Origin of the sequence: Inhella sp., assembly GCF_041912635.1 — a bacterium.
In the GTDB taxonomy this organism is placed as follows: domain Bacteria; phylum Pseudomonadota; class Gammaproteobacteria; order Burkholderiales; family Burkholderiaceae_C; genus Inhella.
Window position 1 is genome coordinate 1 of the sequence record NZ_JAYRMO010000013.1, and the last position, 115184, is coordinate 115184.

The following is a 115184-nucleotide window of genomic DNA, read 5'->3' on the forward strand; positions in this document are numbered from 1 at the left end:
GCCGCTTGACGTCAGCGGCTTCCATGGTGCCGAAGTGCTTGCGCCAGGCATAGATCGTGGGCTCGCTGACTTTGTGCTTTTTGGCGGCCTCGGCCACGCCGGTGCGCTCGGCTTCGCGCAGGATCGTGACCATCTGCTCTTCGGTGAATCGACTCTTCCTCATGGGCTCCTCGGACAGTGGGAGCCATCTTTCCAGGAACTATTGGTACGAAGAAGTCGAGCAGGTCACCGCGGCGAGCCGGATCGGAGCTCCCCTTCGTAAGTTCAGGATTGCGAGCGCGGCGAGCAGGCGGTCCCTGGCTGTGGTGTTCCTCTCGACGGACACCATGTCTCTCTCTTATTGGCCTGCGTCGCTTGATGACGGATGCAAAAACATCAATCTGGTGAAGGGAGATGCGCCTGCTTCGTTGTCCTTTGACACTAGCGGCTGGCAGCGCGTTGATCTCCTGAGCAGCCCAGGCGCGCTGTGAAGCGCCCCGGGTTCACTCGACGGATCCGGTCAGACGGAATGCGTGCGCAGTTCATGCGACATGAATCGGCTCACGAGAGTCTGCAAAAGCCTGCAATCTCTCGCATCAGTTCAGCTTTCAGGCGCCCACATGATCAACGACATGGAGGATTTCATGTCGACGAGCATTCCCAACCAGCAGCCAACTCAATACCGACTCGATGGTGATGCGCCCTGGCCACCGAGCACTGGCAACGCTGTGGTGCTGTTTCAGGCGCTCATTTCCCCTTCGGTCGGCGCGAGGGAGGTCATCGAAGCCGATGGGGTTGCTTGGGCCGACAGGGAACTCAGCGCCCGAACGCTTCAAGTGCTGCGGCGCGTCCGCCCTCAGATGAGGCGATTCATCAGGCGGGCTTCTGGCGTGAAGAAGAACTCCCTGCAGGCGGTCATAGCAACGCGCCCAAGGGGTTGCTCCCTGGCGTTCATCCTCCGAGACGCGAGTTTGGTCTCTGAGGAGAAACTGAAGTTAGCGCAATCGTGCGGCGCACAACTGGGTGAAAACCTTCTGCGCCAACTTGAACTGCGCGCTGGTGCGGCTGAGCTGCCAGCGGCAGAACCGGAAGGAGCGCTAAGTGAAGCCAAAAAAAGGGAGCAGGAAGAACGCGCCGTCGTCATCACATCCTTGATCGACGCGGTTGCAGCCGCCGGTGCGCGGGCTGTCGGCGGCCACCTCAGCGTTGGCGTCGTTCGGCAAGATTGCGAATCGCCCGCGCTATGGCCTGTCCAGCCCCAACAGTCTGTCGAAAACCCGGTGGCGAGCGAGGCGAGATGGCATCTCACTGCGGTGTTGTTGGATAGGGAGCGCAAGTCGGTGATGCGAGTGCGGGACTTCAAGAGCGGACGTGTACTGTTCGTTTCGTTTGCCGGTACACCTGCGATGCAGCTTGACCTGCGCCTACTGGCCGAGGGCGGCCCGGTGGTGCTGGAGGTCGCCGGAGACGAGTCCGGTGGCATTCATGCGCCCCTGCAACTGATCACTTTTCATGGGCTGGACGCCGGCAGCTGGACCGCCGAAGCTAATTTCCTTCAGCACCTTCTTCATCGCCTAGAAAAGCACTGGAACCAGCTCGCCGAAGTCAACCTGCTGCCGCCTTTGGAGTCCGCGATCAAGGGGACTAAAGAAGATCGCTGAACCTTCTCAAAAACCCAGCCGCTCTCGCGCCAGGGCGGCACAGACGGTCACCATGCCAAGCACGGCCATGTCTGTTGCCGATCCGACGGCAGCTTTTCCGTCGCGGCGCACTCGAATCGCCAATCGCCTGGTAGCACGTCCGCGCATGTGCCAGTCGCTCTGCTCCAGCGGCAGCCTTGCGTGCAGGCAGACCGGCAAGCCCAAATTCCTCGCCTCACAGAGCAGGTGCGCCAGGCTTGAGTTGGGGTGCTTGTAAATGCGACGCGCCCGCGCTTTGGCTTGCTCTCTGTCGGCAGCGAGTGGACCCTTGGGTACGACCCGCTCAGCCGAGACAGTGTCAGCCGGCAGCAGCACCTCAACTTGACCTGCACCGGCCCAGTCTCTGAGCAATTGGGTGATCTTCACTGCGTCCTGCAAGTCTCTGACGACCAGCATCCGAGCCCCCAGATGAAGGTGCTCTGCCATTGCCTGTTGCAGGGCGGCCAACCGATCTGCAGGCCAAGACTCGAGCGCCTTGAGCGCACTCCAGTTTGCTTCCCCGCCGACCAATGCCTGCTCCAGCGGCGGGTCCACCCAGAGCCCCCCGGCGCGCGCTCGACGCTCTCCAACAAGCGTGTCGGTCCACTGGCGTGTCGACTCAATGATGGCCTCGACCCAGGCCTCCTCTTCCATCAAAACGTCGGCAGCGCCGCGCGCCAGCGGGTCATGCATTCGAACGGCAAACTGGAGCACACGCAGCACGGAGGCCAGCCGGTCTGCATCTGGGATCAGCCTCAGAGGCGCCAGTTCGTTCGGACGCTCGACGCGTTGCCCGCCGATGTTCCATTCGGGAGCAATGGACCGGATCAGCACGTCATTCGAAACCTCTCCCCGGGCCGCCAGGCGCTGCCGCTGCTTCTGCAACGACTTGACGATCCTGTTGCCGCACCAAGCAAGCAAGAGGTCATCAGTCGCGCTCCAGTACTCCCAACGGTGCCGTCTGCACCACTCCTGCAGCCAGTGGTGTCCTGCATGCGCGTACACGTTGAGGGTGGTGGCGGGCGAAGCGTGCCCCAGCAAGGCGGCAATACCCCAGACAAGCCGGCGGGACGGGTCCCGCTCGTTTACCAACTCCAGCGAGAGCCGTTGAAGTGAACCACCCCAAGCCCGCAGCGACTGCCCGCAGGTCTGGCTGTTCGCCCGCTCCAGCACCTGGTCAAGCTGAACGCTCCCCGCTGAGTCGAATGACACAACTTGGGCCAGCATCCGAGTCGCCCAACTGTGCCGAAGGTGGTGGACCCGGACCTGGGGATCAGCTGTCGCGCAGCGCAGTGCCTCGGCCACGCGGCGGGTGATCGACTGGCGAGGCACGAAGGTGCGCGCGTTGGGGCCCGATGCGGCCTGGGCAAACAGTGGCGGCCGTACGGCTTGACTGGCACCGCCCACAACGTGGCGATCCCAGTGGCGCAGGATCTCCTGCTCTTGCTCATCGATCCGTTCAAGGCATGGCACCACCCGACGCGCGGCACTGGTCTTGAGCCGGCGGTAGCCATTGCCGCGTACCCGAACGCACCAAGTGCCAAGGAACTCGCTGAAGTGGAGGTCGCCGTTCTGCAAGCCCAGCGCCTCTCCGACGCGCAACCCGAATCGGTACAGGATCACCAGCACGGCGGCTTGCATGATGCGCCGCCGCTTGTCCACCCAGCGGTCGTTCAAGAGCAGCCCGAGCGCAGTCCTGTACTCGTCGGGTTCAATCAGGTTGGCGTTGATGTACTTGTGATCGACGCCGGCCAGCGCTCGGAACTCCGACCAGTCAATTTCTGCCACACCTTCGCTATGCATCAGCCAGCGATGGAAACTTCGCGCCGGCGCATACAGGTGTGTTTTGTCATCGAGGACTGCCTCCTCCACGGTGGTGCTGTACAGCTCTTCCAACTCGGTCGACAACATCAGGCGCGGGTCGAGGTCTGAGGCTTCCTCAATCATGCGCAGCCCCCAAGAGAACCAGTAGTTCCGGATCGTTTTGGGTGAGTAGCGCTGATTGACCTTGAACTCGACACTCGCCAGGTATCGAATCCATTCGAAAGTCAGGCGACAGATGGCGGGCAGCTCGGGCTTGGCAATAAGGCCCTCGGCTATCGCATCGAGCTGCGCCAAGCAGCGCTCAAGTGGACTCTTTGCGCGAGACCCCGTGGCAGCAGGCTGACCGGCCTGGGCGTCGTCCGTATCGCGGGACTCGCCACTCGCGTTGTCCGTCGCGTGCGGCGCATTTCCCTGTCCGGGGCCTGGCTTGGACTTTGACGGAGTGATGCGTGCCAAGGTGGCCATCGCCTTGCGCATGGCAGCTCGGTAGTCCTTCACCAGGTTCAGATCGACTTCAGTGCTGTCGAATGCGCATCGCACGCTGCTTTCGCGCAGTGCCGCCGCTCTTTCCTCCTTCTGCTGGGTGTGCTCCGCGAGGCTGGTCAGCGTTGGGGTTCCCCCGCCCAGGCGTTCGACGTACATCCAAGTGGGCGAAACGCTCTTGTGCGAACCATCTGCTTGGCCCAAAACGAGCCCGGGGCAGTCCACCGCCAGCGCGCTCTGCAGACGACTCAGGAATTTCCAGAATCCGCCGGGGTCCGGAAGCCGCACGGAGCGGCAGATGGCCGCGAGTGAAGCGTCGAGCGTGGCAATCGATACCCCGCCCCAGGCCGAATCGGGGACGCGATCCATCAAGGCGGCCAGGGTTGGCGGGACCGCGTATTGCCGCAAGTTGCCAGAGGGCAGGGTCAGGTGCAACCAGTGCACGCCCTCTGGATCCTGGCTCTTTCTGAAAGCTGCGGGCGCCTTGAGCCATGTCAGCCAGAGCTCTGGATCGATGACCAGGGCGGTCGTGCACAGGCTCAGGAGAAGTGCGTTTGCATCCACTCCTTGTGCGGCCTCGACGCCCCGCTTCCAATCGGCCCGCTGCCCATCCCAGAACCCGTTCAACGCCGCATCAAAACCATCCAGCCAGCGTGCCGCACTGAGGCCATCCATAGGGCAAACATGCGCGTGATCACGCAAGCTCAGCCCCACTGCCGGCAGCTCCAGATCGACCAACTCGTATTGAGCGATCCAGTCGACCAGAAGGGAGCGCATGAGCTCAAACCGGAGCGACGCGGCACCGGATGTGGCATTCGCTGTCGCGCGCCTAACGCGTTCGAAGAGTGCGTTGATGTCGGACTGCGTGAGCTTGCTCGGTGGGCGCCCCTTCAGCTCTTCCTTGGTCCACTCCTCGACTTCCTCGCGAAGTCGCAATTGCTTGGCAGCGCGCTGATCGGCCCGACGCTCATGACCGAAGCGCATGGGGCTCGGCCGCGGAATCAGCGCCGGCATCCGTACCTGTGACAACGGCGGAGCAAGGAAGCTGGGCATGACCATCAGGTCAAGGTCCTGCGCCCAGTCGTCCAGGGCCGCTCGCAACGTTGCATACAGCTGCTCGTCACTCAGTGGCGACCAGGTACTGCGGTTCTGGTGACCGAGCATCGTGTGGCCGAAAAAGCTCTGCAGTGCCCGGTCCTCGACGCCGCGGCCCAGCATCTCGATCGACCCCGCATGACGCCCAACATTGAACGGCCATGGCCAGCGCTCGCCAAGATGCTGCGCCATGGCGCGACGCGTGATGGGGACGATGCCGAAGTTCTCATCTAGAAGAAACCGAAAGGGAGCTGCGCGCCACTCTGGCTTTTCCAGCATGCATCGCAGCCTTTGGGCGGTTTGCGGAGCCTTCGGCATGAGCTCTGCGATCAAACGGCGGACATGCTCGATGTGTGCTTCGACACAAGCGCAGCCGAAGCTGCTCTGCGGAATCAGCCGATGCGCACGGGCTTCCGACTGAAACTTGTCATCGACCAGCAGCAGGCGTCGCTTCGTGTCAAGGAGCTCCAGCGATTCGAAGGGGTCCGAAACGGGACGCAAGCCATGCAAAAGCAACAGAGACAGAACCTCGGCCACCTCTCGCGCGTTGTGCCGCTCATGCAGCGGCAAAGCGGCGTTTGAAGCGACGCCTTGCGCCCACGAACGAAGCGCCCGCAGGTCATTGCGGAGTTCGCCTGCTTTCGGATTGAGCGCCGTGCCGATCCAGGCATCCTGGTTCATTGGTGCCGGGGTCTCGACAGGCCAGCCATGGAGCTGCATGACCTCGTGGTGATGTTTAGCCAGCTGGTCAAGCGGATAAGCCCGGTAATAGGCAGCTGGGCAATGCTGCGCGTCCATTACTGCGCACAGCAAGTAGGCAGGTACATGGTCTGGCGCCCGCCCTTCATGCCCCTGGCTCAACGCGACCGGCAGCCAAGTTTCGACCCTTGAGAGGGTCTGCTGCCCTCCTGAACTTGCCCTCAACTGGGCCAGCAACTCCCTGACAGTGCGCAGAATGTCCTGCACGTCGAGATTCAGTGCGCCGCATAGTTGGCGCTCATCACCGACTGGCAGCACTTCATTGAGCCAACCGACCACGCTGGCCGGCAGGGCCAGGGGTACATGACGCGCTGAGGTTCGGAGCCGACCGCGCAGCGCTTCTGTGGGTTGCCAAGATGATCGTTGGGGCGCCACGTACCGCCAAACGCACCGTTCGCCCAACCAGGTTTGATCCGATTGAGGAAGACGTGACAGCGCAGCGACGTCTTCCGTGAGCGACCCTGTGGACATGGCGAGGGCCAGAAGCCCTGCTTGATTGCGCTGCCCAGCGCTCGGGTCGCGAAGGAGACCTTCCAGGTGGGTGATCAGGGCCCTTGCGTCTTCAGGTGATAAGCGCGAGTTGTCCCAAACGAGCTGTTGGTTCTCCCGGGCAGAGAAAAACCCGGTCCTGGCGCGCCGGGCTTCCCCGCCTTGGCTTGTCTCGAGGTCGCCGGGCTTCTTGGGACGTGCAAGAGGACGGCTTCTTGGAGCCTCAGGGTCCGGCGGGCCGCCGCCCGACAGTTCGGCACCGTCTGTCTCGTCGCCAGTGTCATCTTCATGCTTACCTTCATCGGCATCCTCATCTTCAAAAAAGAAGACCAAGGACGGCTCGGACTCATCGTCCGGCTGAATGTCCGGAGGCATTGGCCGGGCCGGTTGAGGGCGCGGGGACGAAGGACGAGTCGCTTGAACCGCCTGTTCAATCAAAGCGCACAGGCGCTTGAGGTCCGAAAGCCAGGCTCGCTGCGGATTGTTCAGATCTCCGCGGGTTTCATCCAACCGGCCGACATGCTCAGTGATGTGGGCCAGCAGCGGAACCAACTCCGCCTTACCGACCTGCCGATGGATCAGCTTGGCCCAGCCTGCGGCGGTGGCAATCTTTCGTGCGCCGTCTGATACCCGGGCTATCAGGGCAGACTGGTCCAAGTTGAGGGCCATGCCGGCGATGCAAACCGCGCGCAACTCTTGATGCGCGGTCATGGTGACATCCGGCGCTTGGGTTCCGAGCAGGTCTGCCAGCGGGTAGTCCGCCAGCCGGCTCGGTGCCACTGCGATCGCAGGAGGTCCGCGATCAAGAAGAAGAGCCAACTCAAGCCCGAGCCACCGATCCACAAGGCGGAGCGCCTCACGGCTCTCTCGAGCGGCGCGCCACGCGTCGGCCCTGGACGGCATGAGTGCTGCCAGCACTTTGTGTGACTGCGCACCCCCTGCCGGTGGGGCACTGATCTCAGGTGCGACGGTCATCGGGTCGGCGACATCATTTTCTGCGTCCTGAACGAACCAGGCTAACGGTAGGCTTGGCGCCAGCATTGTGTCGCCACCATCAAGGTGGATTCTCGTCAGATAGAGTCATTGATGCCACTTTTCTATTTTTTAATATGCATTAATGCTAGGGATCGGCTATGTTTTCGCAATGCCGATCCTCCTCCTCTCCACCACAAGATCCTGCAAAGGGCCTGGTCATCGACCAGGCCCTTTGTCTTTTCAAGCCGGCTGCCGAACGCAGTAGCGGGCCTCAGCGCCGTAAGCGGCCAGCAGGCTCAGGTGCTCGGGTTCACGCAGCTCCAAAACTTCGTAACCCAGCCGCTGCCAGAACGGCAGCGAGCCCTGCACCGCCACCAGGGCCGACCGGCGCAGACCCCAGAGCTGCGTCGCCTGGCCCCAGGCGTGCTGCACCAGCCGCAGGCCCAGGGCCTGGCCTTGGCAAGTCGGTGACACCGCCAGATCGTGCAGGTAGAGGCAGTCGGGCTGAGCCACCGGCTCGAAGCTTCCGTGCAGAGCTGTGATCTGACCGATGCGGCTCGGGTAGCCCAGCAGGTAGGCCGCCAGTTCGCCGGGTCGCGCCGCATCGTCCACGCACCAGGCGCTCTGCGGGCTTTGCTGCAGGCGCTGGGCGAACACGGCCTCGGGCTCGTTGAAGCCCGCTCCGTAGCAGGCGGCCTGGGTGCGCAGCAGGGCCGGCAGATCGGCCGCCGTGAGCTGCCGGATGGTGCTCAAGCGGCGGCGCGGCGCGCCTTCACGGCTGCAGCGAGTTCGCGCAGCAGGGGTTCGGTCTGGGCCCAACCCAGGCAGGCGTCGGTGATGGAGACGCCGGGCTTGAGGCTGGTCTTGGGCTGGCCTTCCACATGATCCTGGCGGCCGGGCTGCAGATGGCTCTCGATCATCACGCCGCAGATGCGCCGCTCGCCCGCACCGATCTGGCGGGCCACGTCGCGGCCCACCTCGATCTGGCGTTCGTACTGCTTGCTGCTGTTGCCGTGGCTGCAGTCCACCATCACGCTCTGGCGCACCCCGGAAGCGGCCAGCACCTGGCAGGCGGCCTCGATGCTGGCAGCGTCGTAGTTCGGCGTCTTGCCGCCGCGCAGGATCAGGTGGCAGTCGTCGTTGCCACGGGTTTCGAAGATGGCCGCGGCCCCCATCTTGGTCATGCCCATGAAGGCGTGACCGCTCTTGGCGGCCAGCACGGCGTCGGCGGCGATCTTGACGCTGCCATCGGTGCCGTTCTTGAAGCCGACCGGGCAGCTCAGGCCGCTGGCCAGCTGGCGGTGGCTCTGGCTCTCCGTGGTGCGCGCCCCAATCGCCCCCCAGGCGATCAGGTCGGCGATGTACTGCGGCGAGAGCAGGTCCAGGAACTCGGTGCCGGCAGGCAGGCCCAGCGCCGTCACATCCAGCAGCAGACGGCGCGCCAGGCGCAGGCCTTCGTTCATGCGGAAGCTGCCATCCAGCAGCGGGTCATTGATGTAGCCCTTCCAGCCCACGGTGGTGCGGGGCTTTTCGAAGTAGACCCGCATCACCACCACCAGTTCGCCCGCCATCTCGTCGGCGCAGCGCTTGAGCAGGCGGGCGTAATCCAGCGCCTGGTCGTGGTCATGGATGCTGCAGGGGCCGACGATGGCGATCAGGCGATCGTCCTCGCCGCGCAGCACGCGGCCGATGTCGGCGCGGGTGCGCTCCACCAGATTCAGCTCGCCTTCGCGCACCGGCAGTTCGTCCAGCAACAGGGCCGGGCTGATGAGGGGGCGCACGGCGCGGATGCGCGTGTCGTCGGTGCGGGTGGCGTCGACGGTGGCATCAATCGAGCCGGCTTCGAGGTCGCGCACGGGGTTGTCGAGGTTCTTCATGGAGGCTGCAAGAGAGAATCCGGCCGATTGTTGCCCAGGCCTTCCCTCTGATGTCGCTGATCCCCTACGCCCTCGCCCGTCCCGCCCTGTTTGCCCTGGACCCGGAACACGCCCACGAGCTGACGCTGGCCAATCTGGAGCGCTTCCAGCACACGCCGCTGGAATGTGCCTGGGCGCAGACCCGGGTGGATGACCCGGTGACCCTGGCCGGCCTGCGCTTCCCCAACCGCGTGGGCCTGGCCGCCGGCCTGGACAAGAATGGCCGCGCCATAGACGGCCTGGGCGCGATGGGCTTCGGCTTTATCGAGGTAGGCACCGTCACCCCCAAGGGGCAGAGCGGCAACCCCAAGCCGCGCATGTTCCGCCTGCCCGAGCACAACGCCCTGATCAATCGCCTGGGCTTCAACAACGAAGGCCTGGAGTCCTTCCTGGCCAATGTGCAGCGCAGCACGCGCTTTCGGGCGCAGGGCGGCATCCTGGGTCTGAACATCGGCAAGAACGCCGCCACGGCCATCGAAGACGCCGCCAGCGACTACCTCAAGGGCCTGGAGGGCGTGTACCCCCATGCCGATTACGTCACGGTCAACATCTCCAGCCCCAACACCGCCAATCTGCGCAGCCTGCAGAGCGACGAAGCCCTGAAGGCCCTGCTGGACCAGCTGATGGCCCGGCGCGAGGGACTGGCGCGCCGCCTGGGCCGCAAGGTGCCGCTGTTCGTCAAGATCGCCCCCGATCTGGAAGACAGCCAGGTGCAGGTGATCGCCCAGACCCTGAAGGACTGCGGCGTGGATGGCGTCATCGCCACCAACACCACCCTGGCGCGCGATGCGGTGCAGGGCCACCTCCATGCGGCCGAGGCCGGCGGGCTTTCCGGCGCGCCGGTGCTGGCAGCCAGCAACCGCGTCATCGCCCAGCTGCGCGCCGCGCTGGGGGCCGGCTACCCCATCATCGGCGTGGGCGGGGTGCTGAGCGGGGCGGATGCCCAGTCCAAGCGCGCCGCGGGCGCCGACTTGGTGCAGATCTACACCGGGCTGATCTACAAGGGCTCCGCCCTGGTGCGCGAGGCGGCGCTGGCCCTGCGCAACTGAGGGTGCGCCCCGGGGCGCGGCAGGACCAATCTGTGTCACCGTAGCGGCAATCCGCTGCCACGATGAGCCCCACCGCCCCGCTTTCCGATCAAGTGCACTCGGTGCTGCTGGCCAGCAAGCTGTTCGGCGCGCTGGCGCCTGCACATCTGGAGCTGCTGGTGGGCCAGTTGCGGGTCGAGGCCGTGGAGGCCGGCAGCCATGTGTTCCGCGAGGGCGAGGCCTCGGACAGCCTGGTGATCGTGCTGACCGGCCGGCTGCGCGTCACCCGTGTCGATGCGCGCGGCAATCTGCTGCTCTACAACGAGCTCTGCCCCGGGGAAAGCCAGGGTGAGGCCGGGCTGATGCTGGGCCAGCCGCGCCCGGCCAACCTGATCGCGCTGCGCGATTCGCACATCGCCCGGCTGGACCGCGCCGGCTTCGAGGCCCTGCTGCGCGCCGAGCCGATCGCCTTCAACCACCTGTTCTCGCAGGCCCTGTTCCATTACCTGCGCCACATCCAGCAGCTGCAGGAACGCCGCCGCGCGCAATGCGTGGCCGTGGTGCCCTTGCACTTGGGTGACGAGGCCCAGGCGCTGGCGCAGGAGCTGTTGGCGGTGCTGGGCGGCAGCGGCCGCCTGCTTGAACCTGGCGACACCAGCTTCGACCTGCTGCATGCCCAGCAGCGCATCGAGCAGCTGGAAACCGAGGCCGAGGTGCTGCTGATCCGCGCCGAGCCCCAGCCCAGCGCCTGGACACGCTTTGCGCTGCGCCAGGCCGACCAGGTGGTGTTCGTCTCCAGCCCCACCCAAAGCCCGCTGCCCAGCGCCTTCGAGCGCCGGCTGCGCGAAGAACCGGGCTTCGAGTTCAAGCGCCAGCACCTGGTGCTGCTGCATGGGCCCGATACGGTGCGCCCCAGCCCGCCCGCCCCTTGGCGCAAGGAGCGCAGCGCCATCGAGCGCGTGCTGCTGATGCGCCGCGGCCAGCGCGGCGACGCCGAGCGCCTGGCGCGCTTCCTGACCGGCCGCGCCGTCGGGGTGGTGCTGGGCGGCGGCGGCGCGCGCGGCTTTGCGCATCTGGGCGTCATCCAGGCGCTCGGCGAGGCCGGCATCCCGATCGACCTGGTGGGCGGCAACAGCATGGGCGCGCTGATCGGCTCGCAATACGTGCTCGGCCATTCGCTGAGCGAGATCCGCGAGCGCATCGTCGAGTTCGCCGCCGGTGGCGAGCGGCCCACGCTGCCGGTGGTCTCGCTGCTCAGCGGCCGGCGCATGGAGCGCGACCTGAAGCACATGTGCCAGCTGGGCAATGCCGAGGCGCAGGTGGACGCCCTCTGGCTGCCCTTCTTCACCGCCGCCTGCAACCTCAGCCGCGCCTGCACCACGGTGCTGGAGCAGGGCCCGCTGTGGCGCGCCGTGCTGGCCAGCAACAGCCCGGCCGGCCTGCTGCCGCCGGTGCTCTACAACGGCGATCTGCTGGTGGATGGCGCCATCCTCGACAACGTGCCGGTGGAGGCGATGCGCCAGCGCCTGGGCACGCCGCTGGAGCGCCGGCGCGGCAATGGCACGGTGATCGCCATTGACGTGGACGTGCGCGAACCCCTGAGCGTGGCCGAGGATGTCGACCGGCTCTCGCCCTGGGCCAAGCTGCGCGGGCTCAAGTGCAATGGCCAGCCCCTGCCCGGCATCGGCGAGATCCTCTACCGCGCCGGCCATATGGGCGGGTTGACGCAGCGCGGCAAGACCATCGGTCTGTCCGATTTCTACCTGGAGCCGCCGGTCTCGGACTTTTCGCTGATGGCCTACAAGCGCGCCGAAGAAGTGGTGCAGCGCGGCTACGAGTACGCCCGCGCCGAGATCGCCCGCTGGGACCTGAGCCGCATCTTCGAGTGAGCCGCAGCGAACCCCAGACCCTGCCCCTCAGCCAGGCCCAGCAGGAAGTCTGGTTGGACCAGCGCGCCTGGCCGGCCAGCCCGCATCTGTGGGTGGGTGGCACGACCATGCTGCGCGGCCGCATCGAACTGCCGCGCCTGCAGCAGGCGCTGCAGCAGCTGGCGGCCGAACAACTGGCGCTGCGCCTGGTACCGCACCCCAGCCGCGAGGAGCAACTGCTGCTGCCGGTCTTCGAGCCGGTGCTGCGCGAGCTGCCAGCCCCACCCGGTCTGCCGCCCGAAGAGGCCTTGCACCAGGCCTGGATCGCCGCCACCGCGCAGCCCTGCCCGCTGGGCAGCGCCCCGCCCTGGCGGGTGGACCTGATGCGCTTCCCGGCGCACCCGGAGCTGCTCGGCATCCTGCTGCTTTCGCACCACCTGATCATGGATGGCGCGGCCACCGCGCAATTCCTGCGCCGCTGGGGCGAGCTGTACACCGCGCTGGTGCATGAGGAAGCCGCGCCGCCGGCCGATGGCGAGGTCTACCGCGAGCAGATCGAGGGCAGCGCCAGCTACCGCCAGGGGCCGGACTGGGCGGCCGATGCCGCCTTCTGGCGCAGCGAATTGCCCGAAGCCCCGCCGGTGCTGCTGCCGCGCCGCCAGCACGACGCCAGCAGCCCCCTGCCCCCGGCCGCCCTGCTGCACCATGCGCTGCTGCCGCGCAGCCAGTACACGGCTTGGGGGGCGGCGGCGGCACCGGTGGCGCAGACCGAGTTCGCCCTGGTGGCCGCCGCCCTGGCGCTGTACTTCGCGCGGGTACAGGGCCTCAGCGAGGTGGTGATCGGTGTGCCCGCCCTGAACCGCAGCGGCCGCGCGCACCGCGCCGCCATCGGCATGTACGTGGGCGTGCTGCCGCTGCGCATCCCGGTGGACCCGACGCAGAACGGCTTGGAGTTGATGGCCACCGTGGGCCGGCAACTGCGCCGGGCCATGCGCCACACCCGCTACCCCTTGAGCGCGCTGGCGCGCGATCTGCAGCTGATGCGCGCCGGCCGCGACGCCCCCTTCGACCTGCTGCTCAGCTTCGAGCGCCAGGACTACGACCTGCGCTACGGCGCAGCCCTGCTGGTGGCGGCGCGCCAGCGCTTTGCCGGCTTCGCGCGCTACCCGCTCTCGCTCACGGTGTGCGATTTCGGCGCCTCGCGCGACATCGAACTGGTGTTCGAAGGCAGCCGCGCCCACCTGGAACCGCGCGAGCTGGACCTGCTGGCGCGGCGCCTGCGCGGCCTGTTCGAGCGCCTGGCCGCGGAGCCGCAGCGCCCAGTGGGTGAACTGCCGCTGCTGGACGCCGCCGAGCGGCGTGCCCTGATCGAAGGCCCGCACCGCGACCTCGCCAGCCTGGACCCCGCCCCCAGCTTCATCCAGCGCTTTTGTGAGCAGGCCGCCCTGCACCCCCTCAGCCTGGCCCTGGTGTGGGACGGCGGTGCGCGCAGCTATGGCGAACTGGCCGCCCAAGTGCGCAAGCTCGCCGGCAGGCTGGTGCAGCAGGGCGTGCAGCCGGGCGACCGGGTGGCGCTGGCGCTGCCCCGCTCGCCCGAGCTGGTGCTGGCCCTGCTGGCCGTGGCGCGTGCCGGCGCGGCCTTCCTGCCGCTGGACCCGGACTGCCCGGACGCACGCCTGCAGCAGATCCTGGACGACGCGGAGGTGCGCCTGCTGATGGCGCCGCCCGAGCCGCGCTGGAGCGGCTTCGGCCTGCCCATGCTGCAGCTGCCCGCGCAGGGCGACGAAGGCACGCTGCCGCCCTTGCCGCAGGAAGCGCAACTGGCCTACGTGCTCTTCACCAGCGGCAGCAGCGGCTGGCCCAAGGGCGTGGCGGTGAGCCATGGCGCGCTGGCAAGGCGCCTGGCCTGGCTTTCGCGCGTGTGGGACATCACCCCGGCCGACCGCAGCCTGCAGGGCACGCAGCCCGGCTTTGACCCGGCGCTGATCGAGCTGCTGCTGCCGCTGATCCACGGCGGCTCGGTGGCGCTGCCGCCGCCGGGCCGGCAGGCGCCCGAGACCTGGGCCGCCTTCGCCGCCCGCCACGGCTGCACCCTCTCGGCCCTGGTGCCCACCACGCTGCAGCGCCTGCTCGATGGCCTGGAGGCCCTGCCCGAGGCCGAGCGCGCGCGCATCCGGCTGCGCGTGGCCTGTTGCGGTGGTGAGGTGCTGGCGCCCACGCTGGCCGAGCGCTGGCTGCGACTCACGCGCGCCCAGCTCTGGAACGTCTACGGGCCCACCGAGGCCTGCATCTTTGCCAGCGCCTGGGCCTGCCGGCCCGACGACCCCGCCACCGTGCTGCCCATCGGCGCGCCGGTGGACGACACCCGGCTCTACGTGCTGGACGCGCAGCGCCAGCCCCTGCCCTTCGGCGCCGTGGGTGATCTATGGATTGGCGGCCGCACCCTGGCCGATGGCTATCTGCACCGCCCCGAACTGGACGCCGCCGCCTTCGCGTCCGACCCCTTCGTGCCCGGCGGGCGCATGTACCGCAGCGGCGACCGCGCCTGGTGGGACGGCGAGGGCCGGCTGCAGTTCGCCGGTCGCGCGGATCGCCAGGTCAAGCTGCGCGGCTACCGCATCGAGCTGGCCGAGGTTGAGACCGCGCTGCTGAGCCTGCCCGGCGTGCGCGAGGCCTGCGTGCAGCCCGTCGAAGTGGGCGGCCGGCGCGCCCTGCAGGCCTGGCTGAGCCCGGCCGAGCTGGACCTGCACGCCCTGCAGCTGGGCCTGCGCACCGCGCTGCCCGACTACATGCAGCCCACCCACTGGAGCCTGCTGCCCGCCCTGCCCCTGCTGCCCGGCAGCGCCAAGGTGGACCTGAAGGCCCTGCCCCAGGCCGAGGCGCCACGCGCCCACCACCACCGCGCGCCCGCCAGCCCGCTGGAGCAGGCCCTGCTGGAGCTGATGCGCCAGGCCCTGCAGGACCCCGAGCTCGGCCTGGACGACGACTTCTTCGAGTACGGCGGCGATTCGCTCGCCGCGCTGGACCTGCTGTTGGCCATCGAGAAGCGCACCGGCCTGCACCCCACGCTGCAGATGCTGGCCCAGGCCCCCAGCGTCGCCGCCCTGGCGCAGGCGCTGATGCTGGCCGGCGACCCCGCGCTGCGCGCCGCCGCCGCACCCAGCGAGACCCAGCTGGCGCTGGCGCTTTCGCACGCCGATGAGCCCGAGGCCGACACGCTCTACCTGGCCGCCAGCGGTCATGGTGACCTGCTGCGCTTCCAAACCCTGGCCCGGGCCCTGGCGCCCCAGCTGAACGTGCAGATGCTGCAGCCGCCGCGCCAGCTGCCGCTGCACAGCATGGCCGATCTGGCCGAGGCCTATGCCCAGCACATCGCCGCCCAGGCCGGCGGCCGGCCGGTGCGCCTGGCCGGCTTCTCGGTGGGCGGCGTGGCGGCGCTGGAGACCGCGCGGCGGCTGCGCGAGCTGGGCGTGGCCGTGCAGTCGGTGGTGCTGATCGACTCCGTCTTCCCGCGCTGGCTGTTCCGCCAGGGCTGGTTGTGGAAGGCCATGGGCTGGGCCACGCGCCGACTGTGGCTGCAGGAACTGACGATGAACGGCCGCCGCCTGGGCGCCATGTTCAACGACGCTGGTCTGGTGGGCCAGGTGCTGGCCCTGAAGGACTACCGGCTCGCGCCCTACCCCGGCGAGGTGCTGCTGATCCGCACCAGCGGCCTGGCGCGCTGGCAGCGCTGGCTGTTCGGGCCCTGGCAGCGCAGCCTCAGCGGCAGCCTGCGCGTGCAGGAGGTGGAAGGCCTGCACGGCTCGATCTTCGAGCCGGGCCGGGTGGGGGGGCTTGCACAATGCCTGCTCCGCGCCCTGCCCCCGCCCGCTGCTTGAGCCCGTCCCCTTCCCACCACCGCCGTCTTGTTGCCCTCGCCACCCTGCTGATCGCCCTGCTGGCGCTGGCGCTGGCCTGGCAGTTCAGCCCGGCGCGCGCATGGCTCGATCCGCTGCGTCTGGTGGCCCAGGCCCAGGCCCTGGCGGCCGACATGGGACACGGCGTGCTGCTGGCCCTGTTCGTGCTGGCCGGCTGCCTGGCAGTGCCGCTCTCGCTGCTGGTGCTGCTGGCCGTGCTGGCGCTGGGGCCGCTGCCCGGCCTGCTGTTCAGCCTGGCGGGCGGCAGCCTGATCGCCGCACCCAGCTTCGCGCTCGGCCGCTGGCTGGGCCAGCGCGCGGTGGAACAACTGGCCGGCCCGCGCGTGCAGGCGCTCAACGCCCTGGTGGCGCGGCGCGGCCTGCTGGCCGTGGTGGCTGTGCGCCTGGTGCCGGCGGCGCCGTTTGCGGTGGTCAATCTGGTGCTGGGCGCCACGCGGGTGGCCTGGGCGCCCTTCCTGCTCGGCAATGTGCTGGGCATGCTGCCCATGGCAGGCATGACGGCCTGGCTGGCGCCGCAGATCCTGGCGCAGCTCCAGCACCCCAGCGGTGCCGGCTGGGCCTTTGTGGTGGGTGTGCTGGTGTTGGTGGCGGCGGCCACCTGGGGATTGAAGCGATGGGCGAGAAGCCTTTGAGACTGTGCCTGGTGCGCCATGGCGAGACCGACTGGAACCGCGCGCAGCGCTTGCAGGGCTGGACCGATGTGCCCCTGAACGCCGAGGGCCGGGTGCAGGCCCTGGCAGCCGCGCAGGAGCTCGCTGGTGAGCGCTTTGATGCGATCTACAGCTCGCCCCTGCAACGCGCCCGCGCCACTGCCGAAGCGCTGGCGCAGCCCCACGGACACGCCCTGCAGTTGGACGAACGCCTGCGCGAGCGCCATCTGGGTGAGTTGCAGGGCCTGCTGAAGCCGGAGATTGAACAGCGGCATCCCGAGCTCGCGCGGCTGATGCAGCAGCGCCGCCCCAGCTACGCGCCGCCCGGCGGCGAAACCCTGGCGCAGTTCCGCGCTCGCGTCGAGGCCTGGCTGGCCGATCTGGTGCAGGCCCATGGCGGGCAGACCGTGCTGGCCGTCAGCCATGGCGGCGTGCTGGACCTAGTGCACCGCCTGGCCAGCGACGGCGACTTCGACGCCCCGCGCCGCGTCACACTCGGCAATGCGGCGCTGAACTGGTTTGTCTGGCGCCAGCAGCGTTGGTGGGTCGAGGCCATGGGCCTGACGGAGCACCTGGATCAGAGCCTGGACGAAAGGACGGTCTGAATGTCATACGCCTACCAGATCACCGCTCCCGGCGGCCCCGAGGCCCTGCAGCGCGTGGAACGCGGCCTGGGCGCGCCGGGGCCGGGTGAAGTGCGCATCCGCCACCGCGCCATCGGACTGAACTTCATCGACGTCTACCACCGCACCGGCCTCTACCCCTTGCCCCTGCCGCATGCGCTGGGCATGGAGGCGGCCGGCCTCGTCGAGGCGGTGGGCGAAGGGGTCACCCATCTGCAGCCGGGCGACCGCGCGGCCTATGCCAGCAACCCGCCCGGCGCTTATGCCGATGTACGCCTGATGCCGGCCCAGAACGTCTGCCGCCTGCCCGAGGCGATCACCTTCGAGGAGGCCGCCGCCAGCATGCTCAAGGGCCTGACGGTGCAGTACCTGCTGCGCAAGACCCTGCCCGTGCAGGGCCTGCAGGCGGGCGACTTCCTGCTCTGGCATGCCGCCGCCGGGGGCGTAGGCCTGATCGCCTGCCAATGGGCGAAGCACCTGGGCCTGAAGCTGATCGCCACCGCGGGCTCGGACGAGAAATGCCAGCTCGCGCTGGACCACGGCGCCGCGCACGCCATCAACTACCGGCGCGAGGACTTCGTCGCCCGCGTCAAGGTCATCACCGAGGGCCGCGGCGTCAAGGTGGTGTACGACTCGGTCGGCCAGGACACCTTCGAGCGCTCGCTCGACTGCCTGCGCCCCTTCGGTCTGATGGCCTGCTTCGGCAACGCCAGCGGGCCGGTGGCGCCCATTGCGCCCGGCATGCTGGCCGCCAAGGGCTCGCTCTACCTGACGCGCGCCACCCTGTTCACGCACCTGAGCTCGCGCGAATCCACCCAGGCGATGGCGGACGAACTCTTCGAGGTGCTGGCCAACGGCGCGGTGCGCGCGCCGGTGGGCCGGGTGCGGCCGCTGAATGAGGTGGCGGATGCGCATCGAGAGCTGGAGGCACGCGCCACCACCGGTTCGACGGTGTTGATTCCCTGAGCCAAACCGCCGCAGCAAACAGCGGGCCGAAAGCCCAGCCAGGCGCTTGATCAGACCGTGGAGCCCGGTGTTCCAAGGCTGCGACGCAGACGCTGCAGCTGTTCGCCCACCTCGGCGAAATCGCCGCTCAGTGCCTTGAGCTCGGGGCTGTCCGTGCGTTCACCTGCGGCCAGCGTGGCCACGGCATCGGCCACCACGCGCAGGGGCTGCAGCACGCGCTGGCGCAGCTGCTGCAGCGCGTAGGCGCACAGCAGCAGGCCCAGCAGGCTCAGCCCCAGGCCCAGGGCCTTGGCCGTGGCGCCCAGTTGCCGGCCCTGCTGCAGCTCCTGCTCGGCCACCTGCACCTGCAGATGCATCAGTGCCGCCAGGGTCTGGTTCAGAGGCTGCAGGGCGCGCGCATAGCGCTCGGCGGCGGCGGGCGCGGCGTCCAGCAGGCGCTGCAGCTCGGTCAGGCGGCGCTGGGCGTCGCGCATCAGCTCGGTTTCCTCGGGCGTCAGCCAGGTGGCCTGGTAGGCCGCCCAGGGACGCTGCAGGCGCTCGAAGGCCTGCGCCACCGCCGCGGCGCGCCCTTCCGAGGGGCGCTCCGGGTCGATCACGCGCGGCAGCTCCACATTCAGCACCTGGCTGACGGCATGCAGGTCACTGAGCGGCCGCACGCGGTCCGCCACCAGGGTCTGCAGGCTGTTGCCGAGCCGGTGCGTACTGAACACCAGCGTCGCGCAACTCAGCACCAGTGCGCCGGCCAGCAGCAGCAGGACCCTGCACAGCGTGCGCTGCACGGAGCGATCCAGATCGCGTTGCATCACCACCATCTTTTGGCCTCCCTGCCCGCGCGGAAGGCGCCGGCGCGTGCAAAGGTAGCAGAGCCGGCGCCGCCAGCGGCTACGCTCTGCCCATGCCCACGCGTTGCGCCCCCCTCGTGCTGCTGGCCCTGGCCGCTCCGGCCGCGGCGCTCGATCTGCAGGAAGTGCTGGCCTGCGACGACGGCGCCGAATGGCCGCCCTTCACGCATTACCTGCGCGATGCCCAAGGCAAACCCAGCAGCGAGCTGGGCGGCTTCTCGGTGGAGGTGCTGCAGCAGATCCTCGGCCAGGCCGGCATCCGGCTGCGCCTGGAGCTGTTGCCCTGGGCACGCTGCCAGCGCGAGGTGGAGAGCGGCCGCTATCTGATGGCGCTGAACGCCAGCTACAGCCAGGAACGCGACGCCCGCTTCTGGCTCACGCAGCCCTACTACCGCACCACGCACAGCTACTTCTTTTCCCGCCGGCACTTCCCGCAGGGCCTGCCGATCGCGCATCTGGCCGATCTGGCGAACCAGCGGGTGTGCGGCGTGCGCGGCTACAACTACGAGGCCTACAAGGTGCCGGCCGAGAAGATCGACTTCGGCGCGCGCGACTTCGCCGCCGTGGTGGCCAAGCTGCACCTGGGCCGCTGCACCATCGGGCTGGAAAAGCTGGAGATCGTGGCCGGCTACCGCATCACCGGCAAGGACCTGCTGGCCGACCCCGAGCTGGGCCATGCGCAGGTGCCCGAGCTGCCGCCGGGCGAGTTCCACATGATGGTTTCGCGCCAGCACCCGCAGGGCGAGGCGCTGCGCGACCTGCTCAACCGCGGCCTGAGCACCCTGCGTTCAAGCGGGCAGTTGCAGGCGCTGCAACGCCGCCACCTGCCAGGCGGGTGATGATCCGCGGCCCGGGGCGGCGCGGAACATGCGTTCCGGCAGGCCCGCCCCCAGCACCCAGAATGCGCGGTTTCGCGCGTCGCACCCCCTCCAACCCCGCCCACTGGAAACCCGCATGAACCTCATCCAACGCGTCCAGGATCTGCTGCTCAAGCCCAAGGACACTTGGCCCGCCATTGCCGCCGAGCCCGCCAGCGTGGCTTCGATCTACAAGAACTGGGTGCTGATCCTGGCGGCCATTCCGGCGCTGGCCAGCTTCATCGGCCTTTCGGTGCTGGGCGTAGGGGCGCTGGGCTTCAGCTACCGCGTGCCGCTGCTCACCGGCCTGCTGCAGGGCGTCATCGGCTATGGCCTGAGCCTGGCCATGGTGTACCTGGTGGCCCTGCTGGTGGATGCGCTGGCGCCCACCTTCGGCGGCACGCGCAATTTCCTGGCCGCGCTGAAGCTCGTGGCCTATGGCTGCACCGCCGCCTTCCTGGGCGGCATCTTCAGCTTGCTGCCTTCGCTGTCCGTCCTGGGCCTGCTGGCGGCGCTGTACTCGATCTACCTCTTCTACACCGGCCTGCCGGTGCTGATGCGCAACCCGGCCGAGAAGTCGATCGCCTACACCGCCGTGGTGGCCATTGCCAGCCTGGTGGCCGGCATCGTGCTGGGCGCCATCAGCGCCGCCGTGCTGCCCTCGCCGCACTGGGGTGGCCGCGGCGTCACGTTGAAGACGCCCGAAGGTTCGGTCAGCGTGGACACGGCCAAGCTGGAGGAAATGGCCGAGAAGATGGAAAAGGCCGGCAAGCAGATGGAAGCGGCCGAGAAGGTCGGTGACGCCGACGCCGCGGCCAAGGCCCTGGGCGCCATGATGGGCGCGGCCGGCGGCGGCAAGCCGGTGGATCCGGCCAGCCTCAAGGCCCTGCTGCCCGAAAGCCTGAACAGCCTGCCGCGCGTGGCCGTGGAAGCGCAGAGCGGTGCGGCGGTGGGCATCGGCATGGCCAGCGCCGAAGCCACCTATCGGGCCGAGGATCGCGAGATCGAGCTGCGCATCGTCGACTCCGGCGGGATGGCCGGCCTGGCCGCAGTGGCCGGTTGGGCCCAGATGACGGTGGACCGCGAGACCGAGACCGAGATCGAGAAGGTCTTCAAGCGCGGCAAGCACACCGTGCGCGAGCAGTTCCACAAGGACGGTTCGAGCGGCGAAATCAGCATGGTGCTGGCCAACGGCATCGTCGTCGAGGCCCAGGGTCGCCACGTGGATGCCGCCGCCCTGCGCAAGGCCTTCGATGCGGTGAACCTCGGCCAGCTCGAAAGCCTGCAGCGCCCTCAGTAATTCGGCAAATCAGCCGGCCCAGGGGTTGGCGCCCAGCTCCAGGCGGCCGAACAGCCAGCCGGTCTTCAGCCCCGCCAGCGTGGCCACGTTCTGGCCATGCACCCAGCCCAGGCGCCCGAGCGGGCCGAACAGGCGGTCGCGCAGCCAGGGCAGCACCGGCTCGGCCGACTGGAACAGCGGCGTGAGCGCGCGGCTGGCCTGGCTGTAGTAGGTCCAGTGCGCGCGGCGCCGCCGCGCATAGTGCGCGAAGCGTTGCGCCCAGTCCTGGCGTGGCTGCTCGCGCCACTGCTGGCACAGCACCAGCGCATCCACCAGCGCCAGGTTGGCGCCCTGCCCCAGCTGCGGGCTCATGCCGTGGGCGCAGTCCCCCAAGGCCAGCACGCAGCCATGGTGCGGCCGCTCCAGGCGGACATGGGCATAGCGCGCCGGGCGCAGCTGACGCGGGTCCTTCAGGCCCTTGAGCAGGGGTTCGCATTCGGGCAGCAGCTCCACCAGCGGCCGCTTCCAGGCGGCCAGGTCCAGCGTGGCCATGTCCTGCGGCAGCTCGCTCAGCGGCAGGCTCCAGAAGAGATTGACGGCCGGCCAGACGTCGGCCAAGCCCTGGGTTGACTGCCAGGCCCGGCCCACCGGCATCAGGCCGAGCATCTGGCGCGCGGCACGAAAGCGCTGGCGCAGCTCGATGTCGGGGAACTCGGCCGGCAGGGGCAGCAGCGTCCACAGCGCGCCCCAGGAGAAGGGTTCGACGCGCTGGCGCACCGGCAGCAGGCGGCGCAGCGGCGAGAAGCTGCCGTCGGCCAGGATCAGCGCGTCAAAGCGGCCCAGGCTGGCGCCGCCCTCGCCCTTGAGCTCGACGCCGCGGGCGTCCTGCTTGAAGGCGCGCACCGTCACGCCGGTCTGCCAGTCCACCCCGCGTTCACGCAGGCGCTGCCACAGCAGGCCCATCAGCACGCCGCGCTGCAGGCCCAGGCCGAAGGCCTCGGGGTGGAAGCGGTGGTAGCTCATGTCCAGCACCACCTCGCCATCGGCGGTGTCGCCCAGCAGGCCATCCAGGCGCGCGCCATGCTCCAGCGCGGGCGCCAGCAGGCCCAGGTACTCCAGCACGCGCTGGCCGCTGGGCTGCAGCAGCAGGCCAGCCCCCACGCGCGGATCCTGCGGGCTCGGGTCCGGCAGGGTCTCGAACAGCGTGACCTGCACGCCCAGCTGGGCTAGGCCGATGGCGGTGGCGCTGCCAGCCACGCCGGCGCCCACGATGGCGACGCGGCTCATGGCAATCAGCCCAGGGCGGCAATCACCTCGGGCGGCGCCTGCACCAGCTCGATCAGCACGCCTTCACCGCTGACAGGGAACTGCTCATTGCCCTTGGGGTGCACGAAGCAGATGTCATGCCCCGCCGCGCCCTTGCGGATGCCGCCCGGCGCAAAGCGCAGGCCCTGCGCCTCCAGCCACTGCACGGCCACGGGCAGGTCGTCCACCCACAGGCCGATGTGATTCAGCGGCGTGGCGTGCACGGCGGGCTTCTTCTCGGGGTCCAGCGGCTGCATCAGGTCCACCTCCACGGCATGGGCACCCTGGCCCAGGGTGCAGATGTCCTCGTCGACGTTCTCGCGTTCGCTGCGGAAGGTGCCGGTGACCGGCACGCCGAGCAGGTCGACCCAGAGTTGCTTGAGCCGACCCTTGTCCAGACCGCCGATGGCGATCTGCTGCAGGCCGAGGATCTTGAAGGGGCGCGTGCTCATGCGGTTTTCTCGAAGCGCAGGATGGGTTGATCGACGCTCAGGCTCTCCCCGGGCTTGGCCAGCACCTCGGCGATGGTGACGTCCTGGGCGGCGAAGAGGATGTTCTCCATCTTCATGGCCTCGATAACCGCGAGGCGCTCCCCCGCCTGCACCTTCTGGCCCACGCCCGCACCCAGCTGCACCAGCAGGCCGGGCATGGGCGAGAGCAGGAAAGCCGAGGTGTCCGGCGGCGCCTTGTAGGGCATCAGAGCCTGCAGCTCGGCGTGGCGCTCGCGCAGTACGGTGATCTCGACCTGGCGGCCGTCGTGCTGGATGCGGTAGGCCAGCGGGTTCTTGGCGGTGCCGCGCTCCACCTGGGCGGTGAAGGGCTGGCCGTTGCAGCTGCCGGTCAGGCGCACGTCGATCAGGCGCGAGTGGCACTCGATGTCGTAGACCCGGCCGTCCACCTCGCAGCGCGCGCAGCCCGGGCGGCCGGCGATCTCGGTGACGCGCACCTTCTGGCGCAGTTGGTTGCCCTCGCCCAGGTGGGTGATGGCGACGACCTTGTTGTCCAGCCCCACCTCATGGCCGAGCATCTGGCCGCTGATGCCCACTGCACGCTCGCGCGTCTTGCGGCGCACGAAGGCGGCCAGCGCGACGAGGAAGTCGGCATCGTCGTGCTGCACCGAATCGGCCGTGAAGCCCTTGGGCCAGTGGCGGGCGATGAAGCCGGTATCGAAGTTGCCGCTGCGGAAGTCCGGGTGCGCCAGCAGCGCGGCCTGGAAGGGGATGTTGCTGGCGATGCCGCGGATGACGAAGCCATTCAGCGCCTCGCGCATGCGCTCGATGGCGTCGTTGCGGTCGGTGCCGTGCACGATGAGCTTGGCGATCATCGAGTCGTAGTGCATCGGGATCTCGCCACCCTCGAACACGCCGGTGTCCACGCGCACGCCGAAGTCCAGCGTCGGTTCGCCCTGCGTCAGGTCGGCGGCCGGCGGCTGGTAGCGCACCAGGCGGCCGGTGCTGGGCAGGAAGTTGCGGAACGGATCCTCGGCATTGATGCGGCACTCCATCGCCCAGCCGTCGCGCTTCAGTTCCTCCTGCTTGAGCGTCAGCGACTCGCCGGCGGCGATGCGCAGCATCCACTCCACCAGGTCCAGACCGGTGATGCACTCAGTGACCGGGTGCTCCACCTGCAGGCGGGTGTTCATCTCCAGGAAATAGAAGCCCTGGTCCTTGCCGACCACGAACTCCACCGTGCCGGCGCTCTGGTAGCCCACCGCCTTGGCCAGGGCCACAGCCTGCTCGCCCATGGCCTTGCGGGTGGCCTCGCTGATGAAGGGCGACGGCGCTTCTTCAATGACCTTCTGGTGGCGGCGCTGGATCGAGCACTCGCGCTCCCACAGGTAGAGCGTGTGGCCCTGCGCATCGGCCAGCACCTGGATCTCGATGTGGCGCGGCTGTTCGATGAATTTCTCCATGAACACGCGGTCGTCGCCAAAGCTGTTCTTGGCCTCGTTGCGGCAGCTGACGAAGCCCTCGGCGCATTCCTTGTCGTTCTGGGCTACCCGCAGGCCCTTGCCGCCACCACCGGCGCTGGCCTTGATCATCACGGGGTAGCCAATGCGCTGCGCGATGGCCACCGCCTCCTCGGCCGTGAGGATCGGCTCGTTATGGCCCGGGATGGTGCTGACACCCGCCTGCATGGCCAGGCGCTTGGAGGCGATCTTGTCGCCCATGGCGGCGATGGCGCCGTGCTTGGGGCCAATGAAGACCAGGCCCTCTTCCTCGACGCGGCGGGCGAAGTCTTCGTTCTCGCTGAGGAAGCCATAGCCTGGGTGGATGGCATGGGCGCCCGTCTGCTTGGCGGCAGCAATGATGGCGTCGGCCTGCAGGTAGGAGGCGCGGCTGCGTGCGGGGCCGATGCAGACGGCCTCGTCGGCCAGTTCGACATGGCGAGCGCGGGCGTCGGCTTCGGAATAGACGGCCACCGTCTTGACGCCGAGGCGCTGGGCGGTCTTGATCACCCGGCAAGCGATCTCGCCCCGATTCGCAATCAGGATCTTCTGAAACATGGGCACCTCGCTTACAGGGGAATGTTCCCGTGCTTTCGCCACGGGTTCTCGAGCTTCTTGTCTTTCAGCATCTTGAGCGAACGGCAGATGCGCTGGCGCGTCTCGTGCGGCTGGATCACGTCGTCGATGTAGCCGCGCTCGGCCGCCACGAAGGGGTTGGCGAAGCGGCGCTTGTATTCGGCCTCGCGCGCCGCCAGCTTTTCGGGGTCACCCTTGTCCTCGCGGAAGATGATCTCCACCGCGCCCTTCGCGCCCATCACCGCGATCTCCGCATTCGGCCACGCGAAGTTGACGTCGCCGCGCAAATGCTTGGAGGCCATCACGTCGTAGGCGCCGCCATAGGCCTTGCGGGTGATGACGGTGATCTTCGGCACCGTGGCCTCGGCATAGGCGTACAGCAGCTTGGCGCCGTGCTTGATGATGCCGCCGTACTCCTGACTGGTGCCGGGCATGAAGCCGGGCACGTCCACGAAGGTGACGACCGGGATGTGAAAGGCGTCGCAGAAGCGCACGAAGCGCGCGGCCTTGATGCTGCTCTTGATGTCCAGGCAACCGGCCAGAACCAGGGGCTGGTTGGCCACGATGCCGACGGTGGCGCCGTCCATGCGCGCAAAGCCGGTGACGATGTTCTTGGCGTACTCGGGCTGCAGCTCGAAGAAGTCGCCGTCGTCCACCACCTTGGTGATCAGCTCCTTGATGTCATAGGGCTGGTTCGGATTGGCCGGCACCAGGGTGTCGAGCGAGTCGTCACGGCGTGTGGCCGGGTCACCGCTGGGCCGTACCGGCGGCTTCTCGCGGTTCGAGAGTGGCAGGTAGTTGAAGAAGCGGCGCAGCATCAAGAGCGCCTCGACGTCGTTTTCGAAGGCCAGATCGGCCACGCCGCTGCGGCCGGTGTGGGTGGAGGCACCGCCCAGTTCCTCGGCCGTCACTTCCTCATGCGTCACCGTCTTCACCACCTCGGGGCCGGTGACGAACATGTAGCTGCTGTCCTTCACCATGAAGATGAAGTCGGTCATCGCCGGGCTGTAGACGGCGCCGCCGGCGCAGGGCCCCATGATCAGGCTGATCTGCGGAATGACGCCGCTGGCCAGCACGTTCTTCTGGAATACGTCGGCATAGCCGCCCAGCGAGGCCACGCCCTCCTGGATGCGCGCGCCGCCGCTGTCGTTCAGGCCGATGACCGGGGCACCCACCTTCATCGCCTGGTCCATGACCTTGCAGATCTTCTCGGCATGGGCCTCGGAGAGCGCCCCGCCGAAGACCGTGAAGTCCTGGCTGAAGGCAAAGGCCAGGCGGCCATTGATGGTGCCGTAGCCAGTCACCACGCCGTCGCCGGGGATGTGGTTCGCGTCCATGCCGAAGTCCACGCAGCGGTGCTGCACGAACATGTCCCACTCCTCGAACGAGCCCTCGTCGAACAGCAGCTCCAGACGTTCGCGGGCCGTCAGCTTGCCCTTCTTGTGCTGGGCCTCGATGCGCTTGACGCCGCCGCCCAGACGCGCCGCGGCACGCTTGGACTCCAGCAGTTTCTGGATGTCATCCATGGGGGTTCACTCCTGACAAGAATTCGTTCAGCAATTGGCGCGCAGCGGTGGAGGCGGCCACCTTTCCCGCGCGTACATCCTCTTTGAGCCCGGGCCAGTGCGCGGCCACGCCGGGGTGGGCGGCAAAGGCCAGCCGCAAGCCTTCGTCAATGCGCTCCTGCAGCCACGCCAGATCCTGCGCATGGCGGCGCGCCTCGAACTGCCCGGCCTCGCGCTGGTGCACGCGGTGGCGCTGCACGGCGGCCCAGAACTCGGCCACGCCCTCGTGGCTCAGGGCGCTGCCCTGCAGCACCTCGGGCAGCCATTGCGCCCCATGGGCCTGGTTGTGCAAGCGCAAACTGGAGACGATCTGCGCCCGGGCGCGCATCGCGGCATTCGGGTCCAGATCGGCCTTGTTGATGAAGATCAGGTCGGCCAGTTCCATCACGCCCTTCTTGAGGGCCTGCAGGTCGTCGCCGGCGTTGGGCAGTTGCAGCAGCGCGAAGCAGTCGGTCATGCCCGCCACGGCGACCTCGCTCTGGCCCACGCCCACGGTTTCGACAAGCACCACGTCGAAGCCCGCGGCCTCGCACAGGCGCATCACCTCGCGGGTGTGCGAGGCCACGCCCCCAAGCGTGCCGCGGCTGGGGCTGGGGCGGATGAAGGCGTTCGGCTCGATGGCGAGCTTTTCCATGCGCGTCTTGTCGCCCAGGATGGAACCGCCCGAAACCGAGGAACTCGGGTCCACCGCCAGAACCGCCACCGTCAAACCCTGACCGACCAGGTGCAGGCCGAGGGATTCGATGAAGCTGCTCTTGCCCACCCCGGGCACGCCCGAGAGGCCCACGCGGATGGCGCCGCCGCTGTGCGGCAGGGCCTCGGTCAGCAACGCGTCGGCCTGGACGCGGTGCGCCGGCAGCGTCGATTCGAGCAAGGTGATGGCCTTGGCCAGGGCTCGACGCCGCGCTGGCGCCGGCCCTTCGCGCAGGGCTTGGACGTGCAAGGTCACGCGGTGACGGCAGCGCGAATGTGCTTCAGCACATCCCGGGCGGCATCGGGGATGGCAGTACCGGGCCCGTAGATGCCCTTGACGCCCTGGGCGTACAGGAACTCGTAGTCCTGCGCCGGGATCACGCCGCCGACGAACACGATGATGTCCTCGCCACCCTGCTCCTTGAGCGCTTGCACGATCGCCGGCACCAGGGTCTTGTGGCCGGCGGCCAGCGTCGAGACGCCGACCGCGTGCACGTCGTTCTCAATCGCCTGGCGGGCGCATTCCTCGGGGGTCTGGAACAGCGCGCCGATGTCGACGTCAAAGCCCAGGTCGGCAAAGGCCGAGGCCACCACCTTGGCGCCGCGGTCGTGGCCATCCTGGCCGAGCTTGGCGATCATCACGCGCGGGCGGCGGCCATGCTCGGTCTCGAAGCCAGCCACCTCGGCCGTCAGCTTCGTCCACTCGTCGGGTTCGGTATAGGCGCCGGCATAGACGCCGCTGACCTTGTGGGTGTCGGCGCGGTGGCGGCCCCAGACGGATTCGAGCGCGTCGCTGACCTCGCCCACTGTGCAGCGCACCCGCATGGCCTGGATGCTCAGGGCCAGCAGATTGCCGTCGCCAGTCTTGGCGCATTCGGTCAGCGCACTCAGCGCAGCTTGCACGGCCGCGCCGTCGCGGTGGGCCTTGATGGCCGCCAGACGCGCCACCTGGGCCTCGCGCACGCGCACGTTGTCGATCTCGAGGATCTCGACCGGATCCTCCTTGGCCAGCTTGTACTTGTTGACGCCGACGATGACATCGGCGCCGGAATCAATGCGTGCCTGCTTCTGCGCGGCACTGGCCTCGATCTGCAGCTTGGCCCAGCCGCTGTTGACTGCCTGCGTCATGCCACCTTGGCGCTCCACTTCCTCGATCAGCTCCCAGGCTTTGTCGGCCAGGTCCTGGGTCAGCTTCTCCATCATGTAGCTGCCGGCCCAGGGGTCGACGACCTTGGTGATCTGCGTCTCTTCCTGCAGGATCAGCTGGGTGTTGCGAGCGATGCGCGCCGAAAACTCGGTGGGCAGCGCGATGGCTTCGTCAAAACTGTTGGTGTGCAGGGATTGCGTGCCGCCAAACACTGCGGCCATGGCCTCGATGGCAGTGCGCACGACGTTGTTGTAGGGGTCTTGCGCGGTCAGGCTCCAGCCGCTGGTCTGGCAGTGGGTGCGCAGCATCAGGCTCTTGGGGTCCTGGGCGCCGAAGCTTTTCATGATCCGGCACCACAGCAGGCGCGCCGCACGCAGCTTGGCCACTTCCAGATAGAAGTTCATGCCGATGGCGAAGAAGAAGCTCAGGCGCGGCGCAAAGGCGTCCACCGGCAGGCCACGCTTCACCGCCGTGCGCACGTATTCCATGCCATCGGCCAGGGTGAAGGCCAGCTCGATCGCCTGGTTGGCGCCGGCTTCCTGCATGTGATAGCCGCTGATGGAGATGCTGTTGAACTTCGGCATCTCGGCGGCCGTGTGGGCCATGATGTCCGCAATGATCCGCATCGAAGGCTCGGGCGGATAGATGTAGGTATTGCGGACCATGAACTCCTTGAGGATGTCGTTCTGGATCGTGCCGCTGAGCTGGTTGGGCGAGACGCCCTGCTCTTCCGCCGCCACCACGTAGGAGGCCAGCACCGGCAAGACCGCGCCGTTCATGGTCATGCTGACCGAGACCTTGTCGAGCGGGATGCCGTCGAACAGGATCTTCATGTCCTCGACCGAGTCGATCGCCACGCCGGCCTTGCCGACGTCGCCCACCACGCGGGGGTGGTCGCTGTCATAGCCGCGGTGGGTGGCGAGGTCGAACGCCACCGACACGCCTTGCCCTCCGGCAGCGAGCGCCTTCCTATAGAAGGCATTGCTTTCCTCGGCGGTGGAAAAGCCGGCGTACTGGCGGATCGTCCAGGGCCGCACCGCGTACATCGTGGCCTGCGGGCCGCGCAGGAACGGCTCAAAGCCCGGGAGGGTGTCGGTATGCGGCAGGCCCTGCAGGTCCGCCGCCGTGTACAGGGGCTTGACCGTGATGCCCTCGGGCGTAACCCAGTTGAGCTTGTCCACCTCGCCGCCGGGCGCCGATTTGGCCGCCGCCTTCTGCCATTGCGTCAGCGTGGCGGGGTTGAACGAGGGCGAGGTCTTGTTTTCGGACATGGCGGGCCTATCGAACTCCAAATCGGCCGGCATCATAGCCGGGACGTCATTCATAATTATGAATTCAAACCTGAATCCGGCCTGACGTCCCGCCATGTCCACCCCCGCCGCGCAACTCGCTCCCCGCGCCTTGTATGAGGAGGTGGCAGAGCACCTGCGCCAGCGCATCTTCAACCGCCAGCTCGAGCCTGGCGCCTGGGTGGACGAGCTCAAACTCTGCCAGGAACTGGGCATCAGCCGCACCCCGCTGCGCGAGGCGCTGAAGGTGCTGGCCACCGAAGGCCTCGTCACCATGAAGGTGCGGCGCGGCGCGTACGTGACCGAGATGAGCGAACGCGATGTGCGCGAGGCCTATCAGCTGCTCGCCCTGCTGGAGAGCGACGGCGCGGCCAGCCTGGCCGCCAAGGCCAGCGCGGAGCAAATCGCCGAACTGGACGCCCTGCACGCCGACCTGGAACGCGAGTACCCGCAGCGCGACGGCTTCTTCGCGGCCAACGAGCGCTTCCACCTGCGCCTGCTGGAGATGGAAGACAACCGCTGGCGCCAGCAGATCGTGACCGATCTGCGCCGGCTGATGAAGCTGAACCGCCACCACTCCCTCTTCCAGCAGGGTCGCTTGGCGGAATCCCTGGCGGAGCATCGCCAGCTGATGGAAGCGCTGCGGCAGCGCAATGCGGACGCCGTGCGCAGCACCATGCTCACCCATTTCCGGAACGGACTCCGCGCCGCCGAGGGCCCGGTGGCGGGCACTGCGGCACTGCCTCCTTCTTAAGAACGAGACCGCCCCACCCCAACCCGAAATAGGGCGGCGAATGCGCCGCACTGCGTGGAAGACTGGGCAAACCAGCATCCTTTTCCTGGTGCTGGCGGCCGAAAGCCCTACTAGGATCCCCCTCAAATGAGGGTCCGATGGGCTTGATGCCGGCCTGGAATGAGGGGTTCGCTGTACCGATCTACTGGTTTGTACGGAGGCGAGCCAGAAACCTTTAGAAACCGCTAAAGGTCCGACCAGGGCGTCCGATAAGCCGAGAACGACCACTGCCATTCGGTAGCCGCAGGCCTGTATTTGCAATCAGGCTGTCGCGGCCTCATGAGAAAAGAACGATGCCAACTGCGAGATCCAAAGCGAATGCCGGCTGGCCATCCAGGGGATGGACATGACCGACCGCCCGTCGCATCTTTCTTTCTGCACACCCCTGCCCTGGGCAGCGGTGTGCGTTGGCATTTCTGAACCGCTGGTTTTCTGCCGCCAGCCCATGCGGGACGCCGCTTGGGCCTCTGAACTTTTGAGCAAGTGAGCGCACCATGGCATCTCTGATCACCGGCCTGACCACCGAGCAAATTGCCGGCCTGACGACCACCATCCTGTCGCGCCTCACCACCGAGGACTGGGCGGCCTTCAACACCGAGCAGGTCCAGGCGCTCACCACGGAGCAAGTGGGTTCGCTCACCAGCTTCGCGTTTCGCTACCTCAATACCGAGCAGTTCGCAGCCTTCCAGACGGAAGACTTGCAGAAGATCAGCACCACTTCGGTCGCTTCGCTGCGCACGGACATGCTGAACGCGCTGGGCACCGAGCAATTCGGCGCCTTCACGTCCACGCAACTGCGCTCCCTGACGACCACGCAGATCCGCAACCTCGAAACCGAGGACGTGGCGGCGCTGAGTTCGGACCAGCTGACAGCACTGCTGACCGGCCAGACCCGTGCGCTGACCACCGAACAGCTGGTCTCGCTGAGCACCGAGTCGCTGAACGCCTTCAGCAGCACGCAGTTCGGCGCCTTCACGTCGACTCAGATCAAGTCCTTCACCACCGAGCAGGTCTCGGCCCTGGAGTCTGGCGACCTGCGCGCGTTGGGTTCGGGCGGCTTCCGGGCCTTGAGCAGCGAACAGGTCGGCGCACTGAGCACCGACAGCATCGTGGCCCTGACGACCCAGCAGATGGGGGCGCTGACCACCTCGCAGGCCGTCGGACTGACCACCGACCAGATTGCGGCCATCGCGACCGATGACCTGCGGGCCATCACCACCAGCACGCTGCGCGGGCTCGATACAGCTCAGATCGGCGCGCTGGATACCGCCCAGATGGGCGCCCTGCTGACCACCCAGGTACGGGCCCTGACGACCGAACAAGTCAACAGCCTGACCACCGAGGACTTCACCGGCCTGACCTCGGTGCAGTTCGCCGCCCTGTCCACCACCCAGGTCTCCGCCTTCAGCACCGAGCAGGTCGCGGCCATCGAGACCGATGACCTGCGGGCGCTGGGCACCTCGGGCTTCCGGGTGTTGAGCAGCGAGCAGATCTCCGCGCTGTCCACCGAGAGCATCGTCGCCATCAGCACCTCCCAAGCTGGCGTGCTGACCTCGCAGCAGGCCACCGGCCTGCGTACGGACCAGGTGGCCGCACTGGCCACGGACGACCTGCGTGCCCTCAGCACCTCGACGATCCGCAACCTCAGCACCGACCAAGTCAGCGGCCTGGACAGCGCTCAGGTGGGTTCACTGACCACCACCCAGGTGCGCACGCTCACCACCGAGCAGCTGACCACGCTGGCCACGGATGAGCTGAACGCCCTCAATACCTCGCAGTTCTCCGTGCTGAGCACGGTGCAGGTCAAGGCGCTGAGCACCGAACAGATCAATAACCTGGAGTCGGCCGATATTGCCGCTCTGGGCACCACGGGCATCCGCGCGCTGGCCAGCGACCAGATCGCCGCACTGAGCACCGAGGGCATTCAGTCCATCAGCACCCAGCAGGCTGCTTCGCTGACTTCCACCCAGGCCGCAGGCCTGAGCACCGAACAGATTTCGGTGATCGCAACCGATGACCTTCGTGCCCTGTCCAGCGCCGCCCTGCGATCCCTGACGAGCGAACAGTTCACCGGCTTTGACAGCGCCCAGCTCAGTGTGCTGACCAGTGCCCAGGTGCGTAGCCTCACCACCGATCAGTTGTCGACCCTCACCAGCGACAGCCTGAATGCATTCGGTACGGCGCAATTCGCCGCCCTCAGCTCCGCTCAGCTGCGCGCCCTGTCCACCGACCAGCTCAGTACGCTGGAGTCGGCCGACCTGGTCGCAATCGGCACCGCCGGCATCCGCGTCTTCACCAGCGACCAAATCGGCGCCCTGTCGACCGAGAGCATCGTCGCCCTCACTTCGATGCAGGCCGCATCGCTCACCTCGGCGCAGGTGGCCGGCCTGAGCACCGATCAGATGGCCGCCATGGCCACCGATGACCTGCGCGCCCTCAACAGCAGCGCGCTGCGCCAGCTCAGCACCGAGCAGGTGGCCGCGCTGGACAGCGCCCAGGTGGGTGCCCTCACCACGGCCCAGGTGCGATCCCTGACGACCGAGCAGGTTGCCAGCCTGAGCACCGAGGACCTGAACGCCTTCAGCTCGCAGCAGTTCGCGGCACTGAGCACCGGCCAGGTGCGCGGCTTCAGCACCGAGCAGGTTGCCAATCTGGAGAGCGAGGACCTGCGTGCCCTGGGCACCGCCGGCCTGCGCGTCTTCACCAGTGAACAAATCGGCGCCCTCAGCACCGACAGCATCGTCGCCCTGACCTCGATGCAGGCGGGCTCGCTGACCTCCGCCCAGGTCGTGGGCCTGAGCACCGACCAGATCGCCGCCATCGCGACCGATGACCTCCGCGCCCTCAGCAGCTCGGCACTGCGCAACTTCAGCACCGAGCAGATCGGTGCCCTGGACACCGCGCAGATCGGCGCCCTGGCCACGGCACAGGTCCGCAACCTGACGACCGAACAGCTCGTCAGCCTGAGCACCGAGGACCTGAATGCCCTGAGCTCGGCCCAGTTCGCCTCGCTGAGCACCACCCAAATCGCCAAGCTGAGCACCGAACAGGTGGCCGGCCTGGAGACCGAAGACCTGCGCGCCTTGGGCACCGCCGGCTTCCGCGTGCTGAGCAGTGAGCAGATTGCCGCGCTCTCGACCGAGAACATCGTCGCCATCAGCACCAGCCAGGCGGCCGCGCTGAGCTCGAGCCAGGCCACCGGCCTGAGCACCGAGCAGGTCTCGGTGATCGCGACCGATGACCTGCGCGCCATCACCACGACGCCGCTGCGCAACCTGAGCACCGAGCAGATCGGCGGCTTGGACACCGCCCAGATCGGCTCCCTCACGACCCTGCAGGTCCGCTCGCTGACCACGGCGCAGTTGGCCAGCCTGGGCACCGAGGAGCTCAACGCGCTGACCTCGGCCCAGTTCGCCGCGCTCAGCACCACGCAGATCAAGGCGCTCAGCACTGAGCAGGTGGCCGGCCTGGAGTCCGATGACCTGCGGGCCATCGGCACCGCGGGCATCCGCGTGTTTGCCAGCGATCAGATTGCCGCCCTGTCCACCGACAGCATCGTCGCCCTGAGCTCGCAGCAGGCTGCGGCCTTGACGACCGCGCAAGTCACCGGCCTGAGCACCGACCAGATGGCGGCCTTCGCCACCGACGATCTGCGTGCCCTGGGCAGTGCCGCCCTGCGCCAGCTCAGCACCGATCAGATCTCGGCCCTGGACAGCGCCCAGATCGGCTCGCTGACCACGGCCCAGGTGCGCAGTCTGGGTACCGAACAGATCGCGGCGCTGAGCACCGAGGATCTGAACGCCTTCAGCACCTCGCAGTTCGCCGCCATGACGACGACGCAGGTGCGTGGCTTCAGCACCGAGCAGGTGGCCAACCTGGAAAGCGAAGACCTGCGTGCCCTCGGCACGGCCGGTTTGCGCGTCTTCAGCAGCGAGCAGATCGGTGCGCTGAGCACCGACAGCATCGTCGCCCTGACCTCGATGCAGGCGGCTTCGCTGACCTCCAGCCAGGTGGCTGGCCTGAGCACGGAACAGATTGCGGCCATCGCCACGGATGACCTGCGTGCGCTGAACAGCTCGGCCCTGCGCAACTTCGACACTGAGCAGATCGGCGCCCTGGACACCGCACAGATCGGCGCCCTGAGCACGGTTCAAGTGCGCAACCTGACGACCGAGCAGGTCACCAGCCTGAGCACCGAAGACCTCAATGCCCTCGACTCGGCCCAGTTCGGCGCACTCAATACCGCGCAGATCAAGAGCCTGACAACCGAGCAGGTGGCCGGTCTGCAGACCGAAGACCTGCGCGCCCTGGGCACCGCCGGCTTCCGCGTACTGAGCAGCGAACAAATCGCCGCGCTCTCGACCGAGAACATCGTCGCCATCAGCACCAGCCAAGCGGCCGCGCTGAGCTCGACCCAGGCCACCGGCCTGAGCACCGAGCAGGTGTCGGTGATCGCGACCGATGACTTGCGCGCCATCACCACCACGCCGCTTCGTAACTTCAGCACCGACCAGGTGGGCGGGCTGGATACCGCGCAGATCGGTTCTCTGACCACCCTGCAGGTCCGCGCGCTCAGCACCGAGCAGCTGGCCAGCCTCAGCACCGACCGTCTGAATGCGCTGACCTCGGCCCAGTTCGCTGCGCTCAGCACCACGCAGATCAAAGCGCTGAGCACCGAGCAGGTCTCCGCCCTCGAGTCCGATGACCTGCGGGCCATCGGCACCGCCGGCATCCGGGTGTTCGGCAGCGAGCAGATCGCGGCCCTGTCGACCGACAGCATCGTGGCCATCACGACGATGCAGGCGGCGACGCTGACCTCTGCGCAAATCACCGGCTTGGGCACTGACAAGATTGCGGCACTGGCCACCGATGACCTGCGCGCCCTCAGCAGCACGGCTCTGCGTGCCCTCAGTACCGAGCAGGTGGCGGCGCTGGACAGCGCCCAGATCGGCGCACTGACCACGGTTCAGGTGCGGGCACTGTCGACCGAGCAGGTCGCCAGCTTGAGCACTGAAGACCTGAATGCCTTCAGCACCACCCAGTTCGCGGCCCTGACCAGTGCCCAGGTGCGCGGCTTCAGCACCGAGCAGGTGGCCAACCTGGAAAGCGAAGACCTGCGTGCCCTGGGCACGGCTGGACTGCGAGTGTTCAGCAGCGAGCAGATCGGCGCCCTGAGCACCGAGGGCATCGTGGCACTGACCTCGATGCAAGCGTCCACGCTCACCTCCAGCCAGATCGAAGGCCTGACGACCGAGCAAGTCGCCGCGCTGGCCACCGATGACCTGCGCGCGCTCACCAGCTCGGCCCTGCGCAACTTCGACACCGAGCAGATTGGTGCGCTGGACACCGCGCAGATCGGCGCTCTGACCACGGCGCAAGTGCGCAGCCTGACGACGGAACAGGTCGCCAGCCTCAGCACCGAAGATTTGAACGCCCTGAGCACGCTGCAGTTCGCGGCCCTGAGCACCAGTCAGATCAGCGGACTCAGCACCGAGCAGGTGGCCGGTCTGGAGACCGCGGACTTGCGTGCCCTGGGCTCGGCCGGCGTGCGTGTGTTCAGCAGCGAGCAAATCGCGGCCCTGAGCACCGAAAACATCGTGGCCTTGAGCAGTCAGCAGGCCGCGGCGCTCACCTCGGCCCAGGTGGCTGGCTTGAGCACGGAGCAAGTCGCGGCCATCGCGACCGATGACCTGCGCGCCCTCTCGACCCTGGCCTTCAAGTCGCTCAGCACCGAACAGGTGGCAGCGCTCGACTCGGCCCAGGTGGCCAGCCTGAGCACGACGCAGCTCACCACCATGAGCTCCGAGCAGCTGGGCGCGTTCAGCACCGAAGACATCGTGGCGCTGAGCACCACGCAGTTCGCGTCGCTGACCAGCAAGCAGATGCTGGGCCTGAGTACCGAGCAGGTGGCGGCGATTGCCACCGATGACCTGCGGGCCATCGGCTCGACCGCCCTGCGCGGCCTGAGCAGCGAGCAGATCGCGGCCCTGGGCACCGATCAGGTCACCGGCTTCACGACCAGCCAGCTCGGGGCGCTCACCAGCACCCAGGTGGTGGGCTTCAGCACCGATGCCTTGCAGGCCTTGAGCACCGACCAGTGGCGCTCGATCAGCAGCAGTTTCATTGGCGCCCTGAGCTCGGATCAGATCGGCGGCCTGGCCACCGATGACCTGCGAGCACTGAGCACCAGCGGCCTGCGTGCGCTGAGCTCCGAAGACTGGGGCGCCTTCAACAGCGACCAGATGGCGGCCTTCACCAGCAGCCAGCTGAACACGCTGACCAGCGCCCAGATCATCGGCATCAGCAGCGAGGACATCGGCGGCATCAGCACCGATGCGCTGATCGGGATCAGCACCGCGGCCTTCCGCGCCCTGACGACCGAGCAGATGGAAGGCCTGACCAGCGACCAGTTCGCCGCCTTCAGCACCACGCAGATCAGCGTGATGACGACGGCGCAGATCGTGGGGCTGGATTCCGGTGACGTCTCCGCCCTGACGACCGACCAGGTGCGTGCCTTCACGACGAGCCAGCTGAGCAGCATGACGACCGAGGACTTTGCCGGCTTCGGCAGCGAAGACATCGCGGCCTTCGTGACGGCACAGATCCGCGGCATCACCAGCGACCAGATCGCCAGCATGTCCACCGACCAGGTGGTCGGCTTCGAGACGGCGGACCTGGCGGCGATGAACATGTCGCAGGTGCTCGCCTTCACGACGGATCAGACCGCCGCGATGACCACGGAACAGACCAACGCCCTGTTCCTGGCCACGCCGATCATGCTCGACCTGGACGGCGACGGCATCAAGACCACGGCTGCCGCGGGCGGGGTGAACTTTGACCTGTTCGGTGATGGCAAGTCGGCCCAGTGGGGTTGGGCGGCCGGCGGTGATGGCTTCCTGGTGATGGACCGCAATGCGGACGGCCTGATCAACAACGGCCGCGAACTGTTCGGCTCCGGCACGCGTCTGGAAGACGGCAGCCGCGCGTCGGATGGCTATGCCGCCCTGCGCGAGCTCGACACGGATCGTGACGGTGACGTCGACGGCAAGGATGCCGCCTTCGGCCAGCTCAAGGTCTGGGTGGACGCCAACCACGACGGCCAGACCGATGCGGGCGAGCTGAAGTCACTGGCGGAGCTGGGGATTGCCAGCCTCGATCTGCACGCTGCCAAGGGCACGGAGGTCGACAACGGCAACCTGATCGGGCTGGTGTCCAGTTACACCAAGACCGACGGCAGCCAGTCCACCATGGCCGACGTCTGGTTCGCGAAGGACCGCGAGGCACCGCCGGCAGTTGAGCTGCTGGCACCGGCGGCCGATGCGGTTCCGCTGCCGGGGGCTGGTGCGGGCGGAGGCGCTGCGCCGGATCCGACCGGATCCGCGGCCACGCCAAGGCCGCCAGAGGATCTGCCCCCGATCGTCCCGCCGCTGCACAAGCAGTTGGACGACGACGAGCTGAACCGACCGCCCACGCCGCTGTTCTAAGCGCACCCCAGCGCACCCTTTGCGCGACGCCGGGCCCATTGCCTGGGCCCGGCCCCGAACCCCCGCCTCGGCGGGGTTTCTTTTTTTCAGCGCCCGCGCAGGAATGCCGGGTCAACCCGGGGCGCTTCGGGGCCTTGAGGCCATCGGGGCGTCTGCACAATGCGCCCGATGAACGGCAGCGCGGCAAGCAAGACCTTGTGCATCGAGGGGTGGCGGGGCATCAACCACTCGATCGGCATGGTGAACCAGAACCAGATCCTGGAGTGGCTGAAGCTGCCGGGCTGGCAGCTCTACCACCGCGACGCGCCCTACTTCCTGCCGCACTGGAGCCGCAGCAGCCTGAGCGCCGGCTTCAGCGCCGAGGAGCAGGCCCTGATCGACGCCGTGCCGCCGCCGCCCGAAGGGCAGCTGCTCGATGGCTGCTACCGCATCGCCTCACCAATCCGCCTGGGCCAGCCCGGCAGCGCGCGGCGCACGGGCACCTTCGTCGTCACCGAGGTGGGCGACCTCGCCTTCGAACCCGAGCCGCTGGACACCGACCTGCTGACCCAGGGCGACGATTTCGTCGTCACCCCCAGCCACTGGGCGCGCGAACGCCTGGTGGAGCGCGGCTTCAAGGCCGAGGCCATCCGGGTGGTGCCGCATGGCTACAAAACCGATGTGTTCCAGCCGCTCAGCCCGGCCGAGCGGCTGGAGGCGCGCCAGCGTGTGGGCATCGCTGAGCATGAGATCGTGCTCTGCAACGTCGGGGTCAGCACCTGGAACAAGGGCGTCGAGCTGGCGGTGCTGGGCTATGTGCAGCTGCGCAGCGAGGGCTTCCCTGTGCGCCTGATCCTGAAGGACCACAAGGGCCTGTATGGCCTGGGCGTGGAGCGGGTGATGGGCGAGCTGATGCAGCGCGAGCCCCTGCTGCAGCGCGCCGACATCCAGGCCGGCATCCTGGTCATCTCCAGCAGCCTGAACCTGCACCAACTGCGCAGCCTCTACGGCCTGGCCGATGCCTATGTCTCGCCCTACCGCGCCGAGGGCTTCAACCTGCCGGTGCTCGAAGCCATGGGCTGCGGCACCTGGGTGATCGTGACCGGCGGCGGCGCCACCGACGACTTCGTACCGCCCGCCCTGGGCCACCGCCTGGCCAGCCGCCCCGGCCGCCTGGCCAATGCCCCGGCGGGCCAGGGCCGCTTCATGGCACCGGAGGTGGAAGACCTGGTGCAGGCCCTGCGCACCGTGGCCGAAGGGCGCGTGCCGCGCGGCCCCGAACAGGAGGCCGCGCGCCAGGCCCTGGCCGAGCGCTACAACTGGGGCCGTGTCACGGCCGAACTGGCGGCGCTGTTCTGATGCCTTCGCTCAGCTTCACCCTTCAAAACGATTCCCTCGGCTTTGTCGAGGCCCTGCACCTGCGCTTTCCCCCGGCGCAACAGGACGCCGTGCTGGACCTTTCCGTCTGGGCCAGCCGGGCCCTGCACCCGCAGGCCTGGGAGCCGCTGCGCTGTCGGGTGGAGCGCAGCCCGGAAGGCTGGGTGGCGCGCCTGAGCCGGCCGGAAAACTTCCACCAGTTCCGCGTGGAGCTGCACCACCAGGGCCCGGTGCAGCCCGAAGCCCTGCTGCAGACCCTGCAGCCCACGCCGCTGGAGCGGCTGAAGCCGCAGCTGCAGGGCAAGCACATCGTCTTCCTGGGCTGCGCGCGCCAATGCGCGGCACAGGTCGACCCCAGCATCGACCGCGTGGCCGAACTGGGCGCGCTGTTCGGGCGCTGGCAGCTGCTGGTGTTCGAGAACGACTCCACCGACGGCACGCCCGAGCGCGTGGCCGCGCGCGCCGCCAGCCTGCCGATCGAGCTGCTTCAGCAGCCCGGCCTGGCCGCCGCCCTGCCCCAGCGCACCCTGCGCTTGGCGCTGGCACGCAACCGCCTGCTGGACCGCGCCCTCGCGCTGCAGCCCGACTACATCTGCTGGCTGGACATGGACGGCCTGGCCGGCCCGGGCCAGCCCAGTACCGAGTCCTTCCTCAGCAATTTCCAGCTCGAGCCCTGCTGGGACGCGGTGTTCCCCGTCAATGCCGGCCCGTACTACGACATCTGGGCGCTGCGCCACCCGGTGCTCTGTGATTACGACTTCATGCAGCAGGGTGCGGTGATGGATGCCGCGCTGGGCCTTCCACTGGCGCGCCACTTCGCGGCCAGCCATCTGCAGGTGGATTGGCGCCAGCTGCAGGGCTGGCTGCCGGTGGATTCCGCCTTCGGCGGCATGGGGCTCTACAAGGCCGCCGCACTGGAGGGCGCGCGCTACAACGGCTGGGCCGAGGGCCGCGAGATCTGCGAGCACGTGCCCTTCCACGCCGCGCTGCGTGCCGCCGGGCACCGGCTCTACCTGAACCCGCAATTCGTCGTGGCTTCGCACGGATGAGCGCGCAACTGATCGACCCCCGTGACGGGCGCCGCATCGAAGTGGGTGACGACGAGAGCCTGCTCGCCGCCGCCCTGCGCCAGGGCTGGAACGTGGCCTACAGCTGCCGCACGGGACGCTGCAGCAGCTGCCGCGCCCGCGTGGTGGCGGGGGAGACCCGTGCCCTGCAGCCCGAGCTGGGCCTGAGCGCCGCCGAGGCCGCCGAGGGCCAGGTGCTGAGCTGCGTGCGCACCGCGCGCGGCGAGGTGCAGGTGGAGCTACCGCTGTTGCGCGGCCCCGCCCAGCCCCCGGCGCGGCTGTGGCCCTGCCGCATCGCCAGCCTGGAGCGCCTGGCCGAGGACGTGCTGCGCGTGCAGCTGCGCCTGCCACCGAGCGCCGCCTGGCGCCATGAGGCCGGCCAGTTCGTCGACCTGATCGGCCCGCAGGGCCTGCAGCGCAGCTACTCGCTGGCCAACGCCAGCGGTTCGCTGCTGGAACTGCACATCCGCCGCGTGCCCAAGGGGCAGTTCAGCAGCTGGTGGTTCGAACAGGCCAAACCCAACGACCTGCTGCGCCTGAACGGGCCGCTGGGCACCTTCGTGCTGCGCGAGCTGGAGGGGCGAGACCTGATCTTGCTGGCCACCGGCACCGGCTTTGCCCCGGTGCAGGCCATGCTGCAGGCACTGGACACCCTGCCGTCCGCACAGCAGCCGCGCTCCCTCACGCTCTACTGGGGCGGTCGCCAGCCGGCCGATCTGTATGTGGCGCCCAGCTGCACCCACCCGCGCTGGCGTTACGTGCCGGTGCTGTCGCGCGCGGGCTCGGATTGGGGCGGCCAACGCGGCCATGTGCAGCAAGTGCTGCTGGCCGATGCCCCGGACTGGGCGCACTGCACCGTCTACGCCTGCGGCAACCCAGCCATGGTGGACGGTGCGCGCGCGCAACTCACGGCGGCCGGCCTGCCGCCGGACCAATTCCATGCCGATGCCTTCGTGCCATCGGCGCCAAGGAGTGCCACCCCATGAAAGCCGTCATCCTGGCCGGAGGCCTGGGCTCGCGCCTGAGCGAGGAAACCACCCTGCGCCCCAAACCGATGGTGGAGATCGGCGGCCGGCCGATGCTCTGGCACATCATGAAGCTCTACTCCCACCACGGGGTGAACGACTTCGTCATCTGCTGTGGCTACAAGGGCTATGTGATCAAGGAGTACTTCGCCAACTACTTCCTGCACATGAGCGACGTCACCTTCGACATGCGCAGCAACCGCATGGACGTGCACCAGCACCGCGCCGAACCCTGGACGGTGACCCTGGTGGACACCGGCGAGGACTCGATGACCGGCGGCCGCCTGCGCCGCGTGGCGCGCTACCTGCAGAACGAAGAAGCCTTCTGCTTCACCTATGGCGACGGCGTGGGTGATGTGGACATCAGCGCCACCATCGCCTACCACCGCCAGCACGGCAAGCTCGCCACCCTCACCGCCACCACGCCGCCGGGGCGCTTTGGCGCGCTGGAGCTGCGCGAGGGCCGCGTCGCCAGCTTCCGCGAAAAGCCGCAGGGCGATGGCGCCGTCATCAATGGCGGCTTCTTCGTGCTTTCGCCCAAGGTGATCGACCTGATCGAGGCAGACCACACGATCTGGGAGCAGGAGCCCCTGCAGCGCCTGGCCGCCCAGGGCGAGCTGATGGCACACGAGCACAAGGGCTTCTGGCTGCCCATGGACACCCTGCGCGACAAGCAGCAACTCGAAGAGCTCTGGGCCAGCGGCCGCGCTCCCTGGAAGGTCTGGGCATGAATGCCAGCTTCTGGGCCGGCCGGCGCGTGCTGCTGACGGGCCACACCGGCTTCAAGGGTGGCTGGCTGGCGCTGTGGCTGCAGCAGCTCGGCGCCGAGGTGCATGGCCTGGCGCTGGACCCGCCCACAAGCCCCAGCTTGTTCGAGGCCGCCCAGGTGGCCCAGGGCCTGGCGAGCGATGCCCGCGTGGACCTGCGCGACTCCGCCGCCGTGCAGCGCACGGTTCAGGCCTGCAAGCCCGAGCTGGTGCTGCACATGGCCGCCCAGCCGCTGGTGCGCGCCTCCTATGCCGACCCGGTGGGCACCTATGCCACCAATGTGATGGGCACGCTGCACCTGCTGGAGGCCGTGCGCCACACGCCCAGCGTGCGCGCGGTGCTGAACGTCACCACGGACAAGTGCTACGAGAACCGCGAATGGCCCTGGGGCTACCGCGAGAACGAGGCCATGGGCGGGCACGACCCCTACAGCAGCTCCAAGGCTTGCAGCGAGCTGCTGACCGCGGCGTATCGGAAGAGCTTCCTGGCTGAGCGCGGCGTGGCCCTGGCCACCGCGCGTGCCGGCAATGTGATCGGCGGCGGCGACTGGGCCGCCGACCGCCTGGTACCGGACCTGCTGCGCGCCTTCGAGCGCGGCGAGCCCGCCACCATCCGCCGCCCACAGGCCGTGCGCCCCTGGCAGCATGTCATCGAACCCCTGAGCGGCTACCTGCGGCTGGCCGAACGCCTGCTGGTGGACGGCCAGGCCGTGGCCGAGGGCTGGAACTTCGGCCCCGAGGACCGCGACGCCCGCACCGTGGGCTGGATCGTCGAACGCCTGGCCGCGCTCTGGGGGCCTGACGCTCGCTGGGCCCTGGAAACCGAAGGCCACCCGCACGAGGCGCATACCCTCAAGCTCGACATCTCCAAGGCCCGCGAAGGCCTGAACTGGCGGCCCCACTGGGGCTTGCAGCAGGCCTTGCAGCGCACCGTGGAATGGCATAAAGCCTGGCGGGGCGGCGCCGATGTGCGCGCCCTGTGTCTGCAGCAGATTGATGAACACCAACGCACCCATGACGAGCTCTCCTGAAGCCCTGCGCGCGCAGATCGCCACCCTGGTGCGCCAGTACGCCGAGATTGCCCACGCCCCCAAGCCCTTTGTGCCGGGGGAATCGCCCGTGCCGGTATCCGGGAAGGTCATCGGCGCGCGCGAGCTGGAGCTGATGGTCGAGGCCTCGCTCGACGGCTGGCTCACCACCGGCCGCTTCAACGCCCTGTTCGAGCGCAAGCTGGCCGAGTTCTTGGGCGTGCAGCACCTGATCACGGTGAATTCGGGCTCGTCCGCCAATCTGGTGGCCTTCTCCACGCTGACCTCGCCCAAGCTCGGCGCGCGCGCCATCCAGCCGGGTGATGAGGTCATCGGCGTGGCGGCGGGCTTTCCCACCACCGTCAACCCGATCCTGCAGTTCGGCGCCGTGCCGGTGTTCGTGGACGTGGACCTGGCCACCCACAACATCGATGCCAGCCTGATCGAGGCGGCCATCACGCCCAAGACCAAGGCCATCATGCTGGCCCACAGCCTGGGCAACCCCTTCAACCTGGACGTGGTGACCGCGCTGTGCAAGAAGCATGGCCTGTGGCTGGTGGAGGACTGTTGCGACGCGCTCGGTGCCACCTACCGCGGTCAGCTCGTCGGCACCTTCGGCGACATCGGCACCCTGAGCTTTTACCCCGCCCACCACATCACCATGGGCGAGGGCGGCGCGGTATTCACCAACAACCCCGAGCTGCGCCTGATCGCCGAATCCTTCCGGGACTGGGGCCGCGACTGCTACTGCGCGCCGGGCAAGGACAACACCTGCAACAAGCGCTTCTGCTGGAAGCTGGGCCAGCTGCCCGAGGGCTACGACCACAAGTACACCTACTCGCACCTGGGCTACAACCTCAAGATCACCGACATGCAGGCCGCCTGCGCGCTGGCCCAGTTGGAGCGGCTGCCCGAGTTCATCACCATCCGCCGCCGCAACTTCGCCTGGCTGAAAGAGCGCCTGCAAAGCTGCGCCGAGTTCCTGCACCTGCCAGAGGCCACGCCGCACAGCGAGCCCTCCTGGTTCGGCTTCCCGCTGGTGCTTAAGCCCGAGAGCGGCATCAAGCGCCTGGACCTCTTGAACTACCTGGAGCAGCACAAGATCGGCACCCGCCTGCTGTTCGCCGGCAATCTGACGCGCCAGCCCTACATGATCGGCCGCAACTTCCGCGTCAGCGGCAGCCTCACGAACACCGATGTGGTGATGAACCAGACCTTCTGGCTCGGCGTCTACCCGGGCCTGGGTGAAGAGCAGCTGGAGTTCATGGCCGCGCGGCTGGAAGAGTTCCTCGGGGTGGGCTTCTGAGCATGCGCACCGAGGCGCTAGGCCTGCCGGGCTGTTCGCTGGTGCATCTGGACCGCTTCGAGGACGAGCGCGGTTGCTTCGTCAAGACCTATCAGCGCCTTGCGTTCGAGGCTGCAGGCATGGAGCCATTGGAAGGAGAAACCTTTTATACCGTGTCGCATCAAGGCGTGCTGCGCGGCATGCACTTCCAGACCCCGCCTTCTGATCTTGCCAAGTTGGTGCATTGCCTAGCGGGCAGGGTGCTGGATGTCATCTTGGACCTTCGCCGCTCATCCCCGACCTACATGCAACATCGCACCGTGTTGTTGGACGGCACCCAGAGCACCGCGGTCTATCTGCCGCATGGCATCGCGCATGGCTTCCTAGCCCTGTCGGACGGCGCCACCATGGCGTATCAGGTCTCCAAGCCCTACAACCCCTCGCATGACGCCGGCATCCGCTGGGACAGCTTTGGCTTCGACTGGCCGATTGCGCAGCCGCTGCTCTCCGAGCGCGACCAGCGTCACCCCGCGCTGGCGGATTTCGACTCGCCCTTCGCATGAAGGCCCTGATCACCGGCGCCTCCGGCTTCGTGGCCACCGAACTGGCTGCGCAACTGAGCCGTGCCGGGCACCAATGCATCGGCCTGAGCCGCAGCAGCCGCCCGCCAGCCCGGCCCGAGCACTTCGCGCAGGTGCTGGCCTTCGAGCCCGACCGCTTGGCCGAGCAGCTGGCCGAGCAGTTGGCCACATTGCAGCCCGATCTGGTCTTTCACACCGCCACCCGCTTCGTGGCCGAGCACCAGGCGCAGGATGTGCAGCCGGTGCTGGAGGCCAATGTGCTGTTCGGCTGCCAGCTGCTTGAAGCCATGCGCCAGGCCGGGCTGCGCCGGCTCGTCAACTGCTCCAGCCACTGGGTGCACTTTGAAGGCGCCGCGCCGCGTCCCTCGAACTTCTACGCGCTCAGCAAGCAGATGTTCGAGAACGCGCTGGACTACTACGGCGACGCCTTCGGCATCGGCAGCACCACGCTGATCCTGGGCGACAGCTACGGCCCTGCCGACCCGCGCGGCAAGCTCGTCAGCGCCCTCATCGACGCCGCCTACAGCGGCCGCGAGCTGGCGCTCTCGCCCGGCCAGCAGCGGCTCAGCCTGACCCATGTGCGCGACGTGGCCGCCGCCTTGCAAGTCGCCGGCGAGCGCCAACTGCAAGCCAGCGAGCCGCTGCGCGAGCAGTTCACCGTCAGCGGCGAACTGATCCGCCTGGTGGACCTGATCGAGGCCGTGCAAGCGGTCACCGGCCGCGCTCTCCACGCCAAGCTCGGCGCACGCCCCTACCGCTTCCGCGAGGTGATGCAGCCGAGCCTTCACGCCGCCCCGCCCCTGCCCGGCTGGCAGGCCCGCATCCCCCTGCGGGACGGCCTGCGCGAGCTGGCCGCCCCCACCCAAGCCCCGGCGCCATGACCCTGCCCATCACCCTGATCGGCATCGACACCGATCCCGTCTCCCGCACCCTGACCCGCTACGCGCTGGAGCGCACCCGCGAGTGCCTGGACGTGCAGGAGATCCTGTTCTTCGGTGCCGAGCCCCTGCACATCGGCGAGCGCTTCGTGCGCATCGAGCGCTTTCCCTCGATCGACGCCTACAGCGAGTTCGTGCTCAAGTGCCTGTGGCCCTTCATCCGCACCGACTACATCATGATCGTCCACTGGGACGGCTTCGCCACCCGGCCCGAGCTCTGGCAGGACCGCTTCCTGGACTACGACTACATCGGCGCGCCGTGGATCTGGGGCGATGAGAACCGCCGCGTGGGCAACGGGGGCTTCTGCATCCGCAGCAAGAAGCTGCTACTGGAATGCGCCGACGTGCGCGTGCGCCGCCACCCCGAGATCGAGGGCGGCGGCGGGGCCGAGGACGTGGTGATCTGCAAGCTCTATGGCGCCCACTTCGAAAGCCGTGGCCTGCGCTTCGCACCCATCGAAGTGGCGCGCGAGTTTGCGCTGGAATACGGCGACGAGCGCGAGACCTTCGGCTTCCACGGCCCCTGGGTGATGCCGCTGCGCCTGGACGAATCCGTGCTCCTCAAGTACCAGAGCACCCTGCTGGCCAAGTTGAAGAACGCCGAGGTCAAGCCCCAGGTGCTGGCCAATTGCCGCGCGCGCGGCTACACGCGCTTTGCCGCCGCCCTCGAAGCCGCCTGAGGACCGCCCCGCCATGACCCAGCTCAGCCTGATCACCCATGTCTACAACGCCCAAGCCGCCGTGGACCGCCAGGTGGCCGGCTGGCGCCAGCTGCCGGCCGAGTTGCGCGCCGAGCTGGAGTTCATCGTCGTCGACGACTTTTCGGATCAGCCGCTGACGGTGGACCGCGGCGACCTGAACCTGCGCCTCTTCCGCGTCGACGACGACATCCCCTGGAACATGCCCGGCTGCCGCAACCTGGCCGCCTTGCAGTCCGACTCGCCCTGGCTGCTGTACTTCGATGTCGACAACGTGCTGGCCCCGGCCGACCTGGCCCGCCTGCTGGGCGTGCTGGGCCGCCTGAACCCGCGCACGCTGTATGTGTTTCGCCGCATCTTCCAGGGCCAGGAGCTGGAACCGCACATCAACAGCTTCCTGATCCGCCGCCAGGGCTTCTTCCGCACCGGCGGCTACGACGAAGACTTCTCCGGCCACTACGGCTTCGAGGACGTGCTGTTCCGCCAGCTCTGGCGCCAACAGGTCGGCCCCGAGGTGCTGCTCACCGACATGGCCTTCGAGCAGATGGAGCTGCAGACGCAAGGCATGAGCCGCGACACCAAGCGCAACCAGGCGCTGATTCAGTACAAGGCGGCGCTGGGCTGGCCGAAGGCGAGGAACCTGGTGCGCTTTGGCTGGACCGAGGTGGGCGCCGCGCCCGTCGCCACCTAAGTCCGCACCAGGCCCAGCGCCTGCAGCTGCGCGCGCAGCTCCGCGGCGCTGGACCAGGGCAGGATGGGCGAATTGCCGCGCTCGTCCGGCGGGTTGTCGGGCAGGCGCTCGGACCAGCCGCCGCAGCCCACCAGGGGCAGCAGCGGGCGGCGATGCAGCCAGGCCAGGCAGACCTCGGAAATCGTGCCCGCCCGACCACCGATGACGATGCAGGCATCGCCCGAAAGCGCCATCAGCAGGTTGCGCGCATCGCCCATGCCGCTGGGCACCACCACCGTGGCCGGCCAGTCGGGCGCGGGCATGGTGTCCGGCGGCACGATGCTGAGCACGGTGCCCCCCGCCTCCACCGCCCGCTGGGCGGCCACGCGGGTGGCGGGGCTGCCGCAGCCGCTGACGACGGTGATGCCCAGCGCGGCCAGCAGCGCGCCGGCTTCAGCGGCGCGCTCGTAAGCCGGAGAACCGGGTTCAGCGCTGCCGAGCACGCTGACCTGCGGGGCGCGGAAGGGAAGTTTCATCGGTCTGGTTCCTGAAGCGGGCGGACCAGCTTGCCAGAGGGGGCACCGCCCGACTGTGGTCATGCACGGCGAACCCTCATGGCGGGGGTTGGCGCCCCACGACAATCCGCCCATGCAGTTCGACGACATCGTTCAGGCGCTCGACGCCCTGGGCGCCCGCCCCCTCCACCGCGCCCGCGTGCTGCGCCACTGGCTGCAGGCCATTCCGCTGACGCAAGGCCGGCGGCCGCTGGACCAGTTCCTGCCCAAACCCCTGTTCGAAGCCCTGCCCGCCTTGCTGGCCGAGTGGCAGGGCCAGGTGCAGCTGCACACGCGCGAACCGGCGGCGGATGGCTCCGAGCGCCTGCTGCTGACCCTGCGCGACGGCCAGTCGGTGGAGGCCGTGCTGCTGCCCGAGCGCAGCAAGGCCTGGGGCCTGTGTGTCTCCAGCCAGGTGGGCTGCGCGGTAGGCTGCGGCTTTTGCATGACGGGCACCGGCGGCCTGATCCGCCAGCTCGGCAGCGCCGAGATCCTGGCCCAGGTGGCCCTGGCGCGCACGCTGCGCCCGGTGAACAAGGTGGTCTTCATGGGCATGGGCGAGCCCTCGCACAACCTCGAGGCGGTGCTGCAGGCCATCCAGGTGCTGGGGCAGGAAGGCGGCATCGGCCACAAGAACCTGGTGTTCAGCACGGTGGGCGACGAGCGCGCCTTCGAGCGCCTGGCGCAAGGCGTGGTGAAGCCGGCGCTGGCGCTCTCGCTGCACACCACCAGGGCGGAGCTGCGCGAGCAGCTGCTGCCGCGCGCGCCGCGCCTGAGCCCGCAGTGGCTGGTGGAGCAGGCCGAGGCCTATGCGCGCGCCAGCGGCTACCCGGTGCAGTACCAGTGGACGCTGCTGGACGGCGTGAACGACGAGGAAGAGGACGCCATCGTCGAGCTGCTGCAGGGCCGCTTCGGGGTGCTGAACCTGATTCCCTACAACCAGGTCGAGGGCCTGCCCTTCCGCCGCCCGGCCGCCGAGAAGAGCCGCGCCCTGCTGCGCCGCCTGCACCAGCGCGGCATCCTGACCAAGCTGCGCGACTCGGCCGGCCAGGACGTGGAAGGCGGCTGCGGCCAGCTGCGCGCGCGCATCCAGGCCGAACGGCCGGTGAAGTTTCAGAGAACGAAGTCGAGCGCGGTGTCGCCTTCGACCTGAGCGTGGGCGCCGAAGCGGCGCTCGTGCACCCACAGGCGCAGGCCCGCGGCCGTGCGCTCGGCCAGCACCACGGTGCTGCAGCGCGTGCCGTAGACCCCCTGGCCATCTGGCCCGGCGATGTGCACGAAGGCGCTGGAGAGCTGGCGCTCGCGCAGCAGGCCCACGCCGGTGTCGGGCAGTTCGGCATCCGGCGCGGGCTGGCGGTCGGCCAGCGCGGCCAGCAGGGCCTCCAGCAGGCGCGCCGGTTCGGGCTCGGTCTGCAAGGCCTGCGCCAGCTGGCCGCGCAGGCGCTGCAGCTTGGGCCAGGGCGTGTTCAGCGCGGCATTGGAGAGCCCATGCAGCCCCGGCGCCAGCGCCCCGCCCGCGGCGCGGTTGCTGAGCCACTGCGCCTGGCCGCTCGGCAGGTCGGCCCAGATCAGGTTGAAGCCGGCCCGGGGCGCCTGGCGCAGTTCGTCCAGCGCCTGGGCCGGCCGTTGCAGGGCTTGCAGCACCAGCTCGCCGCGCGAGCGCGCAGCGGGCGGCGGCGCCACCTGGGGTTCGCGCACATTGGTCACCAGCGCCAGGCGGCCGCTGCGGTGCAGGGCCAGCCAGCTGCCACCGGCCTGCAGGTCGCGCCCACCCAGCAGTGGGGCGTCAACCCACCAGCCCAGCGGCGCGCTGGGGCGGGCGTGGAACTCGTCGCGGTTGGCGGCCAGCACCCAGGGGTAGCGCGGGTGGCAGGTCAGGGCGAAGGCGGCCAGGCACATGGTTCGGCGCGCCGGTGTCAGGCCTCGGGCCGCAGCGGCAGGTAGACGCGGAACTCCGCGCCCTCGCCGGGCCGGCTCTCCACCTCGATGCGGCCGCCATGCTTGTCGACGATGCGGCGCACGATGTCCAGCCCGAGCCCGCTGCCCTCGCCGCTGGCCTTGGTGGTGAAGAAGGGTTCGAAGATGCGCTGGTGCAGCTCGGGCGGGATGCCCGGGCCGCTGTCGCGGATGCGCACCAGCAGGTGCTCGCCCTGCAGGCCCAGCCCGAGCTCCAGCCGCCCGCGGTCCTGCATGGCCTGCAGCGCGTTGTGGATCAGATTGGTCCAGACCTGGTTGAGCTCATCGGGCCAGCAGTGCAGCGGCGGCACCGGCTCGAAGTGGCGCACCAGCTCCACGCCGCGCTTGATGCGGTTGTGATACAGGGTCAGCACGGTCTCCAGGCCTTCGCGCACATCGGCCAGCACGCGCGGCGCGTCGCCGCTGACGCGGGAATAGCTCTTCAGCGCGAACACGATCTTGGCCACCTGCTCCACCGCCGTGTTGATGTTCTGCGCGCCGCTGAGCAGGGTGGCCAGGGCGGCCGCGCTGTCCAGCACATGGGCGGCCAGCGGGTGGCGACAAAGCGGCAGCACCGGGCCGAGCTCCAGCGCGGGGTTGATCTGCACCAGGCGCCCGGCCATCCAGTGGCTGCTGGCCACGCCCTCGGCCTCCAGCGACGCGGCCAGCTCGCGCACGCGCTGGCGCTCGGCGCGCGTGCTTTCCATGGGCCGGGCCTGGCGCACCTGGCCCACCAGGTCCAGATAGGCCTGCAAGGTGGCCGCATCCAACTGGTGCAGCAGCTCGGGCAGGCCGCTCAGCCATTGGTCCAGCGCCATGGCCATGGCATTGCCACTGCTCTTGACGGCCGCGATCGGGGTGTTGATCTCGTGCGCCACGCTGGCCACCAGCTGGCCCAGCAGGGCCATCTTTTCGGACTGCAGCAGCTGGCTCTGGGTGCGACGCAGGCTCTCCAGCGCCTGCTCGGCGGTTTCCTTGGCGGCCAGGGTGGCGGCCTCGCGGCCGGCCAGCAGGTCCAGGTTGTCCTGCAGGGCGCGCGCCAGGTCGCCGATCTCGTTGCGGCCCAGCGCGGGCAGGCGCGTGTGCGGCGCCGCCTTGCTGGCTTCGATGGCATCGAGCAGCTGACGCAGGCGCCGCACGATGAAGAGGTTGGCGTAGATCAGCACCCCCACCACGCCCAGCGCCATGGCCGCGAACGCGAACACCGAAACGGCGCGCTGGCGGCGGATCAGGCTGCCGAGGTCCGACCCCAGCGCACGCACCGAGGCCTGGGTGCTCTGGTTGAAGCTGGCGGCGGTGGCCAGGAAGCGGTCGGACAGCGAGCCGTTGACGGACAGCCGGGTCTCTTGCAGATAGGACAGGCGCACCTGTTCCAGGCGCAGGCGCAGCGGGTTCTCGGCCGCGCCCAGCAGGCCCAGCAGCTCGCGGGCGCGCGGCAGGAAGCCGGCCGGCAGCCCCTGGTTCGGCAGGCTGCGTTCCAGGGCCTGCACTTCGGCGTTCACCCGCACCAGCAGCGCCTGCAGCTCGACGGGATCGCTGAGCTGCGCGCCCGTCACCGTGGCCACGCTCAGCTCGAACAGGCGCTGGCGCGCGCGCAGCACGGCCAGCGGCGCTGCGGGCCCGTCGTCCTTGCTGAGCTGCTGGCGCAGGCTCTCCAGGCGCCGCATGGCGTTGGCCTGGCTTTGCTCCAGCACCAGGCGGCGGCGCGCAATCTGCTGCAGCTGCGCAATGTTGCTGCGCAGATTGCCCAGAAAGCCCTGCAGGGTGCGCAGCTCGGGGTCGGCATTGCCGGCCGCGCTCAGCGCCCGCAGGGTCTTGGTCAGGTCGTTCAGGTCCTGTTCCAGCCGCACGCCGGCGCTGTCGATGGCGGCTTCCGAGCCGGCCCGGGTCAGCGTGGGCACCTGGGCCACGACGTTCTGCGCCTGCGTGGCCATGCGCTGTGAGAGCTCGAAGCGGTCCAGGTCCACGCCGGTGATGCGCGTCAGCGCCGTCTCCACCTGGCCCAGCGCGTGCAGCAGCACCAGGGCGATCACGGCCGCCAGGCTGGCGATCAGCAACAGGATGGTGAGCAGCTGGGCGCGCAGGCCCAGGGGGTGCAGATCGAAGCGGGGCGGGCGCACGGCGGGGCCGGTCAGCGACAGCTCGGCTGCTCGCCCACGCTCCGGTTGAGCTCGCGCATGAAGCCCCAGTCGCGCCGGTAGTCCGCCGCGCGAAAACGCGAACCCGACTGCAGCACATGGTCCGGGCCGTCATAGGCCACCAGGGCCTTGCGCAATTGCTCCACCAGTTGCGGGCGCAGGCGGTGGCTCACGCCCCAGGGCGAATGCGGCAGCAGGGGTGAGGTGTAGATCACGCGCAGGCTGTCGGGGTCCAGCAGTTTCTGGCGCAGCAGATCGGTGCGCACGGCGCTGCCCACGGCCGCGGCCTCGTACAGGCCATTGGCCACGCCCATGATGGAGTTGTCATGCCGGCCGCTGAAGTTGACCTGGTACTCGCGCCCGGCGCGCATCTGGAACTCGCGCTCCAGCAAGGCGCGCGGCAGCTTGTAGCCGCTGGCCGAGCGCTCGTCCACCAGGGTCAGGGTGCGCGCCTTCAGGTCTTCCACGCGGCGCAACGGCGAGTCCGCCGGCACGACGATTTCCATGCGGTAGCCGGCCAGCTCGCCATCGGGCTCGATCGGCTGCGCGATCGGCACATAGCCGCCGCACACCACCTCCTGCTCCACCGAGCCGGTGTGCACGTTCAGCAGGTGCACGCGCTGGGCGTGGAAGGCGGTGATGAGGTCGGCGTAATCCCGCGCGATGAAGTAGGTCACGCGACGCTGCAGCAGGCGCTCCAGGTGCTGGCGAAAGGGCTCGGCACGGGCGGCGCGGGCGTTCATGTCCGAGGTCGGCACATCGGCCATCACCAACGGGTTGGGGTCGATCCACTGGCGCGGGTCCGCCGGGGCGTCGGCCAGCAGGTCGCCGTTGGCATCGCACAGGCCGGGCCCGAGCCGGGCGGCGGGCGGGCAGGCGGCACCCTGCGCGACCAGCGGGGCCAGGCCCAGCATCAGCAGCGTGCGGCGCGCCAGCGCGTCAGGTCTCATGGCTGACCCGGTTGCGGCCCTCGTGCTTGCTGCGGTACAGCGCCGCGTCCGCACGCGCCAGCAGGGCCGGCACTTCGTCGCTGGGCCGCAGGGTGGCCACGCCGAAGCTGCTGGTCTTGTGGCCCACGACCGGAAAGGCATGCGCCGCAATGCTCTCGCGCAGCTTCTCCGCCAGGGCCAGTGCGCCGGCCGGGCCGGTGTCGGGGCAGAGGATCAGGAACTCCTCGCCGCCCCAGCGCCCCACCAGATCGGTGCCCCGCACCCCCTGGCGCAGCAGGTGCGCGAGTTCCGTCAGCACCTGATCCCCCACCGGGTGGCCGTGCTCGTCGTTCACGCGCTTGAAGTGGTCGATGTCCAGCAGGATCAGCGCCAGCGCATGGTCGGCGCGGCCGGAGCGCCGCCATTCCTGTTCCAGCGCTTCGTCCAGCTGGCGGCGGTTGGCCAGGCCGGTCAGCGCATCGGTGCTGGAGAGCCGCTGCAGCTCCCGGTTCGCCGTCTCCAGCTGCGCCGTGCGCTCGGCCACCTTGGCTTCCAGCTCGCGGTTCAGGCGCAAGAGCTCGGCATTGCGCAGGGCCAGCTCGCGGCCCTGGCGGTAGGCGTGGCGTGCGGTCTGCAGCGTCAGCACCAGGTCTTCGTTGTCGAAGGGCTTCTCGATGAAGCGGTACAGCGCCGCCTCGTTGATCGAGCGCTTCACGCCTTCCAGATCGCTCTGCCCGGTCAGCATCACGTTCAGCGTGTGCGGCCAGCGCCGGTGCACCTGCACCAGCAGCTCGTCGCCGCGCATGCCGGGCATGATGAAGTCCGACAGCAGCACGCTGCAGGCCAGGCCCTCGGCGTCCAGCTCCTCCAGGATTTCGAGCGCCTCGGCCCCGCTCTCGGCAATCTCGACCCGCGTGCCCGGCTCCAGCCGCGCCACCAGCAGGCTGCGCAGGCTGCGCAGCACGGTGTGGTCATCATCCACACAGAGCACCACATCGCTGGTCATTGCATCCCCCTCCGGCGCCACTGTGCCCCAGGCCCCGCGGCACCATGCCGATGGAAACCCTAGCCATTTCGGTGCGCCGGCCGCGGGCCGTCACGTTCAAATGGGTGCCTGAGAACGCCGCCATGAACCTGCTCGCCCTGCTTGCCCCCCTGATGTTTGGCGCCAGCCTGGGCGCGCAGGCCGGCTGTTCGCGCCCGCTGGAGGTGCCGGTCGCTCCGATCGGCCTGATGGTCACGGTGGATCAGGGCCAGATCGGCGGCGCCTTCGTCGAGCTGCTGCAGGAGGTGGGCCGTGCCCGGGGCTGCCAGTTCCTCTTCGAAGCCGTGCCGCGCGCCCGCCAGGAAATGCTGTTCCTGGCGCGCCGCGCCGATGTAATGCTGCCGGCCCAGCGTACCGAGCGCCGCGACCCCTTCGGCCAGCATGTGGCCCTGCTGCAGGTGCGCCCCACGCTGGTGGCGCTGCGGCCGCTGCCCGCAGCCGTGCAAAGCCGCGCCAGCCTGCTGAAGGACAGCAATCTGCGCGTGGTGGTGCTGCGCGGTGTGGACAACGGCACCGCCTACCTTGAGCTGCTGGAGCAACTGCGCGCCCAGGGCCGGCTCGTGGTGGAGGCCGACACCGGCGGCGTGGTGCGCGCGCTGCGCGAAGGCCTGGCGGATGCGGCGCTGATGAACCCCGTCATCGTGCAGGGCCAGCTGATGCAGATGCCCGAACTGCGCGGCCTGCAGAACCAGCTGCAGGCCCAGGCCCTGCAGGACCTGGATTGGCACCCCAGCGGCTTCTACCTTTCGCTGGAGCGCCTGCCCGAAGCGGACCGGCAGCTGCTGTCACAGGCCCTGGGGGCCCTGCCTGCCCGCCAGCGCCTGTGGCAGTTGCTGCGCGAGCGCTACCGCGGCAGCCTGCTGGAAGCCGGCTATCGTCCGCTGCCCGAACCGCCCACGCCATGAAGCTCTGGCCCGCCCTGCTCCTGCTGACCGCACTGCCGCAGGCCGTGCAGGCCGGCTGCTCGCGGCCCATCCAGGTGCCGGTGGGGCCGGTGGGGCTGAGCGTGGTCGTCGACGGCGACCAGATCAGCGGCGCCTACCCGCTGCTGCTGCAGCAGCTCGGCGCCACCCAGGGCTGCCGCTTCGTGTTCCAGCCCGTGCCGCGCGCCCGCCTGGAGCGGCTGTTCGAGACCGGCGCGGCCGACCTGATCGTGCCCGCCACCCACTCCGAGCGGCGCGACGCCTACGGCGAATTCGTGCCCCTGATCCTCAGCCGGCCGGCGGCCGTTTCGCTGCAATCACGCCGCGCGCCGCAACTGCACTCCACGGCCGAACTGCTGGGCCGCAAGGAGCTGCGCGTGGTGGTGGTGCGCGGCTTCGATTTCGGCGCGCCCTACCAGCGCCTGGTGGAGCAGCTGCGTGAACAGGGCCGGCTGCAGCAGGAATCGGAAGTCGGCACCCTGCTGCGCGCGCTGCAGGAAGGCCATGCCGACCTGGCCGTGCTCAGCCCCACCAACGTCTACGGCGTGGCGCCGCCCGGCGGCAAGCCGCTCGACCCGCAACTGCGCGTGGAGCCGCTGGACGACCTGCCCTGGCGCGAGGCCGGCTTCTACCTCTCGAACAAGTCGCTCAGCCCGGCCGACCGCGACCTGCTGCGCCAGATGCTGCAGGAGGCCGAACGCAGCGGCGCCGTCTGGCGGGCCCTGAGCCTGGCCTACCCGCCCCAGGCGCTCGAAGGCGCCATGAAGTCGCGTTAAGAGTCAGGGCTGCAGACCTCTGGCGGGCCGTAGCCGATGCGGCCCGCGCCGCTGCGCAGACCCAGCCAGCCCTGGGCCAGGGCGGCCTGCTGGCCCGCCGTGTCGTCAGCCGCCAGCCAGATGGCCACCCGCCCGGCCACCGGCGCGGCGCTGCGGCGCCAGTACACATGGCGTTGCAGGCCACCGGCCTGCTCGCCCAGCCAGACGATGGCCAGGCCCTGGCTCATCAGCCCCTGGCGCGAGAGCGCATTGGCCGGCGCCGCCCGCGCCAGCAGCTCGGGCAGGCCCAGGGCCTGCGCCCGCAGCAGCCGCTGCCGGATCAAGGCTCGGTGCAAGCCCTGCTGGCGCTGTCTCGGCCGAACCATGGCAGCCGAGAGCAGGCCCACGCGGCGCGCCCGCTCGGCCGGCCAGCCCAGGTTCAGCGCGTAGTTGTCGGCGTCCTCGGCCATTGGCAGCGTCAGCGCGGCATAGCCCAGCAACTGGCCGCCCTGCGCCACCACCCAGCTTTCGCCCCGTTGCCCGCAATGGGTCTGAAAGAAGGATTCGGCGCCGCCGAACAGGCGGAACAGGCTGGGGTCGGGCAGCGCGGCCAGCACCGCCTCGTGCAGCGCGTGCAGCGCTGGCACATCACCGGCCTGGGCCGGGCGCAGCTGGCAACCGGGCGGCAGCTCCGGGGCGGCTTCAGGCATCAAGGTCTTCCTCCAGCAGCTCCGCGTGGTGCACCAGGCTCAGCGGCGGCAGCAGCTTCAGGCGCCGCGCCAGGGGCATGCGCAGCTGCAGCGCAAAGCGGCTCAGGGTTTCGATGGGCAGGCTGGCCGGCGCGCGGCCCTCGCGCAGGATCTGCTCGGCCTTGTAGGCGGCGAACTGGCCCACGCTGCGGTAGCGGCTCACCAGGCCCAGCAGCGCGCCGGCCGCCACCTGCTGCTCGGTGCTGGCCAGGCTGGGCAGGCGCAGGGCCTCGGCCGCCGGCAGCACCACGGCCTTGAGCTGGGTGGTGAGGAAGGAATCGGGCGGCAGGTAGAGCCATTCGGCGCCGGCGCGCTGCAGCTCGGCCAGCAGGCCGGGGGCGCTGGCGGCCAGGGGCTTGCCGGCGCCGTCGCTGGAAAGCGGGCGTCTGATGAGCTCGATGCCGCGCGCGGCTGCCCGCAGGGCCAGCTCGTCCAGCACGGCGCGCGAATTGGGTTCGTTGGCGCTGTAGAGCGCGCCGAGGCGCCGCACCGGCCGGTAGGAGGCCAGCAGGCCCAGCTGCGCCGCCACCGGCGGCAGGTGGCTCACGCCCGTCAGATTGCGGCCCGAACTGGCCAGGCTGGGCACGATGCCCGCCCCCACGGGCGAAGCCACCAAGCTGAAGACGATCGGCACACCCACCAGATGGCGCGCCGGGTCCGCCCCCTTCCAGGGCCCGGCCACGCCCAGGGTCACGGGCGAGCCCCAGCAGTGCACCAGGTCCGGCCGCGCGGCGCGGATCTCGGCCACCACCGCCGGCAGGCGCGCGGGGTCGAGGGCGATGTCGCGGTGCGTGAACTCGGCCGCCAGGCCGCGGGATTTGAAGTGCTCGACGAAGCCCTGCTCCACATCCGTCCAGCCGCGGTAGGTGACGAGCCAGATGCGCCAGGGCTTGGCCGCCTGGGCCAGCGCCGGCAGCAGGGGCAAGAACAGACGGCCGCGCGCCTTCATGCCCGCTCCCACCGCCCGGCGCGCGCCAGCACCCAGGCCCCGGCCAGCAGCACCAGCGCCGCCAGGCCCAGGTAGGCGCCGCCCAGGCCCCAAGGCCCCACCAGGGCCGCGGCCACCAGCGGGCCCAGCGCGTTGCCCAGGCGCTCCAGCAGGCGGTAGAAGCCGTACACGGCGCCCGGCCCATGGGCCTGCAACTCGGCCGCGCAGAGCTGGGCCAGCCAGCTGCTCTGCGCGGCGATGGAGACCCCCTGCCCCGCGCCCAGCACGGCCATCGCCGCCATCACCGGCCACAGGCCACCGCCCGCCAGCAGGGCCAGCGCGCCCGCGGTGGAAAGCAGCAGGCCCAGCCCCACCAACCGGCCCAGCGGCCAGCCGCGCTCGGCCGCGCGCGTGCCCAGCGGCAGCGTGGCCAGCAGGCAGAGCGCGTACAGCATCTGCGCACGCCCGGCAGCGGCGGCCGTTTCGCCCTGCGCCGCCAGCAGCAGCGGCACCAGGTAGAAGCAGCCGCCCGCCAGCAGCAGCTTGGCCGGCAAGGCCGCGGCCAGGCTGATGCCGCGGAAGCCCGCCTGGCGCAGCAGCCGGCCCAGATCACCGAGCGAGAGCGGCGCACCGGCCGGCGCCTGCCCCGGTTCGCGCGGCAGGCCGAAGCAGGCCAGCCAGGCCAGCAGCGCCCACAGCGCCGCCAGCGCGAAGGCGCCGCGCGGCCCCAGGTAATCGGCCGCCAGGCCGCCCAGCGGCGGCCCGCACACGCCCGCCACCATGATGGCGCTGACAAACCCGGCAAAGGCGCGCGTGCGTTCTGGCGCACTGCTGTGCGCCACCACCAGGCCCTGCCCGGCCACGAACACCAGCGCAAAGGCCAGGCCCCCCAGCGCGCGCCACAGCAGCAGCGCCGCGGTGCTGGGCGCCAGCGCCGCGCCCAGCAGGGCCAGCGCACCCAGCGCCGCGCCGCTGGCCAGCGCGCGCCGCCGGCCCAGGCGCTCGCTCCAGCGGCCCAGGCCGGGCTGGCCCAGCGCCACCATCAACATGAAGACGACGATGGGCAGGCCCGCCACCCAGTGCGAGGCACCCTCGCCCAGGCTGCGCGCAAAGCCGGGCAGGAAGGCGCGCGTGAACTCCTCGCCCAGCATGAAGAGCAGCAGCGGCAGGCGCAGGCGCGCCAGCACCTGGCCATCGCCCACCGCCTGGCGCGCCAGCGCCGCGCGCTGCAGCTCGCGCACAACGAAGGCCGCCACCACGCCCACCACGGCCAGGTCCAGCAGCAGCTCGCGCAGCGTGCGCTGCAGCGGCTCGGGGCTCACACGCACCTCCACCTGGCCCAGGCGCTGCCCGCTGGCCGAAAGGGCCACCGCCTGCGCCGGCTGCGCCAGGGCGCTGCCGCTTTCGAAACGCAGCACGCCCTGGGCATCGCGCAGGCCCAGCCAGGCCAGCTCGGGATGCTGCTCGCGCTGCGCCGCCAGGTAGTCCGCCACCCCCACCAGCTCGGGCAGCGCCATGCCGTGCTGCAAGGCCTTGCCCACCAGCTGCGCCACCGAAGCCCCCACCACCTCGGCCTTGCGCTCCAGCGCCGGCATCAGCGTGGCCTGCACGGCGCGCTGGTTCAGGCCATAGGCCAGCAGCAGCGCGGCCAGCAGGCCGGCCGGCACGGCCCAGGTTTGCAGGCGCGGCAGCCGGCTGAAGACGAGGCTGAGCAAGGTGCCCACCAGCGTGGCCAGCAGGCCCACCTGCAGCAGCTGGGCGCGCAGGCCCGCCAGGGCCTGGTGTTCCGCCGCCAGGCCGTACACCACCAGCACCTGGCCCACCGGCAGGTCAAAGGCGGTGCGCAGGGTTTCGGTGCGCACCGGCGCGGCGCCGGCCCGCCAGGCCTGGCCCAGGCGCTGGGCCTCGGTGCTGAACAGCACGCGCCCGCCGGCATCCAGCACATGCAAGGCGGTGATGGCCGCATCGGCCCGGCGCTCGCGCGCCAGCAGGTCCGGCACCGCGGCGGCCGATTCCAGCGGCAGCCCCAGCGCCAGCGTGGCCTGCAGGCCCTCGCGCAGCGCCGCCGCCGGCACGCCCATGCGGGCCTGCGCAGCGGCTTCCAGCGCGCGTTCCAGCTTCAGCAGGCTGAGCCAGCCGCACAACGCCAGGCCCAGCGCGCACACCAGCGCCGCCACCGCGGCGCGGCGGAGCCATCTGAGCCAGGGCGAGGGTTCTTGCGGGGCGTGGGACAAGGCGCTGCGCAGGGAGTGCGAGCTATCGTAGCGACGCAACTTCCAGCCCCCCATGCCTGAAAGCCCCCGCGCCGCGCCGCCCCCGTTGGACCCCGACGCCACCGTGCTGCGCCCGGCCGCGCCCCCGCCGCTGACCGACACCCAGGCTACCCAACGCCTCTCCCGGCCGGTGTTCGACGACGACGCCACGATCATTCGCCCGGCCAAGCCCATCCAACCACGACCGCCCCTGCCCGCGCAGCCGCAGCTGCCCCTGGCCCTGACCCCCGGCTACCGCCTGCACGAATACCGCATCGACGCCCTGCTCGGCCAGGGTGGCTTCGGCATCACCTACCTGGCCACCGACGTCAACCTGAATGCCAAGGTGGCGATCAAGGAATACCTGCCGGCCCAGTTTGCTCAGCGCGCGCAGGACAGCACCGTGCGCCCGCGCGCCACCGCCTGGCTGCCCACCTTGCTGGAAGGCCTGGAACAGTTCCTGGTGGAGGCACGCACCCTGGCCACCTTCCGCCACCCGCACATCGTGCGCGTGGCGCGCTTCTTCGAAGCCAACCGCACCGCCTACATGGTGCTGGACTACGAGCGCGGCCAGACCCTGCAGCGCTGGTGGCGCGAACCGCATCAGCAACCCACGCGCAGCCGCCTGCTGGGCGGCCGCGCCGCCCGCAGCGGCGCCGCGCTGGACGAACCCGAACTGCTGCTGCTGCTGGCCCCGCTGCTTGACGGCCTGGACCTGGTGCACCGCAGCGGCGTGCTGCACCGTGACATCAAGCCCGACAACCTGTGCGTGCGCGAAGAAGACGGCAGCCTGGTGCTGCTGGACTTCGGCGCCGCCCGCCCGGCGCGTGGCGCAGAGGTCGCCGACGCCCCCCAGGTGCTGACCCCCGGCTACGCCCCCATCGAGCAGTACAGCGGCCTCAGCCAAGGCCCCTGGACCGACCTCTACGCCCTGGCCGCCACCCTGTACTGGATGGTGACGGCTAAGCGCCCGATCGAAGCCCCGCTGCGCCAGGCCAAGCCAGAGGCCCACCAGAGCGCCGAGCAACTCGGCGCCGAACGCTGGAGCCGCGAGTTCCTGCGCGCCATCGACTGGGGCCTGCAGCTCCAGCCGCAAGACCGCCCACAAACCGTGGCCGCCTTCCGCCAGGCCTTGTTTGCCGCGCACTCCGGCAGCCTGGGCCTGCAGGAAGCCCTGGCCGCCGGCACCGCCGCGCCCAAGGATCGGCCGGGCCTGCGCCCGGCTCGCGCCCTCTGGCACCCCGCCGCCTGGCCCTTCGCCTGGAAGATGGGCGCCGCCCTGGTGCTGGCCGCCCTGCTGCCCATGAGCCTGAGCGGCCTCTACAACTACCGCCAGAGCGTGGCCGCGCTGGCCGCAGCCGAGCAACGCAGCCTGGAGCAACTGGCCAGCGCCACCGCCGGCCGCCTGGCCCAGCTGCTGCAGGACTGCCGGCGCGTGGCCGCCTTCGTGGCCGAGGACCGCGAGGTCCAGGCCCTGCTGGAGCAAGCCAGCCCCGAAGACCCCCAGGCAGAGGCCCGCGCCCCGCTGCTGCGCCGCCTGGCCAGCCTGGTGGCCACCAACCCCGACCTGCACCTCATCACCCTGATGGACCGCAAGGGCGAGGCCTTGGTGTCCACTGCCCCCGAGGTGGTGGGCGGGAACTACGGCTTCCGCGACTACTACCGCCGGGCCATGGCCGGCCAGGCCAACACCACCAGCATCATCATCGGCGCCGTGGCCGGCCGCGCCGGCGCCTACCTGGCCCAGCCCGTGCGCTCCCGCGCCGGCCCGGTGGTGGGCGCCGTGGTGCTGCGCCTGCGCGCCGAAACCATCGGCCACCTGGTGGACGCCGCCCGCACCCCCACGCGCGAGCCCTTCCTGGTGGATGGCGACGGCGTGCTCATCCACCACCGCGACCAAGCCCTGCGCTTTCGCAGCCTGGCCCCGCTCTCCGCCCCGCAGCAGGCCGAAATCAAGGCCGACCAACGCTTCCGCCGCGACCGCGTCGAGCACCTGGCCATGCCCGAACTGGCCCGCGCCGTGGTGGGCGCCCGCCGCGAGGGCCATGTCAGCTACGCCTCCACCGTGTCCCACACCGAGGAAGTGGCCGGCTTCGCCCCGGTGGAGGGGCATGACTGGGTGGTCGGCGTCACCGAAACCCACGACAGCTTCGAAGCCCCGCTGCGCCGCGTCTTCCACCAGGTGCTGCTGGGTCTGGGCGCCGTCGGCCTGCTCTCCGTCCTCCTGGCGCTCGCCTTCGCCCGCAGCATCGTCCGCCCCATCCGCCGCCTGACCGAAGCCGCCGAGGCGCTGAAGCGCGGCGATTACGACGCGGCGCAGGTGAAGGTGACGCGGAGTGATGAGATTGGCTTATTGGGGCGGACCTTCAACGTGATGATTGATGTGTTGAGGCAGCGGGAGAGGGAGAGGGTTTTGAGGGGGTCGGAGCGAAAATAGGGTGCGCGATTGCATGGCGCTGTTTGCCAGGAAAAGTGCTCGTAAGTGCCACTGAATGCGTGTCAAACCTAGGACTTTCCCCAAGGCGGCCAACGGATAGCAACAGGGCGCGTTCTCCGCCACGGTCGGCGCAGGAAATCGCTTCTATGCTCCGAATTCCACCACACAAACTACATCACTCTTGGAGATGCCGAATGTCTGATGCCGAAGCTCAAACCAGCGAGCCCCAAATGACTGTCGGGAAAGCAATTGGCGTGTATGTCGCGTGCCTGATCGCGCTTTTCGTGTTGATCTCCCTTACAGCCAACATCAAGAGTTTTCCCGGTTCCGCAGCCTTCGTCGGTTACCTTGCTTTAGGCTTCCTTCTAAACCGTGTGGTACTCAGGGGTTTGATCGAGTGGCACCCTATGTACAATACCCTGAAAAACGTTTCCTCTGCCAAGCTGGGCATGCTGGTTCTCTGGCCCATCAGGTATCTCGTTCTGTTCTTCCAGTTGCTCGTGACCAAGCATCTTTGAGCCGAGCATTTTGCAAGTGCATCCACTCGGCTGATTCGCTTGATGCTCACTTGTTGCCTGCAAAACCAAATTGCCCAGGATCCTCGCTCAGTGAAATTTCATTCTTATGGAGTGCACTCGGGCCGACCGGCTCCTCTATATTGCTTGGTGCCAGAACGATTGTGTACACCGGGCGGCAATGGCTTCGCAGCGCTCTTGAAAAGTACACAACCAAGTACGTCGCAAGCAAGACCCAGTAATTCTTGCCGGCATTTGGTCCATTGGCATGGCTGATGCCAACTTTTGTACAGCGTTTGTTTTTTAGCTGGAGCGTGAACTATGTCTTCTGTCCGGATTTTTTGTTTTCAGGCTCTGATAGCCATTCTCGGCACCGCAAACGCACAGAGCCCCGAGATCGATTTTGAGCCGCTCTTGGCAGGAGGGCTACCGAAGTTTTCGAGCACTCAAATCGAAGCATTGACGAAGGAGTTTAATCGGCCATTGGAAGGCACAGCACTAAATGAGGGCAGAGCTTCCGCTTCGAACGCGATCCTGCGGGTCGTAAGGGCGATGGCTTGCTCCGACTCTGATATGCCGATCAAGGATCGATTGAAGGATCTTCTGCCTGAGGGTCGCGCTGGAAATACCTATATTTCGCCAAAAATTGGAATGAAGTATCACCCAGCAGCCACCTGCCTTTCTGTGCAGAAAACAAGCGACTGGCGTATGGAGGCGAAAAATGCCATCGCCTTCAGGGTTTTATACAACTCAGATGAGAGCGGCGCATCAAAACATCAGAAGTATGTCTTCATGCGCCAGCCTGACGGCTCTTGGTTACTAAAATCGATGACACCTTGGTGACCGATCTCATTCAATAGACGAAAAACCAAAGATATCCTTCTTGCTGATAGCATTCGCGTCCATCACATCAGACCATTAGACAGGCTTATGAAGATCATTTCTGCGGTTACCCTTGCTGTTGCATTGGCTTCGTTAGCCGGATGTGGAAGCAAAATGGACGCAAGCGAACGAAATTTTGAAGCCGCGCTGCAACGTCATTTCGATAAGTATGGGCTGCAGTGCATAAGAGTAAGTTTGCCACTCGATCCCCATCCCTACCAGCCCTATCTGGAGGAGGAAAAGTGGAAGGCGCTTGAGGCTGTCGGGCTACTAAAGGGGGAGGAGACAGAGCTCGAGCTCAAAGGCACTTTTGGCGGAAAATATAAGAAGAAGGTCAAGAAGTACGCCGTGGCGGATGCGGCGAAGCAACAGGCCAAATTCATTAAGAGAAACTCCGATGCCAGGGGCAATCAACCTTCTGACCAAGAGGTTGCATTCTGCTGGGGAACAAAGAAGCTCGTTAAAGTTATCAAATGGATTGGCCCCATGAAACTCGGTGATTATCAAGAGGCCTCGGTTGAGTATGAATATCAGTTTTTGAATTTTTCTGAATGGGCGAAGAGGCCTGAAGTTCTAAGAGCATTTCGCGAGATTCGCGATCAAGTGGGAGTTGGAAACCGCGCAAAGATGGGCGTACTCCTGACGAGTAATGGGTGGGAAGCGAAGCCGGCTTACCAGTAGGGCACTTCGCGTAACCCGGTTTTCTCGGCATGAACCGGCGTGAAGTCACCCGCAGCGCTCGGATCGAGGGTTTGGGCTTGTTCCAGATCCGGCTGACGTGCTGATCGTCGGCGCTGTGCGCCCTGCAAGACCCGCATTGCGAGCACTGCAGGCGCACCTCGCCCCTCATCGCACCCAGCCCGACGAGTCGTTGCCCACAGGGCGCCAGAGGGCGCCAGGGTCAGGCCTTTACTTTTTAGCCCGGCCCCTCCGTGCGGCAAATCCGCCGCCTATTCGTCGCATCATCTGCGGCGATTGGCGCGACGACGCCAATGCGCCAGCGCGTGCACTTCGAGGCCCCGCCGGCCGAACGGCTGGAGCCGGAAACCACCCGCTTTCTGGCCTGGGCCAACTGCGCCAGCGGCGAGCCGCCGCTGCTCAAGGCCGGGCTGGCGCATCTGTGGTTCGTCACCCTGCACCCTTTCGACGATGGCAATGGCCGCATCGCGCGGGCGCTGGGCGACCTCTTCCTGGCCCGCGCCGACGGCAGCCCGCAGCGCTTCTACAGCCTCTCGGCCCAGATCCAGCGCGAGCGCAAGGGCTATTACGAGATGCTGGAGCGCACCCAGAAGGGCTCGCTGGACGTGACCGAATGGCTGCTCTGGTTCCTGGCCGCGCTGCAGCGCGCGCTGGAGCAGGCGCACCTGGGGCTGGATGCGGTGCTGGACAAGACGCGCTTTTGGCAGCAACGGCAGCAGGGGCATGCGCCTGGCGCGGCGCCGCTGAACGAGCGGCAGCAAAAGCTGCTGAACCGCCTGCTTGACGGCTTCGAGGGCAAGCTGACCAGCAGCCGCTGGGCCGCAATCGCCCACTGCTCGCCCGACACGGCGCTGCGCGACATCACCGACCTGCTAGCGCGCGGCGTGCTGCGCAAGACTGCAGCCGGGGGGCGCAGCACCAGCTACGAGCTCAACCAGCCCATGCGATAGGCCACCCGCCCCACTCCACACACCCCACCGGCGTCCTCGGTCTCCCCGGATCAGGAGGGCGGGGCACCCTGCGCAGGGAAGTGAAGGAGGAATCCGCTGCGCCGGCAGCGCAGCGGAGGGGGACATGGACGGAGCAGGGTGCCCCGCCCTCCTGATCCCGCAACAGCCTCACTCAAGCTGGCCGCAAGCGACCGAAGCCCCCGGAAAACCCACCCTTCTCCGCCCTCTGAGCCCCGCAGAGCGGCGGCATCATGCCGGGATGAGTGCTGAAGAAACTCCGAATCGCCCCAAGCGCGCCTTTCTCACCGGCATCACCGGGCAGGATGGTTCCTACCTGGCCGAGTTCCTGCTGGAAAAGGGCTACGAGGTGCACGCCATCCTGCGCCGCAGCTCGGTGTTCACGTCCACCCGCATCGACCACATCATTCACCACGAGCGGCTGCACACCTACCACGGCGATCTGGCGGATTCGAGCAATCTGCATTCGCTGCTGAACCGCATCGAGCCCGACGAGATCTACAACCTGGGCGCACAAAGCCATGTGGCGGTGAGCTTCGAGGTGCCGGAGTACACCGCCGAGGTGGATGCGCTGGGCACCATCCGGCTGCTGAACGCGGTGAAGGACCTGGGGATGCGCCCGCGCTTCTACCAGGCCAGCACCTCGGAGCTGTTCGGCGGCCTGCCGGGTACGGCGCCGCAAAGCGAATCCACGCCCTTCTACCCCAAGAGCCCTTACGGCGCGGCCAAGCTCTACGCCTACTGGATCACGGTGAACTACCGGGAGTCCTATGGGCTCTATGCCTGCAACGGCATCCTCTTCAACCACGAGAGCCCGCGCCGCGGCGAGACCTTCGTGACCAAGAAGATCAGCAAGGCGGCCGCCCGCATTGCCCAGGGGCGCCAGCAGGTGCTGGCCCTGGGCAATCTGGACGCCAAGCGCGACTGGGGTTACGCCAAGGATTACGTGGAAGCCATGTGGGGCATGCTGCAGCTGGAGCAGCCTACCGACCTGGTGATTGCCTCGGGCGAGACCCACACGGTGCGCGAATTTGCCGCCCTGGCCTTCGAGGCCGCGGGCATCGAGCTGGACTGGCAGGGCGAAGGCGTGAACGAGCGCGGCATCTGCCGCCGCACGGGCCAGACCCGCGTGATGGTGGACCCGAAATACTTCCGGCCCGCCGAGGTGGAGCTGCTGTGGGGCAACCCGGCCAAGGCGCGCGAGCTGCTGGGCTGGCAGCCGCGCACCTCGTTCGCCGAGCTGGTGCGCCTGATGGTGGCCTACGACCTGAAGTTCGACGACTACGGCGGTGACGGCGTGGTGCCGGCCGGTGCCATGCGCCAGGGGCCACAACCATGATTCTGGTGACGGGTGCCACCGGCTTCCTGGGCAAACAGGTCTGCGCCCTGTTGGAGCAACAAGGCCGGCCCTTTGTGCGCGCCTCGCTGAGCCTGGGCACGGATTTGCGCGATGCCGCCGCCACCCAGGCCCTGTTCGAGCGCGTGTTTGCCGGCCAGGCACAGCGCCAGGTCATCCACTGCGCGGCCTTTGTGGGCGGCATCCAGTTCGGGCTCAAGCATGCGGCCGAGCTGTTCCACCACAACCTGGCCATGACGCTCAGCCTGCTGGAAGCCTGCAAGGCACATGGCGTGCAGCGCATGGTCAACCCGATCAGCAACTGCGCCTACCCGGCCGCGGCCACCTTGTTCAAGGAAGAAGAGTTCTGGGACGGCCCGCTGCACGACTCCGTGCTGGTCTACGGCTTTGCACGCAAGGCCAGCTGGGTGGGCGCCTATGCCTACCACCAGCAGCATGGGCTGGATGTGCTGAACCTGATCCTCTCCAACATGTACGGCCCGGGGGACCACTTCGAGCCCGAGCGCAGCCATGCGCTGGGCGCGCTGATCCACCGCATCCATGAGGCCAAGCGCCAGGGCGCGCCCGAGGTGGTGGTGTGGGGCAGCGGCAAGCCGGTGCGCGAATGGCTGCATGTGGAAGACGGCGCCGAGGCCCTGGTGCGCGGCCTGGATGCCCCGCCCTGTGTGGACCCGGTGAACATCGGCGTGGCGTCTGGCATCAGCATCCTGGACATGGCGCAGCTGATTGCCGACGAGCTGGGCTACCCCGGCCAGCTGCGTACCGACCCGAGCAAGCCCGACGGCGCCCCCTACAAAACCGTGGACGGCAGCCGCGGCGAGGCCCTGCTGGGCTGGCGCCCGCAGCGCGAGTTCCGCCAGGGCGTGCGCGACACCATCCACTGGTACTTGAAGAACCACCATGCATGAAGTGATCCACGAGGGCCTGGTGCTGGCCCGCCACATCCCCGCCAGCGAGGCCTGGGGCGATGGGCTCAAGTTCTTCAGCCCCGACAGCGACTACATCCAGGTGGGCAGCTGGGGCTACCCGGCCGGCAAGGAGCTGCTGGCGCACAGCCACAACGAGGCCCACCGCGACGTGGCCTGGACGCAGGAGGTGCTCTACATCCGCCGCGGCCGCCTGCGCGCCCGGGTGTACACGCCCGACGACCAGCTGCTGACCACGCTGGAAGCCGGCGAAGGCGATGTGCTGGTGCTGCTGCGCGGCGGCCATGGCTACGACATCCTGGAAGACGGCACGCAAGTGCTGGAGATCAAGAACGGGCCGTACCTGGGCCCCGATGTGGACCGGAGACGCCTGAAGTGAAGTTGCACCTCGGCTGCTGGCACCGCCAGATCCCCGGCTTCGTGCATGTGGACCTGTGCGACCTGCCGCACATCGACCACCAGCACCGCATCGACCAACTGCCCTTCATCGCAGACAACAGCGCCGAGCTGATTTACTGCAGCCACGCCTTCGAGTACTTCGACCGCCAGCAGGCCGTGGCCGTGTTGGCCGAGTGGCGGCGCGTGCTGGCGCCGGGCGGCGTGCTGCGCCTGGCAGTGCCGGACTTCGAGGCGCTGATCCAGGTCTACCGCCAGACAGGCGCGATCGAACGCGTGCTGGGGCCCCTGTACGGCCGCATGGAAATCCAGACCGCCAGCGGCCCCGAGTGCCTGTATCACAAGACCTGCTACGACGAGTGTTCGCTCGGCGCGCTGCTGGAAGCCAATGGCTTCACCCAGCCGCGCCGCTGGGACTGGCGCGCCACCGAGCACGCGGGCGTGGACGACCACTCGCAGGCCTATTTCCCCCATATGCAGAAGGACACCGGCATCCTGGTGTCCTTGAATGTTGAAGCGATCAAAGCATGAGCCAGCAAGCCTTCATCCCGCAGATGCGCCCGCTGTTCGGCGCCCCCGAAAAAGAAGAGCTGCTGCGCTACCTGGACGAGGACGGCTTCTTCACCGAGTTCGAGCGCACGGCGGCCTTCGAGCGCGCGATCGCCGAGTTCACCGGCGCCAAGCATTGCGTGGTCGTCAACAACGGCACCGTGAGTCTGAGCCTGGCCGCGTTGGCGGTGGGCGTGGGCCCGGGGGACGAGGTGATCTGCCCGAACTACACCATGATCGCCACACCCAACAGCGTGCACATGCTGGGCGCCCAGCCGGTGTTCGTGGACGTGGAGCCGGACACCTTGATCCTGCACCCCGAGGCGGTGCGCCGGGCGATCACGCCGCGCACAAAAGCCATCATGCTGGTGAGCGCCAACGGCCGTGCGCCCTCCTCTGCTGCAGGTGGCATCGAAGCCTTCGAGGCCCTGGCGCGCGATACCGGCGTGGCCTTGATCGAGGACGCCGCGCAATCCCTGGGCAGCTGGTACGCCGACGGCCGCCACATCGGCCGCGCCGGCGCGATCGGCTCCTTCAGCTTCAGCGCGCCCAAGATCATCAGCACCGGCCAGGGCGGCGCCCTGATCACCGACGACGACGCCTTGGCCGACAAACTCAAGCGCCTGAAGGACTTCGGCCGCGCGCGCGGCGGCACGGACATCCACGACAGCATCGGCTTCAACTTCAAGTTCACCGAGCTGCAGGCCTGCGTGGGCCTGGCCCAGATGCGCCAGCTGCCCGAGCGCCTGCCGCGCAAGAAGGCGATCTGGCAGCGCTACTGGGATGGCCTGCAGGGCGTGCCGGGCGTGCAGCTGTTCGCGCACGACACGCAGCTGTGCACGCCCTGGTTCATCGACGGCCGCTTTGAGCGCCGGGAGGAGTTGGCCGCGCACCTGAAGGCGGCCGGCATCGGCACGCGCACCATGTACCCGCCGATCCACCAGCAGAAGGCCTACGACCTGCCGGGCAGCTACCCGGTCAGCGAGGCCATCGGCCGCGAAGGGCTGTGGCTGCCTTCGATGATCCAGCTGGAGGATGCGCAGGTGGATCGCATCTGCGCGGAGATCCGCCGCTTCTACAACGCCTGAAGCCGTGTCCGCCCGCCCCGAACTGCGCGCCATGAACGCCACCGACGCCCTGCTGCAACTGCCCCAGGAAGCGCTGGAACGCGCGCTGCTGGCCCGCTTCACCGAAGAGAAGCTGCTCGATCTGTTCAGCCAGGGCGCGCTATTCGGCACCGTGCACACCTGCATCGGCCAAGAGCTCAGCGGCGCGCTGGTGGGCCGGCATCTGCGTGCGGGCGACACGGTGTTTTCCAACCACCGCTGCCACGGCCACTTTCTGGGCGTGCACCGCGATGTGGAGGCCTTGATTGCCGAGCTGATGGGCCGCAGCATCGGGGTGAGCGGCGGCATTGGCGGCAGCCAGCATCTGTGCCGCGAGGGCTTTCACTCCAACGGCATCCAAGGCGGCATCGTGCCCGTGGCCGGTGGCCAGGCCTGCGCGCACAAGCTGGCCGGGGGCGAGGCGGTGGCGGTGGTCTTCGTTGGCGACGGCACCCTGGGCGAGGGCGCGCTGTACGAGGCGCTGAACCTCGTCAGCAAGTGGGAGCTGCCCCTGCTGGTGGTGCTGGAGGACAACGGCTACGCCCAGAGCACCGCCCAGCAGGAAACCCTGGCCGGCAGCATCCAGGCCCGCGCGCAGGCCTTCGGCATCGAAACCGCCGAGGCCGACACCTGGCACCCGCTGGAACTGGACGCGCAGCTGGAGGCCTTCATCCAGGCCATGCGGCAAGACCGCAAGCCGCGCTTCCTGCACCTGCGCACCTTCCGCCTGAAGGCGCACAGCAAGGGCGACGACACGCGGGCGCGCGAACTCGTCAGCCCCTTCGAGGAACGCGACCCGCTGAACCAGCTGCTGGCCAGCGGCCGCGCGGATTCGCTGGTGGAGCGCCTGCGCGCCGAGGTGCAGCAGGCGGCCGACGCCGCCGCCCAGGCCCCGCACGCCACCGCGCCACGCCTGCCCGCAGCGCCCACGGCCCAGCCCTGGCAAGCTGCCGAGCTGGGCTCGCCGCGCCGTCTGGTGGCCGCGCTGAACGACAGCCTGGGTGCGCTGCTGGACGACGACCCACGCGTGCTGCTGATCGGCGAGGACATCGAATCGCCCTACGGCGGCGCCTTCAAGGCCACCAAGGACCTGAGCGCCCGCCACCCCGGCCGGGTGCGCAACACGCCGATCTCCGAGGCCGGCATCGTCGGCCTGGGCTCCGGCCTGGCCCTGCAAGGCTGGCGGCCGCTGGTGGAGATCATGTTCGGCGACTTCCTTGGCCTGGCCTTCGACCAGTTGCTGAACCACGCCGCCAAGTTCCGCGCCATGTACGACGAGCAGGTGCGCTGCCCCCTGGTGGTGCGCACCCCCATGGGCGGCGGGCGCGGCTACGGGCCCACGCACAGCCAGAGCATCGAGAAGCACTTTCTGGGCATGCCGGGCCTGCGCGTGCTGGCACTGAATTCGCTGACGCGGCCGGACCAGCTCTACCCCGCCCTGCTGCAGCAGGACGACGCCTGCCTGGTCGTCGAGAACAAGCTGCTCTACGGCGAACTGCTGGGCGCTCCAATGCCCGAAGGCTGGGAGCTGCTGCACAGCGCCGGCGCCTTCCCCTGCGCCTGGCTGCGCCCGCGCGCGGCGCGTGTGGACGTGACCCTGCTGGGCTACGGCGGCATGACGCCGCTGCTGCTGCAGGCCTGCGAGCGCCTGTTCAACGAACACGATCTGATCGCCCAGGTGCTGGTGCCGATGCAGCTCTACCCCTTCACGCCCGCCCAGCTGCACGAGCCGCTGGCGGCGGCGCCGGCCCTGCTGGTGGTCGAAGAAGGCCAGGGCTTTGCCGGCTTCGGCGCGGAGCTGATCGGCCAGCTGGCCGAGGGCGGCGCCCTGCCCCGCCGCTGCGGCCGCCTGCACGCACCGCCCACCTGCATCCCCGCCAGCGGGCCGCTGGAAAAGGCCCTGCTGCCCTCGGTGGATGGCGTGCTGGCCGCGGCGCGGGAGTTGTGTGCATGAGCGCGCCGTACCTGCAGCGCACCCCGCGCATCAACACTAACGACGACCAGGTGCAGCTGGTGGCCTGGCGCGTGGCGCCGGGTGACTACGTGGAAGCAGGCGAAGAAATGGCCGACGTGGAAACCACCAAGGCCGTGGTGGCCGTGGAGGCCGAACGCAGCGGCTATCTGAGCCCGCTGGTGGCAGTGGGCGAGATCGTGGCCGTGGGCGCGCCCCTGGCCTGGATTGCCGACAGCGCCGATGCGGTGCTGAGCGTGCCGGCGGCCGAACCCGCAGCGTCGGTAGCGGAGCCAGCGCTCTCACCACCGCCCGCCCCCAGCATCACGCCCGCCGCGGGCGGCATTTCCCTGTCCCTCCAAGTGCCTGCTGCCGCAGCGGCGCCAACCGCCGAACTTGGCAGCAGCCGCCTCTCCCCCGCCGCCCAGCGCCGCGCGCAGGAGCTGGGCCTGAGCGGCGACCAGCTGGCCGGCCGCGGCCTGCTGACGCTGCGGGACATCGAAGCGCTCGCCAGCCCGGCCCCCCTCGTAGCCGCGAAGCCCGCGGCCGGCCCATCCCCCAGCGGCGGCCAGCCGCTCAGCCTGGCCAAGCGCGCCGAAGCCGCCGCGCTGCAACTGGGCGCCGCAGGTGGCATCGTCAGCCACCTGACCGTGCAGTTCCCCAGCAGCGGCATCCGCCGCCGGCTGGAGCGCGAGGGCCTGTTTGACGGCCAGCCGCTGCCGCTGATCCTGTACGAGCTGGCCCGCCTGTTGGGCCAATGGCCGCAGCTCAACGCATGGTGCGATGGCGAGCGCGTCTACCCCCACCCCGAGCTGCGCATCGGCCTGGCGCTGGACCTGGGCCAGGGCCTGAAGGTGGTGCAGCTGCCCGGGCTGGAGCGCCAACTGCCGGCGCAGATCCATGCCCAGGTGCAGGAGGCCGCCCAACGCTACCTGGACCAGCGCCTGCGCCCCGAGGAGTTGGAGGGCAGCAGCTTCAGCGTCACCGACCTCAGCAGCCTGGACGTGCTGCAGTTCCGCCCGCTGATCAACGGCCGCCAGTCCGCCATCCTCGGCATTGGCGGGGACAGCCAGGCCCCCGGCTGGCCCATGAGCCTGACCCTGGCCTTCGACCACCGCTGCAGCAACGGCCGCGAAGTGGGCCTGTTCCTGCAGGCCCTGCGCGAACGCCTGCTGGCCTATGCCGAGCCCGAACCCGTGGCAGCCCCCGCTGCTGACACCGGTGCCAGCCTGGCCGCCGCGCTGCGCGGGCTGGCTGGCTGCGACCTCTGCGGCATCCCGCGCGAGGCCTACTACCGCGACTTCGGCCGCTACGCCTTCCTGCACGCCTATGTGCGCCCGGACGGCAGCCTGGGCGCCGCCTGCCACCGCTGCACCAGCGGCACCGCATGAGCAACGATTTCTTGATCGCCCTGCTGGCGCGCATGACGCGCCGCAGCAGCATTTCCGAAGAAGCCACGCTTGCCAGCCTGGGCCTGAGCCGCTCCTTCGGCCTGGGCGCCCTGCGCGCGCAGCTGGAAGCGCAGTTGGGCCGGCGCTTGCCGGTGCTGCAGCCCAATCTCAGCGTGGCCGCGCTGCGCGCCCTGCTGGCCACCGAGGGCGCTGCACTCGCCACCGCCGCCGCTGACGCCCCGACGGAAGAGCCCGCCGCGCCAGTTCCTTCAGGCGGCGCCCTGCCCCTGGGCCTCGGCATGGACGTGCAAAGCCTGGACAGCCTGCCCGAGACCGACGACCTGCGCGCCCACCCGGTCTATGCCGGCCTCTTCACCGCCGCCGAGATCGCCGGCGCCCTGCTCAAGCCCGAACCGCGCCGCCACCTCTGCGGCCTGTTCTGCGCCAAGGAAGCGGCCAAGAAAGCCCACCCCCTGTTGCTGAACCTGCACCCGCTGGAGTTGGAAATCCGACACGACCCGGCTGGCCGGCCGCTGCTGCAGCTGGGCGAAGGCGCCCCGGCGGCGGCGCGTGCGCTGCGCAGCCTGGTGGCCATCACGCATGGCAAGGATTTCTCGGCGGCGACCTGCGTGGTCTTCGCCTGATCAGGCCGGCTCGGCCTTGGCCTTGAGCAGTTCCTGCACCCACTCCAAGGACCGCCCCTCGTCCTCCGCCAGGTCCAGCGCGAAAAACTCCGCGTGCTGGCGCACCCACTCAAACGGCTGGTCCCACCAGGCCAGTTCCAGCAGCGCCTCGCGCAGGCGCTCGCCAAAGCGAAAGCCCATCAGCCGCGCCGGGTTGCCCTGGTAGATGCCGTAGGGCTCCGTCTGCAGGCCGGCGGGCACCAGGCTACGGGCGCCGATGACGCCGCCGTTGGCGATCGTGACGCCACCAAGCAGCATGGCCTCGTCGCCGATCCACAGGTCGTTCTGCAGCACGGTGTCGCCATGCTGGGGTGGGCGCGGCACGCGCACGCCGCCGCCGCCAAACATCGACATCGCGGCCGAGCGGGTTTCGTGCTGGCCGTTGAGCAGGAAGCGCAGGCGCAGGCCGCCGCGCACATGGCGGCCGATCAGCAGGCTTTGCTGGTTGCCGTCGTACTTGGCGATGGAGCCGGGGCCGAGGATGGAGTCGCGGCCGATCTGGAAGCGGCCCCAGGGCGCCTGGCTGATGTCTTCATCGTGGTTGTTGCGGAACAGGCCCTTGGGGATGTGGCTGCTCAGCCCATCCTGGTAGCGCAGTACGGTGAAGTGCGCGGCGTCGGGGTGCTGTTCGTCGATGCCCAGGACATTGGATTCGGTGAGGATCTGCATGGTCAGCCTGGTGATCGGAGAAGGTAGCCGTTGACCCATTCGTAGAGCTCGGGCCGGCCGCGCAGGGCTTCGAAGCGCGGCGCGAAGGGCGGCGCGGCGTCCAGCAGGCCGGCGGGCAGCTGCAGCTTCTGCCGCTTGTAGCAGGCAAAGCCCGCGCCCATGAACAGGGCTTCCATCTGCGAGGGCCGCAGGCCGTTGATGGCGTCGAGCACGCCGTCGAACAGGCATTGCAGCGGGTGCAGGCTGCGGTCGAAGTAATGGCGGTGGTCGACGAAGTCGACGGTGTGGAAGGCCCAGCCGCCGGGCTTGAGCAGGCGGCGCTGCCAGGCCAGGGCGCCGGCCAGGTCGTCGATGTGCTCCAGCACGGAGTTGCTGAACACCCAGTCCAGCTGCTGGCCGGGTAGGGCCGCGGGGCGCTGGAACAGGGCCACGCCCCCTAAGTCCACCCGCTCGCAGCGGCCCTGGTTCAGGTCTTCGATGCGCTCGGCCAGGCGGTGCAGGTCCAGACGCGCCAGCCGGGCCTTGAGCTCGGGGGCGGACGGGCTGTCGGGGAAGCAGCGAAAGCGCTCGGGCTCGCGGGCCACGGCGCGCTGCAGCTCCAGCAGCGCCGCCTCGGCGAACTCAGGCTGCACGGCAAAGGGCTCATAGGCCCAGGCCTCGCCCACGCCATTGGCGTGCAGCAGGGCCGCGGTGCTCAGCGGGTAGAAAAGGCCGGCGCCCAAGTCCAGCACGCGCTGGCCGGCGCGGGCCGCGGCATCCAGCGCCAGGCCCTGGCTTTGGGCCGCCTGCAGCAGGGGCAGCAACTGGCCCAGCACGGCCAAGGGTTCGCTGGGGGCCAGCTTGCCGCGCTGGCCGGCCTGGGCGTCCACCAGCAGCTTGGTCTGGGTGGCCAGATCGCCGTTGTCGGCCGCGCGGCCCACCGGGCGACGCGCGGCGCGCCAGGCGGGCAATTGCTCGGGCTGCAGCAGGCCGGCGTTCACCAGGGCCTGCAACGCGGGCTCGGGGTCGGGGGCAAACAGCAGGTCCAGCACCGGCGCCAGGGGCTGCGCCTGCAGCGCAGGGTGCATGGGCATGGTGGCTCAGCCCTGGACGTAGCGCTGCTGACTGAACCCCCCCCGCGCAAAGCACAGGATCGGCTGGCGGTACTTGCCCAGCGGCAGGGTGGCCAGGGCCTGCAGGGTCCAGCCGGCGCGCAGGGCGGGTTCGGGGTCTTCGGCCAGGTAGGCGGGGTCGGGGTAGACGATGCCGGCGTACTTCAGGCCGCTGATCTGCTCCATGGCCTGGATGCGCTGCACGCCGTAGATGCGGTGGGCGTTGAAGTGCGTCAGGTCCTGCCCGGTGGGCACGGCCGCGGTGCACAAGCCGGTTGGCTTCATGCACTGGGCCATCAGCTGGAAGGTGAACAAATCGCCCAGGGGCGTGAGGCGGTCGCCGTAGCGGCCCAGGCCGCTGTGCTCGATGCTGCTGTAGCTCAGGATCAGGTCGTAGCGCTCGCGGTGGGCGTCGAGGTCGCCGATGAACTGGTCCCAGGTCAGGGTGCGCAGATTTGCCTGCGGTGGCTCGGTCCAGTGGATGGGCCGGTACTCCACCGTGGTGATCTCGGCGGCGCCACCGAGCGCGCAGAGCAGCTCGATCCAGAAGGTCTCGGAGCCGATCACCAGCACCTTGCGGCCGGCGATGTAGCCGCGCATGGTGGCCATCTGGCTCCAGGCCTCGGGGTAGGGGCAGATGCGCTTGAAGATCTCGCGCGGGAAGTTGGCGAAGGGGATGGCGGCGAGCTGGTTGAACACCGCGCCGTCCCACTTCAGTTCGGGCTGGCCGCTGTAGCTGTTCATGAACAGGCGTTCCATCAGCGGGATGCGGTAGCCCAGGCTTTCCCAGTAGAAGAAGTCGGGCGGCAGCTGCTCGGGCGTGAGCGGGCCGGCGGGGCCGTTGTCGGTGTCCAGCGGGTAGGCGGCGCCACCGCGCGGCATCAGGGCGCGCACGCGTGCCTCGAACTGCTGCTTGGCGGCGGCCAGGGCTGGGGGCTCGGCCGGGGCGGCGGGTGCCGTGGCCGCAGCGGCCAGCGCGGGCGGCTGCGTGCCTTCGGGCCAGGCGTCCTGCGGCGCCGGCAGGCCCTGCAGCACGCCGTGCAGATGGCGGGCGATTTCCGAGAAAGTAGAGCCCGGGTGGAAGACCACCAGCTGCACGCTCGCCAGCAGGTAGATGTCCACCAGCGCGTCGATGCCGTGCTCGCGCGTGATGGTGTAGCTGTCGGGGTCGTTCCAGCTGCTCTTGCCCTCCTGCAGCTGCAGGTGCAGGCGGTCGGGCCGGCTCTTCAGGCGTGCGCCGTAGCGTTGGCGCAGGCCGGCCTCCAGTTCTGCGTCTTCGGTGGAAAGGAAGAACTCGCCCTGCGGGATGCGCTCATCGATCAGCGCGCTGTAGGTGGCCAGCGCCTCCTTCATGTTGAAGTCGGTACCACGGGCATGTACGGCCGGGGTGGCGGGCGTCAGGCCCAGGCCGGCCACGGTGCCGAGCACCTTGTCGCGCACGGCGGGGTGCGGCTGCAGGCGGCGCAGGGCCTCGATGCTGGCCTGCTTGGGCAGGCCCAGCAGGTAGTTGTTGTCGTAGACGATGACGACATCGGCCGCTTCGTCCAGGCGCAGGGCCTGGGCATGCTCCAGGCGCGCGCCGCGTTGGGCCAGGCCGAGCAGCTGCGGGCGCTCGTGGCGGCTGGCCTCGCGCTCCACGCCGTGGCCGGGGCCTTTTTCGGTGAAGAGCGCGGTACGGGTCGGGTCGAGCGCAGCGATCTCGGCCAGGCTGATCGGCTCGATCGGCGTGGTGAAGAGGTCGCTCCAGGGTGTCAGGCAGCCATTGGGGGTGATGTCGTCCCAATACACCTTGAGCTTGCGGCCGGTGGCCTGGCAGTAGGCGATGGCCGAAGCCAGCGGGCGCAGGCGGTTGCCCATGCCGCTGGTGCAGTAGGCGATGTAGAGCTTTTCGGTGGCGGGCATGGGGGCAGCGGAGGATGGAGCGGGGGCCGGCGCAGGCGCCGCCTTCGGGAGCTTGGGGTCGTGCTGCCAGTTCAGGGCCAGCAGGGTGTTGGGCAGCGGGGCATCCAGCTCGTCGTGCTGGCTGGGGTGGGCGGCCACCAGGGTGTGGGCCTGCAGGGCCTGGCCGAGCTGGCTTTCAAGCGCGTGCAGGCCGGCGCCATCCGCGCTGGAGGCCAGGGCCATCAGCAGCAGGCCCTGGGTGGGATTCAGCCCTTCCTGCACGAAGCGCAGCGCCGCGCCGGCCAGCGGCCCGGGGCAGCCGAGCACGAGCACGAGGTCGAAGCGGCCGGCATCCAGGTGCAGCTTGGCGCGGCCGCTGGCCAGGTCGGCGGCGGTGACGTCGCAGCGCGTGCCCTCCCAGGCGCCCAGGAAGCCGGCCAGCACGCGCACGGCGGCGTCCAGTTCCTCGGGCAGGTAGCGGGCGGGCAGCTTGGGGTCTTCCACCCGCACCGGCAGCACCAGCAGGCGGCCGCCCTGCTTGCGCAGCGGTTCCAACAGATCGTCCAGCGGCTGGGCCAGCTGGCGGCGCGGCGCCACCTGGCTGCCCAGGCTGGCACCGTAGCGGTAGCTCAGCCATTCCAGGATCTGCAGGCGGCGGGCGTGCTGGCGGCCATCGTGCCGGCCCTTCTCCTGAAAGTGGCGGCGCGGGTCACGCTGGGCGGCTTCGTCGTGGCGGTAGCGCCAGCGGTAGCGGGTGGCGTCGAAATTGGCCAGCACGCGCGTGGGGGCGATGTTGGGTGTGTTGTGCAGCCAGGGGCAGTCGTTCTTCAGGCCGGGCCAGTAGTCCACCGGCTGCGGGGTGAGCACGCGCGCCAGGTCAAAGCTCATCTGGTCGCGCTTGCCGTAGAGCAGAAACTGCTCCCACCAGATCTGCCCGAAGCGGCGCAGCTGCGCGTGACCGTGGTTGGCGCGCAAGATCAGGGTGCAGGTGGAGAGGCCCTTGACCTGCTCCAGCCAGCCCTTGGCGCGGTAGAAGTCCAACTGCTCAGCCAGACGATCGACGCGCTCGTAGCCCAGCTGCACGATGGCCTCGGCCTCGGTCAGCAGGTCTTCGCGGTTCGAGTGGCGGAAGCAGCGCAGCAGGGGCTCAGCGGCCTGCGGGTCGTGCGCGCCGAACAGATCGGCCCGCGTGGGCAGGCGCGAAAAGCGCACGATGTTGTCGATGTACAGGCTGTGCGCCCACTCGCCCAGGTACTCGTGCGGCAGCATCTTGGGGCGGCGCGAGCTGCGTTCGGGCGGCAGCGGTTCCTGCAGCAGGCGCATCTGCCAGCGCGGGCTGCGCAGCGCGGGGTCGTCGGTGAAGCAGACCCAGTCGAATTCCAGATCGGACTGCAGGGCCGCGCCCGAAAGGCCTTCGAGCGGATCGCCGAGCGGCTCCTTCGAGCCGGTGAGCACGGTGTAGACAACGATGCGGGGCATGCGTGCAGCCTAGCGCAGCAGTTCCAGCACGCCCTTCCCCATCGACCCCATCATGGCCACGGCCTGCTGGGCGTCGTACAGCGCGTTCACCTGGGCCACGCGCAGGCCGTAGTAATCGGCTTCGGCACCCATCACGTCGAAGAGCGAGCGCCGGCCCAGCTGCTGCCATTGCTGCAGCGTGGCGCCGCGCAGCTGCTGGCTGGCGCGCAGCAGCTCGGCGATGCGGCGGGCACGGTCCAGCGAGTTCTGCGCGGCATCGTGCACCTCGCTCAGGCGCCAATGCTTGGCTTCCAGCGTTTCGTCGCGCTGCAGGTTGGCGGCCTCGGCGCGGCGGCGGGCGGCGTCGCGCTGCGGGGCATCGGTGGCGCGGAAGAGCGGAATGCTCACCTGCACCCCGGCGGTGTACTCGCGGTTGTCGCCATTGCCGCGCGCCAGGTTGGCATTGGCCAGCCAACTGACCTGGGGCTTTTGGCCGGCGTTCACCGAATCGGCCAAGCGCTGCGCGGCCAGGGCCTGGGCATTGGCCTGCGTCACATCGGAAGCGGCCAGCAGCTCCTTTTGCATCTGGCCCAGATCGGGCAGACGCGCCAGCACGGCCGAGAGGCTGGCCACCGGCGGCAGCGGGTCGCCCAGCAGGCGGCGCAACCGGGTCTCGACGCTGCGCAGCTGATCCTGCGTGGCCACCAGGGCCAGTTCGGCCAGTTGCTGCTGCTTCTGCGCCTGCACCAGCTCGCTGGCGCGGCCGCGGTCCAGTTCGGTGATGGTTTCCAGCGCCTCCACCAGGCAGGCCATCTTGCGGATGTACTGGCCGTAGACCTGCAGCTGCAGCGTGAAGCGGCTGCGCTCCAGGCTCAGGGAGACGGCCTGCAGCGCGATCTGCTCGGCCTGCCCCTGGCGCGCGGCCTGGGCGGCTTCGGCCAGTTGGCGGCGCCATTCCACCAGCTGCTTGCGCTGACCCCAGTCCCACACCGGCCCGGCCGCCTGCAGCGCCACTCTCGCCTCGGCGCCATCGGGCTGGCGCACGCTGCGCACCGTGCTGGCCACGCCGAAGCCGGAGAGGCTCAGCTGCACCTGCGGCAACCCGGCCAACTCGGCCTCGCGCAGTTCGTCGGCGGCGCTTTGGGCCAGCAGTTGCGACACACCGACCTGGCGGCTGCGCTGCATGGCGGCTTCCGCCACCTGCACCAGGTAGGCGCGCGGGTCGGTCTGCGCCATGGCCGTGTCGGCCGCGGCGGCGGGCTCGCGCTTCAGGCGCAGATGGTCGTCATCGCCACAGCGGGTGGCCGGCATGGCCGGCTCGGCCACGGCCGCAGCCGGGGCCTTGGCGCGCACCGGCGCCTTGGTCTTGGGCCGAGCGGCCTGCAGCGGCGCCGCGCTCAACGCCAGGGCCAGCAGCAAGCAAAGGGATCGGGCAGTGGGCGTGGCAGGCATGGGGATGCAGCGGCTGCTGAACTCGCAGGAACACAGGCGGCATCACACCAGAGGCCCGGGTGGGGCTTGAGGGGGAAAAGCGGGGGTTTGGGCGGTTTGATGGGGCTTTGGGAGCGTTCAATCACACCAGTGCTGGCAGGCAAAGGCCACCGGGTTCAGCCGGTTCGAGAACCAGCTGATGGGCCACCAGTCATCCTTCGGGTTGCTGATGTTCATGCCCGTCTGCGGATCGTTGATCAGGACCTCCGCATCGTTGCCGGAACCGCGCACGCCGCGAAGCACCACGATGTGCTTGTGGCCCTTGGCGTAGGTGCCCGAAACCCAAATGGGCCCATAGCTTTGCAGCTTGCCCTCGATGGCGTCGGCGTCCCGAAAGCCCGTGTAGGTGCTGGACATCAGGCCCAGCGCGGTGCGGCAGGCCAGGAACTGCGAATCGAGGATGCCGTCGCGCCGCATGATCTGGTGGTTGGGCAGGCTCTCGGCCATCTCCTGCGGCCGGCCCTTCCAGGCCAGCAGCATCTTGTACGCGGCCAGCCAGCAGGTCTCGTAGGTCTTCTGGGGGATGTAGGGAACGTTGGGAACGATGTAGTCACTCACGGGGGTCTCCAGGCTGGTCAAGGGGCCGAGGGCCATTCGGTCCGCCAAGCCCCACCAACCTGGGCCCGACGCACCCACGTTCGGGCTTCAATCCCGGCGCAGGCGGGAAACATCTTGATTCACCCGCGCAGCCATCCATCCCCGGGCGTTGCGCCCACCCTTGCTTGAGGGGCGCCAGGCGACATGGAACTACACGTAGTTTCACTACGTTTCCAAGGGAATGCACGCTCGAATAATGTAGTTCTACTACTTATCCTGCCGCTCGATTCAGCATCGACCGGAGACCAAGATGGGCTGGCTGAGCTTGCGCGGGCATGCGCTGCGGGTACGCGATTGGGTGGTGGCAGGCGGCGTCGCGCTGGCCCTGGCAGCCTGTGGGGGAGGCACCGAACCCGGCCCCTTCGTGCAGAAGCGCCAGGCCAGCGCCGCCGAGGCCTCAAACCCAACCCTGGGTGACGGCCCCTTCCAGACCGTGCTGCAGCCGGTGCCCCCGCAGGTAAGCACGGGCGGCGGCGGTGCGGCCACCACGCTGACCCTCCACTACCAGCGCAGCGACGGCAACACCGCTGGCTGGCAGGTGCACAGCTGGGGCGCCGCGGCCGACCCCGGCTGGAACCAGGGCCACAACCCCCTGGGGCAGGACGGCTTTGGCGCCGTGTACGAGCTGCCCCTGGTGGCCGGCAGCGGCTCGGTGGGCTATCTGTTCCACAAGGGCGACGACAAGGACCACGGCGGCGCCGACCAGAGCTGGACCCTGCAGCCCGGCAAGAACGAGATCTGGCGCCGCCAGGGTGATGCCACCACCTACACCAGCCCACCCACCGGCCCCAGCCAGCCGCCGGACCTGCACACCGTGCGCGTGCACTACAAGCGCCTGGACGGCGCCTACGGCGCCTGGGGCCTGCACCTGTGGCCCTGGAATGGCGTGGACGTGGCGCGGCTGCCGGCCGGTCTGGTCATCAACCAGTGGAATGCCGCTGTGGGCTTCGAGCAGATGCCCGGCTACGCGCCCGGCAGCGGCGAGCTGGTGTTCGACATCCCGGTGCTGAACCCGCGCGCCGATGCCAGCCGCGAAGCGCTCGAATTCATCATCCACGGTAAGGCCCCGAACGAGAACGACAAGGACGGCCGGCCCGACAACATCCGCGTGGCCTACGCCGGCCTGCGCGCGGTCGAAGGCGTGGCCTCCATCTGGCTGGTGCAGGGCGATGCGACCGTCTACACCGCCGCGCCGGACCTGCGCCGCGTCTCCAGCACCGATGCGCGCGCCTACTGGCTGGACCAGCAGCGCATCCAGTGGCCCGCGCATGACGGTCGCGGCACGGTGAAGATCCACTACTCCGCCAGCGGCCAGTTGGTGGTGGTGAAGGACGAGCCGGTGCGCGGCAGCGACGCCAGCGTGGCGCTGGAGCCCGACACCAGCCCCCTGCCCGAGGCCCTGGCCGCGCGCTTTGGCTGGATTGGCGCCGGCGCGCGCTACCGGCTGCCCGATGCCATCCTGCCCAGTCTGTGGATCGGGCTGCAGGGGCAGTTGCTGATCGTGGAAGAGGACGCGCAAGGCCGCGTGCAAAACGCCACCAGCCTGCAAACGCCCGGCGCCATCGATTCGCTGTACGCCGAGGCGGCGCGATTGAACGATCTGGGTGCCCAGGTCAACGGCCAGGGCGCGCGCTGGCGCCTGTGGGCGCCCACGGCGCAGCGCGTCACCGTCTACGTCTACCCGAGTGCCGGTGCGCCGGCCGCCCAGGCCATCGCGGCGCAATTCGACCCGAGCACCGGCAGCTGGGTGGCCGAGGCTGCGGGCGATCTGCGCGGCCAGTTCTACCGCTACGGCGTCGAGGTGTTCGTGCGCGGGGTGGGCCTGGTGCGCAACCTGGTGACGGACCCCTACAGCGTCTCGCTCAGCGCCGATGGCCGCCGCAGCGCGCTGGTGGACCTGAATGAGGCCCGCAGCCAGCCGCCCGGCTGGGCCGGCAGCAAACCGCCGCAAACCGTGGCCGCCGCACCCGACATGAGCATCTACGAGCTGCACGTACGCGACTTCTCGGCCAGCGACGCCAGCGTGCCCGCCGCCCTGCGCGGCAAGTTCGCCGCCTTTGGCGAACGCAGCAGCGCGGGCATGAAGCACCTCAAGGCGCTGGCCGACGCCGGCCTGACCGACGTGCACCTGCTGCCCGTCTACGACTTCAGCAGCGTGCCCGAAACCGGCTGCAGCACGCCCGCCCCCAGCGGCGGCGCGGCGGATGAGGCCCAGCAGGCCCTGGTGGCCGCCGCCCAGGGCAGCGACTGCTTCAACTGGGGCTACGACCCGCAGCACTTCAATGCCCCCGAGGGCGGCTACAGCAGCGACGCCAACGACCCCTACGCCCGGGTTCGTGAGTTCCGCAGCCTGGTGCAGGGCCTGCACCAGGTGGGCCTGCGCGTGGGCATGGACGTGGTGTTCAACCACACGAGCGCCAGCGGCCAGAACGAGCGCTCGGTGCTGGACCGCATCGTGCCCGGCTACTACCACCGGCTCAATGCCGAAGGCGGCCTCGAGCGCAGCACCTGCTGCGAGAACACCGCCACGGAGCACCTGATGATGGCCAAGCTGATGAGCGACTCGGTGTTGCTGTGGGCCCGCGAGTACCAGATCAGCTCCTTCCGCTTTGATCTGATGGGCCACCAGCCGCTGGCGGCGATGAGCGCCATCCGCGCGCGGCTCAAGGCCGAGCTGGGCCGCGAGGTGCAGCTGCTGGGCGAAGGCTGGAACTTCGGCGAGGTGGCCGACAACCGCCGCTTCGTGCAGGCCAGCCAGCTCAACCTGGCCGGCAGCGGCATCGGCAGCTTCAACGACCGCCTGCGCGACGCCGTGCGCGGCAGCAGCTTTGGTGAAGGCAACAGCTTCGTCGGCAACCAGGGCTTTGTGAACGGCGCCTTCTACGACCCCAACCCCCAGGGCGGCGGCAAGACGCGCGGCGACCTGCTGTGGGCGGGCGACCTGATCAAGGCCGGCCTGGCCGGCTCCGTGCGCAGCTACGAGCTGCACACGCATTGGGATGCACAGCAGCGCCTCGATCAGCTCGGCAACCAGGTGGTCGGCTATGTGGCCGAGCCCGGCGAGGTCATCAACTACGTCGAGAACCACGACAACCACACCCTGTTCGACCTGAACGCCTTCCGCCTGCCGCCCGGCACCAGCCGGGCCGACCGGGCCCGCGTGCAGATCCTGGCCGCCGCGCTCAACACCTTCGCCCAAGGCGTGCCCTACTTCCACGCCGGCGTGGACACCCTGCGAAGCAAGAGTCTGGACCGCAACAGCTACGACGCCGGCGACTGGTTCAACCGCCTGGACTGGAGCTACGCCGACAACTTCTTCGGCACCGGCCTGCCGCTGAAGGGCGAGAACCAGGCCAACTGGGCGGTGGCGCGGCCGCTGCTGCAGGACGCCGGCATCAAGCCCACGCCGGCCGAGATCGCCTGGACCCGCGACGCCTTCCGCGACCTGCTGAAGATCCGCGCCAGCACCACCCTGCTGCGCCTGCGCAGCGCGGCCGACATCCGCGAGCGCCTGCGCTTCCACAACACCGGCTCCGGCCAGGTAGCCACCGTCATCGCAGCCTCCATCGACGGCAGCGGCTACCCCGGCGCGCGCTATGCCGAGCTGCTGTACTTCGTGAACGTGGACAAGCAGCCGCAGCAGCTGCAACTCGATGCGTTCAAGGGCAAGCAGCTGCAACTGCACCCGGTGCAACAGGCGGCCTCGGCGGCCGATGCGCGCGTGCGCCAGGAAGCGCGCTTCGATGCCGGCAGCGGCCGCTTCACCCTGCCAGCCCGCTCGGCGGTGGTGTTTGTGCGGCATTGATCACGAATGACGCCGACAGGAGAGCCTGGCTTGCCCAGAAGCGAGGCGGATTAGGGGTCGGCTCGTAACAGGTGTGCGAGCCGTGCGGCATAGGATCGCCGCCCTGCTCTTTCATCCCCTATGCCGCCGCCCCGCAAAACCGCCCCGCCCAGCGCCGCCACGCCTGTGCAACCGCCCCAGGCCGGCGGCTTTGCGCAGCTGGTGGCCAGCCTGAGCCAGACCGGAGCGGCCGGCAGCGCACCGCGGCGTGCACGCACGCGCAAGCCCCCCGAGCCCCCGCCCGGCAGCCTGGCCGAACAGCTGCTGCAGGCCGAGCAGGCCAGCCGCGAAGGCCGTCTGGCCTTCACGCAGCAAACCTGCGAGCGCCTGTGGCCGCAGCTGCAGACCGAGGGCAGCGCCGAGCAACAAGGCCTGTGCCAGCACCTGCTGGCCCTGTGCCTGCAGTACGCCGGCCGCCTGCGCGAAGCCGTGCAGGCGGGCTACGCCGCCCTCGCCTGCTTCGAGCGCTGCGCCCCCCGCCCCTGCCCGGTGCGCCTGTTGCGCGGCCTGGGGCTGCACTCCGTGTCGCTGGCGCGCCTGGGTGCGCAGACCGAGGTGCGCCGCCTGTTTGAGCGCGCCGCCACGCTGCTGCCTGGCATCGAGGCCGAGCGGGAGCGCTGCATCTTCTGGAACAACGCCGGCGCCGCCCTGCACGAACTGGGCGAGCTGGACGCCGCCTGTTCCGCCGCCGAACAGGCGCTGCGCCTGCTGCCGCCGGGCGAGCCCGGCCTGCGCGCCATCTGCCAGGCCAATCTGCAGCACTACCGCCTGCAGCAGGCGCTGGAGCGCGAACACAGCCCCGCCCTGCGCCCGGCGCTGCGGGCCATGCTGGATGGCATCGACGAGCTGGCCCGCGACGGCCAGCACCATCTGCTGACCCGCACCGCCGAACGCGCAGCCGAGGCCTTGCAGCGCCTGGGCGAGAACGAGCGTGCGCTGGCCCTGCTGCAGCGCTGCAGCGGCCTGATCGAACGCGCCGGACTGGGCTCGGACCGCGGCGTGCTGGAGCTGAATCTGGCCCGGCTGGAGCGCCAGGCCGGCCGCCACCGCAGCGCCGCCGCCCACATGGCGCTGGCGCTGCAATTGCTGGCCGACAGCCCCGAACTGGAACGCCAGGCGCAGGCCCATCTGGAGCAATCGGCGCTGGCCGAGGCCCAGGGCCACTGGCGCGCCGCGCTGGACAGCTTCAAGCGCCACGCCGAGGCACAGATGACCCTGCTCAAGCGCCAGGCCGAAGGGCGCGACGCCGTGCAGGCGGCCTGCCTGGCCCTGCAGGCGAGCGTGGGACCGGGGGGCGGCTCCTTGCCCGGCTAGTTCGCGGTCTTCTGGAAGTACTTCTGCAGGCAGGGCGCGTTCAGCATCGCCAGCTTGCGCGCATACATCGTGCTGAAGGCATCCACGGCGATCTTGGGGGCGTTCAGCGGGTCGCAGGCGGCGCCGCCGAAGCCCCAGATGTAGTCGTCAAACACCACCACGCCGCCCACGCGCAGCAGGCGGAAGGCCAGCACGGCGTCACACAGCACGTCGGGCGCCTGGTGCGAGCCGTCCACGTAAGCGAAATCGAAGTAACCCGCCTTGCCCTCGACCAGCAGCTTGGCCAGTTGCCCGTCGCTGTAGCCCTTGTGCTTGTGCACCACCACGGGGTGCGCGGCGGCGGCGCTGGCTTTGGCCACATTGGCGTCGAAGCGCTGCTCCACCGCGCCCATGTTCAGGCCGGCGTGTTCCATGCCGCCTTCCCAGGTGTCCACGCAGTGCAGCTCCAGCGCCTGTTGGGCGCCGAGCTTGTCGATCAGGTAGCAGACGCTGGCGCCCTCGAAGCTGCCGATCTCCAGGATGCGCGCGGGCTTGATGCTGGGGATCAGCGCGTCCCACACCGGGCGCGCGCCCATCTCGAACCAGTTGTTGGACAGCTCGTAGCGGCTCGCGGCGTCGGACATGGCGGCTCCAGAAAAGGTCGCCACATTCTCAGGGGCCGCGCCGCCCACCGAAGGGCCGCGCAGGCCGGTGGAAGCGGGGCTTTTCAGCGCTCGCGCAGGGCTTCCTGGCTCTTCAGCATCGGCCGCACCAGGTAGCTGAGCACCGAGCGCTCACCGGTGCGGATGTCCACCGTGGCCGCCATGCCGGGAATCAGCGGCAGCTGCTTGCCTTTGAGTTTTTTGAGCGTGTTGCGCTCGCTCACCACCAGCACGCGGTAATAGCCGGCCTCGGCGCTCTTCTCGGATTCGCCCGCGGCATCCGGGCTGATGTAGTCCACCCGGCCCGAGAGGCCGCCGTAGATGTTGACGTCATAGCCCGAGAGCTTGACCTCGGCCTTCTGGCCGATGCCGACGAAGCCGATGTCGCGCGGTTTGACGCGCGCCTCCACCAGCACCCGCCCGCCCATGGGAGCGATCTCGAGGATGGGTGCGCCGGTGGTGACGACGCCGCCCACCGTGTTGATCTTGACGCTGCGCACCACGCCATCCACCGGGCTGGTGAGCACGGTGCGCTTGAGCACGTCGTCCTTGACGACCATCTGCTCCTCGACGGCGGCCAGGTCGTTCTGCACCCGCACCAGTTCGCTGCTGGCTTCCTGGCGGAAGCGGTTGATGCGCTCCTGCCGCGCCACCTGCATCTCGCCGAGCTGGCGCGTCAGGCGCATCACCTCGACATTGCTCATCAGCCCCTGGGCCGCCATCTGGCGCGCCACGGCCAGCTCCTTGTTCACCAGGGCCATGGAGTTGGACATGCCCGCCAGGGTCTCCTCCAGCAGCTTGCGGCGGCTGCGGAAGGACTCCAGCTCGGCGTCGGTGAACTTCTTGGCATCCGCCAGCTCGGGCGGGAACTTGGGCTCGCTGCCGTTGGCCTCGGCGCGCAGCCGGGTGGCCGTGGCCAGCAGGGCCAGGCGGCGCACCTGGCCTTCGTTCTGCGCGGCCTCCATGCGCGTCGGGTCCAGGCGCACCAGCTCCTGGCCCTTGGCCACCAGCTCGCCTTCCTTGACCAGCAGCTCGCCCAGCAAACCGGGCTCGAGCGAGGAAATGATCTGGATCTGCCCATCCGGCACGATGCGGCCTTCGGCGCGCGCCACCTCATCCACTTCGGCCAGCGAGGCCCAGACGATGAAGCTGATCACCAGCGCCAGCATCAGATAGAGCACCCAGGTGGAACGAGGTAAGGCCTCGTCCACCTGCGCCGCAGCCAGCGGGCTCAGGAACTGCCCGTCCTTCGGGCCCAGACCGCTCACTGGACCACCCTCCGGTCACTTCGTGACCACCTCCCCGAGGGAGGAACGCGCTCCCTTCGGAGCGGCCGTGCGGGAGCGCTCATAGGGTGGACGACTTCGCCACCGGCTGCGCAGTGGGATGGATGCGCACCTTCTGGCCCTCGGCCGCCTCGGCGCCCGCCGGCGGACGGGTGCCCGAGAGGGCCGCCAGCACGGCGTCACGCGGGCCATCCATCACCACGCGGCCGGCATCCACCACCACGATGCGCTGCACCAGCTCCAGCACCGCCGGGCGGTGGGTGACGACGATCAGGCTGCCTTGGCTGGCCGCCATTGCCTCTTTGAGTTGGCGCAGGAACTGCAGTTCCGATTGCGCGTCCATGCTGCTGGTGGGTTCGTCCATCAGCAGGATCTGCGGCTTGTGCACCAGGGCGCGCGCCAGTGCCACCAGCTGGCGCTGGCCGCCGCTGAGCTGGCCGCCCATCTCGCCCACGTTCAGGTCCCAGCCCTGCGGGTGGCCAGCCACCACGCGGTCCAGGCCGGTCAGGCGCGCCACCTCGGCCAGGCGGCTGGCGTCCATGTCGCCGCGGCCCATGGTGACGTTGTCGCGCAGCGTGCCGTTGAAGAGGCGCGGCTCCTGGCCGACAAAGCCCATGCGGGCGCGGAACTCGGCCGGATCGATCTGACGCAGGTCCACGCCGTCCAGCTCCACCGCGCCCTCGGTGGGCTGGTAGAGGCCGGCGAGCAGGCGCAGGATGGTGCTCTTGCCCGAGCCGATGCGGCCCAGCACCGCCACGCGCTCGCCCGGCTCGAACTTCAGGCCCACTGCCTTGAGCACCTTGGGCGGGTTGCCGTCCACGCCGGCCGGCAACGGGTAGCAGAAGCCCACGTCGTTCAGCGCCAGCCGCCCCTTCACGTCCTTGAGCGGCACATAGGCACGGTGCGCCTCGCGCTCCTGCGGCTTGGCCATCAGCTTGTTCAGCGCCATCAGGCAGGCCTTGGCGCCCTGGTAGCGCGTGGTCAGCGAAACCAGGGACGACAGCGGCGCCAGTGCACGGCTGGCGAACATCACCGCCGCCACCAGCGCACCCTGCGTGGTCTGGCCGTCCTTGATCAGGTAGACGCCCCACACCAGGATGATCAGAGTGATCAGCTGCTGCGCCGTCATGGTCAGGTTGTTGGACAGGGCCATCAGCGTGCGCGAGCGCAGCGAGGCCTCGGCCGCGACCGCCGTGGCGGATTCGTAGCGGCGGATGAAGCGGCCCTGCGCGCCCGAGGTCTTCAGGTCTTCCAGGCCTTCCAGCGCCTCCACCAGCGTGCCTTGCAGGTCGGCCTGCTCCTGCTGGTGCGCCTGCTGCATGCGGCGCTGGCGCGACTGGATGAACCAGGTCAGGCCGAACAGCACCGGCACGGCCAGCGCCAGCACCCAGCCCAGCGGCCCCGCCACCACGAAGGTGATGCCGATGAAGACCAGCACGAAGGGCAGATCGGACACCACCGACAGCGAGGCCGAGGCGAAGAAGTCGCGCACCACCTCGATCTGCCCCAACTGGTAGCCGTAGGCGCCGGCCGATTCGGGCCGGTGCTCCATGCGCACGCCCAAGGTGTGGCGGAACAGCTTGGAGCCGACGATCAGGTCGGTCTTGCGGCCGGCCAGATCGATCAGATGGCTGCGCAGTTGACGCGCGAACAGGTCGAAGGTCAGCGCGATGGCGCCGCCCACTGCCAGGGTCCAGAGCGTGACGGTGGATTGGGTGGGGATGACCTTGTCGAAGATCACCGAGGTGATCAGGCCGATCGCCAGCAGCAGCACGTTGGAGAGCAGCGCCGCCACCATCGAGGCCCGGTAGTAGGGCGTGAAGCGCTTCAGCGTGCCCCAGAGCCAGTGTTCGTCGCTGCCGGCCAGCAGCTGCTCGGCGCGGCGCTCGCTGGCGCTTTCCAGCTTGGGCGTGGCCACCAGCAGGAAGCCGCTGTACTCGGCCGCCAGCTCATCGGCTCCGGCCTGCACGGCCTGGCCGTCGCCGTCCGGGAACACCACCTCGTAGCGGGCCGGGCCTTCGCCATCGAGCCTGCGCACCAGCACGCAGGCGTCGCCCTCGCCCAGCAGCAGCACCGCTGGCAGCAGCAGCGGGTTGATCTCGGGGATGCGCTTGGGCAGCAGGCCGGCGTTGTAGCCGCTCTCGCGCAGGATGCGCAGGGCCTGATTGGGGGTGACCAGTTCGTCGACCGGCTGCTCGGCGCGCAGGCTTTCGGGCGAGCGCCGCTTGCCGTGGAAGGCGGTCAGCCAGGCCAGGCATTGCAGCAGCGGGTCGCCGCGGCCGGAAGCACCGGCGGGCGCTTTGGCTTCGTCCTTGGGCGGGGTGTAGGCCGGCGCCACCTGCAACGGCGAGCGCCCGCCGCGCGGGCTGGCGCCGCGAGGAGGCTCGTCGAAGAAGGGGTCCGGCTTGTCAGGCATTCACGGCAATCGGTGTCAATCCAAGGCCCGCAGGGGCAAACCTGCGCGCGCCTGGGTGGCCAAATGGGCGAACTGGCGTTCTATATCGCGCACGATGGCCGGAATGTCAAACAGCGCGCTCTGCCGGCCCTGCTCGCGCAGGTAGCGCTTGTACGAAGCGGCGCGCGCCGGGTTGCGGCCGATCTGGATGGCCAGGCGCTCGTAATCGGCCAGGGTGTCGGTGATCAGATCGGGCAGGCCCACGGCCGTGAGCAGACTGCCGCACATGCGGCTGATGTAGCTGCGGCCAGAGAGCGTGAGGATCGGCGCGCCCGCCCACAGACAGTCGCTGGCAGTGGTGCCGGCGTTGTAGGGAAAGGTGTCGAGCACCAGATCGGCCAGGGCGAAGCGGGCCAGGTAGTCGTGCGGCGGCACGCGCGGCGCAAAGATCAGGCGCTGCTCGTCCACGCCAGCGGCGCGGGCAGCGGCTTTCAGATTGGCCTCGCACCAGCGGTTGTCGGCCAGCAGCCACAGCACCGAACCGGGCACCGCCAGCAGGATGCGCATCCAGGCCGCCCAAGTCGCTTCGCCGATCTTGTGGTTGTTGTTGAAGCTGGCGAACACAAAGGCGCCCTCGGGCAGCTGGTATTGCGCACGCGTGGGCGGCGCACCCATGGGGCGCTTTCGATCGCTGACCTGGTAGCAGGGCCCGATGTAAAGCGGCTTCTCGCTGCAGTACTTCAGGTAGTCGGGCTGCATCACGTAGCGGTCGGCCAGGATCCAATCCACACCCGGCACGGCCGAGGTGGCCGGCAAGCCCAGGTAGGACACCTGCACGGGCGCCGGGCGGTAGGCCAGGATGTCGGGCCGCGCACCGTTCGTCAGGCCCTGCAGGTCCACCAGCACGTCCACGCCATCGGCGGCAATCTGGCGCGCCGCAGCCTCGGCCTCCACGCCGTGCAGGCTGACGCGGCGCTCAAACCCGGCCTTCAGGCGCTCGCGCAGCGGCGTGCCGTCTTCCTTGCTCCATTCGTAGGCGATCAGCTCGAAGCGGCTGCGGTCGTGCAGCTCGTACAGCTCGGCCGTCAACAGACCGACGGCGTGGGTGCAGAGGTCGCCGCTCAGGTAGCCGATGCGAAACCGCCCCTGACGCTGCGCCGGGCCATGCAGCTTGTGGAACGGGGCGCCGGCGTACTTGACGACCTTCTCGAACACAAAGCGCTGGGCGGTGAGCAGCTGCAGCGCCGGGTCGTCGCTGGCGCTGAGCATGGCCAGCAGCGAGGTGTAGGTCAGCAGCTGGTTCTCGGTGACTTCGCCGACGGTGCGGTAGACCGGCCACTCGCACTGCTTCTGGCGGATGTGCACGTAATGCTGGATCACATCGCCCTGGTCGGGCTTGAGCTCCAGGCTGCGCACCATCAGCGCCTCGGATTCGTCGTAGCGGCGCAGCTGCTCCAGCAGGCGCGCGCTGTTCTTCAACGCATGCAGCTGCAAGTCCAGCTTGTGGGCGCCCACGGTGTCCAGTTGCTCGATGCGGTCGTAGACCTCGCGCCAGGCGGCCAGAGCCTCGTCATTGCGGCCCAGGTGTTCGTACTGGTGCGCCAGGTTCAGCCGGGCCTGGGCGAAATCGGGCTTTTCGGCAAGGGCCTGCAGGTAGACGGCCTGGGCCGCCTCATGTCGGCGCAGCGTGCCCAGCAGCGTGCCCCAGTTGAAGGCAGCCACCGCGCGGTGGGCGGTGGGGTGACCGGTGTGCGACAGCCAGGCCTCGTAAAGCTGGGCGGCGGCCTCGGTCTGGCCCTGGGCCTGCCACTGGCCGGCCAAGCCCATCAGCTCGGGCAGGTTCAGGCGGCCCTGGCGGGCAGCCTCGATCGAAGCTTGCGGCTCGGGCAAGGCGGCAGGTTTGGCTAGAGGCACGACTTTGGGCACGGCGGATCCTGGGCAGAGTCCCGGGATTGGTCATGTTATGAGGGGCTATCGGGCGGCCGGGTGCGAAATGGAGGGTCAATGCCCGCCTGATTGCCCCACCGCACCCCAAACCGCGCGGAAACGTGCGGAAAGTCGCTGCTGAGTGCTGAACCTGGCGCTCAGCCGGCCGCCAGCGCGCGTTCGCGCAGGGCCGCGTGCTCCTGTGTGTAGGCCGGCACCGGGCCCAGGTGCACGGGGTCCAGCTGCAAACGGCTGGCGGCACCGAAGTAGACCTCGCAGTCCCACACCCGCCCATCTTCACCGCGCACCTGCAAGGGCTGGCGGAGGTACCAGTCCGGGCGCTCGATCTGCTCCAGCTCGTCCATGCGCGCCAGGCCGGCGTCATCCACGCGGTACAGCTCGCCGGCCACCGGCTCGCCCTGCCCCGGGGCGTTCACCAGCCAGGGCAGGTGGTTAGGGCCGACGACGTACAGCGGCAGCGCCGCCACGGTGTGGAACACCCCGGGCAGGCGCTCGCCATGGTTGATGTGGTGGTTGCGGAAGCCCTGCTTCAGGGTGCCGTAGACAAAGATCAGATGACTCATCCGGTCGAGGGTACGTCAGCTGCCAAGCTGCGCAGGCGCTGCAGCAGATCCTGCTGCTCCGCGCCGCCCGGCGCCCAGCTGGGGGCATGGGCCACCAGGGTCTGCAGGGCCGCTGCGGTCGGCAGCACCGGCCCCAGGAAGCGGGCCTGCCCGTTCACGGCAATCAGCAGGGTCGGAAAGGTCTCGATGTCCAGTTCGCCCAGGCGCTCGGCCTCGTCCTCGATGTCCACCCAGCGCACCCGCCCCCCCGGCTGGGCTGCGGCCCATGCTTGCAGCTGGGGCTGGTAGTCGCGGCAGGTGCCGCACCAGGCAGCGCAGAGGCAGTAGATCTCGATCGGCGTCATGGGGCGCGCATCATCGCCGCAGGCCCGGCCGATACTGACAGCCATGCACGCCCCCGCCGATTTCATCGAGGTCTTCGACGGCGCCCTGGACCGCGAGTTCTGCGACCAGCTCATCCAAGCCTTCGAGGCCAGCCCGCACCGCCAGCCCGGCCGCACCGGCGGCGGCGTCGACACCAGCAAGAAGCTCAGCACCGACCTCTACCTGAACGAGCACCCCGAATGGCGCATCGCGCTGCAGCAGGTGCAGAAGGTCACCACCTTCAAGGCCGCCGAGTACTTCAAGCGCTACCCCTTCGGCCTGATCGCCCCGATCGCCCTGACCCTGCTGGACCCCGAAACCGGCCAGCCCGCCCCGCTCACGATCGACAACTTCGAACGCCTGGGCGCGCCGCGCGCCATGGACCTGATGCGCTCGGTCTACCGGCTGGGCCACATCCAGATGTAGAAGTACGAGCAGGGGCGGGGCAATTACGGCTACTGGCATTGCGAGACCTACCCCGCCCAGCCCGATGCCGAAACTCTGCACCGCGCCTTCCTGTTCATGTTCTATCTGAACGACGTGGCCGAGGGCGGCGAGACCGAGTTCTTCCACCAGCAGCGCAGCCTCAAGCCCCGCGCCGGCACCATGGTCATCGCCCCCGCCGGCTTCACGCACACGCACCGCGGTTGCGTGCCGCGCAGCGGCGACAAATACATCCTCACCAGCTGGATCCTGTTCCAGCGCGCAGAGCAGCTGTACCGGCGCTAGCCGTAAATCTCGTTCTCGAAGCGCCGCTGGATCACCCCGATCGGCGGCGCCCAACGCTCGCCGCGCGGCTTCTTGCTCGTCACCAGCGTGATCTCCGAGGGCTCGAATACCTCGACGTTGTGGGTGATCGGCGTGGTCAGCAGGTATTGGGCGCGCGTGCTCTTCAGGAAATGCCCCACCAGCTGGATGTTGCGCACGTCCAGGTGGGCGAAAGGCTCGTCGATGAAGACGAAGCCGCCAGCAGCGTCGTCGTCCTTCATCAGGCCCACCAGCAGGATCAGGCTCTTCAGCACCTGCTGGCCGCCGCTGGCCTCGCCGTCATTCAGGCCCACCTCGCCCTTGCCGTCGAAGCTGAAGCGCACCTGCAGGCCGGCCTGCGAGAGCACGGTGTCGTCATTCTCCAGATGCGGCAAATCGGCCACGGCCACCACACCGGCCAGCTCGCCCAGCTCCAGCACGTTCTTGCGGTAACGCCGCATGGTGGCGCGCAGCACGTCGATGTACTTCTCGCGCGCATTGCTGGAGGCGATGCGCGCGGCCTCGTTGCTGGCACGGCGGTCGTCCAGCATGCGCTGCTGCTCGCGCACCTGCAGGTCCATGCGGGCATGGCGCTCGATCACCTGGTGATCGGTCTCCCAATTGCCCTGCTCCAGCTCCTTCTCGATGTGGCCGAGCGCAATGCGGGCCTGCTGGATGCTGCCGAACTCCTCGCGCAGGCCCTTGAGCCGGGCTGCGCTGACCCAGGCGGCCGGGAACTCGGCACGCGCGCGGCGTGAGGTCTGGCTGGCCTGGCGCAGCTGGGCGGCGCGCTCCCCCAGGCCGGCGCGCAGGCTCTGCATCTGGTCCAGGCCGAGCTTGAGCCGGGTCTGCAGGGCCTGGTAGTCGCGCTCGGCGCGGTCGGCATCTTTCACGGCTTGGGCATGGGCCTGGTCCAGCGAGGTCCAGCGGCTGCCAGCTTCCTGGCGCGCGGCGCGCAGCTGCGGCAGGCGCTCGCGTGCCTCGCTGAAATCGCTGGCGCGCTCAATCAGCTCCTGTGCGGCCTTGTGGCCGGCGGCGGCCTTTTGTGCATCCTTGAGCTGGCGGTCGATCTCGGCCTGCTCACGCGCCAATCGGGCCAGTTCGGCGTCCGCGCGCGCCAGCTCGGCTTCCAGCGCCTGGCGACGCGAGGCCGTGGCCGAGGCGCCGAACTGGTGCTCGGCCGGCGGCACGAACAGGCTGCGGCCGCCGCGGTTGTCGCGGTAGTAGGCGTCGGGGGTGATCCAGTCGGTGCCGCTGCCAGAGGCCGTGTCGGCCACGCAACGGATGCCGGCCAGCTGGCGCAGCAGCCAGCCCGGCAGCGCCTGCGTCACGCGAATGGCGGCCAGCAGGCTGCCCTTGGGGGCGCTCGGCGCGGCTTCGCTCTCGGCCACCACGTAATGGCGGTAGCGCTCGCGTGATGCCAGCGCAAAGGCCTGGCGTTCATCGGCCGGGTTCTTCAGCACCACGATCCAGCGCGAGCCGCGCAGATAGCCTTCCACCGCACCACGCCAGGCCTCGTCGGCGATGTCGATCGCATCCGCCAGCAGATGGTGGGCGATATCGGCCTCGTTCAGCACGCGGCTGAAACGCAGCACCTCGGGTGGCGGCGGCGGCAGGCGCTGACCCTGCAGCGCGGCAAGGGCGGCCTGGGCCTTGGCGCTGGCGTCATGGGCGCGGGTGTAGTCGGCACGCAGCTTCTGCTGCCGCTCGCCCAGGCCCGCCAGCAGCTGCTGCAGCTCGTCGCCATCACCTTCCACCGCAGCCAGAGCCTGCAGGGCCTCGGCATGCTTGACCAGGTCTTCGAGCGGGCGCTCGGCGTCGCGCGTTTCCTCAAAGGCCTTGCGCGCGGCCGTGCGCTGCTCGGCCAGCTCGGTCAGCTGACGACGCGCGGTCTCGGCGGCCTCGAAGGCTTCATGCAGGGCGCGGCGCGAATCGGATTGCGTGCGCTCCTCGGCCGCCAGCTGCAGGCGGTTGCGGTGCAGCTCGCGCGCCTCGCGCGCCGTGGCCTGGCGGGCGTCGGCCCATTGCAGCACCGGCAGCACCTCGGTGGAAAGGCGCTCGCGCTCGGAGATGCGCAGCTGCCAGCTCTTGTAGAGATTGACGCGCTGCGAGAGCTCGGCCAGCTGGGCCTGCGCGTGTGCCAGTTCCTGCTGGCCCTGCCCCACTTCGCGCTCCAGCTGCTGCTGGTGGTTGCGCGCCAGGTCGTAGCGGTCCAGCACCTCCTGGTCGCCGAAGACCTCGAACACCAGGCGCAGCAGTTCGCGCGGGCTCAGCTCGCACAGGCGGTCGGTCTGCCCCTGCTCCAGCGCCAGCACGCGGCCGATGGCGCGCGTCAGGCCGGCGGCTTCCAGACGGCGGCGCCAGGCTTCGATGCCCATCCAGTCCTTGTCGGGCCGCTCGGCCAGCTGCTCGATGGTCTGCGCGCCATCGACCAAGGTGTAGCGGCGCGTCCAATCCCCGCCCTGGCGCTCGATGCGGCAGGCGATCGTGACCTGGTCGTCGTAGAGCAGCGAACTGGCGAAGGGCCGGCTGCTGTTCTGGCGATGCCGCGGCCGGTTGTCCACGCTGGCGCGCAGCCAGGCGGTGGTGGCATTGGCGTGGCGCGCATAGGTCTTGTAGGTGCGCCCGCCCGAGCACTCCAGCCCCAGCAGGGTGCGCAGCGCGTCCAGCAAGGTGGTTTTGCCGGAGCCATTGGGCCCGGCGATGGTGATGATGGCCGCATCCAGCGGCATGCTGACGCGCTGGCAGTAGTCCCAGTGCAGCAGCTCCAGTTCTTGCAGATGGAACATCAGCGGGCCTCCTGATCGTCTTGTTCGGCCTCTTCCTGGGCACGGCGCGCGGCTTGGATGACCTGAATGGCAGGGCCGGCCTGCGGGTCGGTGGAGCGGCCCAGCACCTCGGCCAGCGTGCCCTCCAGCACGCGCGGGGCCAGGCGGTCGTAATCGAGCAGCAAATCGAGCAGCGGGCCTTCGGCGATGTCCTCGCCCTTGCGCGTGATGAAGCCTTGGCGCTCCAGCAGCTTCAGGTGCGTGTTGATGCGCAAGGCGCCGCCAAGCTGCTTGCCGAAGTCGGCCAGCAGGCTCTTGTACGAAAGCAGGGGCGCGCTGCGCTCGGCGCTGGGCAGCGGCTTGTCGCTGGCGAACATCTCGCCCTGGCCGGCCTCGTGGGCCTCGGCACGGGCTAACTGGCGCTGGCGCTTGGGCAGCACGATCAGCGCCCAGACCACCACCAGCAGAGCCACGCCGTCGCGCGGCAGGTCGAGGTTGTTGTTGGCATTGAGCGCGGACTCGCTGAACACCGCGTTCTCGGCCGGGCGCAGCAGCGCCAGCGCGATGTGGTCGGCATGCACGTTGTCCACCACGCGCAGGCCCACGCCCGCCACGCGCTCTTCCAGCTGGCGCCAGAGGTCGGCGTCGATCAGCACCTTGCGCACCAGCGGGTGGTTGCGCGGCAGCCAGCGGCGCGCCAGCAACTGGGCGGCGAGCTGCGCGGTTTCGTCGAAAGGCGGTGTCATTCGGCGTCTCCCTTGGGGGATCCATCAGTTCGAATCAGGCGGCCCTGGCTCATCCAGCGCACATGGGGGTCATCCACCGGGCCCTGCTCGGCCGCAAAACGCGCCCGCCAGGGCTGGCGCGCCAGCTCACCGGTGGCGCCAGCCAGGCCGGTGGATTGCGGGTCGCCCATCAGCGGCAGCAGCTGGGCGCGGTAGGCGGCGCGCGCGTAGCCGCTGCCCAGCAGCGCGGGAGCCAGCGGACGCTCGGTCGGGTCTTCGGCGCTCCAGCGCTGGAGCAGCACCTGCAGGGCGGCCAGATCGGGCGGGAACTCCGCCACGTCCAGCGTGCCGGGCGGGGCGGTGCGGGCGCCGGGCAAGGGCTCGGCCTGCGGCGCGCGGGCGCGTTCGCGCTCGAACTCGCCTTCGGTCGCATCCAGCAACTCGTGCTGGGCCACGAGGACCGGCGCCACCGGCACCGCGCAGGCGTCCTCCAGCAAGGCGCCCAGATCGGCCTGCTGCTGCAACCAGCGCCGAACATCGGTGGTGGTGATGCCGGTGGAGCCGAGCGTGATGCGCTGGCGATCGGCCTGCTGCAACGCCCGATTGAACTGGCTGGCCATCGCCAGCAGGCGCGCCTGGGCCAGGCCCAGATCGCGGGCCAGGCGCTCCAGACGGGCGTCGTTACGGTCTTCGGCGCCGCGAATGATGGCGGTCAACGCCTCGGAGGCCTTTTCCACCAGGCCGAGCGCCCGTTCGAAACGGCCGCGCGCCTTGCGCAGGCGGAACTCGGAGCCGCTGGCGATGGCCTCGGCAAACTCGTCGTTCAGGCGCACCAGCTGAGCCTGAAGGCTCTGCAACTGGCCGGCCTGCAAGGTGCCCAGCTGCTGCGCCCCGGCCACGCCAGCCAGCAGGGTGGCCAATTCATCGTGCTCGGCCGGCGCCGAGTTGAGTGGCGCCAGCAGGCCGAGCAGGCTTTGCGCCAGCGACGTGACGCTGTAAACCTGTTCGGTCGAATCCCAGCTCAGCAGTTCGGCCTCGCGTAGGCGGCGCAGCACCAGTTCCAGGGCCTCATCGGTCAGCACATGGAAGTGGCGGTTCAGCTGCTCACGAGCCAGCCGGCCTTCGGGCAGGCCCATCAGCTCCAGGAAGACCCAGACGCGCAGACGCGCCAAGGCGGCCGGGCCATGGAACAGCGCGCGCAAGGCCGCCAGCGCGGCGCCCTGGCGATCCAGCTGCCACCACAGGCCGGCATCCAGCGGCGCCTCGCCATCGCGGAAGAATTCGCCCAGCGCAGGTTCCTCGCGCGCCAGTTCCGTATCGATCGGGAATTCGCTGCTCATCGCGGCTGGAAAAGAAAAAGGGCCTGCTGAATCAGCAGGCCCTTTTGAATTATTGGCGGAGTGGACGGGACTCGAACCCGCGACCCCCGGCGTGACAGGCCGGTATTCTAACCGACTGAACTACCACTCCGCGTCGGTGACGATATTATCGAGATACTCGATGGCTCCGTCAAGCCTTATTCGAATTTTTGGCGTCCCCTAGGGGATTCGAACCCCTGTTACAACCGTGAAAGGGTCGTGTCCTAGGCCTCTAGACGAAGGGGACAGAAACTCTCACCACCTGAACCGCGCGCATTGCTTTGGTGGAGGTAAGCGGGATCGAACCGCTGACCTCTTGCATGCCATGCAAGCGCTCTCCCAGCTGAGCTATACCCCCGAAGAAGGCACGCCGTTCAAGCAATGCTGAAACTATATCGCAGTTTTTAGACATCATTAACCGGAGATACCGGAAAATTTCTGCCACAAAACCGCAGCCTCACACTAATAAAGAAAAAGCCCGCTGGTTGAGCGGGCTTTTCAAAAACTTGGCGGAGTGGACGGGACTCGAACCCGCGACCCCCGGCGTGACAGGCCGGTATTCTAACCGACTGAACTACCACTCCGCGTCGGAACCCCATTTGCAGCTTGCGCTGCCGGCGGAATCAAACCATTCTAATTTTGGCGTCCCCTAGGGGATTCGAACCCCTGTTACAACCGTGAAAGGGTCGTGTCCTAGGCCTCTAGACGAAGGGGACAAATCCTTCAACCTCGAACGGCGCACTTGCTGATTTGGTGGAGGTAAGCGGGATCGAACCGCTGACCTCTTGCATGCCATGCAAGCGCTCTCCCAGCTGAGCTATACCCCCGAAGGAAGTACGCCGTTCAAGCGAGACAGCGACTATAGAACATTTTTCAGGCCGATTGCAAGCGTGTCATCAAAATTTCTCGATCGAACAGCGCCAGGACCTGGTCGATGGCGGGCGTTTGGCTGCGGCCGCAGACCAGCACGCGCAGCGGAATGGCCAGTTGCGGCATCTTCAGGCCGCGCGCCGTCAGCACGGCCTTCATCGCGGCGGAAACGCCTGCCGGCGTCCACTCGGCCTCATTGAGCGCCGTGGCCAGCTCCTGCAGGACGGCACGTGCGCCCTCGGTCAAGTGCTGGGCCTGATCGGCCTCGCTGGCCTGCACCGGCCCGAAGAACATGGCCAGCCAGTCCGCCAGCACCTCCAGCGTGTTGCAGCGGTCCTTGAACAAGGCACACATCGCCGCCAGCGGGGCGGTGTCGGGCACGGTCAGGCTGCGCTTCTGCAGGCGCGGCTTGACCAATGCAGCCAGGCGGGCGTCATCGGCCGCCTTGATGTACTGGCCGTTGACCCACTCCAGCTTTGCCGCATCCCATTGCGCCGGGCTCTTGGTGAGGTGCGAGCCGTCGAACCACACCACCAACTGCTCACGGCTGAAGATCTCATCGTCACCATGGCTCCAGCCCAGGCGCGCCAGGTAGTTCAGCATGGCCTCTGGCAGGTAGCCGGCCTCTTCGTAGGCCGTGACGCTGACGGCGCCGCGGCGCTTGGAGAGCTTCAGTCCGTCGTCGCCCAGGATGATGGGCACATGGCCGAAGGCCGGCAGTGGCGCACCCAGGGCACGGAACAGATTGATCTGCCAGGGCGTGTTGTTGACGTGTTCGTCACCCCGGAACACATGGGTGATCTGCATGTCCCAGTCATCGACCACGACAGCGAAGTTGTAGGTCGGAACCCCATCGGGGCGGACGATGATCAGGTCGTCGATCTCGCGGTTGTTGATGCTGATCGGCCCCTTGACGAGGTCGTTCCAGACCACATCACCCTCTTCCGGGTTGGCAAATCGGATCACCGGCTTCACGCCTTCGGGAATCGCCGGCAGAGTCTTGCCCGGCGCGGGGCGCCAGCGGCCGTCATAGCCGGTCTTCTCGCCGCGCGCTTTCTGCGCTTCGCGCATCGCATTCAGTTCTTCCGGCGTGCAGTAGCAGTAGTAGGCCTTGCCTGCGGCAATCAGCTCTTGGGCCACGGCCTGGTAGCGCTCCAGGCGCTGCATCTGGTAGATCGGGCCCTCGTCGTACTCCAGCCCCAGCCAGTGCATCGAGGCCAGGATCTGCTCGACCGAATCCTGGGTGGAGCGCGCCACATCGGTGTCTTCAATGCGCAGCACGAACTGGCCGCCATGGTGACGGGCATAGGCCCAGGAAAACAGCGCGGTGCGCGCGGTGCCCAGGTGCAGGAAGCCGGTGGGCGACGGGGCGATACGGGTACGGACTTGGCTCATGGTCTCTTCTTCAAACGGCAGCGAGCATGCGCGCCAGATCGGCTTGCAGGTCGCGGGCATCTTCCAAACCGACGGCGATGCGGATCAGGCCCTGGCTGATGCCGGCGGCCTGCCGCTGTTCTTCGGTCAGGCGGCCATGCGAGGTGCTGGCCGGGTGGGTGATGGTGGTCTTGGTGTCGCCCAGATTGGCGGTGATGGACATCAGGCGCGTGGCGTCGATGCAGGCGAAGGCAGCGCGGCGCTGTGCCTCGGCGCCCTGCCCCGCGGCCAGTTCGAAGGCGATCACCGCCCCGCCCTGCCCGCCCATCTGGCGCAGCGCCAGTTCGTGCTGCGGGTGGCTGGGCAGCCCCGGGTAATGCACGCGTGAGACCTGGGGCTGGGCTTCCAGCCAGCGCGCCAGCTCGAGCGCGCGTGCGCACTGCGCCTGCATGCGAATAGCAAGCGTCTCCAAGCCCTTCAGCACCACCCAGGCATTGAAGGGCGAGAGCGACATGCCGGCGCTGCGCAGCACCGGGGTCAGCACCTTGTCGATCAGGGCCTTGGATCCGCACAGCGCACCGGCCAGCACACGGCCCTGGCCGTCCAGGTACTTGGTACCCGAATGGATGATCAGGTCCGCACCGAACTCGGCCGGGCGCTGGAGCGCTGGGGTGGCGAAGCAGTTGTCCACCGCCAGCAGCGCGCCATGGTCATGGGCCAGCGCGGCAAGGGCGGCGATGTCGCACACCTCGGTCAGCGGGTTGGTGGGGGACTCGGCCAGCAGCAGCCTGGTCTCGGGCCGCAGGGCCGCACGCCACTCGTCCAGATCGGTCTGCGAGACAAAGCTCGAGCTCACGCCGAACTTGCCGAATTCGGCCTGCAGCAGCTTGATGGTGGAACCGAACACCGAGCGCGAGCAGACGACGTGGTCACCGCTCTTCAAGAGGCCCATCAGCAGCAGCAGGATGGCGGCCATGCCCGAGCTGGTGGCGATGCAGGCCTCGGTGCCTTCGAGCGCGGCCAGGCGGCGCTCCATCATCATCACCGTCGGGTTGGAGAAGCGGCTGTAGACGAAGCCCTCCTCCTCACCCGAGAAGCGCGCCGCCGCGGTGGCGGCATTCGGGTGGCAGAAGCTGCTGGTCAGGAACAGGGCCTCGCTGTTCTCGCCCCAGGGTGTGGCGGGCAGGCCCTCGCGCACCGCCAGGGTGTCGATCTGCAGGCCTTCGGGCAGGCCGGATGCCGGGATCGTCATTCGCCACGCTCCTGCAAGGCCAGACGGCCGGTGTCCGCGCCGTCCTCTTCCTCGCTGCCCTTGGGGCGAATCGCCTGCATGGCGGCGATCTGCTCGGCGCCGATGTCGCCGGTGATGTAGTGGCCGTCGAAGCAGCTGGCCTCGAAACCGTCCAGCCCCGGACGCAGGGCCGCGACCACGCGCTTCATCGCATCCACGTCCTGGTAGATCAGTGCGTCGGCACCGATGTAGGCGCGGATTTCCTCCAACGTGCGGCCGTGGGCGATCAGCTCCTTGCTGGTCGGCATGTCGATGCCGTACACGTTCGGAAACTTCACCGGCGGCGCGGCCGAGGCCATGTAGACCTTGGTGGCACCGGCGTCACGCGCCATCTGCACGATCTCCTTCGATGTGGTGCCGCGCACGATGGAGTCGTCCACCAGCAGCACGCGCCGGCCCTTGAACTCCTGCCCGATGGCATTGAGCTTCTGGCGCACCGATTTCTTGCGCACGCCCTGGCCAGGCATGATGAAGGTGCGACCCACATAGCGGTTCTTGACGAAGCCCTCGCGGTAGGGCCGGCCGATGCGGTGCGCGAGCTGCATGGCCGAGGGGCGGCTCGATTCGGGGATCGGAATCACCACATCGATCTCGGTCGGCGGGATCGTCGAGATCACCCGCTGCGCCAGCGTCTCGCCCATGTTCAGGCGGGCCTGGTAGACCGAGATGCCGTCCATCACCGAATCCGGGCGCGCCAGGTAGACGAACTCGAACATGCAGGGGTTGAGCTTGGGGGCATCGGCGCATTGCTGGGTGTGCAGGCCGCCCTTGGCGTCGATAAACAGCGCCTCGCCAGGCGCCACATCACGCTCCAGCTTGAAACCCGTGCCTTCCAGCACCACCGATTCGCTGGCCACCATCCACTCGCCGGTCTGCCCCTGGCCGAAGCAGAGCGGGCGGATGCCGTAGGGGTCACGGAAAGCCAGCAGGCCATGCCCGGCGATCAGGGCGATCACCGCATAGCTGCCGCGCAGGCGGCGGTGCACGGCCGTGACGGCCTTGAAAACCGCCTCCGGCGTGACGGGCAGGTCACGCGCGGCCTTTTCCAGCTCGTGCGCGACCACATTGATCAGCACCTCGGTGTCGCTCTCGGTATTGATGTGGCGACGGTCCAGGTCGAACAGCTCCTGACGCAGCGCCGCGGCATTGGTCAGATTGCCGTTGTGCACCAGCACCAGGCCGAAGGGCGCATTGACGTAGAAGGGCTGCGCCTCTTCCTCGCTGTGCGCATTGCCGGCGGTGGGGTAGCGCACCTGGCCCAGGCCGATCTGGCCCGGCAGCGCGCGCATGTTGCGGGTGCGGAAGACGTCGCGCACCATGCCCTTGGCCTTGTGCATGAAGCACTTGGTGCCCTGCATGGTGACGATGCCGGCCGCATCCTGGCCGCGGTGCTGCAACAGCAGCAGGCTGTCGTACAGCAGCTGGTTGACGGGTTGCTGGGAGATGGCGCCGACGATGCCGCACATGATGAGAGCTTCCTTAGGTCTTGCGAGATTCGAGCAGGCCCTGAAGCGCTTGCGGCAACAGGGGCGCCGCCAGCTGCAGCGTGCCGTGCAGGATGGGGCGAGAAAGGGATTCCGTCCAGGCCGGGTGGCGCTTGAAGGGCGTGAAGCCGATGAGCACGGCCCCCAAGAGAGCCAGCAGCAGGCCGCGCAGCAGACCGAAGCCGGCACCGAGTAGCCGGTCGACAAAGGCCAGCGGGGTGGCATGCAGCAGCAGGCGCAGCAGGCGCCCGGTCAGGCCGCACACCACCAGCACCAGGATGAAGGCCAGCACCAGCGCGGCCAGCTCCTGCCAGCCGCCCTCGCTGAGCTTGGCTGGCAGCCAGCCCTCCACCTCGGGCGCCAACCAGGGCGCCAGGAAATAGGCCAGCACCCAGGCCGCGAGCGAAAACACTTCGAGCACCAGACCGCGCCAAGCCCCAACGATCAAGGAGATCAGCAGCAGGGCCACCACCACCAGATCGGCCCAGCTCAAGAGCACGGACTCGGGCATCAGAGCGTCAGCACCTGGCCCGCCAGGCCCAGGCCCTTGGCCGTGGAAGCGGCACGCTCGGCCTCGGCGCGGTCAGAAAACGGCCCCAGGCGGACGCGGATGCGGTCGCCGTCCTTGGTCTTGGCCACCTGGGTGTAAGTCTTCAAGCCCTTGCGCTCCAGCTTGGCGCGCGCCTCTTGCGCGGCGGCCCGCTCGGCAAACGCGCCGACCTGCACGATGAAGCGCCCGGCCGCGGCCGGCGCCGAGGCCACCTGGGCAGCTTGGGCCACTTGAGCTGCCTGGGGAGGTTTGCGATCGGCCGGCGTTGGGACGGGCTTGGATGCTTCCGGCTTCGAAGCGGCGGCCGCAGGTGTCGGCGCCGGCCTGGGTTCGGGCTCGGCAACCGCTTCGGGCACGGGGTCGGGAAGTGGCTGGCGCTGGGCAGCCTCAGGCAAGGTGGCGGCGGCCACGCTGGGGGGCGCGGCCAGCGGCGGCGCTGTTTCCTTGGCCGGAATGACGATGGGCAGGTCCATCGGCACCGGCCGCGGCTGGGTTTCAAACACCAGCGGGAAGGCCAGCAGGCCCAAGCCGACCAGCACGGCCGCGCCGATCAGGCGGTGGCGAGCGCGCTGGCGCAGCTGCTGCACGGCCTGGTCGTGGGCGGCGGCGCTGCGGGAGCGCTTGCCGCGCGGTGCTTCGGCGGGGGCGGCAGAGCGCCGGAAAAGGGACAGCAAGTCCATGCGAGCGGGGGTGACGCCGACGCGTCAACGCTGCGACATGGAGCCCAGCACCGCGCCAACCGTGTAGAAGGAACCGAAGACCAAGATTCTATCGGCGGGCTCGCTCAAGGCCCGGGCATAGGCCAGGGCCTGCACCGGGTCGGCATGCTCACTAACCGTCACCGCACCAGGCGTCTTGAGACCGGGCTGCAGCGCTGCCCAGCGCTGGCTCAGCTCGGCCGCGCGCGCAGCCCGGGGGGTGGGAAGGTCGGTGAAGCACCAGTGGTCCACCCACGGCGAGATGGCCGCGAACACGCCATCGAGGGCCTTGTCCGCCATGGCACCAAACACGGCGCGGGTGCGCGGCGAAAAGCCCATCTGGTCGAGGTTCTGGGCCAGCGCCGCCACTGCGTGCGGGTTATGCGCCACGTCCAGCACCACGGCGGGCTGGCCGGGCAGGACCTGGAAGCGACCCGGCAGGTCCACCAGGGCCAGACCGGCACGCACGGCCTGGGCATTGATGGGCAGGCGATCGTGCAGAGCCTCGAAGGCTGCCAGCACGCCGGCAGCGTTCAGCAGCTGATTGACGCCCCGCAGCGCCGGATAAGCCAGGCCGGCGAAGCGGCGGCTGCGACCTTCCCAGCGCCATTGCTGACGATCGCCCTCAAAGCGGAAGTCGCGCCCCGACTGGCGCAGGTCCACACCCAGGCGTGCCGCCTCGGCGGCGATGCTGGCCGGCGGCATGGGATCCGAGCACACCGCCAGGCGCCCCGCGCGCAGGATGCCCGCCTTCTCACGGCCGATGGATTCACGGTCGGGGCCCAGAAACTCGACGTGGTCGAGGTCGATGCTGGTGATCAGCGCCAGATCGGCGTCGATCGCATTGACGGCATCGAGGCGCCCGCCCATGCCGACCTCCAGGATCACCAGATCCAGCGGCTCCTGGCTGAGCCTGCGCATGATGGCCAGGGTGGTGAACTCAAAGTAGGTCAGCGTGATCTCGCCACGGGCTGCCTCCACCGCCTCGAAATGCGGTACCAGCGATTCGGCACTGACCATCTCGCCATTGACCCGGCAGCGCTCTTCGAAATGCACCAGATGCGGCTTGCTGTACAGGCCGACGCGGTAGCCGGCGGCACGGGCGACCGCATCCAGCATCGCGCAGGTCGAACCCTTGCCATTGGTGCCGGCCACGCTGATCACCGGCGTGTTGAAGCGCAAGCCCAAACGATCGCGCACCGTATTGACCCGGTCCAGGGTCATGTCGATGGTCTTGGGGTGCAGGCGCTCGCAGTGGGCGAGCCAGTTGTTGAGATTCATCGCAGATATGAAAAAGGCCAGGCAGAGCCTGGCCGTTCAGTCGAAGGCAGCGAGTTCAGGCGACGGCGTCGGCGCTCTGGCGCTGCAGCATGGCCAGAGTGCTGGCCACGGTGGAACGCAGCTCACGGCGGTCGACGATCAGGTCCACCGCGCCCTTTTCCATCAGGAACTCGGCGCGCTGGAAGCCAGGCGGCAGCTTCTCGCGCACGGTGTTCTCGATCACGCGCGGACCGGCAAAGCCGATCAGGGCCTTGGGTTCGGCGATGACGATGTCACCCACGAAGGCGAAGCTGGCCGAGACGCCACCCATGGTCGGGTCGGTCAGGATGCTGATGTAGGGCAGACGGGCGCGCGCCAGCTGGGTCAGCGCCGCATTGCACTTGGCCATCTGCATCAGGCTCAGCAGGCCTTCCTGCATGCGCGCGCCACCGGTGGCGGTGAAGCACAGGAAAGGCACCTTCTGTTCGACCGCGGCCTGGACACCACGCGCGAAACGCTCACCCACCACCGAGCCCATGGAGCCGCCCATGAACTCGAACTCGAAGCAGGCCGCCACGAGCGGGATGCTCATCACGGCACCGCCCATCACCACCAGCGCATCGGTCTCGCCGGTGTTCTCCAGCGCTTCCTTGAGGCGTTCGGGGTATTTCTTGCTGTCCTTGAACTTCAGCGCATCGACCGGCAGCACTTCCTGGCCGATTTCGTAGCGCCCTTCCCCATCCAGGAAGGCGTTCAGGCGGGCGCGCGCGCCGATGCGGTGGTGGTGGCTGCACTTGGGGCAGACCATCTGGTTTTGTTCCAGATCGGCCTTGTAGAGCACGGTTTCGCAGCTCGGGCACTTGGTCCACAGGCCTTCGGGCACCTGACGGCGCTCGGCCGGGTCGCTGTGCTGCATCTTGGGCGGCAGCAGTTTGTCCAACCAACTCATGGGGCGACTTCCTTTGCATCGAGGGCGCCGCGGATCTCCGTGAGGAAATGTTGCAACGCAAGGCGCGCATTATCGGCCCCGCTGCGTTCCACCAACTGCACCAGGGCGGAGCCGATGACGACCGCGTCCGCGACCTGGCTCACAGCCTTGGCCGAGGCGGCGTCGCGGATGCCAAAACCCACCCCGATCGGCAGCTTCAGCTGGGCGCGCAGGCGCGGGAACTGCGCCGCCACGGCATCCGCATCCAGATGGGCCGCGCCGGTCACGCCGCGCAGAGAGACGTAGTAGACGTAGCCACTCGCCAACTCGGCCACCTTGGCGATGCGTGCGTCCGATGAGGTGGGCGCAAGCAGAAAGATCGGATCCAGCTGGTGCGCCTTCAGGACGTTGGCAAAGTCGTCGGCCTCTTCGGGTGGGTAGTCCACCACCAGCACGCCGTCCACACCGGCTTCATGCGCCAGCTGCGCGAAGCGTTCCAGTCCCAGGCGCTCGATCGGGTTGGCGTAGCCCATCAGCACCACCGGCGTTTGGGCGTCGGTCTGCCGAAAGGCGCGCACCATCTCCAGCACATCCAGCAGGCGCACGCCGTGCACCAGGGCGCGCTCGGCCGCGCGCTGGATCACCGGGCCGTCGGCCATCGGGTCGCTGAAGGGCACGCCCAGCTCGATGACGTCGGAGCCACCGGCCACCAGGGCCTGCATCAGCGCCACGGTGTGCTGGGGGTGCGGGTCGCCCGCGGTGATGTAGGGGATCAGGGCCTTGCGGCCCTCGGCCTGGAGGCGCTGGAAGGTCGTGGCGAGGCGGCTCATTGCGCGTCTCCCTTCTTGAGGAAGGCCACACCCTTGGCCTCTTCGCCCCGGCAGGAAGGCCGGCAGTAAAAGGTCGACCCGCTCAGATCGGCCACGGTGCCGATGTCCTTGTCGCCGCGGCCGCTCAGGCAAACCAGCAGCTGCTGGTCCTTGGGCAGCGTCGGCGCCAGCTTGATGGCATGGGCTACCGCGTGGCTGGATTCGAGCGCCGGGATGATGCCCTCGGTGCGGCACAGGCGATGGAAGGCAGCCAGAGCCTCGGCGTCGGTGGCGCCGACGTATTCGGCGCGGCCGATGTCCTTCAAATAGGCATGCTCGGGGCCGACGCCGGGGTAATCCAGACCAGCCGAGATCGAGTGCGTCTCGATGATCTGGCCGGCATCGTCCTGCAGCAGATAAGTGCGGTTGCCATGCAGTACGCCGGGGCTGCCGGCGCTCAGCGTGGCGGCATGGTGGCCGGTCTCGATACCACGTCCGGCGGCCTCCACGCCAATCAGACGCACGCCCTCGAAGGGGATGTAGGGGTAGAAGATGCCCATCGCATTGCTGCCGCCACCCACGCAGGCGATCACGGCATCGGGCTGACGACCGACCATTTCCGGCATCTGGGCGATGCATTCGTCGCCAATGACGCGCTGGAAGTCGCGCACCAGCATCGGATAGGGATGCGGGCCAGCCACGGTGCCGATGATGTAGAAGGTCGATTCAACGTTGGTGACCCAGTCGCGCATCGCCTCATTGAGCGCGTCCTTCAGGGTCTTGCTGCCGCTTTCCACCGGCACCACCGTAGCGCCCAGCAACTGCATGCGGTAGACGTTGGGCGACTGGCGCTTGACGTCCTCGGAACCCATGTAGACCACGCATTCCAGGCCATAGCGCGCGCACACCGTGGCTGTGGCCACGCCATGCTGGCCCGCACCCGTCTCGGCAATGATGCGGCGCTTGCCCATGCGGCGCGCCAGCAGCACCTGGCCGATGGTGTTGTTGACCTTGTGGGCGCCGGTGTGGTTCAGGTCCTCGCGCTTGAGCAGGATCTGCGCGCCGCCCAGCTCTTCGGACAGGCGCCGGGCGTGATAGATCGGGCTTGGGCGGCCCACAAAGTGCGCGAGCTCGTCACGGAACTCGGCCAGGAACTCGGGATCGTGCTGGTACTTGGCATAGGCCGCCTCAAGCTCGGCCAGTGCATGCATCAGGGTTTCGGCAACGAAACGGCCGCCGTAGGGGCCGAAATGCCCGCGCGAGTCGGGCTGGTCATAGTCATTCATGGGGTGGTAATCCGGTCGGAGTGACTCAGTGCGGCATCCGCCGCACGCACCGCCGCGCAGAAGCGGCGGATCAGGTCCGGGCTCTTGACGCCCCGCGTCTGCTCGACGCCAGAGGAAACGTCAACCGCCCAGGGTCGCACGCGCCGAATGCCATCGGCGACGTTGTCCGCACTCAACCCACCAGATAAAACGACCGGAGAGTTGGCGCTTGGTTTGAGCAGTGACCAATCGAAGACCTTTCCACCGCCGCCATAGCCCTCCACAGGAGCGTCCAGCAACAAGGCCTGGGCGTGGGGATGGCGGCGCGCACAGTCTAGCAAGTCGGTCTCGGGCCGCACCGCCAAGGCACGCAGATAGGGCCGTCCCCAGCGCTCGCAATCCGCGGGGGGTTCATCGCCATGGAATTGCAGCAGCAGCTGCGGTATGGCTCGCAGCGCTGCCTCGATCTCGCTCGGATCGGCATTGACGAACAGCCCCACCGGTGTCACGAAGGGCGGCAGCAGCTCGACCAGGGCGCGTGCCTGCTCCAGCGTCACGGCGCGCACGCTCTTCGCATAGAACACGAAGCCCAGCGCGTCGGCACCGGCCTGCACGGCAGCCTCGACATGCGCGGGCTCGCGCAGCCCACAAATCTTGATTCGGGTTCTGGAGTTCATCGTCAGGGCAACCAATCCATCGCCGGCGTGCGTTCCGGCAGCGCGAGTTCCGCGTCGTAGCGCGGACCCACGAAATACAGGCCATCGGGCGCAAAGGTGGGCGCCGCCACCGAGCGGTCGCGCGCGGCCAGCACCTCACCCAGCCACTCCGGGGCACGGCTGCCCTGCCCCACGGCCAGCAGCCCGCCCATCAAATTGCGCACCATGTGGTGCAGGAAGGCATTGGCCTCGAACTCAAAGCGCCAGTACGCTCCTCGGCGCGCGATCTCGATGGTGCGCAGGGTCTTCACGGGCGAGGCGGCTTGGCATTCGGCAGCGCGGAAGGAGCTGAAGTCGTGTTCGCCGATCAGTCGCGCTGCGCCGGCTTGCATCGCCTCCAAGTCAAGCGGGCGGAACACCCAACCCACGGCACCGGCTTCCAGCGCAGGGCGGACCGGCGACTCCAGCAGCAGGTAGGCGTAGCGCCGAGCCCGGGCGTGGTTGCGGGCATGGAAGTCGGCCGGCGGGAAAGCACTCCACTGCACGGCGATGTCGGCCGGCAGGTAGCGGTTGACGCCACGCACCCAGGAAAAAGACTCGCGCTCCCGGCTGGTGTCGAAGTGCACGACCTGATTCAGGCCATGCACGCCCGCGTCGGTACGACCTGCGCACAGCGTGCGGATGGGCTCGTCGGCAAACCGGCTCAGGGCCTGCTCCAGGTGGTCCTGCACCGTCTGGCCACCCGGCTGGCTCTGCCAGCCGAAGTAGGCCCCGCCCCGATAGGCCACACCCAAGGCAACCCGCATGCACTCACTCCGAAAAAAACAAGGGCGCCCGCAGGCGCCCTTGCATTGGACCATTTGGCTCAGCGGAGCTGATCAAGCATCGCCTTGGCCCGCTCGTACAGCGGCCCGCTGCCCACCTGCTTGATCAGTTCCTGCAGGACGTCACGCGCGCCTTCGGTGTCGCCAATCTGGCGGAACTCTTCCGCCAGCTCCAGTTGACGCTGCATCGGGTCGCCGTCATCTTCCGCAAGGTCCTGCATGGCGTCGATCAGCGAGTCGCCACCAACTTTGGACGCAGAGCCGTCGCCGAGCCCCATGACATCTGTGCCTTTGTCCAACGGCGCTGCCACGGTCCCGGCGTCGAAATCGCCCAGGTCTTCCAGGCTGAACTGCAGGCTGTTGCCACCACCAGCCGGCGCCGGTGCCGGTGTCGGTGCTGCAGCAGGCGCACCCAGGTCAGGCAGGTCCAGGTCCAGGTCCATCGACACACTAGGCATGGCATCGGGCTGCGCCTTCATGCCCTGAGTACGCGCCATCGCCTCTGTCGCGGGAGCTGGGGTGCCCAAATCCAGATCCAAATCGATCAGGCTAGGTGGGCCGACGTCGGGCTCTTCCTCTTCCACCGCTGCGGCCGCTTGCGGCAGGGTGGTGGCATTCATCGGTTCGGGACGCGGGGCCTCGTCATCGAACATCGAGCGCGGACCGCCGCCGGGCTGGTAGAGCGGATTGGTCGGGTCGATGCCAAGGCCCATCTCCTGCGCCTTTTCCCAATCCTCGCCCGCACCCTTGGTGTCGGCGTAGAACTGGGTGGCCAGTTGCTCGAAACCGCGCACATCGCGGCGCTTGGCATAGACCTCCAGCAGCTTCAGGCGGATGGCCAGACGTTCGGGTTGGGCGCGCAGCGCCTCTTTCAGAATCTCTTCGGCCTGCAGGTCGCGGCCATAGGCCAGGTAGACATCGGCCTCAGCCACTGGGTCCACGTCGCCATGCGCATCCAACTGGCTGAGCGAGTAGGACATCGACGACATGGTGTTGCCGCCGTCGCGCGTGTCGACCCGCTGACCGCCAGTGACGCCGAAGAAGGAGTCGGGCTGCAGGCGGCTCTCGCCGAACATCGTCTCTCGGTTCTCCGCACCCTTGGACTTGCGCAGCAGGCGGAAGGCACCAAAGCCAAGCAGGGCCAGCACACCGGCCGCTCCGGCGGCACCCACCGGGGTGGCGAGCCAGCTGAACATCCCCCCTTCCGCCTGGGGCGGCGCAGGCGGCGGCGCCACCGGCTTGGGCTTGGCCACCGGCACAGCGGCGGGCGTGGCCGATGCGGGTTGCGGCGCGGCCACAGGGGCCGGCGCCGCCGACGCTGCGGGCTCCGCGCTCGCGGCGGGCTTGGCGGCCTCGGTGATCTTCTTCAGGTCTTCGACATTGCGCGTCAGCTCGGCCACCTGCGAGGCGGGCGCCTGCACCGGCTTGGGCGGCGTGGCGGGCGCGGGCGGCGAGGCCGCCACCGTGGGCTTGCTGAGCGTCAACCGATCCCCGCTGGGGGCCGCCTTGGGCTCCGTCACCACGGCCTCGACCGGGCCCTTGGCGACTCGCTCGCTGTCCTTCGGGGCACGCGGCGCCGTGTTGGCCAGACCCTGGCGGGCAGCCTCGAAATTCGCGCTGTGCGCACGGATGACTTGGCGCGCCTCGGCCTTGTCCATCGCGGCCAGCGCCTCGCTGGCGGGCAGCTTGAGCCGCGAACCCGCCCTCAGCAGGTTCATGTTCTCGCCCATGAAGGCGTCGGGGTTCTGGCGATACAGGGCCACCAGCATCTGGTCCAGCGACACGCCCTCAGGCAGGTGCCGAGCCGCCACACGCGAGAGCGATTCACCCGGGCGCACCACCACCGTGCCGTCTGCCACCGCCACTGGCGCGGGGGCCGGGCGTGGCGCGCGTGGGGTCTCGGCCGGCGCCGGCGCCCGACTGGCCACCGGAGCAGGCTGCGACGGCAATGCGCTCGGCGCGGGCGCCGGCGCGCTGACCACCGGCGCCGTCACGGCCTCGGGGGCGCGCGCCGACGAGGGCGGATCGAACAGCATCGTGAACTCACGCGTCAGCCGGCCCGAGGCCCAGGTGAGCTCCAGCACGACATCCAGGAAGGGCTCCTGCACCGCGCGGTCGCTGGCGATGCGCAGCACCGGCCGCCCATCGGCACGACGGGCCAACTGCACCTGGGTGCCGGGCAGCACAGCGTTGTATTCCAGGCCACTGGCCCGGTAGGCATCGGGCGGCGCCACGCGCACTCGCAGGCTGGCCGCCTCTTCAGCGCTGAGGGAGGACAGCTCGATTTCGGCCCTCAGGGTCTCACCCAGCGCCGACTGCACGTTCAAGCGCCCGAGACCCAGGGCCTGGGCGCCGGACGAGAAGGCACAGAGCGCGGCCAGGGCCACGTGACTGAGGGTGAAGCGCATGCGCGCCGAAAGGGCAAGCTGGTTCAAGGCAACTCCCGTCGCCGCCTGGGCGCGAACGCCTTTGCAGCGAGAAAACTCAAGGCTGGCAAGCATATCCGTTGCAGACCTCACGAAATGCCTGCAGTACGGGTGCGGGCACCCGTAGTTCCACTACGAGTGCCCCGCCTTGTAGCCCGAGGGCAACGCAGGTGCAACAAGGGGTTGCACGCCGTTTGCGACGGGCTTAAGGCGTCATTGCTCGATCAAGATACGCAGCATGCGGCGCAGCGGCTCGGCCGCACCCCAGAGCAATTGATCGCCGATGGTGAAGGCTCCCAGGTACTCGGGACCCATGGCGAGCTTGCGCACGCGGCCGACGGGGATCGTCAGCGTGCCGGACACTGCCACCGGGGTCAGGTCCTTGATGGTGGCCTCTCGGGTGTTGGGCACCAGCTTGACCCACTCGTTGTCGGCGGCGATGAGGGCCTCGATGTCGGCCAACGGCACGTCCTTCTTCAGCTTGAAGGTGAGCGCCTGCGAGTGGCAGCGCATGGCGCCGATGCGCACGCAGAAGCCATCCACCGGGATGGCCTGGGCCGAGCCGAGGATCTTGTTGGTCTCGGCCATGCCCTTCCATTCTTCGCGCGACACGCCGTTGCCCAGGTCCTTGTCGATCCAAGGAATCAGCGAGCCGCCCAGCGGCACACCGAAGTGCTGGGTTTCAGCGGCGGACAGGCTGCGCTGCTTCTCGACGATCTTGCGGTCGATCTCCAAGATCGCGCTCTTGGGGTCGTCCAGCAGCGCGCGCACCTCGGCGTTCAGCGTGCCGTACTGGGTCAGCAGCTCGCGCATGTGCTGGGCACCGCCGCCGCTGGCCGCCTGGTAGGTCTGGGTGCTCATCCACTCCACCAGGCCAGCCTTGTAGAGCGCGCCCACGCCCATCAGCATGCAGCTGACGGTGCAGTTGCCGCCAATCCAGTTGCGACCGCCCTGGCTCAGCGCCTGGTCGATGACCGGCCGGTTGACCGGGTCCAGGATGATGACAGCGTCTTCGGCCATGCGCAGGCTCGAGGCCGCGTCGATCCAGTGGCCCTTCCAGCCGGCCGCCCGCAGCTTGGGGAAGACCTCGTTGGTGTAGTCGCCCCCCTGGCAGGTGATGACGACCTCGCAGCGCTTGAGCTGCTCCAGATCGAATGCATCCTGCAGCCGGGTCTCGTTCTTGGCCTGCGCAGGTGCTGCGCCCCCGGCATTGCTGGTGCTGAAGAAGAGCGGTTCGATCAGGTCGAAATCGCGCTCTGCGTCCATCCGGTCCATCAGCACCGAGCCGACCATGCCGCGCCAGCCGACCAGGCCGACCAGGGGGTTCTTGGAAACTGCCATCGTGTTCACCTTGCTCCGCCTTACAAGTCAGGACCCTGGGTTTCCCGGCTCGCTCGCCGGGTCCCTGGGGTGGCGTAGCGAACCGAGAGCCGTCAGCTCTTGGTAATGGTGGTGGTTTTGATCATGGCCACGACAGCGTCACCCATCTCGCGGGTGCCCACCTTGGCCGCGCCTTCGCTCCAGATGTCACCGGTGCGCAGACCCTGCGCCAGCACGGCCTGGACCGCCGCTTCAATGCGGTCGGCCTGCGCGGGCTGGTTGAGGGTGTAGCGAAGCATCATGGCGGCGCTGAGGATGGTAGCAAGCGGGTTCGCCACGCCTTTGCCGGCGATGTCGGGCGCACTGCCATGGCTGGGTTCGTACAGACCCTTGCCGTTCTTGTCCAGCGAGGCCGAAGGCAGCATGCCGATCGAGCCGGTCAGCATCGCGGCTTCGTCGCTCAGGATGTCGCCAAACAGATTGCCGGTGACGATGACGTCAAAGGCCTTCGGCGCCTTGACCAGTTGCATCGCGGCGTTGTCGACGTACATGTGGTCAAGCTGCACGTCGGCGTACTGCTGGTGCACCTCGGTGACGACGTCCTTCCACAGCTGAGAGGTCTCCAGCACATTGGCCTTGTCCACACTGGTGACCTTGCCGCGCCTCTTGCGGGCGGCCTGGAAGGCCAGGTGGGCGATGCGCTCGATCTCCGGGCGTGAGTAGCGCATGGTGTCGAAGGCTTCCTCGGCGCCGGGGAA

General features: G+C 68.8%; 86 protein-coding genes, 6 tRNA genes and 2 pseudogenes. 41 read left to right on the plus strand and 53 right to left on the minus strand.

From position 1 onward, the window contains the following. Positions 1-163: transposase (locus ACE3QP_RS09315; RefSeq protein WP_374435624.1), on the minus strand; the 163-nt coding region annotated here is incomplete at its 3' end. A 436-nt stretch (positions 164-599) separates the two neighbouring features. On the opposite strand from ACE3QP_RS09315, the gene ACE3QP_RS09320 reads away from it, so the two are divergent. After that, positions 600-1640, plus strand: a complete 1041-nt coding sequence (locus ACE3QP_RS09320; RefSeq protein WP_374435472.1) for a hypothetical protein — start codon at positions 600-602, stop codon at positions 1638-1640. 6 nt (positions 1641-1646) lie between these two features. On the opposite strand, the gene ACE3QP_RS09325 is transcribed toward ACE3QP_RS09320, so the two are convergent. The 3 genes from ACE3QP_RS09325 to ACE3QP_RS09335 all read right to left on the minus strand — a co-directional run bounded on the left by ACE3QP_RS09325 (position 1647) and on the right by ACE3QP_RS09335 (position 9160). Continuing rightward, positions 1647-7019, minus strand: coding sequence for a tyrosine-type recombinase/integrase (locus tag ACE3QP_RS09325; protein ID WP_374435474.1), 5373 nt, complete (start codon positions 7017-7019; stop codon positions 1647-1649). A gap of 504 nt (positions 7020-7523) precedes the next feature. Beyond that, positions 7524-8036, minus strand: a complete 513-nt coding sequence (locus ACE3QP_RS09330; protein ID WP_374435476.1) for a GNAT family N-acetyltransferase — start codon at positions 8034-8036, stop codon at positions 7524-7526. Then, a complete protein-coding gene (locus tag ACE3QP_RS09335; RefSeq protein ID WP_374435478.1) occupies positions 8033-9160 on the minus strand; it encodes a 3-deoxy-7-phosphoheptulonate synthase in 1128 nt (375 codons plus the stop codon). The genes ACE3QP_RS09330 and ACE3QP_RS09335 overlap by 4 nt, the downstream gene beginning before the upstream one ends. A gap of 50 nt (positions 9161-9210) precedes the next feature. Here ACE3QP_RS09335 and ACE3QP_RS09340 point away from each other — a divergent pair, with 50 nt between their 5' ends. The 6 genes from ACE3QP_RS09340 to ACE3QP_RS09365 all read left to right on the plus strand — a co-directional run bounded on the left by ACE3QP_RS09340 (position 9211) and on the right by ACE3QP_RS09365 (position 18251). After that, positions 9211-10248 carry a quinone-dependent dihydroorotate dehydrogenase gene (locus ACE3QP_RS09340; RefSeq protein ID WP_374435480.1) on the plus strand — a complete coding sequence of 346 codons (1038 nt, stop codon included), beginning with the start codon at positions 9211-9213 and terminating at the stop codon, positions 10246-10248. Positions 10249-10310: 62 nt separating this feature from the next. Beyond that, positions 10311-12116, plus strand: coding sequence for a cyclic nucleotide-binding and patatin-like phospholipase domain-containing protein (locus ACE3QP_RS09345; RefSeq protein WP_374435482.1), 1806 nt, complete (start codon positions 10311-10313; stop codon positions 12114-12116). Continuing rightward, positions 12113-15973: an amino acid adenylation domain-containing protein gene (locus tag ACE3QP_RS09350; RefSeq protein ID WP_374435484.1), complete on the plus strand. Its 3861-nt coding sequence runs from the start codon at positions 12113-12115 to the stop codon at positions 15971-15973. The genes ACE3QP_RS09345 and ACE3QP_RS09350 overlap by 4 nt, the downstream gene beginning before the upstream one ends. Further along, on the plus strand, positions 15970-16644 hold the full coding sequence (locus tag ACE3QP_RS09355) for a TVP38/TMEM64 family protein (protein ID WP_374435487.1): 675 nt from the start codon (positions 15970-15972) through the stop codon (positions 16642-16644). The genes ACE3QP_RS09350 and ACE3QP_RS09355 overlap by 4 nt, the downstream gene beginning before the upstream one ends. Then, positions 16626-17267 (plus strand): histidine phosphatase family protein, encoded by a 642-nt coding sequence (locus tag ACE3QP_RS09360; protein ID WP_374435489.1) that lies wholly within the window; start codon positions 16626-16628, stop codon positions 17265-17267. Before ACE3QP_RS09355 ends, ACE3QP_RS09360 begins: the two co-directional genes overlap by 19 nt. Next, on the plus strand, positions 17268-18251 hold the full coding sequence (locus tag ACE3QP_RS09365) for a quinone oxidoreductase (RefSeq protein ID WP_374435491.1): 984 nt from the start codon (positions 17268-17270) through the stop codon (positions 18249-18251). It abuts the gene before it with no gap. A gap of 50 nt (positions 18252-18301) precedes the next feature. Here ACE3QP_RS09365 and ACE3QP_RS09370 read toward each other — a convergent pair whose 3' ends face one another. Then, a complete protein-coding gene (locus ACE3QP_RS09370; RefSeq protein ID WP_374435493.1) occupies positions 18302-19054 on the minus strand; it encodes a hypothetical protein in 753 nt (250 codons plus the stop codon). A gap of 92 nt (positions 19055-19146) precedes the next feature. Here ACE3QP_RS09370 and ACE3QP_RS09375 point away from each other — a divergent pair, with 92 nt between their 5' ends. Together ACE3QP_RS09375 and ACE3QP_RS09380 are read left to right on the plus strand one after the other, a co-directional pair. Then, entirely contained in the window at positions 19147-19932 is a 786-nt protein-coding gene (locus ACE3QP_RS09375) for a substrate-binding periplasmic protein (RefSeq protein ID WP_374435494.1), read from the plus strand. Between the two features lie 115 nt (positions 19933-20047). Beyond that, positions 20048-21250: a Yip1 family protein gene (locus ACE3QP_RS09380; RefSeq protein WP_374435496.1), complete on the plus strand. Its 1203-nt coding sequence runs from the start codon at positions 20048-20050 to the stop codon at positions 21248-21250. A gap of 9 nt (positions 21251-21259) precedes the next feature. Here ACE3QP_RS09380 and ACE3QP_RS09385 read toward each other — a convergent pair whose 3' ends face one another. The 6 genes from ACE3QP_RS09385 to scpA are packed head-to-tail and all read right to left on the minus strand — an operon-like array spanning position 21260 to position 29734. Beyond that, a complete protein-coding gene (locus tag ACE3QP_RS09385; RefSeq protein ID WP_374435497.1) occupies positions 21260-22516 on the minus strand; it encodes an FAD-dependent oxidoreductase in 1257 nt (418 codons plus the stop codon). A gap of 5 nt (positions 22517-22521) precedes the next feature. After that, positions 22522-22986 carry a VOC family protein gene (locus ACE3QP_RS09390; protein WP_374435499.1) on the minus strand — a complete coding sequence of 155 codons (465 nt, stop codon included), beginning with the start codon at positions 22984-22986 and terminating at the stop codon, positions 22522-22524. Further along, a complete protein-coding gene (locus tag ACE3QP_RS09395; protein WP_374435501.1) occupies positions 22983-25040 on the minus strand; it encodes an acetyl-CoA carboxylase biotin carboxylase subunit in 2058 nt (685 codons plus the stop codon). The genes ACE3QP_RS09390 and ACE3QP_RS09395 overlap by 4 nt, the downstream gene beginning before the upstream one ends. An 11-nt stretch (positions 25041-25051) precedes the next feature. Next, positions 25052-26584, minus strand: coding sequence for an acyl-CoA carboxylase subunit beta (locus tag ACE3QP_RS09400; RefSeq protein ID WP_374435503.1), 1533 nt, complete (start codon positions 26582-26584; stop codon positions 25052-25054). Continuing rightward, positions 26577-27572 (minus strand): methylmalonyl Co-A mutase-associated GTPase MeaB, encoded by a 996-nt coding sequence (meaB, locus tag ACE3QP_RS09405; RefSeq protein ID WP_374435505.1) that lies wholly within the window; start codon positions 27570-27572, stop codon positions 26577-26579. The genes ACE3QP_RS09400 and meaB overlap by 8 nt, the downstream gene beginning before the upstream one ends. Next, the gene (scpA, locus tag ACE3QP_RS09410) at positions 27569-29734 is read right to left on the minus strand and encodes a methylmalonyl-CoA mutase (protein WP_374435507.1); all 2166 of its coding nucleotides are present in this window, start codon (positions 29732-29734) and stop codon (positions 27569-27571) included. The genes meaB and scpA overlap by 4 nt, the downstream gene beginning before the upstream one ends. A gap of 94 nt (positions 29735-29828) precedes the next feature. Between scpA and ACE3QP_RS09415 the strand changes: the two genes are divergently transcribed. From ACE3QP_RS09415 to ACE3QP_RS09470, 12 genes are all read left to right on the plus strand, one after another. Continuing rightward, positions 29829-30506 (plus strand): GntR family transcriptional regulator, encoded by a 678-nt coding sequence (locus ACE3QP_RS09415; protein ID WP_374435509.1) that lies wholly within the window; start codon positions 29829-29831, stop codon positions 30504-30506. 533 nt (positions 30507-31039) lie between these two features. Beyond that, a complete protein-coding gene (locus ACE3QP_RS09420; protein WP_374435511.1) occupies positions 31040-38029 on the plus strand; it encodes a heme utilization protein in 6990 nt (2329 codons plus the stop codon). A gap of 168 nt (positions 38030-38197) precedes the next feature. After that, positions 38198-39367, plus strand: coding sequence for a glycosyltransferase family 4 protein (locus ACE3QP_RS09425; RefSeq protein WP_374435513.1), 1170 nt, complete (start codon positions 38198-38200; stop codon positions 39365-39367). After that, the gene (locus tag ACE3QP_RS09430; RefSeq protein ID WP_374435515.1) at positions 39367-40434 is read left to right on the plus strand and encodes a hypothetical protein; all 1068 of its coding nucleotides are present in this window, start codon (positions 39367-39369) and stop codon (positions 40432-40434) included. Before ACE3QP_RS09425 ends, ACE3QP_RS09430 begins: the two co-directional genes overlap by 1 nt. Next, the gene (locus tag ACE3QP_RS09435) at positions 40431-41438 is read left to right on the plus strand and encodes a 2Fe-2S iron-sulfur cluster-binding protein (RefSeq protein WP_374435517.1); all 1008 of its coding nucleotides are present in this window, start codon (positions 40431-40433) and stop codon (positions 41436-41438) included. The genes ACE3QP_RS09430 and ACE3QP_RS09435 overlap by 4 nt, the downstream gene beginning before the upstream one ends. After that, positions 41435-42208: a glucose-1-phosphate cytidylyltransferase gene (rfbF, locus tag ACE3QP_RS09440; RefSeq protein WP_374435518.1), complete on the plus strand. Its 774-nt coding sequence runs from the start codon at positions 41435-41437 to the stop codon at positions 42206-42208. The genes ACE3QP_RS09435 and rfbF overlap by 4 nt, the downstream gene beginning before the upstream one ends. Continuing rightward, the gene (rfbG, locus tag ACE3QP_RS09445) at positions 42205-43275 is read left to right on the plus strand and encodes a CDP-glucose 4,6-dehydratase (protein ID WP_374435520.1); all 1071 of its coding nucleotides are present in this window, start codon (positions 42205-42207) and stop codon (positions 43273-43275) included. Before rfbF ends, rfbG begins: the two co-directional genes overlap by 4 nt. Next, the gene (rfbH, locus tag ACE3QP_RS09450) at positions 43259-44578 is read left to right on the plus strand and encodes a lipopolysaccharide biosynthesis protein RfbH (RefSeq protein WP_374435522.1); all 1320 of its coding nucleotides are present in this window, start codon (positions 43259-43261) and stop codon (positions 44576-44578) included. Before rfbG ends, rfbH begins: the two co-directional genes overlap by 17 nt. A gap of 2 nt (positions 44579-44580) precedes the next feature. After that, positions 44581-45120 carry a dTDP-4-dehydrorhamnose 3,5-epimerase family protein gene (locus tag ACE3QP_RS09455; protein ID WP_374435525.1) on the plus strand — a complete coding sequence of 180 codons (540 nt, stop codon included), beginning with the start codon at positions 44581-44583 and terminating at the stop codon, positions 45118-45120. Next, complete coding sequence (locus tag ACE3QP_RS09460) at positions 45117-46019, plus strand: NAD-dependent epimerase/dehydratase family protein (RefSeq protein WP_374435527.1); 903 nt, start codon at positions 45117-45119, stop codon at positions 46017-46019. Before ACE3QP_RS09455 ends, ACE3QP_RS09460 begins: the two co-directional genes overlap by 4 nt. Next, the gene (locus ACE3QP_RS09465) at positions 46016-46756 is read left to right on the plus strand and encodes a DUF5672 family protein (protein WP_374435529.1); all 741 of its coding nucleotides are present in this window, start codon (positions 46016-46018) and stop codon (positions 46754-46756) included. Before ACE3QP_RS09460 ends, ACE3QP_RS09465 begins: the two co-directional genes overlap by 4 nt. Before the next feature lie 13 nt (positions 46757-46769). Beyond that, the gene (locus tag ACE3QP_RS09470; RefSeq protein ID WP_374435531.1) at positions 46770-47465 is read left to right on the plus strand and encodes a glycosyltransferase family 2 protein; all 696 of its coding nucleotides are present in this window, start codon (positions 46770-46772) and stop codon (positions 47463-47465) included. On the opposite strand, the gene ACE3QP_RS09475 is transcribed toward ACE3QP_RS09470, so the two are convergent. Next, entirely contained in the window at positions 47462-47980 is a 519-nt protein-coding gene (locus ACE3QP_RS09475) for a Rossmann fold nucleotide-binding protein (RefSeq protein ID WP_374435533.1), read from the minus strand. The two genes, ACE3QP_RS09470 and ACE3QP_RS09475, sit on opposite strands and share 4 nt — an antisense overlap. Before the next feature lie 112 nt (positions 47981-48092). On the opposite strand from ACE3QP_RS09475, the gene ACE3QP_RS09480 reads away from it, so the two are divergent. Then, positions 48093-49151 carry an RNA methyltransferase gene (locus tag ACE3QP_RS09480; RefSeq protein ID WP_374435534.1) on the plus strand — a complete coding sequence of 353 codons (1059 nt, stop codon included), beginning with the start codon at positions 48093-48095 and terminating at the stop codon, positions 49149-49151. On the opposite strand, the gene ACE3QP_RS09485 is transcribed toward ACE3QP_RS09480, so the two are convergent. Genes ACE3QP_RS09485 through ACE3QP_RS09500 form a run of 4 tightly spaced genes read right to left on the minus strand, consistent with a single transcriptional unit; the run spans position 49112 to position 54027 of the window. Continuing rightward, entirely contained in the window at positions 49112-49897 is a 786-nt protein-coding gene (locus tag ACE3QP_RS09485) for an NRDE family protein (protein ID WP_374435536.1), read from the minus strand. The genes ACE3QP_RS09480 and ACE3QP_RS09485 overlap by 40 nt on opposite strands. 17 nt (positions 49898-49914) lie before the next feature. Then, a complete protein-coding gene (locus ACE3QP_RS09490; protein WP_374435538.1) occupies positions 49915-52074 on the minus strand; it encodes an ATP-binding protein in 2160 nt (719 codons plus the stop codon). An 11-nt stretch (positions 52075-52085) separates the two neighbouring features. Continuing rightward, positions 52086-53042, minus strand: a complete 957-nt coding sequence (gene phnD / locus ACE3QP_RS09495; RefSeq protein WP_374435541.1) for a phosphate/phosphite/phosphonate ABC transporter substrate-binding protein — start codon at positions 53040-53042, stop codon at positions 52086-52088. Next, positions 53032-54027, minus strand: a complete 996-nt coding sequence (locus ACE3QP_RS09500; protein WP_374435544.1) for a diguanylate cyclase — start codon at positions 54025-54027, stop codon at positions 53032-53034. Before ACE3QP_RS09500 ends, phnD begins: the two co-directional genes overlap by 11 nt. Before the next feature lie 122 nt (positions 54028-54149). Here ACE3QP_RS09500 and ACE3QP_RS09505 point away from each other — a divergent pair, with 122 nt between their 5' ends. Continuing rightward, positions 54150-54971, plus strand: coding sequence for a substrate-binding periplasmic protein (locus ACE3QP_RS09505; protein WP_374435546.1), 822 nt, complete (start codon positions 54150-54152; stop codon positions 54969-54971). Beyond that, positions 54968-55765 (plus strand): substrate-binding periplasmic protein, encoded by a 798-nt coding sequence (locus tag ACE3QP_RS09510; protein ID WP_374435548.1) that lies wholly within the window; start codon positions 54968-54970, stop codon positions 55763-55765. The genes ACE3QP_RS09505 and ACE3QP_RS09510 overlap by 4 nt, the downstream gene beginning before the upstream one ends. On the opposite strand, the gene ACE3QP_RS09515 is transcribed toward ACE3QP_RS09510, so the two are convergent. The 3 genes from ACE3QP_RS09515 to ACE3QP_RS09525 are packed head-to-tail and all read right to left on the minus strand — an operon-like array spanning position 55762 to position 59655. Beyond that, entirely contained in the window at positions 55762-56454 is a 693-nt protein-coding gene (locus ACE3QP_RS09515; protein ID WP_374435550.1) for an N-acetyltransferase family protein, read from the minus strand. The two genes, ACE3QP_RS09510 and ACE3QP_RS09515, sit on opposite strands and share 4 nt — an antisense overlap. Further along, positions 56447-57442 carry an ABC transporter substrate-binding protein gene (locus ACE3QP_RS09520; RefSeq protein ID WP_374435552.1) on the minus strand — a complete coding sequence of 332 codons (996 nt, stop codon included), beginning with the start codon at positions 57440-57442 and terminating at the stop codon, positions 56447-56449. Before ACE3QP_RS09520 ends, ACE3QP_RS09515 begins: the two co-directional genes overlap by 8 nt. After that, on the minus strand, positions 57439-59655 hold the full coding sequence (locus ACE3QP_RS09525; protein WP_374435553.1) for an MFS transporter: 2217 nt from the start codon (positions 59653-59655) through the stop codon (positions 57439-57441). Before ACE3QP_RS09525 ends, ACE3QP_RS09520 begins: the two co-directional genes overlap by 4 nt. 52 nt (positions 59656-59707) lie before the next feature. Between ACE3QP_RS09525 and ACE3QP_RS09530 the strand changes: the two genes are divergently transcribed. From ACE3QP_RS09530 to ACE3QP_RS09590, 13 genes and pseudogenes are all read left to right on the plus strand, one after another. Beyond that, complete coding sequence (locus tag ACE3QP_RS09530) at positions 59708-62110, plus strand: cache domain-containing protein (protein WP_374435555.1); 2403 nt, start codon at positions 59708-59710, stop codon at positions 62108-62110. A gap of 194 nt (positions 62111-62304) precedes the next feature. Then, entirely contained in the window at positions 62305-62628 is a 324-nt protein-coding gene (locus ACE3QP_RS09535) for a hypothetical protein (RefSeq protein WP_374435557.1), read from the plus strand. Positions 62629-62946: 318 nt separating this feature from the next. Next, positions 62947-63468: a hypothetical protein gene (locus ACE3QP_RS09540; protein ID WP_374435559.1), complete on the plus strand. Its 522-nt coding sequence runs from the start codon at positions 62947-62949 to the stop codon at positions 63466-63468. Positions 63469-63555: 87 nt separating this feature from the next. Next, complete coding sequence (locus ACE3QP_RS09545; RefSeq protein ID WP_374435560.1) at positions 63556-64188, plus strand: hypothetical protein; 633 nt, start codon at positions 63556-63558, stop codon at positions 64186-64188. 314 nt (positions 64189-64502) lie between these two features. Beyond that, a pseudogene (locus ACE3QP_RS09550) lies at positions 64503-65156 on the plus strand (Fic family protein); the annotation flags it as partial. 259 nt (positions 65157-65415) lie between these two features. Next, positions 65416-66513: a GDP-mannose 4,6-dehydratase gene (gene gmd / locus ACE3QP_RS09555; RefSeq protein ID WP_374435562.1), complete on the plus strand. Its 1098-nt coding sequence runs from the start codon at positions 65416-65418 to the stop codon at positions 66511-66513. Continuing rightward, positions 66510-67439, plus strand: a complete 930-nt coding sequence (locus tag ACE3QP_RS09560; RefSeq protein WP_374435564.1) for an NAD-dependent epimerase/dehydratase family protein — start codon at positions 66510-66512, stop codon at positions 67437-67439. Before gmd ends, ACE3QP_RS09560 begins: the two co-directional genes overlap by 4 nt. Next, entirely contained in the window at positions 67432-67836 is a 405-nt protein-coding gene (locus ACE3QP_RS09565) for a hypothetical protein (protein WP_347250014.1), read from the plus strand. Before ACE3QP_RS09560 ends, ACE3QP_RS09565 begins: the two co-directional genes overlap by 8 nt. After that, the gene (locus ACE3QP_RS09570) at positions 67833-68384 is read left to right on the plus strand and encodes a methyltransferase domain-containing protein (protein WP_374435566.1); all 552 of its coding nucleotides are present in this window, start codon (positions 67833-67835) and stop codon (positions 68382-68384) included. Before ACE3QP_RS09565 ends, ACE3QP_RS09570 begins: the two co-directional genes overlap by 4 nt. Beyond that, on the plus strand, positions 68381-69490 hold the full coding sequence (locus ACE3QP_RS09575; RefSeq protein WP_374435568.1) for a DegT/DnrJ/EryC1/StrS family aminotransferase: 1110 nt from the start codon (positions 68381-68383) through the stop codon (positions 69488-69490). The genes ACE3QP_RS09570 and ACE3QP_RS09575 overlap by 4 nt, the downstream gene beginning before the upstream one ends. Positions 69491-69494: 4 nt before the next feature. Continuing rightward, complete coding sequence (locus tag ACE3QP_RS09580; RefSeq protein WP_374435570.1) at positions 69495-71462, plus strand: dehydrogenase E1 component subunit alpha/beta; 1968 nt, start codon at positions 69495-69497, stop codon at positions 71460-71462. Further along, positions 71459-72850: a 2-oxo acid dehydrogenase subunit E2 gene (locus tag ACE3QP_RS09585; RefSeq protein WP_374435571.1), complete on the plus strand. Its 1392-nt coding sequence runs from the start codon at positions 71459-71461 to the stop codon at positions 72848-72850. The genes ACE3QP_RS09580 and ACE3QP_RS09585 overlap by 4 nt, the downstream gene beginning before the upstream one ends. Then, a complete protein-coding gene (locus tag ACE3QP_RS09590) occupies positions 72847-73494 on the plus strand; it encodes a 4'-phosphopantetheinyl transferase superfamily protein (protein ID WP_374435572.1) in 648 nt (215 codons plus the stop codon). The genes ACE3QP_RS09585 and ACE3QP_RS09590 overlap by 4 nt, the downstream gene beginning before the upstream one ends. Here ACE3QP_RS09590 and ACE3QP_RS09595 read toward each other — a convergent pair whose 3' ends face one another. The 5 genes from ACE3QP_RS09595 to ACE3QP_RS09615 all read right to left on the minus strand — a co-directional run bounded on the left by ACE3QP_RS09595 (position 73495) and on the right by ACE3QP_RS09615 (position 80681). Further along, positions 73495-74202 (minus strand): acetyltransferase, encoded by a 708-nt coding sequence (locus ACE3QP_RS09595; protein WP_374435573.1) that lies wholly within the window; start codon positions 74200-74202, stop codon positions 73495-73497. Between the two features lie 2 nt (positions 74203-74204). Beyond that, on the minus strand, positions 74205-75275 hold the full coding sequence (locus ACE3QP_RS09600; RefSeq protein ID WP_374435574.1) for a methyltransferase domain-containing protein: 1071 nt from the start codon (positions 75273-75275) through the stop codon (positions 74205-74207). Between the two features lie 6 nt (positions 75276-75281). Then, positions 75282-78653: a DUF268 domain-containing protein gene (locus ACE3QP_RS09605; RefSeq protein WP_374435575.1), complete on the minus strand. Its 3372-nt coding sequence runs from the start codon at positions 78651-78653 to the stop codon at positions 75282-75284. Positions 78654-78662: 9 nt separating this feature from the next. Continuing rightward, the gene (locus ACE3QP_RS09610) at positions 78663-80051 is read right to left on the minus strand and encodes a TolC family protein (RefSeq protein ID WP_374435576.1); all 1389 of its coding nucleotides are present in this window, start codon (positions 80049-80051) and stop codon (positions 78663-78665) included. 150 nt (positions 80052-80201) lie between these two features. After that, positions 80202-80681, minus strand: coding sequence for a papain-like cysteine protease family protein (locus tag ACE3QP_RS09615; protein ID WP_198110054.1), 480 nt, complete (start codon positions 80679-80681; stop codon positions 80202-80204). Between the two features lie 289 nt (positions 80682-80970). On the opposite strand from ACE3QP_RS09615, the gene ACE3QP_RS09620 reads away from it, so the two are divergent. Both ACE3QP_RS09620 and ACE3QP_RS09625 read left to right on the plus strand, forming a co-directional pair. Then, positions 80971-84525 carry an alpha-1,6-glucosidase domain-containing protein gene (locus ACE3QP_RS09620; protein ID WP_374435578.1) on the plus strand — a complete coding sequence of 1185 codons (3555 nt, stop codon included), beginning with the start codon at positions 80971-80973 and terminating at the stop codon, positions 84523-84525. Positions 84526-84645: 120 nt separating this feature from the next. Next, on the plus strand, positions 84646-85878 hold the full coding sequence (locus ACE3QP_RS09625) for a hypothetical protein (protein WP_374435580.1): 1233 nt from the start codon (positions 84646-84648) through the stop codon (positions 85876-85878). Here the strand turns inward: ACE3QP_RS09625 and ACE3QP_RS09630 are convergent. The 6 genes from ACE3QP_RS09630 to ACE3QP_RS09655 all read right to left on the minus strand — a co-directional run bounded on the left by ACE3QP_RS09630 (position 85875) and on the right by ACE3QP_RS09655 (position 93054). Then, positions 85875-86501 (minus strand): class I SAM-dependent methyltransferase, encoded by a 627-nt coding sequence (locus ACE3QP_RS09630; protein ID WP_374435582.1) that lies wholly within the window; start codon positions 86499-86501, stop codon positions 85875-85877. The genes ACE3QP_RS09625 and ACE3QP_RS09630 overlap by 4 nt on opposite strands. A gap of 83 nt (positions 86502-86584) precedes the next feature. Then, a complete protein-coding gene (locus tag ACE3QP_RS09635) occupies positions 86585-87787 on the minus strand; it encodes an HlyD family type I secretion periplasmic adaptor subunit (protein ID WP_198110058.1) in 1203 nt (400 codons plus the stop codon). 79 nt (positions 87788-87866) lie between these two features. Beyond that, positions 87867-90221, minus strand: a complete 2355-nt coding sequence (locus ACE3QP_RS09640) for a type I secretion system permease/ATPase (RefSeq protein WP_374435585.1) — start codon at positions 90219-90221, stop codon at positions 87867-87869. Between the two features lie 15 nt (positions 90222-90236). Continuing rightward, complete coding sequence (locus tag ACE3QP_RS09645) at positions 90237-92126, minus strand: acetylglucosamine transferase (RefSeq protein ID WP_374435586.1); 1890 nt, start codon at positions 92124-92126, stop codon at positions 90237-90239. Between the two features lie 158 nt (positions 92127-92284). Next, on the minus strand, positions 92285-92710 hold the full coding sequence (locus ACE3QP_RS09650) for a gamma-glutamylcyclotransferase family protein (RefSeq protein ID WP_374435588.1): 426 nt from the start codon (positions 92708-92710) through the stop codon (positions 92285-92287). Continuing rightward, positions 92707-93054, minus strand: coding sequence for a thioredoxin family protein (locus tag ACE3QP_RS09655; protein ID WP_374435590.1), 348 nt, complete (start codon positions 93052-93054; stop codon positions 92707-92709). The genes ACE3QP_RS09650 and ACE3QP_RS09655 overlap by 4 nt, the downstream gene beginning before the upstream one ends. Before the next feature lie 43 nt (positions 93055-93097). Between ACE3QP_RS09655 and ACE3QP_RS09660 the strand changes: the two genes are divergently transcribed. Together ACE3QP_RS09660 and ACE3QP_RS09665 are read left to right on the plus strand one after the other, a co-directional pair. Next, positions 93098-93499 carry a hypothetical protein gene (locus tag ACE3QP_RS09660; protein ID WP_374435592.1) on the plus strand — a complete coding sequence of 134 codons (402 nt, stop codon included), beginning with the start codon at positions 93098-93100 and terminating at the stop codon, positions 93497-93499. A gap of 24 nt (positions 93500-93523) precedes the next feature. Next, positions 93524-93802: pseudogene (locus tag ACE3QP_RS09665) on the plus strand (2OG-Fe(II) oxygenase); the annotation flags it as partial. Here the strand turns inward: ACE3QP_RS09665 and ACE3QP_RS09670 are convergent. The 23 genes from ACE3QP_RS09670 to leuB all read right to left on the minus strand — a co-directional run. After that, positions 93799-96609 (minus strand): ATP-binding protein, encoded by a 2811-nt coding sequence (locus ACE3QP_RS09670; protein ID WP_374435594.1) that lies wholly within the window; start codon positions 96607-96609, stop codon positions 93799-93801. The pseudogene ACE3QP_RS09665 and the gene ACE3QP_RS09670 sit on opposite strands and share 4 nt — an antisense overlap. Continuing rightward, positions 96609-97334 (minus strand): hypothetical protein, encoded by a 726-nt coding sequence (locus tag ACE3QP_RS09675; RefSeq protein WP_374435596.1) that lies wholly within the window; start codon positions 97332-97334, stop codon positions 96609-96611. The genes ACE3QP_RS09670 and ACE3QP_RS09675 overlap by 1 nt, the downstream gene beginning before the upstream one ends. Continuing rightward, a complete protein-coding gene (locus tag ACE3QP_RS09680; protein ID WP_374435598.1) occupies positions 97331-98653 on the minus strand; it encodes a hypothetical protein in 1323 nt (440 codons plus the stop codon). The genes ACE3QP_RS09675 and ACE3QP_RS09680 overlap by 4 nt, the downstream gene beginning before the upstream one ends. 53 nt (positions 98654-98706) lie before the next feature. Beyond that, positions 98707-98783, minus strand: a tRNA-Asp gene (locus tag ACE3QP_RS09685). A 59-nt stretch (positions 98784-98842) separates the two neighbouring features. Beyond that, a tRNA-Glu gene (locus ACE3QP_RS09690) sits at positions 98843-98918 on the minus strand. Between the two features lie 35 nt (positions 98919-98953). Then, positions 98954-99029, minus strand: a tRNA-Ala gene (locus tag ACE3QP_RS09695). A 149-nt stretch (positions 99030-99178) separates the two neighbouring features. After that, positions 99179-99255: transfer RNA gene (locus tag ACE3QP_RS09700), tRNA-Asp, on the minus strand. A 56-nt stretch (positions 99256-99311) separates the two neighbouring features. Further along, positions 99312-99387: transfer RNA gene (locus ACE3QP_RS09705), tRNA-Glu, on the minus strand. A gap of 35 nt (positions 99388-99422) precedes the next feature. After that, a tRNA-Ala gene (locus tag ACE3QP_RS09710) sits at positions 99423-99498 on the minus strand. A 46-nt stretch (positions 99499-99544) separates the two neighbouring features. Continuing rightward, entirely contained in the window at positions 99545-100936 is a 1392-nt protein-coding gene (gltX, locus tag ACE3QP_RS09715) for a glutamate--tRNA ligase (RefSeq protein WP_374435600.1), read from the minus strand. Positions 100937-100946: 10 nt separating this feature from the next. Beyond that, complete coding sequence (locus tag ACE3QP_RS09720; protein ID WP_374435601.1) at positions 100947-102167, minus strand: O-succinylhomoserine sulfhydrylase; 1221 nt, start codon at positions 102165-102167, stop codon at positions 100947-100949. Continuing rightward, complete coding sequence (gene purF, locus ACE3QP_RS09725) at positions 102164-103672, minus strand: amidophosphoribosyltransferase (protein WP_198110068.1); 1509 nt, start codon at positions 103670-103672, stop codon at positions 102164-102166. Before purF ends, ACE3QP_RS09720 begins: the two co-directional genes overlap by 4 nt. A gap of 13 nt (positions 103673-103685) precedes the next feature. After that, the gene (locus tag ACE3QP_RS09730) at positions 103686-104201 is read right to left on the minus strand and encodes a CvpA family protein (RefSeq protein ID WP_374435603.1); all 516 of its coding nucleotides are present in this window, start codon (positions 104199-104201) and stop codon (positions 103686-103688) included. Then, positions 104201-104920, minus strand: coding sequence for an SPOR domain-containing protein (locus ACE3QP_RS09735; protein WP_374435606.1), 720 nt, complete (start codon positions 104918-104920; stop codon positions 104201-104203). The genes ACE3QP_RS09730 and ACE3QP_RS09735 overlap by 1 nt, the downstream gene beginning before the upstream one ends. A gap of 24 nt (positions 104921-104944) precedes the next feature. Then, on the minus strand, positions 104945-106219 hold the full coding sequence (gene folC, locus ACE3QP_RS09740; RefSeq protein WP_374435608.1) for a bifunctional tetrahydrofolate synthase/dihydrofolate synthase: 1275 nt from the start codon (positions 106217-106219) through the stop codon (positions 104945-104947). Between the two features lie 55 nt (positions 106220-106274). Further along, positions 106275-107147: an acetyl-CoA carboxylase, carboxyltransferase subunit beta gene (gene accD, locus ACE3QP_RS09745; protein WP_374435610.1), complete on the minus strand. Its 873-nt coding sequence runs from the start codon at positions 107145-107147 to the stop codon at positions 106275-106277. Continuing rightward, positions 107144-107956: a tryptophan synthase subunit alpha gene (gene trpA / locus ACE3QP_RS09750; RefSeq protein WP_374435612.1), complete on the minus strand. Its 813-nt coding sequence runs from the start codon at positions 107954-107956 to the stop codon at positions 107144-107146. Before trpA ends, accD begins: the two co-directional genes overlap by 4 nt. Then, entirely contained in the window at positions 107953-109221 is a 1269-nt protein-coding gene (trpB, locus tag ACE3QP_RS09755; RefSeq protein ID WP_374435614.1) for a tryptophan synthase subunit beta, read from the minus strand. The genes trpA and trpB overlap by 4 nt, the downstream gene beginning before the upstream one ends. Continuing rightward, complete coding sequence (locus ACE3QP_RS09760; RefSeq protein ID WP_374435615.1) at positions 109218-109877, minus strand: phosphoribosylanthranilate isomerase; 660 nt, start codon at positions 109875-109877, stop codon at positions 109218-109220. Before ACE3QP_RS09760 ends, trpB begins: the two co-directional genes overlap by 4 nt. 2 nt (positions 109878-109879) lie before the next feature. Then, positions 109880-110662, minus strand: a complete 783-nt coding sequence (truA, locus tag ACE3QP_RS09765) for a tRNA pseudouridine(38-40) synthase TruA (RefSeq protein ID WP_374435617.1) — start codon at positions 110660-110662, stop codon at positions 109880-109882. A 59-nt stretch (positions 110663-110721) separates the two neighbouring features. Further along, entirely contained in the window at positions 110722-113115 is a 2394-nt protein-coding gene (locus ACE3QP_RS09770) for a FimV/HubP family polar landmark protein (RefSeq protein WP_374435619.1), read from the minus strand. Between the two features lie 204 nt (positions 113116-113319). Further along, positions 113320-114447, minus strand: coding sequence for an aspartate-semialdehyde dehydrogenase (asd, locus tag ACE3QP_RS09775; RefSeq protein ID WP_374435621.1), 1128 nt, complete (start codon positions 114445-114447; stop codon positions 113320-113322). A 92-nt stretch (positions 114448-114539) separates the two neighbouring features. Then, a partial coding sequence (gene leuB / locus ACE3QP_RS09780; protein WP_374435623.1) for a 3-isopropylmalate dehydrogenase occupies positions 114540-115184 on the minus strand: 645 nt, incomplete at its 5' end.

Bases quoted from the DNA above. Each gene is read 5' to 3' on its own strand.
- ACE3QP_RS09320 (WP_374435472.1), top strand. From the start codon at position 600: ATGATCAACGACATGGAGGATTTCATGTCGACGAGCATTCCCAACCAG.
- ACE3QP_RS09325 (WP_374435474.1), bottom strand. From the start codon at position 7,019: ATGACCGCGCATCAAGAGTTGCGCGCGGTTTGCATCGCCGGCATGGCC.
- ACE3QP_RS09335 (WP_374435478.1), bottom strand. From the start codon at position 9,160: ATGAAGAACCTCGACAACCCCGTGCGCGACCTCGAAGCCGGCTCGATT.
- ACE3QP_RS09340 (WP_374435480.1), top strand. From the start codon at position 9,211: ATGTCGCTGATCCCCTACGCCCTCGCCCGTCCCGCCCTGTTTGCCCTG.
- ACE3QP_RS09345 (WP_374435482.1), top strand. From the start codon at position 10,311: ATGAGCCCCACCGCCCCGCTTTCCGATCAAGTGCACTCGGTGCTGCTG.
- ACE3QP_RS09360 (WP_374435489.1), top strand. From the start codon at position 16,626: ATGGGCGAGAAGCCTTTGAGACTGTGCCTGGTGCGCCATGGCGAGACC.
- ACE3QP_RS09365 (WP_374435491.1), top strand. From the start codon at position 17,268: ATGTCATACGCCTACCAGATCACCGCTCCCGGCGGCCCCGAGGCCCTG.
- ACE3QP_RS09370 (WP_374435493.1), bottom strand. From the start codon at position 19,054: ATGCAACGCGATCTGGATCGCTCCGTGCAGCGCACGCTGTGCAGGGTC.
- ACE3QP_RS09375 (WP_374435494.1), top strand. From the start codon at position 19,147: ATGCCCACGCGTTGCGCCCCCCTCGTGCTGCTGGCCCTGGCCGCTCCG.
- ACE3QP_RS09380 (WP_374435496.1), top strand. From the start codon at position 20,048: ATGAACCTCATCCAACGCGTCCAGGATCTGCTGCTCAAGCCCAAGGAC.
- ACE3QP_RS09385 (WP_374435497.1), bottom strand. From the start codon at position 22,516: ATGAGCCGCGTCGCCATCGTGGGCGCCGGCGTGGCTGGCAGCGCCACC.
- ACE3QP_RS09390 (WP_374435499.1), bottom strand. From the start codon at position 22,986: ATGAGCACGCGCCCCTTCAAGATCCTCGGCCTGCAGCAGATCGCCATC.
- ACE3QP_RS09395 (WP_374435501.1), bottom strand. From the start codon at position 25,040: ATGTTTCAGAAGATCCTGATTGCGAATCGGGGCGAGATCGCTTGCCGG.
- ACE3QP_RS09400 (WP_374435503.1), bottom strand. From the start codon at position 26,584: ATGGATGACATCCAGAAACTGCTGGAGTCCAAGCGTGCCGCGGCGCGT.
- scpA (WP_374435507.1), bottom strand. From the start codon at position 29,734: ATGTCCGAAAACAAGACCTCGCCCTCGTTCAACCCCGCCACGCTGACG.
- ACE3QP_RS09415 (WP_374435509.1), top strand. From the start codon at position 29,829: ATGTCCACCCCCGCCGCGCAACTCGCTCCCCGCGCCTTGTATGAGGAG.
- ACE3QP_RS09420 (WP_374435511.1), top strand. From the start codon at position 31,040: ATGGCATCTCTGATCACCGGCCTGACCACCGAGCAAATTGCCGGCCTG.
- ACE3QP_RS09425 (WP_374435513.1), top strand. From the start codon at position 38,198: ATGAACGGCAGCGCGGCAAGCAAGACCTTGTGCATCGAGGGGTGGCGG.
- ACE3QP_RS09430 (WP_374435515.1), top strand. From the start codon at position 39,367: ATGCCTTCGCTCAGCTTCACCCTTCAAAACGATTCCCTCGGCTTTGTC.
- ACE3QP_RS09435 (WP_374435517.1), top strand. From the start codon at position 40,431: ATGAGCGCGCAACTGATCGACCCCCGTGACGGGCGCCGCATCGAAGTG.
- rfbF (WP_374435518.1), top strand. From the start codon at position 41,435: ATGAAAGCCGTCATCCTGGCCGGAGGCCTGGGCTCGCGCCTGAGCGAG.
- rfbG (WP_374435520.1), top strand. From the start codon at position 42,205: ATGAATGCCAGCTTCTGGGCCGGCCGGCGCGTGCTGCTGACGGGCCAC.
- rfbH (WP_374435522.1), top strand. From the start codon at position 43,259: ATGACGAGCTCTCCTGAAGCCCTGCGCGCGCAGATCGCCACCCTGGTG.
- ACE3QP_RS09455 (WP_374435525.1), top strand. From the start codon at position 44,581: ATGCGCACCGAGGCGCTAGGCCTGCCGGGCTGTTCGCTGGTGCATCTG.
- ACE3QP_RS09460 (WP_374435527.1), top strand. From the start codon at position 45,117: ATGAAGGCCCTGATCACCGGCGCCTCCGGCTTCGTGGCCACCGAACTG.
- ACE3QP_RS09465 (WP_374435529.1), top strand. From the start codon at position 46,016: ATGACCCTGCCCATCACCCTGATCGGCATCGACACCGATCCCGTCTCC.
- ACE3QP_RS09470 (WP_374435531.1), top strand. From the start codon at position 46,770: ATGACCCAGCTCAGCCTGATCACCCATGTCTACAACGCCCAAGCCGCC.
- ACE3QP_RS09475 (WP_374435533.1), bottom strand. From the start codon at position 47,980: ATGAAACTTCCCTTCCGCGCCCCGCAGGTCAGCGTGCTCGGCAGCGCT.
- ACE3QP_RS09480 (WP_374435534.1), top strand. From the start codon at position 48,093: ATGCAGTTCGACGACATCGTTCAGGCGCTCGACGCCCTGGGCGCCCGC.
- ACE3QP_RS09485 (WP_374435536.1), bottom strand. From the start codon at position 49,897: ATGTGCCTGGCCGCCTTCGCCCTGACCTGCCACCCGCGCTACCCCTGG.
- phnD (WP_374435541.1), bottom strand. From the start codon at position 53,042: ATGAGACCTGACGCGCTGGCGCGCCGCACGCTGCTGATGCTGGGCCTG.
- ACE3QP_RS09500 (WP_374435544.1), bottom strand. From the start codon at position 54,027: ATGACCAGCGATGTGGTGCTCTGTGTGGATGATGACCACACCGTGCTG.
- ACE3QP_RS09505 (WP_374435546.1), top strand. From the start codon at position 54,150: ATGAACCTGCTCGCCCTGCTTGCCCCCCTGATGTTTGGCGCCAGCCTG.
- ACE3QP_RS09510 (WP_374435548.1), top strand. From the start codon at position 54,968: ATGAAGCTCTGGCCCGCCCTGCTCCTGCTGACCGCACTGCCGCAGGCC.
- ACE3QP_RS09515 (WP_374435550.1), bottom strand. From the start codon at position 56,454: ATGCCTGAAGCCGCCCCGGAGCTGCCGCCCGGTTGCCAGCTGCGCCCG.
- ACE3QP_RS09520 (WP_374435552.1), bottom strand. From the start codon at position 57,442: ATGAAGGCGCGCGGCCGTCTGTTCTTGCCCCTGCTGCCGGCGCTGGCC.
- ACE3QP_RS09530 (WP_374435555.1), top strand. From the start codon at position 59,708: ATGCCTGAAAGCCCCCGCGCCGCGCCGCCCCCGTTGGACCCCGACGCC.
- ACE3QP_RS09535 (WP_374435557.1), top strand. From the start codon at position 62,305: ATGTCTGATGCCGAAGCTCAAACCAGCGAGCCCCAAATGACTGTCGGG.
- ACE3QP_RS09540 (WP_374435559.1), top strand. From the start codon at position 62,947: ATGTCTTCTGTCCGGATTTTTTGTTTTCAGGCTCTGATAGCCATTCTC.
- ACE3QP_RS09545 (WP_374435560.1), top strand. From the start codon at position 63,556: ATGAAGATCATTTCTGCGGTTACCCTTGCTGTTGCATTGGCTTCGTTA.
- gmd (WP_374435562.1), top strand. From the start codon at position 65,416: ATGAGTGCTGAAGAAACTCCGAATCGCCCCAAGCGCGCCTTTCTCACC.
- ACE3QP_RS09560 (WP_374435564.1), top strand. From the start codon at position 66,510: ATGATTCTGGTGACGGGTGCCACCGGCTTCCTGGGCAAACAGGTCTGC.
- ACE3QP_RS09565 (WP_347250014.1), top strand. From the start codon at position 67,432: ATGCATGAAGTGATCCACGAGGGCCTGGTGCTGGCCCGCCACATCCCC.
- ACE3QP_RS09575 (WP_374435568.1), top strand. From the start codon at position 68,381: ATGAGCCAGCAAGCCTTCATCCCGCAGATGCGCCCGCTGTTCGGCGCC.
- ACE3QP_RS09585 (WP_374435571.1), top strand. From the start codon at position 71,459: ATGAGCGCGCCGTACCTGCAGCGCACCCCGCGCATCAACACTAACGAC.
- ACE3QP_RS09590 (WP_374435572.1), top strand. From the start codon at position 72,847: ATGAGCAACGATTTCTTGATCGCCCTGCTGGCGCGCATGACGCGCCGC.
- ACE3QP_RS09595 (WP_374435573.1), bottom strand. From the start codon at position 74,202: ATGCAGATCCTCACCGAATCCAATGTCCTGGGCATCGACGAACAGCAC.
- ACE3QP_RS09600 (WP_374435574.1), bottom strand. From the start codon at position 75,275: ATGCCCATGCACCCTGCGCTGCAGGCGCAGCCCCTGGCGCCGGTGCTG.
- ACE3QP_RS09605 (WP_374435575.1), bottom strand. From the start codon at position 78,653: ATGCCCCGCATCGTTGTCTACACCGTGCTCACCGGCTCGAAGGAGCCG.
- ACE3QP_RS09620 (WP_374435578.1), top strand. From the start codon at position 80,971: ATGGGCTGGCTGAGCTTGCGCGGGCATGCGCTGCGGGTACGCGATTGG.
- ACE3QP_RS09625 (WP_374435580.1), top strand. From the start codon at position 84,646: ATGCCGCCGCCCCGCAAAACCGCCCCGCCCAGCGCCGCCACGCCTGTG.
- ACE3QP_RS09630 (WP_374435582.1), bottom strand. From the start codon at position 86,501: ATGTCCGACGCCGCGAGCCGCTACGAGCTGTCCAACAACTGGTTCGAG.
- ACE3QP_RS09640 (WP_374435585.1), bottom strand. From the start codon at position 90,221: ATGCCTGACAAGCCGGACCCCTTCTTCGACGAGCCTCCTCGCGGCGCC.
- ACE3QP_RS09650 (WP_374435588.1), bottom strand. From the start codon at position 92,710: ATGAGTCATCTGATCTTTGTCTACGGCACCCTGAAGCAGGGCTTCCGC.
- ACE3QP_RS09655 (WP_374435590.1), bottom strand. From the start codon at position 93,054: ATGACGCCGATCGAGATCTACTGCCTCTGCGCTGCCTGGTGCGGCACC.
- ACE3QP_RS09660 (WP_374435592.1), top strand. From the start codon at position 93,098: ATGCACGCCCCCGCCGATTTCATCGAGGTCTTCGACGGCGCCCTGGAC.
- ACE3QP_RS09670 (WP_374435594.1), bottom strand. From the start codon at position 96,609: ATGTTCCATCTGCAAGAACTGGAGCTGCTGCACTGGGACTACTGCCAG.
- ACE3QP_RS09675 (WP_374435596.1), bottom strand. From the start codon at position 97,334: ATGACACCGCCTTTCGACGAAACCGCGCAGCTCGCCGCCCAGTTGCTG.
- ACE3QP_RS09680 (WP_374435598.1), bottom strand. From the start codon at position 98,653: ATGAGCAGCGAATTCCCGATCGATACGGAACTGGCGCGCGAGGAACCT.
- gltX (WP_374435600.1), bottom strand. From the start codon at position 100,936: ATGAGCCAAGTCCGTACCCGTATCGCCCCGTCGCCCACCGGCTTCCTG.
- ACE3QP_RS09720 (WP_374435601.1), bottom strand. From the start codon at position 102,167: ATGACGATCCCGGCATCCGGCCTGCCCGAAGGCCTGCAGATCGACACC.
- purF (WP_198110068.1), bottom strand. From the start codon at position 103,672: ATGTGCGGCATCGTCGGCGCCATCTCCCAGCAACCCGTCAACCAGCTG.
- ACE3QP_RS09730 (WP_374435603.1), bottom strand. From the start codon at position 104,201: ATGCCCGAGTCCGTGCTCTTGAGCTGGGCCGATCTGGTGGTGGTGGCC.
- ACE3QP_RS09735 (WP_374435606.1), bottom strand. From the start codon at position 104,920: ATGGACTTGCTGTCCCTTTTCCGGCGCTCTGCCGCCCCCGCCGAAGCA.
- folC (WP_374435608.1), bottom strand. From the start codon at position 106,219: ATGAATCTCAACAACTGGCTCGCCCACTGCGAGCGCCTGCACCCCAAG.
- accD (WP_374435610.1), bottom strand. From the start codon at position 107,147: ATGAGTTGGTTGGACAAACTGCTGCCGCCCAAGATGCAGCACAGCGAC.
- trpA (WP_374435612.1), bottom strand. From the start codon at position 107,956: ATGAGCCGCCTCGCCACGACCTTCCAGCGCCTCCAGGCCGAGGGCCGC.
- trpB (WP_374435614.1), bottom strand. From the start codon at position 109,221: ATGAATGACTATGACCAGCCCGACTCGCGCGGGCATTTCGGCCCCTAC.
- ACE3QP_RS09760 (WP_374435615.1), bottom strand. From the start codon at position 109,877: ATGAACTCCAGAACCCGAATCAAGATTTGTGGGCTGCGCGAGCCCGCG.
- truA (WP_374435617.1), bottom strand. From the start codon at position 110,662: ATGCGGGTTGCCTTGGGTGTGGCCTATCGGGGCGGGGCCTACTTCGGC.
- asd (WP_374435621.1), bottom strand. From the start codon at position 114,447: ATGGCAGTTTCCAAGAACCCCCTGGTCGGCCTGGTCGGCTGGCGCGGC.